The sequence below is a fragment of the Kitasatospora sp. NPDC058965 genome (assembly GCF_042741245.1).
Taxonomy (GTDB): Bacteria; Actinomycetota; Actinomycetes; order Streptomycetales; family Streptomycetaceae; genus Kitasatospora.
Map to the genome: position 1 here is coordinate 1 of NZ_JBHYKG010000004.1, position 82444 is coordinate 82444.

The following is an 82444-nucleotide window of genomic DNA, read 5'->3' on the forward strand; positions in this document are numbered from 1 at the left end:
GACGCGCCGGGCGCGGGCCCGGGGTCGGCGCACCCGCCGGACGCGGGGCAGCCGGCGCGGGCGCGGCGGGAGCCGCGGCGGCCGGAGTCGGACGCGGGGCCGCGGGACGCGGACCCGGGGTGGGGGCACCCGGCTTGGGTGCGGCCGCACCGGCACCGCCGGTGGGCTGGGGCGCCGCGGGCTTCCGCGGGCCGGGCTTGGCGGACGCGCCACCGGACGGCGGCGTCGCTCCCAAAGCATCAGTCAACTTGCGCACAACCGGCGCCTCGATGGTCGAGGACGCCGAACGGACGAACTCACCCAGCTCGGTCAGCTTGGCCATGACGGCCTTGCTCTCCAAGCCCAGTTCCTTGGCGAGTTCGTATACCCGGACCTTAGCCACTTCGCTCCTGTCTAATGAGTCCGGGGTCGTTGTCCGCCGGACCGTCGCTACTTCATGGGCGTACTCATCGCGTACTCATCGAGTGCTCATCGCAATCTCGACCTACTTCCATCTCGCGAGGTACCTGACTGGTGGCGCGGTACACCGGAGTGCGCGCGCCGTGCTCTGTACGGTGGTTCTCCCCCCGGGGTCCTCAGGACGCCGAGGTGCTGTCCGGGCCGGCCACGACCTGCTCGCGCAGAGCCCCGGTGTCGAGCGGCCCCGTGAGCCGGAAGGCCCGCGGGAACGCCCGGCGGCGGACCGCCAGGTCGAGACAGCCGGGGTCGGGGTGCAGGTACGCGCCCCGGCCTGGAAGCGAACTCCGCGGATCGGGGACGCAGGCGCCCGCCACCGCGATGACTCGCAACAGCTCGTGCTTGGCCGCTCGCTTGCGGCAGCCCACGCAAGTGCGTTCAGGGCATGCGCGGACATGCGTCCGGCCGGACACCATCAAGTCTACCCCTCCGCAGGGACTGACCGCGGCCCCGCCGGATCCGGCGGGGCCGCGATTATCGGATGACAACGTCGCTACCCGGCGGTGGATTCCCCGCGGGCGGGCTCTTCCGCGGTCTCCGTGTCCGGTCGGATGTCGATCCGCCATCCGGTGAGGCGGGCCGCCAACCGGGCGTTCTGGCCCTCCTTGCCGATCGCCAGCGAGAGCTGGTAGTCCGGCACGATCACCCGGGCGGAGCGCTGCTGCAGGTCCACGATCTCGACCTTGGTCACCCGGGCGGGGGACAGGGCGTTGGCGACCATCTCCGCCGGGTCCTCGGACCAGTCGACGATGTCGATCTTCTCGCCGTGCAGCTCGTTCATCACGTTGCGGACCCGGCCGCCCATCGGGCCGATGCAGGCGCCCTTGGCGTTCAGGCCGGAACGGCGCGAGTGCACCGCGATCTTGGTGCGGTGGCCGGCCTCGCGGGCGATCGCGGCGATCTCCACCGACCCGTCGGCGATCTCCGGCACCTCCAGGGCGAAGAGCTTCTTCACCAGGTTGGGGTGGGTGCGCGAGAGCGTGACCGAGGCGCCGCGGACGCCGCGGCGGACCGCCACCACGTAGCTGCGCAGCCGGGTGCCGTGCCGGTAGTCCTCGCCGGGGACCTGCTCCTGCGGGGGCAGGATCGCCTCCAGCTTGCCGATGTCCACCAGCACGTTCTTGGGGTCGTTGCCCTGCTGGACGACACCGGTGACGATGTCGCCCTCCTTGCCCGCGTACTCGCCGAAGGTCTGGTCGTCGGCGGCGTCGCGCAGGCGCTGCAGGATCACCTGCTTGGCGGTGCTGGCGGCGATCCGGCCGAAGCCGCTGGGGGTGTCGTCGAACTCGCGCGGCTCGGCACCCTCCTCCAGCTCGCTCTGGTCCTCCAGCGCCCACACCGTGACGTGGCCGGTCTTGCGGTTCAGCTCCACCCGGGCGCGCCGGCGCGAGCCCTCGGTGCGGTGGTACGCGATGAGGAGCGCCGACTCGATCGACTCGACCAGCAGGTCGAACGGGATGTTCTTCTCGGTCACCAGCCCACGCAGGGCACTCATGTCGATGTCCACGGCTACGCCTCCTCTTCTTCCTCGGCGAGCTCCAGCTCGTCCGGGTCTTCCTCGGACAGCAGCTGCTCGTCCTCCTTGCGGTTGAACTCCACCTGGATCCGCGCCTTGGCCACCTCGGCGAACTCCAGGCGGCGCTCCTTCGGCTTGCCGCGGCCCTTGACCGGCTGCACCTCGACCAGCGCGCCGGTGTCGTCGCCCTCCAGGATCCGCGCGACCAGCTCACCGCCCTCGGTCAGCTGGACCTTGACCAGGCGGCCGGTGTTGCGGCGCCAGTGGCGGGGCTCGGTGAGCGGGCGGTCCACGCCCGGGGAGCCGACCTCGAGGACGTACGCGGAGCTGCCCATCAGGTCGCTCTCGTCCAGGGCCTGCCCGACCTCCCGGCTGAACTCGGCGATCGCGTCCAGATCCACGCCACCGTCGGCGTCCACGTCGATCTGCACCTGCCGGCGGCTCCCGGCCTGGCTCACCTTGACGTCCTCAAGGTCCAGGCCCGCCTGCGCGGCCAGTGGCTCCAACAGGGCACGCAACCGATCGGTGGGGGTGGTGCTCATCCGGGTGACTCCTCGGCCGCGTCTGCTGTTGTCAGAAGGTCGTAACTCGGCCAAAGCCTATCGGGTCGACCCGCCAACCGCCGAGTCCGGTCGTCGGGGCGCCGCCCGGTGTCCCCCGCCCTCGGCCGGGCTCGGCGCGGACGGTACCGTCCACACGGGCGGGCACAACCTTTTCACGTTCCCGACCACGTCCGTTTCATCCGTGCGGGGGGCTCAGGGTGCCCTCCGCGGTACTTCTGGGAGCTCCTCGATGCAGTCCACCGGGCGGCGGACCTTCCTGGCCACCGGGGTCCTGGCCGCCGCCGGCCTCCTGACCGCCTGCACCTCGGGGTCGGGCAGCGGCTCCGGCAGCGGGGGGAAGGGCAAGGCCGACACCGACCGGCCGCTGCGCAGCCGCGCGGTGGCCGCCACCGACGCGCTGCTGGCCCAGTACGCGGCGCTGCCGGCGGGCGGCGGCCCGGTGGCGACCGCGCTGCAGTCCGAGCTGGTCCAGCAACGGGCCGCGCTGGCGGCCGGGTTGCCGGGCGGCGGCTCACCGGCGGCCTCGGGCGGGGCGTCCCCGGCGGCTCCGGGGGACGCCTCGCCCGCGGGCGGCGGGACCGCGGTGACGCCGGCCGCGGTGGCCGCCGCCGAGCGGACCACCGCACAGGGCCGGTTGGCCGACCTGCAGGCGGCCTCGCCGGAGCTGGCCCGGCTGCTCGCCTCGGTGGCGGCCGCGGGCGCGGTGCACGCGGTGCGGCTCGGCGACCAGACGCCGCTGACCGTGCCGGGGGACGCGCCGACCGGCGCCGCGTCAGCTGCCGCGCCGTCATCGAACGCGGCGTCACCGAACACCCCGTCAGCCGGCAGTGCGGCGGCCAAGGCTCCGGCCTCCGCCGCCGCCCCGGCCCCGCTGAGCCCGGAGAGCGTCGCCGTGCTGCAGGCGGCGCTGGCCGCCGAGCACGCGGCGGTGTACGCCTTCGGCGTGGTCGGCGCCAAGATCCCGCCCGGCCCGAAGCGGGACGACGCGCGCGCCTGCTACGCCGTCCACCAGGCCCGCCGGGACGGCTGGCAGCGCACCCTGGCCGCCGCGGGGGCCACCCCGGCCGCCGCCGCGCCCGGCTACCGGCTGCCGTTCCCGGTCCCGGACGCCAACGGCGCCGCCAAGCTGGCCGCCGAGGTGGAGAGCCGGCTGCTGGCCGTCTACGCGGACCTGGTGGCGGGGACCACCGGGGCGCTGCGGATGACCGCCGCCACCGCCCTGCGCGAGTGCGCGCTGCAGTGCAACCACTGGGGCGGGTCGCCCGGCGCACTGCCGGGGACGGCCGCCGCCACCGGCGGTACGAGCGCCTCGCCGAGCCCGCACTGAGGCGCTGACCAGCGCGGCTGTCCGGCCCGGGCGGGACCGATGGCCGACAATGGGCGGGTACCGCCAGGGGGGAAGCACCGAAGGAAAGGCACCGCCAGATGTCCTCAGCCGCTGGGCAGTGGAGAGTTCCCGACCGGCTGCGCGAGGGCGTGTCGGCCCGGCAGGGCGAGGCGGGCGAGCGGTGGTTGACCGGGTTGCCCGAGCGGTTGGACCGTCAGCTGACGCGCTGGGAGCTGACGCCGGACCGGATCGCCGACCCGGGCGGCCGGTTGAGCCTGGTCGCCTACGTGCGCCGGGCCGACGGCTCGCCCGCCGTGCTCAAGGCCGGCCTGGTCACCCCCGAGACCGCCCAGGAGCACGCGGCGCTCACCCACTGGGCCGGGCGCGGCGCGGTGCTGCTGCTGGACGCCGACCCGGACGCGGGCTTCCTGCTGCTGGAGCGCCTGCACGGCGACATCCCGCTGCGCTCGCTGGCCGAGGCCAAGGCGATGCTGGAGGCGACCAGCCTGCTGCGCCGGCTGTGGACGCCGCCGCCGGCGGGGCACCGGTTCAGCACGGTGGCCGAGCGGGTGACCGGGCACCTGGAACTGCTCGGCGCGCAGCGCGGGGCGGCCGAGCGGCTGGACGCCGCCCGGCTGCTGGACGAGGCGGTGGAGGTGGCCACCGGTCTGCTCGGCTCCGCCGACGAGGAGGTGCTGCTGCACGGCGACTTCCACCACGGCAACGTGATGGCCGCCGACCGGGCGCCCTGGCTGGCCATCGACCCGCAGCCGCTGGTCGGCGAGCGCGCCTACGACCTGGCCTGGCTGGCCCAGGACCGCAAGGAGACCCTCACCGCCGCCCCCGGCCCGCAGGGCGCCGCCCGCCGCCGGCTGCACCAGCTCTCCGAGTCCGTCGAGGTGGACCTGGACCGGCTGCGCGGCTGGACCCTGTTCCGCACCGTCGCCGCCGGGCTGGCCGCCCTGACCGTCGGCGAGCGCTCCAACGCCGAGCTCTACCTGGAGTTCGCGGGCGGGCTCTAGTGCCGCGTCAGGCGACCTTTGCCCGTCAAGGAGCGGCGTCCGGCGCGTGCTCTCGGCGCGCCGGGCGGAGGCCCTCGTACTGGGTCGTACTTGGGCTTTCGTCCGGTGCGGTGAGAGTGCGTGCCTGGGGGCACCTCCCGGCCGAAGGCTGGGGGCGCGTCGCGACGGGGCGAAGGTTGCCTGACGCGGCACTAGCGGTCGGGGTCGCGCAGCGGCAGGTCGGCGCCCATCACGGCGTACGGGCGGTCGGTGGCGGGGAACCGGACGGCGCGGGCCAGGTCGCGGTAGCCGAGGGCGCGGTAGAGGCGGCGGGCCGGGGTCTCCGCGTCGATGGCGGAGAGGATGCTGCGCGGCTGCCCGGAGCGCCGGCACAGGCTGCGGATCAGCGAGGTGCCCAGGCCCCGCCCCTGGTACTCGGGCAGCACGTGCAGCTCGGTGACGGCGAACACGTCGTCCAGCCAGTCCCCGTAGCCGCGCGCCTCCAGGTGAGGCTCGATCACCGTGCTCCACCAGTGGGTGCGCTGGTTGGGCATCCCGTACCCGAAGCCGACCAAGCGCCCGCCGGCCAGTGCGCCCAGCGCCAGCACCCCCGGCTGCAGCGCGTGCCGCCCGACGATGTGCAGCCGGACCGCCACCTCCTCGGCGGACAGTCCGAAGGCGACCGCCTGCACCTCCAGCGCGTACGGCGCCCAGGCGGCCAGGTCGATCGGCTGGACGGTGACCTCGGTGAGCTGCTCCATGCCGGGGACGTTACTCCTCCCCCGCCCCGCTGACCGCTGAAGTCAGAAGAGCACGGACATGAACGCTCCCACTTCCCGGAATCCCACCCGGCGGTAGGCCGCCCGGGCGGGCAGGTTGAAGTCGTTCACGTACAGGCTGACCACCGGCGCCACCTCGCGCAGCGCGACGTCCAGCACCGCCGCCATGCCGGTCTCGGAGAGCCGCCGACCGCGGTGCCCGGGTGCGACCCAGACCCCCTGGATCTGGCAGGCCCCCTTGGTCACCGCGCCGATCTCGGCCTTGAAGACCACCTCGCCCTGCTCCGAGATCCGGGCGAACGAGCGGCCGGTGCTGACCAGTTCGGCCACTCGGGCCTGGTAGAGCAGGCCGCCGTCGCCGGCCAGCGGGGAGATGCCCACCTCCTCGGTGAACATCGCCACGCAGGCCGGCATCAACAGGTCGATCTCGTCCCGGCGGACCCGGCGGACCAGCGGGTCGGGGGCCACCTCGGCGGCCGGCTCGTCGGTGGCCATCAGCGGCTGGTGGCCGCGGACCTCGCGGGCCGGGCCCCAGCTGCGCTCCAGCAGGGCCCACAGCTCACCGGTCGGACCGGCCGGGCCGACGATCGAAGAGCAGCGCCGGCCCTGCCGCCGGGCCCGCTCGGCGAAGGCGTGCACCGCCGCCGAACCGGCGTTGATCGGCACCAGGTTGGCCCCGGCGTAGCAGAGCGACTCCAGCCGGCCGTCCTGGTCGAACCAGCCCCACATCTCGCCGCCGAGCCGCCACGGGTCCAGGCCCACGGCCTCCACCCTGGTGGCGACGAAGGCGTTGGCGACCGGGTCCCGGTGCAGCACCTCGAGGGTGTCGGCCAGGTCCGCGGTGTCCAGCACCCGGGTGGCGGCCAGGCTGCGGGCGGCCTGCAGCGCGCCGGGGAGCATCACGCCTCGATCGAGCACTGTGTCCCACTCACCGTCAGTCGGCGGCGATCACGGTCGGGGAGCCGGCCTCGACGCCGTCCGCCTGCATCTCCTCGGCCAGCTTGAGGGCCTCCTCGATCAGGGTCTCCACGATCTTCGACTCGGGCACGGTCTTGATCACCTCGCCCTTGACGAAGATCTGGCCCTTGCCGTTGCCGGAGGCCACGCCGAGGTCGGCCTCGCGGGCCTCGCCCGGACCGTTCACGACGCAGCCCATGACCGCGACCCGCAGCGGCACCTCCATGCCCTCCAGGCCGGCGGTGACCTCCTCGGCGAGCTTGTAGACGTCCACCTGGGCCCGGCCGCAGGACGGGCAGGAGACGATCTCCAGGCCGCGCTGACGCAGGTTCAGCGACTCCAGGATCTGGATGCCGACCTTGATCTCCTCGACCGGCGGCGCGGAGAGCGAGACCCGGATGGTGTCGCCGATGCCCTCCGCCAGCAGCGCGCCGAACGCCACGGCCGACTTGATGGTGCCCTGGAAGGCCGGCCCCGCCTCGGTCACGCCCAGGTGCAGCGGGTAGTCGCAGGCCGCCGCCAGCTGGCGGTACGCGTTGATCATCACGACCGGGTCGTTGTGCTTGACCGAGATCTTGATGTCGCGGAAGTCGTGCTCCTCGAACAGCGAGCACTCCCACAGCGCGGACTCGACCAGCGCCTCGGGGGTGGCCCTGCCGTACTTCTCCAGCAGCCGCTTGTCCAGCGAGCCCGCGTTGACGCCGATCCGGATCGGCACGCCCGCGTCCTTGGCCGCCTTGGCGATCTCGCCGACCTTGTCGTCGAAGGCCTTGATGTTGCCCGGGTTCACCCGGACCGCGGCGCAGCCGGCGTCGATCGCCGCGAAGACGTACTTCGGCTGGAAGTGGATGTCCGCGATCACCGGGATCTGCGACTTCTTCGCGATCATCGGCAGCGCGTCCGCGTCGTCCTGGGAGGGCACCGCCACCCGGACGATCTGGCAGCCCGAGGCCGTCAGCTGCGCGATCTGCTGCAGCGTCGCGTTGACGTCCGAGGTCAGCGTGGTGGTCATCGACTGCACCGAAACCGGGGCGTCGCCGCCGACCGGGACACTGCCGACCATGATCTGCCGGGAGGTCCGGCGGGTGGCCAGCGGCTTGAGGGGCAACGGGGGAATGCCGAGCGAGATCGCGGTCATGGGTTCGACTCAATCCTTGTGTGCGGTGCTCTAGGCCATGGTGCTGATTGCCATGGTCGGCTCCGGCGCGCGCTCCTGCATGTGCAGCGGGCAGGGCGCGCGCCGGAGGCGCCGACTCAGCGAGTCCCGGCCACCGTCTCGCGGGCCGCCCGGATCGACTCCTTGAGCGATCCCATGGTGGCCAGGACGGCGGTCGGCTCGTACCCGCAGTGCGCCATGCAGTTGTCGCAGCGCGAGTCCTTGCCTCGTCCGTACTTGGACCAGTCGGTCTTCTCCACGAGCTCCCGGTAGGTGGGCACGTACCCGTCCGACATCAGGTAGCAGGGGCGCTGCCAGCCGAAGAGGGAGTAGTTGGGAATGCCCCACGCGGTGCACTCGAAGTCGACCTTGCCCTCCAGGAAGTCCAGGAAGAGCGGGCTGTGGTTGAGCCGCCAGCGGCGGCGGTTGCCGCCGGCGAAGGCCTTCCGGAACAGCTCCCGGGTCTGCTCGACGCCGAGGAAGTGCTCCTGGTCGGGGGCCTTCTCGTAGGCGTAGGCGGGCGAGATCATCATCTCGTCCACCTTGAGGTCGTCATTGAGGTAGTCCAGGACCTCGACCACGGTCTGCGCGGTGTCGGTGTTGAAGAACGTGCTGTTCGTCGTCACCCGGAACCCCCGCCGCTTGGCCTCCTTGATGGCGGCCACCGCCTCGTCGAAGGTCCCCTCCTTGGCCACCGACTCATCGTGCCGCTCGCGCAGGCCGTCGATGTGCACCGTGAAGGTGAAGTACGGCGAAGGAGTGAACTTGTCCAACTTCTTCCGCAGCAGCAGCGCGTTTGTGCAGAGGAAGACGTACTTGCGCTTCTCCACCAGCTGCCGCACGATCTCGTCGATCTGCGGGTGCATCAGCGGCTCGCCACCGGCGATCGAGACCATCGGCGCCCCGGACTCCAGGACGGCGCCGACCGCCTGGGCCACCGGCATGCGCTGCTTGAGCACCCCGGCCGGGTGCTGGATCTTCCCGCAGCCCTCGCAGGCGAGGTTGCAGGCGAACAACGGCTCCAGCTCGACGATCAGCGGGAACTTCTCCCGACGCTTGATCATCTTCTGCTGGAACAGGTAGGAACTGACCCGCAATGTCTGGCGCAGCGGCATGGCCATGACTAGCTCGCCTCCTGAGGGAGCGTCGGCAGGATAGGGGGCGTCATCGGGGACCGGACCTCGCGGCTCACCGCGCGGTGCCAGCCCAGCAGCGCGGGCACGGTGGCCCGCAGGGTACGGAAGGCGCGCAGACCGCCGCCGAGGGTGCCCGGACGGAGCAGCTCGCGCTCGGGCGTGTCCACCACGACCCGGACGGCTGCGACCGGGACCGACTCGGGCAGCTGTTCCAGGGCCGCGGCGGTCTCCATGTCGACCGCCTCGAACCCGGCCCGGTGCAGGGTGCGCCGCTCGGGTCCGCGGACCACGTGGTCCGCGGTGTGCAGCGCGCCGACCCGGACCTGCAGGCCCAGGCCGCGCAGGGCCGAGGCCAGTACGTCGGGCGACCGGGTAGCAGTTGAACATCCGGAGACGGACTGCACCCTCTCGGCAACAATCACCTCTCCCGGACTTGTTCCCGGCGCCGCCGCGGCGCAGAATCCGGTCATCAGCACCGCCGAGTACGGCCGCCGATCCGCCGTCGCCAGCAGGCTGCTGACGGACCGTCGGGTCCGTTCCGCACCCATGCCGGTGCGGGCCAGTACCGGCGGCCCGCCCAGCGCGTTCGCCCAGTCCCCGCCGCGCAGCGCCCACTCCTCGGGGCCCAGCGCGCAGAGCACGAGCAGAGGACGGTTCACATGGCCCTCCGGAATTCGCCCAGCACGGGGTTGCCGTGCAGGTAGCGACCGAGCGCCGTGACCGGGAAGACCAGGCGGTACAGGTGGTAGTTGATCGAGAAGTCCCACGGGAAGCCGGTGCCGGTGAACTGCGGCTCGTCCCAACTGCCCTCCGGCAGCTGGGTGGCGGTCAGCCAGCGCACCCCGCGTTCGACCGCGGCGCTGCCCCGGCCGTCGTCCGGCGCGTAGCGGCCGCCCGGCCCCTCGCCGGCCGCCAGCAGCGCCATCAGCGCCCAGGCGGTCTGCGAGGCGGTGGAGTCGCCGCGTCCGGACCACTTCTCCGGGTCCTCGTAGGAGCGCATGTCCTCGCCCCACCCGCCGTCCTGGTTCTGCCGCTCCTCCAGCCAGCGCACCGCGCGCCGGATCGCCGGGTCCGACTGCGGCACCCCGGCGGCCACCAGGGCCGGCAGCACCGAGCCGGTGCCGTAGATGTAGTTGGTGCCCCAGCGGCCGAACCAGGAGCCCTCGGCCTCCTGGTTGGCCAGCAGCCAGTCCACCCCGCGCTTGGTGCGCGGGTCGTCGGCCTGTCCGACCTCGGCCAGCATCTCCACCACGTGCGCCGTCACGTCGGCCGACGGCGGGTCGACCACCTCGCCGAAGTCGCAGAACGGCAGCTTGTTCGGCAGGGTGCTGGTGTTGTCCACGTCGAACGCGCCCCAGGCGCCGTTCTTGGACTGCATGCCCAGGTTCCAGGTGACGCCGCGGCGCACCGCCCCGTCCACCTTCTCCGGCTCCGGGTGGCGCACCCGGCGCAGCGCCAGCACCACCTCGGCGGTGTCGTCGATGTCCGGGTAGGTGTCGTTGTGGAACTCGAACGCCCAGCCGCCGGGCGCCAGTTGGGGGCGCTGGACGGACCAGTCGCCCTTCGTGGTGATCTCCTCGGCGAGCATCCAGTCGGTCGCCCGGAGCAGCGCCGGGTGGTCCGCCGGCAGTCCGGCGTCCGCCAGGGCGATGGTGGCCAGGCAGGTGTCCCAGACCGGGGACTGGCAGGCCTCCAGCCAGCGCGCGCCGTCCTGGGTGTGCACGGTGAAGCGTTCGAAGGCGGCCAGCCCGGCCTTCATCACCGGGTGGTCGAGTTCGTAGCCCTGCAGGTGCAGGGCGATCAGCGAGTAGACGGCGGGGGGCTGGATGCCGCCCCAGCAGCCGTCGGCCTCCTGCCGCTCGACGATCCAGCGGCTGGCCTGGGTGAGCGCGAGTCGGCGCAGCGGGCGCACCGCGCGCTTGTGGTACGCGTGCAGCACCAGGTCGATGCGTTCGAAGAATCCGTCCCAGCTGGCCGGCGGGGCCAGCGGGCGCAGGGGGTAGGGGTTGGCCGGATCGGTGTGCAGCTCGGTCAGTTGGAACGGAGCGGGCTTCACCGGGCGGTGCGCGGAGACCACGGTGAGCGGCACGATGGTCTGCCGGGCCCAGCAGCCGAAGGCGTAGATGTTGAGGGGGAGCCATTTGGGCAGGAAGATGATCTCCGGTGGCATCTCCGGCAGCCGCTCCCAGGGCCACCAGCCGAACAGGGCCAGCCAGATCCGGGTGAAGACCCGGGTCGCCGCGATCCCGCCCGCGCCGCGCACCCATTCGGCGGCCGCCCGCATGTGCGGGTCCTCCGGCCGGTCACCCGCCAGGCGCAGGGCCACGTAGGCCTCGACCGTGGTGGAGATCTCCGGCGGTCCGCCGTGGAAGGTGCCCCAGGTACCGTCCTCGCGTTGTTGCGAGCGGATCCACTCCGCGGTGGCCGCGGTCTGCTCCGCGGTGCGGATGTCCAGGAACTGACGGAGTAACAGGTCCTCGGCATCCATGGTGACGTTGGTTTCCAGATCCCCCTTCCACCAGCCCTCGTCGTCCTGCAGGGACAACAGGTGCTCGGTGGCCCGGCGCAGGCTGTCCTCGATCGCCGCGCGGTCCAGGGGTGACGCCTGCTCGGCCTCGGCGGCCGGCGTCCCCGACCCGGCGGTCCCCCCGGTGGCAGCGATCCCGACCGCCCGCCAGGGGGCTTGGGGATCGGCTGCCGCACTGGGCCGCTGCTCCACCGCGACCGGCTCGGAATCGTACTCAGGGTCGAGCCGGCCGTCCGCGGTTGCTGTCAACTTGCTGTCACCTCTCTCGTACCACCACGAATTCGGCGAGGGCCACGAAGCGGTCGCGGACCTCGTCTGCCATCGGTACCTCGTCCAGCGCGGCCAGCGCGGTCTTGTGCTGGCGGCGCGCCTCCTCCTGGGTCCAGGCGCGGCCGCCCGCCTGCTCGATCAGTGCTGCCCGACCGGCCAGCACCTCCTCCGACTCCTCGCCGCGCCCGTTCGGGTCGGCGAGCAGTTCGGCCAGCCGGCGCGAAGCGGCGCCGCCCTCGGCCAGGGCGGCGGCCACCGGGAGGGACTTCTTGCGCTGGCGCAGGTCCCCCCAGTGCGGCTTGCCGGTCACTTCGGTGGCGCCCCAGATGCCGAGCAGGTCGTCCACCGCCTGGAACGCCAGCCCCAGGTGGTGGCCGTACCGCTCCAGGGCGTCGGCCGTCCGGTCGTCGGCGCCGGCCAGGACCGCGCCGATCGCCGAGGCGGCGGCCAGCAGCGCTCCGGTCTTGTTCCCCTCCATCTCCAGGCACTCGGCCACCGTGACCGCGTCCCGGTGTTCGAAGGAGAGGTCCTGTGCCTGGCCGTCGATCAGCTTGCGGGTGGCGGTGGTGATCAGCCGGACCGCCCGGGCGGCGTCCGCGGGAGTCGCGGCACCGCTGCGGCCGGCGTCGAGCAGCACCTCGGTTCCGAGGGTGGCGAGCGCGTCACCGACCAGGATCGCCTGGGCCGGTCCGAAGACCGTCCAGGCAGTGGCCCGGTGCCTGCGAGTTTCGTCACCGTCCATCAGATCATCATGCAGGAGCGAGAAGTTGTGCACCAGCTCAACCGACACGCCGCCGGGTACTCCGGCATGTGGGTCGGCGCCCGCCGCCTCGGCGGAGAGCAGGGCCAGCGCCGGGCGGACCGCCTTGCCGCCGTCGCCCGCGCTCGGGACGCCGGCCTCGTCGATCCAGCCGAAGTGGTAGGCGGCCACGCGGTCCATGGGGGCCGCCAGCCGGGCGACCGCCGCACGCAGCGGCGGGGTGCAGAGCGTGCGGCCCCTGGCCAGCAGCTCCGGTACCGAAACGGGCTCGGCCTGGGCCGTCGCTCCCGCGAACGTGCTGGGACGTGCCTCCACGAGTCTTCCCTCTCCCTGGGCCGTTGTACTGAAGTCGGTGATCGGATCGGACGGCCGGCTCCGGCCGGGTCCTGGCTGTCGCGGCTCGCGGGCGACCGGCGCGGTCACCGGGGCCACCGCCCGTCGCCCCGGTCGGTCGGCACCCGGTGGCCGGCGGCGGCCAGCGCGGCGTCGGCGGCGGCATGACCGCTGCGGACGGCGCCCTCCATGGTCGCGGGCCAGCCGGTGGCGGTCCACGCGCCGGCCAGCAGCAGGCCGGGAACGGCGGTGACCGGCCCGGGCCGCAGCGCGGCGGTGCCCGGGGCCGGGTCGAAGGTGGCGGTGCGCTCGCGGGTGACGAAGAAGTCCAGCACCTCGGCGGTGCGGGCGGCCGGCAGCAGCCGGGCCAGCTCCGGCAGGTAGCGGGCGCGCAGCTCGGAGACCGGCAGGTCGATCTCGCCCCGGACCGCGGACTGGCTCAGCGCCAGGTACTGGGCGCCGGGCCGGGCCGCACCGAGCGCGGTGCCGGCCAGTCCGGAGTGCGCGGTGCGGTCGAAGACCCACTGGACCGGGGAGTCGAGCGCGGCGAAGAACGGGCGGCGCAGCACCTTGCGGTCGTAGATCACGTGCACGTTGAGGATCGGTGCGTGGCCGAGCCGGGCCAGCCGCTCCGGCCGCTCGACGGCCCCGTCCGGCAGCAGGGCCGCGGTGCTCTCCTGGGCGCCGGCCAGCACCACGGTGTCGGCGGTCAGCGCCTCGCCGTCCTCCAGCCGCACCGTGTGCTTCCCGGCGGCGTCGGTCTTGAGCTCCACCGCCTTGGCCCGCAGCCGCACCGCCACCTGCTGCTCGGCCAGCACGGCCCGCGCGGTGTCGTGGTGCAGCTCGCCGAGCGGGACGGCGGCGACGCCGATGTCGCTGGCGCCCGGGTCGGTCAGCAGGCCGGTCTTGAAGACCATCGCGGCCAGCGCCAGCGAGACCTCGTCGGCCCGGGCGTTCAGGGTGGCCACGCCGACCAGGTCCCACAGCGCCGCCAGGGTCCGTTCGCTCTGGCCGTGCGCCCGCAGCCAGTCCCCGAAGGACTGCCCGTCCAGCGCCGGGTCGGCCAGGTCCAGGCGCTGCAGCGCGAGCGCGCCGCGCACCACCCGCAGCCGGTCCAGCGGTCCCAGGTGCGGGTAGGTCGCCAGGCTGCCGGCCAGGTGCAGCGGGACCGGCAGCGCCGCCCGGCGCAGCCGGCCGAGCCGGTGCCGGTCGCCCTGCACCGAGAGCACCGGCACCTCCAGCCGGGGCTGGATCGCCACCCGGTCCGCCGCGCCCAGCCGCTCGACGAAGCCGCGGTAGGCCGTGCAGCAGCGCAGGAAGACGTGCTGGCCGTTGTCCACGGTCAGCTCGCCGCGGCGGAACGAGAAGGCCAGCCCGCCCAGGCGCGGGCGGGCCTCCAGCAGGGTCACCCGGTGACCGGCCTCGGCAAGCCTGAGCGCCGCCGTGGTCCCGGCCAATCCGCCGCCGACCACCACTGCGGTGCGCTCGGGCGCCTCCAGGAGCCCGGTCATCGTGCGTCCCTGCCTCTCCGTACCGGGCCCGGCCGCGCAGCGCGCGCGGCCGAGCCGTTCGTTCCCCCAGCTTCTCCCTGCCCACTTCCGGCGAGGATCAAGAGCGTCCTCCGGCCAGACCGGAGAGGGCCACGTACGCCTTCTCCCAGCCCGGCAGCGACACCCGGCCGCGCAGCACCGACTCCGGCTCCGCGGCGATCCGGCCGAGCAGCCGGTGGTAGATCCCGGCCATCGCCGCGGTGCAGGCCCGGCTGCGCCGGTCCAGCATCGGCAGCAGCCGCAGGCCCTCCTCGAAGTAGCCCTGGGCCCGCTCGGCCTCGAAGGCCACCAGGCCGGTGAAGTCCGCGCCGGCCGGCGGCCGGGAGAACGCGAAGCCCTGCTCGCAGCCGAACCGGGCCAGGTCCTCGGCGGGCAGGTAGGTCCGCCCGTTGACCGCGTCCTCGCGCAGGTCGCGCAGGATGTTGGTGATCTGCAGCGCCAGGCCCAGGGTGTCGGCGTACTCGGCACCCCGCTTGGGGTCCTCGCAGCCGTAGACGCCGAGCGACAGCCGGCCGATCGAGCCGGCCACGCAGCGGCAGTACACCTTGAGCTCGTCGAAGGTGCGGTACTCCTCGCCGCGCAGGTCCATCTCGACGCCGTCGATCAGCTCGTCGAAGGCGTCCAGCGGGATCGGGAAGCGGCGGGCCGCGTCGGCCAGCGCGACCTTGATCGGGTCGGTGTCCTCCTCGGTCACCTCGCCGGCCCGGATCTCGTCCAGCAGGCCCCGGGTGGCCAGCAGCTGCTCGGTCTTGCGCTCGGCCGGCAGTTCGCCGTCGCCGATGTCGTCGACCCGGCGCGCCAGCGCGTACAGCGCCGACATGGCCAGCCGCTTGGGCTCCGGGAGCAACCGGATCCCGTAGCTGAAGTTGCGGGCCTGCAGGGCGGTGACCGCCTCGCAGTACCGGTAGGCCGCCATGACCGGTGCGGACGCCAGTGGTGATGCCGCCACGCGGCCGTTCACCTTCCCTTCGCGAAGATGGCCGCCGCCTTCAGCGCGAGGCGGCGCTTGTCGGGCTTCGCCTGCACAGCGAGCACGTCGTGGTCGGCGGCCTCGATGGCCGCCAGTGCCGCGTACCCGCCGGCGGTGAATCCCGCCAGCAGCAGACGTAGCCTGCCACGAACGGTACCCACCAGCGGGGCGCCGCGATCGAGCAGGGTGCGTGCCCGGGCCGCCTCGAAGGCCACCAGTTCGCGCACCCGCGCATTCGCCGTGGGCTGCCCGAGGTCGGCCTCGGTCACTCCGAAGCGCGCCAGGTCCTCGGCCGGCAGGTAGATCCGCCCGCGCGCGTGGTCCTCGGCCACGTCCTGCAGGTGCTCGACCACCTGGAGTGCCGAGCAGATCGCGTCCGAGAGCTCGATCCGTTCCATTGTCCCGACCCCGGCGAGGGCCAGGACCAGGCGGCCGACCGGGTCGGCGGACAGTGTGCAGTAGTGGAGCAGACTGTCGAAGGTCGGGTAGCGGGCGGTGGTCTGGTCCACCCGGTTGGCCTCGATCAGCTTCCGGAACGGCTCCGGGGTGACCTCGTGCCGGCCGACCAGCGGGACCAGGGCGCGCATCAGCGGGTGCCGCGGGCGCTCGGCCAGCGGGTCCAGCGCGGCCTCGAACACCCGGTCCAGGTCGCGCTCCAGCCCGTCCAGCAGGCCCAGTCGGAAGGTCGTCTCGTCGGACTGCTCCGACGGAGTGGCCGTGCCCAGCAGTCGCGCGGTCCCGGCCGGGTCGGCCAGGTCCCCGTCACCGGCGTCGTCGACCAGCCGGGCGAACCCGTAGACCGCCATCAGGTCGTCGCGCCAGGCCGCGGGCAGGAAGCCGGGGGCCACGGGGAAGTTCTCCCGCGCCGCCTTGTCCAGGGTCAGCTGCTCGCCCGCACCGCCCTCGCCCCCCGGAGCCGTCGCGGACTGAGCCGATGTCGTCACTGCCGTCACTCCCCCGTTCTACACCGGTGCTGACCATGGAATCGACTCGAACACTCCCCCTGGGCAGCCGAACCCGCGCCCGGGCTCCCACCCTTTCACCCCGGACGCCCGCTCGAAAAGCCCACCCCCCGGCGCGCCGGGCCCTTCTCATCCACTCGGCGCACACTACGGGGCGCGTGCGAACTGGGCACGCGCTCCGCACGCGAACCTGCCGGTCCCCGACGGGCACCGGCTCTTTCGCTCGGACTGCGGCAGGTCAGGGGCGCTCGCCGCGCTCGTACATGCCGACCACCTCGTCGGTGGGACCGTCCATGATCAGCTTGCCGGTCTCGATCCAGATCGTCCGCTCGCAGGTGTCCCGGATCGCGTTGTTGTTGTGGCTGACCAGGAAGACCGTGCCGGCCTCCTTGCGCAGCTCGCGGATCCGGTCCTCGCTGCGCCGCTGGAACGCCTGGTCGCCGGTGGACAGCGCCTCGTCGATCAGCAGCACGTCGTGGGTCTTGGCCGCCGCGATCGAGAACCGCAGGCGGGCCGCCATGCCCGAGGAGTAGGTGCGCATCGGCAGGTTGATGAACTCGCCCTTCTCGTTGATGCCCGAGAAGTCCACGATGTCCTGGTAGCGCGCCTTCACCTGGGCCGGGCTCATGCCCATCGCCAGGCAGCCGAGCACCACGTTGCGCTCACCGGTCAGGTCGTCCATCAGCGCCGCGTTCACGCCGAGCAGCGAGGGCTGGCCGTTGGTGTAGATGGCGCCGCGCTCGGTCGGGAGCAGACCGGCGATCGCCGACAGCATGGTCGACTTGCCGGAGCCGTTCGAGCCGATCAGACCGATCGCCTCGCCCTTGTACGCGGTGAAGCTGACGCCGCGCACCGCGTGCACCTCGGTGATCGCGGGCGAGCGCTTGCGGGCGATCAGGCGGGACAGGGCCGAGGTGGCGCTGCCCTTGCCGGCCGAGGCGCCGTGCACCTTGTAGACGATGTGCACGTCGTCCACCACGACGGTGGGGGTGCGGGTCTCCTTGGCGTGGGCCACCGCGCGGGCGTCGCGCTCGTCGCGGTCGGTGATGGTGGTGAGGTCAGCCACGTCCGTACTCCTCCTCGGACTTCCAGAAGAACACATAGCCGATCACGAAGGCGACCACACCCCAGCCGGCGGCCAGGGCCCAGATGTGGTGCGGCAGCTCCAGCGCGTTGCTGCCGTACTTCGACTTGTCGTAGATCATCGGCGCCATCGCGTGCCGGACCAGCTCCATGTAGACCGAGGCCGGGTTGATCTCGGCGAGCCGCTGCGCCCAGTGCGGAGCCTTCTGGATGTTGTGCTGGATGCTGTACATCACGCCGGACAGGTACATCCAGGTGCGCAGCACGAACGGCATCAGCTGGGAGATGTCACTGGTCTTCGCGCCGACCCGGGCCATCATCAGGGCCAGGCCGGTGTTGAAGAGGCAGAGCAGGATCAGCGCCGGGATCACCTGGAACCAGGTCATGCCCGGCATGATCCCGTTCGCCAGCACGATGACGACCAGCACCACCATCGAGATCAGCAGCTGCTGCAGCTGGATCACGGTGAAGGCGATCGGCATGCAGGCCCGCGGGAAGTGCAGCGCCCGGATCAGGCCGAGGTTGTCCGAGATCGCCCGCGTGCCGGCCTGGATCGCGGACTGGATGAACTGGAAGATGAAGACGCCGATGCAGAGCCAGGCGATGTACTTGGGGACCGAGTTCCCCTTCAGGATCAGCCCGAAGACCAGGTAGAACACCGCGCAGTTCAGCAGCGGGGTGACCACCTGCCAGAGCTGGCCCATCTTCGCCGTCGTGTACTGCGCCACCAGGCGGGCAGTCGCGAAGGCGACGATGAAGTGTCGACGTCCCCACAGTTGCTTGGTGTAGGCCACGACCCCGGGCCGCTTGCCGCTGACCGTCAGGCCGTACTTCTCGGCGAGCTGCTTCTGGGACAGCCCGGTATCAACACCCCCGGGGAGCGAGAGGTTGATCGGTTCACTCACTGTCGACACATTCGTCCTTCACGAATCGGAAGTCCGGCTGCTGGCCGGGTGCAGAAGCCGGACTCTCGACGGATCACGGGGGGAGACCGCCCGGGGCTGGTGGCCCGGGCGGGGTGATCAGATGACCGGAGGTCTGCCCAACCTGGTCAGTTGCCATACAGTACGCCACCGCATCGGACGCCGAGCACCGCAGGGTGTCCGCCAGCCCGCCCGGAATCCGCCCCACCAGGCACGCCGGGCCTCCCCCGAGGGTCGGCGGGCCAGGGTCAGCAGGATCCAGGTGCAGAGGTAGAGCGGGACCAGCAGCGCCGGCAGGTTCCGGCGGGCCAGCCAGACCCGGTTGCGCGCCACGTTGTGGAAGTAGGTGGCGTGCCGGGCCGGGGAGGTGGTCGGGTGGTGCAGCACCACGTCGGCGCGGTAGTCGATCGCCCAGCCGGCGTCCATCGCCCGCCACGCGAGGTCGGTCTCCTCGTGGGCGTAGAAGAACTCGGCCGGCAGCTGCCCCGCCTGCTCGAAGACCGCGCAGCGGACGGCGCTGGCGCCGCCCAGGAAGGTGGTCACCCGGGACGAGCGCAGCGGGTCGCTGGCCCGCAGCCGCGGCACGTGGCGGCGGGCGGTGGCCCCGGTCTCCGGATCGGCGATCCGGAAGCTGACGATGCCCAGGCCCGGGTCCGCGGTGAACGCCTCGCGCAGCAGCTTCGCCGAGTCCTTCAGCGGCAGCAGCCCGTCGTCGTCCAGGAAGAGGACGGCGTCCACCTCCCGGCCGTTCGGGCCGAACAGCTCGATGCCGACGTTGCGCCCGCCCGGGATGCCCAGGTTCTCCGGCAGCTCGGCGGTGCGGACCCCGGCCGGCAGCGGCGGCAGCGGGGCGCCGTTGCCGACCACGGCCAGCTCGACGGCCGGGCCCTCCTGGTTGAGCACGGAGTCGATCAGCGCGTTCAGCTCGGCGGGGCGGTTGCCCATGGTGATGATCACCGCACCGAGGCGGAACTCCTCGGCGGTGCTCATCGCAGCCTGCTCGACAGCACGATGCTCAGCAGGTGCAGCACGGTCTGCAGCATCGCGATGGCGGCCAGCAGCACCACGGCGAACCGGGTGAAGTAGAGGTGGCCCTGCACCGCGTCCGCGATCCCGGCGGCCAGGATCAGCAGCGAGGCCTCCACGGCGCCGACCAGGCGGTGGAACTTCAGGAAGGCGGCCGCCTTGCGGGCCTTGGCCACCCCGGTCGAGCGCGGCACCGAGGCGCTGTCCTCGACCGCGGTCATCCCGCTGCGGGCCCGGGCCACGTCGACCAGGTCGGTCTCCGACTTGATCAGGATGGCGCCGAGCGCGGCCAGCGTGCCGAGGAAGGCCCACTCCCAGTGCGAGGCGGTGCCGTCGCGGTGGAACAGGTCGGCGGCCCGCAGGCCCAGCCCGGTGAGCAGCGCGGCCTCGGACATGTAGTGGCCGACCCGGTCCAGGTAGACACCGGTCAGCGAGGTCTGCCGGCGCCAGCGCGCCACCTCGCCGTCCACGCAGTCCAGCAGCAGGTAGACCTGGATCAGCAGGGCGCCGGCGATCGCCCCGGCCAGGCCCGGGATCACCAGCGCGGCCCCGGCCAGGATGCCGGTGAGCATCATGAGGTAGGTCAGCCCGTTGGGCGTGATCGCGGTGACCGTGGAGAGCACCCGGGTGATCCGCAGCGAGATCTTCCGCATGTACAGCCGCCCGGCCCAGTGCTCGGCGCTGCGCCGCTGGAGCATGCCCTCGGGGTGGATGACGGCGCGCAGCTCCTCGATCGAGGGGCGGCGGGTGAGGTCCACGGGCGGTCGGCCGGCGGGGGCGTCCGGCGCGGACTCAGCAGTTGACGGCTTGGACATAGTCGGCGTACGCGTCCCTGATGGCTGATGGGGAGAGGTCGAGGTGCTCGAGGATGGTGAAGCGACCCGGACGGGTGTTCGGAGCGTAGTGCACCGCTTCGGTGAACTCCGCCTCCGAGAACCCGATCTGATCGGCGGTCACCGGCAGTCCGTGGGACCGCAGGCGCTCGACGATCAGGCCGGTCACCTCGCGTTCGCCCCGCAGGTGGCTGGCGAAGGCGGCCCCGAGGCCGACCTGCTCGCCGTGCTGGGCGGATCGCTTGGGATGCAGCACGTCCAAGGCATGCGAGATCTCGTGGCAGGCTCCCGACGAGGGCCGGGTGCTGCCCGCGATGCTCATCGCGATGCCGGACAGTACCAGTGCTTCCGCGAGCGCCGTAAGGAGGTCCGAGTCCTCCAGGCTGCCCGGGTGGCGCAGCAGGTTCTCGCCCGCGGAGCGGGCCATCGCCACGGCGAGGCCGTCCACCGGTTCCCCGGTCTCGCGGTGGGAGAGTTCCCAGTCCGCGCAGGCCGAGATGTTGGAGATGACGTCGCCGATGCCTGCCGCCACGAAGCGCCTCGGGGCCTGCTGGATCACGTCCAGGTCGACCACGATGCCGATCGGTGCGGGCACCCCGTAGGATCCGCGTCCCGCGTCGTTGTCCAGGGTCGAGACGGGGGAGCAGATGCCGTCGTGCGCCAGGTTGGTGGCGACGGCGACCACGGGCAGCCCGACGCGCGCGGCGGCGTACTTGGCGGCGTCGATGATCTTACCGCCCCCCAGGCCCACCAGGACGTCGTAGTGCCCGCCGCGGAAGGCCTCGGCCAGCCGCACCGCGCCGTCGAGCGTGCCGTCCGCCCCGTCGAACCAGTCGGCGCCCGGCAGCAGCGGCTCCAGCCGCTCGCGCAGCCGGGCCCCCGAGCCGTTGCTGATCGCGACCGCGACCCGGCCGGAGGCGGACAGCCGCTGGTCGGCCAGGATCCCGGCGAGCGACTCCAGCGCGCCCGGGCGGACCTCGACGAACAGCGGGGAGGGGATCAGCCTGGTCAGTACCGGCACGCGATCTCCCGCGCCCGCGCCAGGTCCTCGTGGTTGTCGATCTCGACCCAGGAGACCTCGCCGATCGGCTGCACGTCGATCCGCAGCCCCCGGTCGGCCATCTCCTGGTAGCCGTCCTCGTAGTACAGCTGCGGGTCGCGCTCGAAGGTGGTGCGCAGCGCGTCGCTCAGGTCGGCGGCGGCCGACGGGTTGATCACGGTGACGCCGATGTACTCGCCGGTCGCCTCGGCCGGCTCCATCAGCTTGGTGATCCGGCGGACCCCGGTGGCCGGGTCGACGATCACCTTCATCTCCTCGTCGGCCAGCTTCTTCACCGTGTCCAGGGCGAGCAGGATGCCCGGGTCGCGGCCCTCGGCGATCAGCCGGTCGTTGCCGTCCAGCATGGTGCGCTGGACCGAGGCGGGGTGCACGGTGTCCCCGTTGGCCAGCAGCAGGCCCTCGGCGAACAGCTCGCGGGCGCACCAGAGGGAGTAGGCGTTGTTCCACTCCTCGGCCTTGTCGTTCTCGACCAGGGTGAGCTTGACGCCGTACTTCTGCTCCAGGGCGTCCTTGCGGTCGTGGACCGCCTCCTTGCGGTACCCCACCACGATCGCCGCCTCGCGCAGGCCGACCTCGGCGAAGTTGCCCAGGGTCAGGTCCAGCACCGTCTTCTCGCCGTCCACCGGCACCAGCGCTTTGGGCAGGGTGTCGGTGTACGGGCGGAGCCGGCGGCCGGCTCCGGCCGCCAGAACGAGGCCGATCATGCGGGTCTCCTGCTTTCGTCGTGCGTGCTGCCCGTGCGGCCCGTGCGAAGGCGCCCGGGCTGCGGCGGTGCCCGGACGCTGGCGCCCGGACGGGTGCTGCCCGGGCGGTGCGGCCCGGGCACGGGCGGGCGCGGTGGCGTGCGCGGCCCAAGGTGATGGTAGGCGACCGAGGTGACCGGCCCGAACGCGCGGCGAGGTGGGTGTGGTGCTGCCCCGGGGACCGGGCCGGCAGGGGCGTGCGGTGCCCGTGCACGCCGGTGATCTGCCAGGGTGCGCGCCTGTTCCGTCCCCGTCAGGGTGCTCGTGCGTCGAATCCGTCCCCACACCTCGCACATGGGGCAGACTGGGGCACCGATGCCCTCCGTATCCGGCTGAGTCCGCGGCCCGCGCCGCCTCGCCCGCACGGGGGGCGCACTGCCGTCCGCTGGACCGGGGGGGCTTGCCCGGGCCGCGCGCCCGGGTGGCGGCGCCGGTCCCCGTGCCGAAAGAGGCCCCATGCCCGAGAGCCCGACGCCCACTGCCAGTGCCAGTGCCAGTGCCATGACCGGTGCGACCAGTGCCGCTCCCGCCCCCACCGCCGAGATCCTGCTGGAACTGGTCGACGACGCGGGCGTCACCATCGGCACCGCCGAGAAGCTCTGGGCCCACCAGCAGCCGGGCCACCTGCACCGGGCGTTCTCGGTCTTCCTCTTCGACCGCCAGGGCCGGATGCTGCTGCAGCGCCGGGCCCTGGGCAAGTACCACTCCCCCGGCGTCTGGTCGAACACCTGCTGCGGCCACCCCTACCCCGACGAGCAGCCCTTCGTCGCCGCCGCCCGCCGCACCTCGGAGGAGCTCGGCGCCGCCCCCGCCCTGCTCTGCGCGGCCGGCACCGTCCGCTACGACCTGCCCGACGAGGCCTCCGGCCTGATCGAGCGCGAGTGGAACCACCTCTTCGTCGGCCTGATGACCGACGAGCTGCGCCCCGACCCGGACGAGGTGGACGACACCCGCTTCGTGACCGCCCGCGAGCTGAAGGAGCTTCAGGCGGAGAAGCCCTTCTCGGTCTGGTTCACCACGGTCTTCGAGGCGGCGCTGCCCGGGATCCGGGAGATCGCCGGGCACGACTGGTAGGTCGGCTCGGCCCCCGCCGCGCCCGCCCTCCCCCTCACCGCCCTACCCGCGCGGGAGGGGGAGGGCGGCCCAGATCACCTTCCCGCCGTCCCCGGTCTGCTCCACGTCGCAGGAGCCGCCGGCCTCCAGCGCGATGCTCTTGACCAGCATCAGGCCGCGGCCGCCGGTCTGCTCCTCGTCGCTCTGCACCGCCTTCGGCCGGTACGGGTGCCCGTCCTCCACCGCCACCCGGACCTGCCCGCCCCCGATGGTCACCTCGGTGGTCACCTGCGGCGTCAGCAGCGCGGCATGGGCCACCACGTTGGTCACCAGCTCGGAGACGATCAGCAGCAGCCCGTCGGTCAGGTCCTGGTACCGCTCGCCGACCAGCCCGCGCTGCCGCAACAGGTCCCGCACCGCGTGCCGCACCTGCGGCACCGACGACTCGTGCGCGCCGGCCACGATCCGCCACAGCCGCGTCTCCGCGTCCCCGACCGGTTCTCCGGGCTCCCCGGGCTCCCCCGGCTCTCCCCGGTCCGCCGCACCCGCCGCGTCCACCCCACCCACCTCCGCCGTACCCACCGGGCCTGCCGGGCCCGCCGCGGTCGTGGTCACACCGGTCCGCTCCACGCCTACCACCCTTCGTCCGGACTCGGGAGGCATCGCGCCGGCACCGGCCGACCTTTCGGGAACGGGGTGTTCCGTTCAGGGCTCCCCTACCCCCAGAGGCTAGGATCCCCGGCCCGACTCCCCCCTCCCGACCGACCAACTTGACCCGCCCCGACCATTCCCGCCCACTCCAGCCCGTTCCCGACCGAAGATGCCCAGGTGAGGACCACTCCCAAAGCCTGCTACTGTTCTCTCTGTCGCCACGGGAACGCACGGTAACGGGCCCCCTTGACGGCACACACCTAGTCCGGGTGGCGGAATGGCAGACGCGCTAGCTTGAGGTGCTAGTGCCCTTTATCGGGCGTGGGGGTTCAAGTCCCCCCTCGGACACACTCTTTCCCCACCGTGCTTGGTCTCCGAGCACGGTGAATCTGCGCCCGTTCCAGGCCTTCGGCCAGGTGCGGGCGTTCGTCGTTCCGCAACGTCCTGAGGTCGCCGTTCGTCTCGCTGGGCTGTCAGCTAATCAGGATCCTCTCGGCTCGCTCGGTGTCGGCGGTCAGGGTCCTGGCCGTCGCGTCGTAGATCAGCGCGATGCCTTTGGCGCGCAGGTACTCGACGGCGTCGAGGGCGGTGGGCGGCTCACCGGCCGCATCGCCGACTGCAGCTGTGAGGCGCAGGACGAGGGCCGGCAGGTGGGCCAGGAGCTGGTCTTCTCACACGTATGCGTTGCGCGGTCGGTCGGGCTCGGGGTGCTGGCGCTGGTGTGGCCGTGGCGGCAGCGGTAGCCGGGGCGTTGGTGGGTCCAGTGGGAGTCCATCCGGCGGGAGCACAGGCCGCAGTGCAGGATCCCGGCCAGCTGGTACGTGCGGCCCGGGGTCGCCTCGCGGGTCACGCGGATGTGCTGGGCCGCGACGAAGTCGGCCTCGCTGACCAGGGCCGGGTGCGCCTGCTTGTGGGAGATGGCCCAGTCGTCGGGGGTGTTCCAGCGCATCACGTCGCGGTGGCCGAGGGTGGTGTTGTCCGGGTCGATCAGCTCGTGGTCGGTGCGCTGGCGGTTCCAGACCTGGCGGCCGGTGTAGCGGGGGTTCGCCAGGATGGCCCGCACGGTGGGAACCTGCCAGTGTCGGCCGTCGCGGTGCGGGTTGCGGTCCGGGTCGGCGGCGGACGGGGGCGGGACCTGCGTGTCGTTCAGGGCGCGGGTGATCCGGGCGAGACTGTGGCCGGCCAGCCGCTGGGAGAAGATCCACCGCACGATCGGGCCGGCGTGCGGTCGGTGTCCAGCCGCCGCAGGCGCACGCCGGGGCGGGCGAAGGACCGGTTGGGGTGCGGGGCCGCGTCCACCAGTCGGTAGCCCTAGGGAGGCCGTCCGCCCAGGTAGCGGCCCTGGTCGCGGGTCTGGACAGTCATGGCGGAGCGGACCCGGATCCGGGCGCGGGTGACCTCGCACTTGGCGAGGATGCCGAGCAGGACCATCAGCTCCTCGTGCCCGGCGACCGTCGGGTCGACACAGCCACCCAGTTCAGGGATCCACACGCCCACGCCGTAGTGCTCGAACAGCGGCGCCATCACGCTGAACTGCGTCCCGTGGAAGGCGCGTTCACTCGAACCGATGACGATCGCATCGAACCCCCCGGGTCCGGATCGGTCAGCGCCGCGAGAAGAGCGCCGGCCTCCGGGCGGCGGGCCCAGGGCAGCGCCCTGCTGTGCCCGACATCGAAGAGCTCCGCCACCACACGGCCATGGCCCGAGACCAAGGACTCCGCCTGCAGCAGCTGCCAGGCCCGCGACGTGGCCGGGTCCTGGTGATCCTCGGTGGAGACCCGGCCGTAGAACGCGAACCGCAGCGCACCGCCCTCGGAGGCCGCCGCCGAGGCGTGCCCTCCTCGTTCACGCACCCACCCGCCCAGCACATCCGGGATGCCGTCCGGAGCGGCGGACACATCGCCACCGACTGCAGAAGTCACCGCCACGACTACACCTCCCACGGCTCGCGGCCACCACCGCACGTTCGAGCATGCCAACCCCGACGGGCCCCTCGCGAGAGTCGCGAGGATTTATCATCACGAACGGGTGAAATTCGATCAGAAACCCTGCACGCTGCGATTTCGGCCTCGCCCTCTCACGCGTCACCGTGCTCCGGCTGCGGACCTGACCTCCAGCTCCTCCATCGGGTCATCCCGCTGTGCCAGCCGCTCCCTCACCTGCGGAATATCAGGCGCCGAAGCGATGCCCAGCAGACAGCGCGTCCGACTCGCTGTCCCAGAGCGACTCGACGTATGCATGCTCCAGCCCCGCCGGGTCGATGGCCGCCAACGCCTTCAGATAGGCCGGCCGCTCGTACGAATGCGGGGTGCGCAGCCAGAAGCGGCGAAGCAGCGGCGCGGCTTCGGCCGCCTGCGGGCCGAAGCGTGCCAGTCCGGCTGCCAGACGCTCGGGTCCGCACCAGTCGCGCGCCTTCCAGCGGGCGACGAGCTCTCCAATGAGGACGGGGAGGTCCCGCGTTTCACCGTGTTCGGCCAGCACCATCGTCCCGGTCCAGGACAGCCATGGCCGCGCGTCTGTCGCCCACTCGCGCGCGGCTGGTACGGCGGTCGGCCGACCGCGCGCGAGGGCACGGGCAGGGGCCGTCGGCCGTCCGCGGTGACCAGCGAGGGCACCAGCGGGATCAGCGCCGACTCTGGCGGCCGCTCGGCGAGCGTACGCAGGGCGCTGGCCTTGACGCTGTCGGCCGCTCCGGGATCAGCGAGCAGCTCCAGCAGCCGGCTGCCGCTCAGTCCCGCCACAGCACTGGCGGGCGGACGTTTGCCGCTCGGCGAGGCGTTCTGCGGCCGAAGCTGCCAGCGCACCCACGGGTTCGCAGCGCCACAGCAGGGGCTCGTCCCCCGTGAGCCTGGAGCGCGCGACATCGGCCAGATCGTCCGACCACTCGACCGGCCAGCACCCGGCGACCGACTCCAGTACGTCCACCCAGTGTTCGCCCTCACGGATGTACGACCTCAGGACCTGACGGGCCTCCATCGACCCGGACCTAGCGAGCATTTCCAGCACTCCGGTGGCTTGCTCGCAGTCGTCATGGTCACCCGCCAGCAAAGAAATGACCGGCGCCGGCGACAGCTCAAGATCCCGGATCAACCTCACCAGGTAAAGATGACGCTCGTCCACCAGTGAGTCCCAGCGACAGTCCCGCCGAACACAGTCGTACACCAGCCCGCCGGCCGTCGGATCAACCCTGCGCCGAGAGTGCACCCTGGCCCCGCCCGCGTTGCAGCAGCCCTTCGAGCGTGCCGACCGGCGCGTATACCCACTCATCGCCTGGATCGCTGTTCATCGCGCGGAGCATGCCCGACACCCAGCACCTACGCCAGCCGTTTTCGAAGGCGCGAGGCCGATCCTCACACGAGCCTCGACCGCTCAGGACGGGTCAGCTGCGACCTGCCGGTTCACTGCTCATCGAGGGCGCGATAGCCCCTGCTGCAGCCGCGAGCTTCTGTCAGGTCCCGGCTCCAGGCCAGCGAGCGAGGAGCGCCGGGTCGCTTACCGTGACCTGTCCGCGTGACACGACGATTAGGCGGTGGTCGGTCAGTACACGCAAGACCCGCACCACCGACTCGCGGGAGGCGCCTATGGCGCCGGCGAGTTCCTGCTGATTGATGGTCAGTCGACGGGCCAGTCCGTTGGCCGCGTCAGGTACCGGGGTCCCATAGCTCTGGGAAAGCCTCGCGAGGACCAGTGCGGTGCGTGCGGTGGTCGGCAACGCGCCGAGGTCGGCCCTGCCGACGTCGGACTCCCGAAGCCGGACGGCCACGCTCCTCAGCACGGCGAGTGCAAGTCCGCCGTTTGCTTCCATGAGGGCGGTAAATCTCGGTGCCGGTACGGCCACCCCCGCCACTTCCCCCATCGCTGTCGCCGTGGCGGACCGGGGCCCGCCATCCACGCTGGACAGCTCTCCAAGCAGTTCACCTGGCCCGCGCAGGGCGAGGAGGCTGGTAAAGCCGGTCGCGGACACCGCGGTGACTTTCACCAACCCCTGTTGGAGCAGAAGCACTCGATCCGCGGTGTCACCCTCGCGTATCAGGAGCTCACCCCGCCGCCAGAGGACCTCCTGGCCCACAGACTTGATCAGGTGTCTCCACTCTGAGGACAGCGCAGATCCGACCACCGCTCACCCCCTTCGCGCTCCACCGTAGCCGCCTCCCACTCCGTCTGCGCCGTTTGACGCAGACGTTCCCCGCCGCTTCAGGTACCAAGATGACCAGTCGGTCGTCTCACGCGCACCGGCCACGGAGTTCCATCGACTGGGGGATCCACATGAGCGCTCCGAACATTGGTACCAACGCCCCCTCGTTCCCCGGGGCTTCGGGCGTCAACACCATTGCTACCGGTGCCGCAGGTGGGCTCGACGCGGCCTGGCGGATCCACGGCTCGCTATGTGACTGGGTCGGCCGCGTGGACGTCAAGGCATCGCTTGCTCTGAGTCTCGAAACAGCGGCTCTGGTGGCGATTACAACCCTCACGCAGACCATGCAGAGCTCCGGGACGTGCTCCGAGAGGCGTCAGACGGCCACCGTCGTAGACCTCTGGTTCAGCGCGGTACTCATCGCCGCTGGTCTCGTGTTCGCCATTGCGGCCGTCGCGCCCCGTATCGCTTCCCGTGGTGATTCGGACGACTGGCGGCACAACGCCATCTACTTCGGTCACCTGAGGCACTGGAACGCCGACGAGTTGGCGAACGAGCTCGCAGACCAGGATCTGCTGCCGGCGCTCAGCAGGCAGCTGGTGACGCTCTCCCGAATCGCCTGGGCGAAGCACGTACGGGTGCGCGTCTCCCTGGTCCTGGGCGGAATCGGGGTCACGCTGGCCGCCGTCCCAGCGATGATGAACGCCATGGTGTAGCCAAACTGACGACAACTCACCCGATCTGATCGACCAGAAAAGGATTCACTTCATGGACACCACCGTTCCAGCCCATCGTTGGGACCTGCCGCCTGAACGCGCGCTCTTCGCCGTCGACATCAAGGATTTCAGCAAGGCCCCCGATCATCGCCAGCCCATGCTTCGACGAGCCCTGGACACCGCACTGGAGTCGGCCTTCACACAGAGCGGCCTGGCAGCGGAGTGGAAGAACCCGGCGGGCATTCAGGACACCGGTGACGGCTGTATCCTCGTCCTCCCACCAGCTCGCAGCTGGCGGCTGGTCGACCCGTTGATTCGGGTCCTGAACGAGGAGTTGCACGGCTACGAGCAAGAGCGACAGCGTGTTGATCCGCCGCTGCTCGTACGGGTGAGCGTGCATATCGGGCCCATGCCCGAGAGCAACATGGCGGATGCCATCAACGACGTGGCACGATTCGTCGACAGCGACGCCATCCGGGCAGGCATCGCTGCTGCGGATGCCCATGGGAGCTATACCGCCCTGGCGCTGTCTGACGAGATGTACCGACGCGTGGTCCTCGGCCGCCGGAGCAGCCTTCTGCCGGAGCGTGACTTCCTCCCCGCGCCCGCGACCGTACCGGGCAAGAACTTCACCCGAACCGCGTGGATCCATGTGCCCAGGCTCAGCCCCGGTGTAGTAGCCCAATACCTGGAAAAGCACGAGGCGCACACCGTTCAGGACGAGGGCAACAACAGGGGGACCGCGGCACCTGCCGCCCAAGGCGGTGTCCAGGTGTCTGGCAACGTCAGCATCAACACCCTGGCCAACAACATCACCACGCTGCGGACGCAGCAGATCAACCATGCTGTCCGAGCCGCGGACGAAGGGCAGCTCCACGGGTGAACACCGACGACCGCCAGGCACCCGACGAACTGGAGGAGCTGCTCGCGTCGTTGCCCACGCGACACCAAGCTTGGGATCCCGACCTCGGAAGCCAGCCTCCGCTGCCCATTCCACCGCCAACTGCCTTCCACGCGGTCCAGTCCCCGCAGGACACGGTCCCCGCCCAGATCACCAACATCGATGTGCTCGCCAACAACATCGAGAACCTGATCCAGGAGACTCGGAAGCGCGATGTCCTCGACGGCACGGAGTTCAACCGGCAGGAACTGATCTACTCCGCTGCCTTCCTCCAACCGCCGGAGTGGCAGCAGGTCTGGTCCGACAGCGCCGACGCGCTTCGGCCGAGCAGCCGCCACAGAGTCCTCGTGATCGTGGCGCGCCGGGGATGCGGTGCCACCACCTTCGCCCGGCAACTCGGCGCCCGCCATACCGCAGCGGAGTCCACCCTGGTCGATCTAGAGGCAGACTGGCCTCAACCGTCCGTCGCACGACTTCCTCTCGAACCCCATCACACCTACCTGTTGGAGCTGAAGGACACCGACAGCGACTGCTTCGACAGCGACTTCCTCGACCGTCTATCGATGTTCGCGGAGAAGCTGCGCCAGGCCGGATCGCGTCTGGTGCTCACGGTCACAGCCGAACTGTGGGCCGGCCACCACAGCTGGTCCAGGCCGGGGATCAAGGTCGTTCACCTGTCGGAACCGCCAAACGCGCAACAACTCGTGGAGCACCACCTCCGTGCCAGAGGCCAGGCCTCGCTGATCCAGTACGTCCAGTCGACGAAAGCCAGGGAATCGATCCAGGGGCGGGACGCCGTCGAGGCCGCGCGCTGCGTGGAGACGGTCATACGCCAAGGGGCTGCCCACCAGCAGCGACAATCCACCGCCGACAGCACGGGTACACCCGGCTCTGTGGATCGTCCCGTGAGGTTGGAGCACCTGGCGTCCGCCGCCACACCGGCTGACGGCTTGCAGGTGCAGATCGAGCTGGCGCTGGCCGACTGGCGGGACGACTTCGACACACTCTTCAACGACCCTGGTAGACCGCCCGCTGCCAGGGACGCCCCGCTCTCGCTATCGGACCGCTGCCTGCTGCTCGCCCTGGCCATCCACCGCATCGCACCGGCATCGGTGATCGGTGAGGACGCCCACGCTCTGGAGAGGGCCATCGAAGTCGCATCCGGCGGACCACAGGCTGTCGGCTCGCCCAGCATCGGAGCAATCTTCGCCGGGCGAGGTCTCCGCCCGCGCTTGCTGGCACTTCTCGCAGACGTCGACTCTCGAGACCAGGTCACATTCGACCGCCCCGAGTACTCGGAGGCCGTTCTCGGCTATGTCTGGGACAACTTCCCACCGTTGCGCAAGGTGCTGCTGAAGTGGCTGGTCTGCCTGCCCGACCGTACTCTGATCGGCAACGATCCCGCGCCGCGCGCACTGTCCATTCTGATCCTCCGCCACAGGGATCCTCAATTTCTCGACGAACTTCGCGAGTTGGCACTCAAGGCCGACCGCGCGACACTCCTGGCAATCGTCACTGAACGTGCGCTCAAGGACGAGCACATGAGCGGCGCCACCTGGAAGTCGCTCACGAGATGGGCAACGCAGAGCACACAGGTCCGGGCGGTCGTCGCTGAGGTCTGCCAGGGAGTCCTGATCGACAAGAGCAGCACACAGAGCGCCCAGCGGTTCGCTATGACCCGGCTGCGAAATCTTGTCCAGACGGACGACCCCACACTCCGATCCCAGGTACTGGAGGTCTTCGACTCTCTCGCGCGCAGGCCCGCCATGCGCCCTGTGCTGGTCCGCGAAGTAGAGAACTGGCTGATCAGGGAGTGGCCCGCCCAAGCCGGGAAACTCGCACTGCTCGCCCTGATGAGCTGTGAGGACACCGGGCTTCCCTGGCTACTCGGCGCGGGATCCCCATTGAGGGAACCTGAACTTCGACGCGGCTTGCGGGAATTGTTCGGAGACGTTGCCGGGTCGCCCGAGATCATCGCTCGCGCGGCATCCTGGCTGCACGCTGCTGCCTCCGACCGCACCACCGCCGAGATCGTCCTCGGCCGACTCGCACCCGCATTGCGCGGCCACTCCCAGACCCGGGCAGTAGTGGATCTGTTGCAGACCGCACGCGAGATGGTCCTACCGGACGGCAGCCGGGTCATCGATCAGCTCTTCGAACACATCGCGCCCAGAGTCGTCACAGGAGCGGAACATTCGTGACAGCTCATCAGATCTGCTCGATCGCCACATGGTGGGCCCATAAAGTCAGCGAAACTGGTCAGCTAACCATCGACACTCGCCAAAGAGCAGAGCGCTGCCTGCTATGCGCGCCGCGGCCTCGGCCTCGTCGTGGCGGCCGAGCCCGATTAGGGACCCGACGAGGGCGTTAGTGACGGCCAGCCAGAGCAGGTCATCTCGGCCGTGGCGCTCGATGAGCTCACGGCACTCCCGCTCGGCAAGCTGAAAGTCGCCCAGGTGGGTCAGATGCTGGACGCGGTCGGACCCTGCGTTCAGCGTGCGGATGTTGTTCTCGCCGTACACCTGGGCACTGTGTACCCGCAGCGCCAGTGCCTCGTCGGCAGCCTCGCGGTGGCGGCCCTGAGCGCCGCGTGCCCGCAGTTTAATGTCCCAGGCCACCAGCCCGATCTCGTCCGGGCCGGTCGGTAACGACCATGGACGCCGCCAACAGGGCAACGCGTCGAGGGATCCCGCTCGCATGTTGCTGCAGCTCTAGGATGAGCGACGGATGCTCTGATGCTGCGTGGATCCACACCGGCGATCGAGAAGGGGGTGGGCATGCAGCCCGTGGAGGCAGGTATCGATGATGAGATCTGGGAGGAACTCGCCCCCGGCCACCGGCTTGTCGGCCCGCCACCAGATCTTCCACCGCCGCTCCAGGTCACCGCACCGCTGCTACTCAACGCTGATCAGCTGTCGTGGGAAAGCCTTGAGCACCTCATCGTGGCTCTGGCCCGCGAGGTCGACGGCGCGACCCGCGCCAGGCTGTATGGCAGGAGAGGGCAGAAACAACACGGGATTGACGTCGTCGGCTACTTCGCCGATGACAGCCTGACGGCATATCAAGCCAAGCGTTGGAAGAACTTCGCCGCCGACGACCTCACCGATGCCGTTCGCGAATACGCGGATGGGAAGCGTCCCTTCGCTGCTGACCGCTTCGTAGTGGTAACTACCGCCTACATTGGTGACACGGCCGTGGAGCAGCGGCTCCGGCAGCTCCAGGTGGAGTACCACCCGTTGGACATCGACCTGTGGGGCTGCCAGCAGCTCTCAGAAAGGCTGTTCAGGCAGCCTGAACTGGTGGCTCGCTTCTTCGGACGCGCAACCGCAGAGATTTTCTGCTCGAGCGAGACCGTGACTGCAGCGAGCCGTACCGGCAGGCAGGTCGGTGCGGACCTCCGTGGATTCACCGATCCATTCGCACTGGACGTCCACCGTGTAATCCAGATCGAAGGCGAGGCCACGAGCAACCACTTGCCGCTCCTTCCTGCCTACGTCACCCGCAGGCACGACCTTCAGCTGGGAGAGGTCGTAGCCGCTGCCGCGGGCGGTCTGAGCAAACTCGTTGTACTCGTAGGTGACTCTTCCACGGGCAAGACTCGTGCCTGCTGGGAGGCGCTCCATAAGCTGCCCGCTGGTTGGAGACTCTGGCAGCCGATTGCCCCCAGCCCTGCGCAGGCGCTCCTCGACGGTGTGGGTTCTGTGGGCCCACAGACTGTGCTCTGGCTTGACGAGCTCGCACCGTTTCTTTCAACGCCTGGAAGTGGGCAGGGCGAACTGGTCGCTGCCGCGTTGCGCGACCTGCTCAACGATTCCGCTCGACGACCAGTCTTGATACTGGGAACGGTTTGGCCCAAGGACTGGGATCTGCTCACCGCCCTCCCTGAACCGGGGAGACCAGACCACCATCGACAGGCTCGCACGCTCCTTTCCGGGCGCAGCGTGCCGGTGCCCCCCGCCTTCGACGAGTCCGCACTGAGCGACGCACGGGAAGCGTCACGAACCGACAAGCGGTTCGCCGAGGCTGTCGAGGTAGCCCGCGACAGGCGGATCGCCCAATATCTGTCTGCTGCTTTTGCCCTGATGGAGCGTTACTCCACGGCGCCGATCTCCGCCCAGGCAGTGCTTCATGCCGCGATGGATGCTCGGCGGCTCGGTTGCCGAAGGGAGCTGTCTCATGCGCTATTAGAGGCGGCCGCCGTCGGCTACCTCACCGACGACGAGTGGGACAGCTTGCGTGACGGCTGGTTTGATGATGCGCTGTCGTTCCTTGGTCGACCATGCCGGGGCGCAACCAGTCCGATCATCCGGATCCGTCCGCGTCCCGGCGACATGCTCGGCAACATGACGCGCTATCGCCTAGCTGACTACCTCGACCAGTTCGGCCGGTCAAGCCGAGCGATCATTGGCGCACCGGACACACTCTGGAGCGCACTGCCCGCACACGCGGATCAGGGCGACCTCGGGCATCTTGCTTGGACGGCGAGGAACCGCGGTCTCTTTCACCACGCCTTCCTCCTCCATCTGCGCGCGGTGGAGGAGGGAAATGAGGACACTCTCTGGCTGGCTGGCGATCTGATGGAGCGAGCCGGTCAGCATGAGCAGGCACTGCAGTGGTACCGCCGCTCGGCTGAGGCAGGCGATAACGACGCGTACGGCAACGTGGTTGCCCTCTTTGCTACCCTTGACCGGCAGGACGACGCCATCGAATGGCTCATGAGGCGAGCTGAGGCAGGAGATGACCTGGCCCTGTCGTGGGCCGCTGAGGAGATCGCCGAGATTCGAGGCGTGGACCAGGCGCTCAACTGGCTGAACTGCTTTATTGAGCGCGGAAATGCCGATGCTATCCTCGCAGCCGCGCAGATCTTGGAAGAGACCGGGAATCCCGCCGAAGCAGTCAACCTCTATCAACGGGCGGCAGAGCTGGGGGACACGCTTGCGCCCGTACGCTTCGCCCGCCTTCTCTTGGAAACCGCCGGCGCGAAAGAGGCACTCCAACGACTTGACGAGTTGGAACGGCAGGGCATCACAGATCTACGTGCCAGAGCCGAGTTGCTAGACCATGCCGGCCAGTCGGTCGAGGCCCTCGCATGCTACAAACGGGCCGCAGCTGACGGCAATGGCATGGTGCTTGATGCCGCAGCCAAGCTCGCGGTCCAGTCTGAGGGGATCGAAGCCACACTGTCATGGCTTGAAGCTTGCGTGGCTAGCGGGTCAATAGTTGCATCGGCAGTTCTTGTCAATGTGTTGCTCAGTGACGGGCGCACCGACGATGCATTGCATTGGTGCAAGCAGAATTTGTCGCGATTGAATCTTCCCGCGTTTCAGATGGCCTGCGAGATTCTGCAGGCCACAGGCGGCACCGAGGAAGCAATTTCCTGGTTGACCGACCTAGCCGACCAGGGCCACGGATTCGCCCTATGGCGCATGGCGGGTCTTTCGGAGGAGAATGGGCGGATCGACGAGGTAACAGTAAAGGTCAAGGAGCTGGCGAACCGCGGCCAGACGACAGCGCTTCATCTCGCAGCATTCCTTACCGCTCGGGTAGGAGCCAAAGAAGAAGCAGTCGAGTGGTACCGAAGGGCCATTCTGGCTGGCGAGGCCTTCGGCATTGCCGAGCTGGCGGACCTGCTCGAGGAGCTGGGCAAAGCTGACGAGGCGGATCGCGTCCGCCGATACGGGCTCACGCCAAGCGGCCGGACAGCCACCGGACAAACAGTCGCTGGATGAGGACACTGCTGAACCTAACGGTCACCGTAACGCCCCGGACGTACCGAGGCGTTGGGAGGCCGGCCTGATTACCAGTGACCATCCGGACGCCGGCTGGGGCTCCTGACCCCATAGCACTACCCAGGTTGGGCCACGGCTGTCAGGCGGCGAGGCGGTGCGCGAGGTCGAGCATCTCCGGCAGGCGCAGGACGCGCCCGGCGTGGCCGGGGAGTGGCACGTGGAGGGGTTCTGTCCAGCGCGTGGAGATGGCGTCCAGTCCGTACAACGCACCCGCCAGGCCACCGGTGACAGCGGCGACCGTGTCGGTGTCACCGCCGAGATCGACCGCGGCACGCACCGCCGCCTCGAACGAGGTCGTGGTGCGCACCACCCAGACTGCCGAGCCCAGGCAGGGCCACACCGCGCCGTTGAACTCCGTTGCGTCGTCCGGATGCCAGGTGGGAGCCAGGACGGTTTCGTAGCGCGCGCGATGATGGGGACTCACGTGGGTGAGGATCTCCGGGAGGCCGGCCAGCGGGTCGTCGCCGGCCAGGGCCAGGCGGACCAACTCGTGGAAGATGGCCGTGCCCTCCCAGGCCGCGCCGTCGCCGTGGGTCAGAGCCGAGATCCGTCGGGCGGCATCCATCGTCGCCTGCCTGCCGTCGCGGGCGAAGTACACCGCCGAGGTCGCGGCCCTCATCAGCGAACCGTTGCCCGCCGCGCGCAGGTTGACCTGGAAGTGGACGGCAGCGGCCAGGTCCCACGGCATGCCGTTGGTCAGGACGTCCTCCGTCTGCACCCCGATGTCCTTGGGCTCGGACGCCGCCCAGCGCTGGAAGCGCGCGAACATATCCGGCAGATCCAAGCCGCCGCGCTCCAGCAGCGACTCGGCGACCATCACGGCCATCTGCGTGTCGTCGGTGGCCTCGCCAGCGTCCCAGCCACCGCCACCACACATCTCACCGCCTGGTAGTGACATGGGGAAGCGACTCGAGAACGCCCCGGCAGGGCCGAACTCGAACGGAGCACCCAACGCGTCCCCCACTGCCGAGCCGACCACGGCTCCCGCCGCACGCTGATCGTCAATCACATCGTCAGGCTACCGGGCCCCTCGCTGGCTCTCAGCCGTCCAGCTGCCCAGGGTGCCCCGCACCTGGCTCAGCCGAAGGAACCGTCAGCCACCCGCGCTGTCGGGCTGATCAGGAACGGGCGACGGGGCGCCGTCCAGCATCGCTGTTGTCTCCCGGGCCAGCTGGTGCAGAGCCTCTGTCGGGCGGGGCAAGTCCGGCAGCAACGCGGTCCCGGCAGCGAGCGCCGCCAGGGCCACGGCAGGCGGGCCGACCGTCGTGGCTTCCTGGGCGATGCGGAAGTGCTCCTCCGTGACACTCAAGCCGAGGCCGAGCGCGCGCCAAGTGAGAGTAGGGAGCTGCGGTTCCGGAAGGTCGAGGCCGAGTGCCAGTTGGTCCGTGGGTGGTGGCGGAGGCGGGCCGTCGAGCACGACGACGGCCTGCTGCAGGGAGCGCCAGGCTGCCTCGACGTCGCCTGCCCTGCGCTGAAGCGATGCGAGGTCGACCAGCGCCGCGCCGCGACACGCGGGGTCGTCCTGGAGGGACGCGTGCAAGTGCCGGGCGCGGGCTGCCTGGGCGAAGTCCGCGAGTCTCGTGAGCTCACCGGCAAGGCCGGCGAGCAGCGCGGCGTCACGTGGCCCGGCGTCGTCGAGCAGACGCAGCAACGCGGTGCGGGCCAGCTCGGTGCGCCCCTGGCGGCGGGCCAGCTCCGCCCAGGCGAGCTCGGGCTGGTCCTCCGGGTCGACGCCGTAATTGGACTCGTCGAACTCGGCTGCCCACCGACTCAATTCCGCTGCGGTGCCCGGGAATCCTCCGAGTAGGCAGTGGGTGTCGAAGCTCGCCTCCCGGAGCGAGCGCAGGTGCTGGTGGTCCTGGTCCTGGCCGTGCAGGCCCACGAGAACGGCGGCCAGACGCAGCTCCTCCGTGGCGCCGTGCTGGGCCTCGTGCTCGAGCAGAACCCGCAGGAACGGCAGATCCGTCGCGCGTCGGTCGTACTGAGCCGCGCGCAGGGCCGTCGTCCGCCGCGCCGCATCGCCCGCCACCTCGGACCAGCGGGTGGGATCAGTGCGTAGCAGGGCCAGGTCCGTCTGCCCGGGCGCGAGGACGATCTGCCACAGCGGTGGGCGCGGCAGGCGGTCCAGCAGCATGTAGGCGCAGCCCTCGTGCGCGTTGAGGAGCAGGAAGTCGGGCTCGGTGCGCAACAGGGCCTGGTGCAGGCGCCGGATCAGCTGCGCTGGCGGGATCTCGCGCAGTCCCAGTGCGGCGAGCAGGGTGCTGCGGTCGGCGTCGAGGTCCGGGCCGTAGTACTCGCGCAGGTCGTCCTCGGTGTCTGCCGCTGCGGCCGAGAGCATGGCGTCGTCGGCGTGCGGGTCGAGTCCGGTGTAGTCGTGCCAGCCCGGCAGGCCGATCAGCACTTCCAGGGCCTCGTCCACGCAGTCGGCGATCAGTCCGGCCTCGCCCTCGGAACCGGCGTACAGGACCTCGCCTCCCGCGCAGACGAAGAACGTCCCGCCGGTGTCGTCCCCCGCCACCGCCGCCAGCCCCGCACCCGAGGCCAGCCGGACGGCCTCGACGTGCTCGTCCCGGGCGATGTCGAAGTTGAACGGGTACGCCGCGAGCCCAGCGAGATCGGGACGCTCCCGGAGCAGTCGGAGAGCGCGGTGATGGCCTGTCATGGTGGGACGCTAGCAGCAGGCTCTCCGACTCAGCTGCCGCCCTCGGTTCGTTTCGGGTTGGCCGGATCCTGCTGAGCACTGCACAATTCCATGCCCTTGCCTGCAACGCGCCCGCGGAATGTCGGGGGTTGGACGGTCACGACCGCTGGCCACCGCGACCTCCCAATAGGGCTTGGCAGGGGACGATCGTGATCCGCTAGCGTTCCGGCCATGGCAGCGGAGCGTTCGACGGGTCCCACCGGCTTCAGGTAGATCCGCCAGGAGGTACCTGGCGGTGCTACCCAGGGAGTCCTGTGGCCCGCACTGCTCACCATGTCCCACCCGCCCACGCTGGACCGCGAGACGGCTGGTGGTCCGGTCGGCCTTGGAGGTCCGTGGATCTCGTCGACCTGCGCTACAGCACTTGGAGTCTGGCCGAAGCCGCGCAGGAGCGTCGCCGACCTCAGCCCCGGGCGGTCCGCCGGCGGGTGAACGTCTACTCCTGTGCCCGCTCCGTCGTCCGGGACCGCTCCGTATCTCGGCTGGCGGGCCGTGAGGAACGCCGGGCTCGGCAGCGGCTCCGCACCGAACTCGGCGTCGTCCAGCGGCAGCTCAATGCGCGCACGGACGGGAGGTCTTCGCTCGCCCGTACCGATTTCCCGGGCATCGTCCCGGCTCGCCACCGCCACAGCGCGCTCTGGCTGGCCTGACCCGGCTGGTGACGATCAACTCGTTGGCCGGCACACACGTCTCGGCCGTACGCTCCCGGGATCAGGTGTTCCTCGAAGGGGTGGGGATGACGCTCAGATCCACCGTCCGGGCCGTCAACGCGTTGACGGCGCGCTGGGCTGCCGCTCTGCCGGACCGCGGAACGGCTCTTACCGCCGCCGGACTGTGGCCGCTGCTCGCGCTGCTCGCCGACGGCGCCGGCGGAGCTGCCCGCCAGGAGCTCGCGGAGGCCGTCGGCGTCCCGGCGAACGACGCCGCGTCCGAGGCGCGGGGCCTGCTGGCGGCGATCGGTGCGATGCGAGGCGTGCGGAGCGCACTAGGCCTGTGGACCCACAAGGCTCTGCCGCTCGAGCCGAGTTGGCTGGCCGGGATCCCCGACCGGCTCCATGAGCAGCTCAGCGGCGACGCGGTCGCAGACCGGACTCGGCTCGATGCGTGGGCGGCGGAGTGCACCGACGGCTGGATCGCGTCGATGCCGGTCGGCGTCGACGCGGACACACGGCTGGTGCTGGCCTGCGCCCTGACGGTCCGGACCGACTGGATCCGCCCGTTCAACACCGGCGGAATGGAGGCCGAGTCCGGGCCGTGGCAGGGCAAGGACTTGGCCAGTCTGTGGCGAGTCACTGCGCTGCTCGACCGCGTCGGAGTCGCGCAAACGGAGATCGGCCCGATCACCGTGCTGCAGGTCCTCGGTGCCCAGGGAGTCGACGTCCACCTGTTCCTGGGGCCGGCGCAAGCCGCGCCGGACCGCGTGCTGGCCGCCGCGGTGCGGACCCTGGACCAGCCAAGGACTGTACTGCCGGGCAACCAACTCCCCTACGGCGAACCGGGGCCCGGGCTGACCGTCGAGCGCGTCCCCAGCCTCGACGGTGACCCGCGCCTGGTGGTGGAAACAGTGCCGTTCACCGTCACCGCCCACCACGACCTGCTCGAGAACCCCGACGTGTTCGGGCTCCGGACAGCAACGGACCTCACCCGAGGGCACTTCCCCGGCATCAGCAGCGAGCCGCTCGCCGTCCAGGCAGCGGCCCAGGCGATGACCGCCACGTTCGGTGCGCGCGGCTTCCGCTCCGCGAGCGTCACCGCGCTGAGCCTGGCAGCTGCGGGGATACCGCAGTACCGCTACCGCGTCCGCAGGATCAACGCCCGCTTCGACCGGCCCTTCGGCTTCCTCGCCGTCCATCGCACCTCACGGCTCGTCCTGAACGCCGGCTGGGTCACCGAACCCGACGCCCTCGACGAAGAGCCCTGGGAGGACTGAGCCCGTGATGCGGACCGCAAGGCCACGACCAACCGCTGGGTGACGTGCGGAACCTGCCCAGGGTCGGCCGAGAAGAGGAGCAACCAGCGCGCGACCGGATAGCGCAGCCGTCCCTCCGGCTACTCCCGATGCACCATCACGCGATGAGCCATCACTCAAGCGAGTGACTTGGAAGTGCCTCCCTACCGCCACCGGCATGGCTCTGGCACCCTGATATTGAAGCCACAGGACTACGACCGCCGTCGGCGGTCCCGCAATCATCAGGCAGCACCCAGATCCAGCACCCCCACCACCCCCGACCGCGTGGGGCAACGGTGCGTGTCCCCTCGGACATACATCTGGTACGCGGTTCCCGCTCTGCGGGCAACACACATCGGCGCCTGTTCCTGGCCTTCGGCGAGGGACGGGCGTTCGTCGTTTCCGAGCTGCTCAGCCAGGGCGGCCCGGAGTGGAGGCGGTCAGCCCATGGCGATCCATTCTCCCGACGGGGTGTCCGTGGTCAGTGTCCCTGTCCGCCGAATCAAGAGTCCGGCGAGGATGCCCGGGCGGTCCGGTCCTGGAGAGGTAGCGGCACCGAACGGCCCGTGACGTGGTGTTCCACCCACTCGTGCCCCTGCGCTCCTTCGGGAGGGTGGCGAGGTTCTACCGTTCTTCCATGAGTATGGAGACGACCGCCTGGATGCAGCTGCACAGCGTCATGAACGCGCAGCAGGACAGCCGCCCATTCGCCCGCGCGACGCTGCACCGCATCGCCGCCTTCGCGCGCCCGCACCGCCGCCGTATTGCCCAGTTCGTGCTGCTCAGCGTGGTGGGCGCGCTGCTCGCGGTGGCCACTCCGGTACTCGCCGGCCGTGTCGTGGACGCGATCGTGGCGGGGAAGGATCCGGGCGCCGTCGTCGGCCTGTCGCTGCTGATCGCGCTGATCGCACTCGGCGATGCCGCGCTCGGGCTGCTGAACCGCTGGCTGTCCTCCTCCCTCGGCGAAGGGCTCATCCTCGATCTGCGGACCACGGTCTTCGACCACGTCCAGCGGATGCCCGTCGCGTTCTTCACCCGAACCCGCACCGGTGCCCTCGTCAGCCGCCTCAACAACGACGTGATCGGCGCGCAGCGGGCGTTCAGCAACACGCTCTCCGGAGTGGTCGGCAATGTCGTCACGGTGCTGCTCACGCTCGCGGTCATGCTCACGCTGTCCTGGCAGATCACGCTGCTCGCGCTCGTCCTGCTGCCGGTCTTCGTCGTCCCGGCCCGTCGCATGGGCAGCCGGATGGCGGGGCTCCAGCGGGAGGCCGCGAACCTCAACGCCGCGATGGGTACCCGGATGACCGAACGCTTCTCCGCGCCCGGAGCGACCCTGGTGAAGCTGTTCGGGCGGCCCGACGAGGAGTCGGTCGAGTTCGCGGCGCGGGCGCGCCGGGTGCGTGACATCGGCGTCCGTACGGCCATGGCGCAGTCGGCGTTCATCACTGCGCTCACCCTCGTCTCGGCGCTGGCGCTCGCGCTCGTCTACGGCCTCGGCGGTTGGTTCGCGCTGCACGGCAGCCTGCAGGCCGGCGCCGTCGTCTCGCTCGCCCTGCTCCTCACCCGGCTGTACGCTCCGCTGACCTCGCTCGCCGGGGCCCGGGTGGAGGTCATGAGCGCCCTGGTCTCCTTCGAGCGGGTCTTCGAGGTGCTCGATCTGAAGCCCCTGATCGAGGAGAAGCCGGACGCCCGGCAGGTCCCCGACGGGCCCGTGTCCGTGGAGTTCGAGAACGTCCGCTTCGGCTACCCGTCCGCCGAGAAGGTCTCCCTCGCATCCCTCGAAGAGGTCGCGGCGCTCGACACCCGGGGCGGCGCCGAGGTCCTGCACGGTATCTCCTTCCGCGCCGAACCCGGCCAGACCATCGCGCTCGTCGGCTCGTCCGGGGCGGGCAAGTCGACCATCGCCCAGCTGCTGCCGCGCCTGTACGACACCGACGAAGGCGCGGTCCGCATCGGCGGCATCGACGTCCGCGACCTGTCGCACGCGGCCCTGCGAGGAACGCTCGGCATGGTCACCCAGGACGGGCACCTCTTCCACGACTCCGTGCGCGCCAATCTGCTGCTCGCCCGCCCCGAGGCGGCCGAGGACGAGCTGTGGGACGTGCTGCGCCGGGCAAGGCTCGAAGACCTCGTCCGCTCGCTGCCCGACGGGCTCGACACCGTGGTCGGCGAGCGCGGCTACCGGCTCTCCGGTGGCGAGCGCCAGCGCATGACCATCGCCCGGCTCCTCCTCGCCCGCCAGCGCGTCGTCATCCTCGACGAGGCCACCGCCCATCTGGACAGCACCTCCGAGGCCGCCGTCCAGGAAGCCCTCGCGGAGGCGCTGGAGGGCCGCACCGCCGTCGTCATCGCCCACCGGCTCTCCACCATCCACGCCGCCGACCAGATCCTCGTCGTCGAGGGCGGGCACATCGTGGAACGCGGCACCCACGACGAACTGCTCGCCGCAGCCGGGCGGTACGCGGAGCTGTACCGCACCCAGTTCAGCAATCCCGGCCAGACCGCGACCCGGATCACGGCGGGCGCCGAGGCGGTGGCATAGGCAGGCGGGGTGCCGGCCCTACCTTGTCCGGGTGATCCGAGCGGTGCTGCGCCCGGCCGGGCGCGGGGTGACGATCCACCGCGCGATCGGCGCGGTGTGCGGATCGGCGTCGAGGCACGATCCCGTCGAAGTCCCGGTCCGGAGGGCCACAGCGGCGAGAAGCGCCGCTGCCTCCGGCCTGCGGGCCACCGACCGCCTCGACCGGCACCGCATCCCGCGCCTGTGTTCCTGGCGAGCCGTCAGCTGATGCTGCAGCAACCAGGATCACCGAAAGAGTCGAGCTAGTGCCCGACCGGCTCTTCGAACAGAGGGGCAGTGGCGTTGCTGCCCGGCTCGTAGGCCAGGTCGGTGCCCGGCCACAGCATCGACTGCCGCTGGGTGCCCCCGGGCGGGGTGACGTGCAACAGGTGCACCGTGATGCCCACTTGGCCGGGCGGGTTGGGGTGGTACCAGATGGTGAAGGTGGTACGCCCGCCCCTGGCAAGGGTGACGGTGGTCGGCTGGTCGGAGCCGTGCTGGACGGGGGTGTGGCCCATGCTCGTGGTGAGGTCGATCCCGGCGAAGCCGGACAGGGTGCAGGTGTCACCGGTGTTGTCGATCGAGACGACGACCGAGGCCATGCCCGGTTCCGGGGGTGCGGCCTGGCCGACGGAGTCGTCGATGAGCACGCTGGAGTCCGCGCAGGTGCCGACGCCGCCCTGGCCGGCGCTGGGGGCACCGGTTGCGGCGGGGGTCCCGGCAGTCGCGGTTCCCCCTGCCGCCGGAGTCGAGGCGGTGCCGACGGGCTCGGTACTGCTCGGCACGGCGGCTGTGTGGCCGCCGCCCGCGGACCCGTGGCCGTCGCCCTGACAGGCGGTCAGCCCCAGTCCCGTGATGACCGCTACGGCACCCGCCACCAAAACCCGCTGAACACGCATCCGAAGACTCCCCGAGATCTCTGGCCACGGCCCCCGCCGCGTTCAGCAGAAGACTCACAGAGACGATCACTCCCGTCCACTCCTTGTGCGGCTACTGGTACGGAACCGGGACGCGGCTGCGCGTGATCGAGGCCCGGGGGGGTGAATGATTGGGGGCCCGATCTCCAGGAAGTGTGCGGTCGAGCTCGTCGAGTCGGTGCTGGCCGAAGGACTGTTGAACCGGGCGGGACCGCTCCGCGAGCCGGTCGACGACGAGGTCGACGAGCAGGCGGTCGGCCGGCTCGTCCGCTGACGCAGGGCCACGGCCTTCTTCGCGACGGAACGAATGCTGACCAGGTCGCCCGAGACTGGCCCGCCTGATGGTCGACGCCGCGCGGCCGATGGGGAGCGGGACTGGGACAGCGTCAGATCACGGTCAACGGGCTTGGGGGGACGCGGCCTGACGTATGTTCAGGAGTGGAAGCGGAGCCGGACCATCAGCGCGTCCTCGGCGAGCGATTCGAGGTAGCGGTCGGCGTAGTCGAAGTAGGCGGGCCCGACGAGTGCCGCCGGGTCCAGGGCGTTGAGAGTGCCGTCGAGCCACTCGCCGTCGAGGGTGAGCAGCACGTTCGTCGGCACCACGCGGGCGGCCACCCGGCGGACGTACTGCTCCCGGCCGTCGGCGAAGTGGGCGACCGGGTCCTGCACCCAGGTCCACCAGGGTGCCTGGGGGTCGCTCGCGCGCCGGACGGCCACGGCGCGGATGAGCGGCTGGTCGTGAAAGGCCGCGTAGGCCCTGCGCCCCGCGTCGGGGCCGGCCGGGACCGACTCGGCCATGGCGCGCTGCGACATGGCGGGCTCGAACCGGGCGCTGAAGTCGGTCCAGGCGTCCCAGTCGATACCGGCCCGGGACGCGACCGGCGCACGGTCGGCGTCCAGGTCCAGCAGGCCGCGCGGTCCGCCGTCGCACCGGCCGGGCGGCTGCGGGGGCCGGGAGCCGCCGTCGGACCAGGACGGGTTGCGCACCAGCCGAGGGTCCTGCTCGTAGCCGGCTCGGACAGCCAGGCCGTCCTCGCCGTCGCCGCCGAAGATGTGCCACCAGTCCCACTCGCCCTGGTCGGTGCCGTCCGGCAGCGGCTGGGCGTCGTAGCAGAACGGCGCCATCGCGGCGGCCAGGGCCGCCGGTACCTCGCCGGGGTCGGTCGGCGGTAGGCAGACGGTGATCAGGTCTCGGGTCATCTGGGCCTGCTCTCCTGGCCGGCTGGTGGAGTTCGGGACCGTCCGGCTGCGCGCACGGTCGGAGGTGGACGGGCGTCAGGAGTTCAGGGGTGGGCGTGTGAGCAGGAACTTTATCTGCGCGGCCAGCTGCGGAGCCTCCGCCGAGAGCTGAGTGGCGAACTGCCGGACGGCGGCGCTGTTGATCTGTCCGCCCTGCACGGTGCTCTGGACCGCGTCAAGGAGCAGAGCGGCTCCCTGGGAGAGTCCGGGCCCCCAGTCCGCCTCCCGTCCGGCCGGGACCGGTTGCTGGGCCAGCGTGTTCGTGTACTGCAGCAGCATCACCAGTGGCCGCAACTGCTTGTCGAGGGCGTGGTTGCTCCTGAGGATGCCGGCTGCCGTGTCGAGCGCCTGCTGGACGACCTGCGGGTGCGGCGGTGCCTGGTTCGCCCCGATCGGCCCGAAGGGCGCTACGTGGCCCTGGCGGGCGGCGAGCGCACCGGCGTGGGCCTCGTTCGACCACGCGCTGAGCAGACCGACGTCCTGACGCAGGTTCTGGAAGCTGGTCAGGTTGCTGCCGAAGGAGCGCATCTCCACCGGGAACACCGGGACACCCTGCACGTTGTCGGGCCCCGCCAGCTCGGTCATGCCGCCGAAGGCGCCGGCGGAGTCCTGCCGCACGTCGCCACCGGTGAGCGCGGAGTGCGCGTAGCCCTCCAGGACCGGGACCTCGTCCGCGGCGACGTTGTCCCTCAGGGTCTGGCCGTCACCCCAGGGGTGGACCTGGAGGTACTCCTCGAAGAACAGCGCCATGATCGCGCTCGCCTGGGTCGACAGGAAGGCCTGGGCGGGTGCGGACAGGGTCCGCACGGCGTTGCCCAGGCTCACCCGGGACAGCACGGCCGTCTTGTTCTTGACCAGTCCGACCTCGAACTCCTGACGTCGCTTGTCGGTCAGGGCGGCGAGCTGGGTGTACATCAGCGCCCCGAAGCCGCGGATCTCCTCGGCATCCCGGTGCGCCTCGGGAACCGCGCCCTGGCCGGCGAGGAACTGCCCGCCCAGCCTGGTGCCGAACTGGATCGACTGCGCCAGGTGCCGGTGCGAGTCGTGCCGGTCCATGCGGATCTTGCTGCCGCCCCGGTTCGCGGGCTCCTGCTCGCTGAGCGCGTGCGCGAAGAACCCCGCCATGCCGTGCAGCGGGACGCCGACGGTCTGGTGGACGAAGAGACCCTGTCCCTTCCCGGGCGCTCCGTTCCGCTCTTCGTGGGACTTCTCCGGAGCCACCCGGGCCAGCTTGTATCCCTCCTGCCCGGGCTCGTACCCCTCACTCTTCGGGAACAGCTTCCGGATCTTCTTGTCTGCCACCGGCGTCTCGGCGTTCGGCAGGTAGAGCCGCCGATGAGCCTCTTCGAGGTGGTCCAGCGTCTGACTGACGGGCGGGAACCTGTCCGTTTCGCCGGGCAGCACCGCGCTGGGTCGGGCGACGAGCTCCGCGTTGGTGTAGAGCCCTCCTCCAGGGCTCTTGCGCATGTCGGAGACCAGCTTGATGCCCTGTCCGGGATGCTCCATCATCGTGAACCCGGAACTGGTTCCGCTGCTCACGTCCGACCCGTCGTGGTTGACCACCGGCCGGTCGATCTCGATCTCCAGCCCGATCGCGCGCTGCACGGACGGCGCCTGATCGGCTCCCGCCGCAGCCGACCGACCACCCTGGGTCTGGGCCTGCGCACCGGCTGACGCACCGGCCGACGGTCCGGCAAGTGCCCGCCGGGCATTGCTCTCGGCCTCGCGCTCGAACCGGTCGCCCGGGTCGGAGACCGCCAGTCCACTGCCGTTGTCGGTACCCGCGACGGGGCCTTGGCGCTGCTGGATGACGTGGGTGAGTTCGTGGGCCAGCGTGTGCCGGTCGGATCCGCCCTGGCCGATGACGACGTGGCTGCCGGAGGTGTAGGCGCGCGCCCCGATCTCGGCGGCGGAGGCGCGAGCGGCCGAGTCGTTGTGGATCCGTACGTCGGAGAAGTCGGCGCCGAGGCGGGCCTCCATGTCCGTGCGGACGGCGCTGTCGAGCGGGCTGCCGCCGGAGCGCAGGACGTCGGGCACCGCGGAGCGCTGCACCGGACCCTGTTGCGGGGGTTCGTGCCCGCAGCCGGCACCGTGCCGGTGCTCCTCGGGTGCTGCTCCGGCCTGGCGCAGCATCTGCACGACGGCCGCGTTGCCTGCGCTGCGCTGCAGCGCGATCAGGCTCTGCGCGCTCATCGGGATCCCCGCAGCCGGTCGGCCGGTCGAGGACACGGCCTGCGGCGGCTGCTGCTTGGCCGGCCGGTCGTCTCGTTCCTGCGCGCGCACTGGTGCTCCTGGTGTCGGGGGGCGGATCCGCGGCCCGGCCGGTCGCGGACTACTCCCAAGTACACGCGCCTGGAGGACCTACCTGTCGCGTGGTGTACGAGGCTCGGCCCTTTCGGGCCCGGAAACCTGCCCGAAAGGGCCGAACTTCGGCAGGCCCGGGCACCACTGGCGAACTCACACTCGCTCAGGACTGGGACCGCCGACCGCACTCGGCGCCCTGCCCTGGCGCCCGGCCGGTTCGCCCTGGGACAGACCTGTTCCGGCGCGTGGTGACCACCTGGGTCCAGGCACCAGGTACTGACCTGGTGTCACCAGCTCGCACCCGACGCCGCCCCACCGTGCGGGCGGTCCGTGCAACATTCCCGACCGTCAGCGCATTACTACTCATGACACACCCTCAGATCGCCCCTCACGCACCTGATAGCGTGATCACGACAAATGGGGGCATTTCGGTCGGCCGCCCGCGCCTGCACGCGTGGGCAGCGGCGTGACGGAACCGCCCCCGCCGACCCACTGTCCTGGAGCCCCAGTTGACCGCACGCCTGCAGCGCCGCACCCTGCCGCTCGCCGCCGTGATGCTCGCCGCATCCCTGCTCATCGGATCCGCCCAGGCGGACGCCCCGGCACCCGCCGATCCCACGCTCACCGCGGACCTCAACGCGATCCTGGCCGATGCCCGGCTGACCAACGCCCAGGCCGGCGTGCAGATCATCGACGCCGACACCGGCCAGGTGCTCTACCAGCACCAGCCCGACGCCCTGCTCACCCCGGCGTCCACCCTGAAGAGCGTCACCTCGGCTGCCGCGCTCGACCTGCTCGGCGCCGACCACCGGTTCACCACCGAGGTCCGCACCACCGGCAACGTGCACGGTCCGGTGCTGGTCGGCGACCTCGTCCTGCGCGGCGGCGGCGACCCCAGCCTGCGCCCCGAGGACCTCGACGACCTCGCCGCCCGGGTCGCCGACTCGGGCATCACCACCGTCACCGGCCGCGTGCTCGCCGACGGCACCCGCTACGACTCCACCCCGTACGGCCCCGGCTGGGCCTGGGACGACCAGTCGGAGAGCTACAGCCCGCAGATCTCCGGCCTCACCGTCGCCCCGGACTCCGAGTTCACCATGGACACCGTGCAGGTGACGGTCACCCCGGGCGCCAACGTCGGGGACGACGCGCAGGTCAGCCTCTCCCCCGCCGAGGCGCCGGTGCAGCTCAACGGCAAGATCACCACGGGCGCGGCGGGCGACGCCACGACCGCCGACGTCGAGCGCCGACGCTCGGTCAACACGCTGGACCTGACGGGCAGTCTGCCGACCGGTGCCGCTCCCGTCACCTTCTGGCAGACCGTCGAGGACCCGGCCGTCTACACCGGCGACGTCTTCGCCGGCGCCCTGGAGCGCCACGGCGTCCACGTCGTCCACAACGACGTCCGGGCCGCCACCGGCACCGAGTCCACCAAGCCGCTGGCGAGCCACGACTCGGCGCCGCTCGCCGAACTCGTCGTGCCGATGCTCAAGCTCAGCAACAACGGCATGGCCGAGCACCTCACCAAGGAGATCGGCAAGGTCAAGGCCGGCCAGGGCAGTTGGAGCGCCGGCATCACCCAGATCAACGGCTTCCTGGCGGCCAACGGCCTCACCACCCCCGCCGGCCGCCAGGTCGACGGCTCCGGGCTGTCCCGCTACGACCTGATCACGCCGGCCAAGATGACCGGCCTCCTCAAGGTCGCCCAGACCAAGCCGTGGTACCAGGCCTGGTACAACGCGCTCCCGGTCGCCGGGAACCCCGACCGCCTCGTCGGCGGCACCCTCACCAACCGCATGCGCGGCACCGCCGCCGCCAACAACGTCCACGCCAAGACCGGCTCCATGAGCGGCGTCGACAACCTCACCGGCTACGTCACCACCCCCGACGCCCACCACCTCGCCTTCACCGCGATGCTGAACGACTTCACCGGCCCCGTCCCGCACGCCATCCTCGACGCCATCGCCGTCCGCCTCGCCACCGGCCACACGGCCCCCACCACCGCCCCCGCTGCCCCCCGCTCCCTCCTGACCCCGTCCGCCGGCACCACCACCCCGGACACCGGCACCCGCTGGGAGGACTGCGAATCCCTTCACCGCTGCTGAGCCCTCGCTCCGCAGTCACCGGGGCCCCGAGCAACGAGTGGCGACACTCGGGCTCGGGGCCTCTTGGCGCATGGCGGGACGCCTCCGAACGCTCCGTCGACACGCCGGTCGGGGCAGAGCCCGATGGCGTTGGCGCAGCCGCCGCGTCCATCTGTCGACGGCGTCAGGGACACCACCCGGTAGCGGCTGATCTCACGTCACCGCTGGAGGGCGACCAGCCGCACCCCGGCCGCTGACCTGACCTCGGGTTCCTCCATCGGGTCGTCCCGTAGGCGGCCCAGTTGCTCCCGCACCGGCGGCACGTCCGGCGCCGAAGCGATGCCCAGGAGGCGGGCGTCCGACTCGCAGTCCCACAGCGACTCGACGTACGCGCGGTCCAGTCCGTCCGGGTCGACGGCTGCCAGTGCTTTCAGGTACGCCGGCCGCTCGTACGAGTGCGGGGTGCGCAGCCAGAAGCGGCGCAGGAGCGGTGCCGCCTCGGCTGCCCGGGGGCCGAAGCGGGCCAGGCCGGCGGCGAGGCGGTCGGGGCCGCACCAGGTGCGGGTCTGCCAGTGGGTGTCCAGGGAGCCGAGGAGGACGGGGAGATCGCAGGTGTCGCCGTGGTCGGCCAGCACCGTCATCCCGGTCCAGGACAGCCATGGTCGGGTGTCCGTCACCCACGCGCGAGCGGCCGGTACGGCGAGGGGGCCGAGGCGGCCGACCGCGCGGGACAGCAACGGCAGCGGCCACTGACCGTCCGCCGTGAGCAGTGACGGCACCAGGGGGATCAGGCCTGCCTCCGGCGGGCGGGCGGCCAGTGCGCGCAGGGCGTTGACCTTCGCACTGTCCGCTGCACCGGGGTCGGCGAGCAGAAGGAGCAGGTGCCGGCTGCTCAGGGCCGACTCGGCGCCGCCACCGCCGGGAGCGTCGCCGCAGCGCACGGCAGCACGGGGCCGGCCGAGCTGCCAGCGCACCCACGGCTCGGAGCGCCACAGCAGGGGCTCGTCCCCGGTGAGGCGCGAGCGCGGGACGTCGGCCAGGTCGTCCCACCACGGGACCGGCCAGCGAGCCGCCACCGACTCCAGCACGTCCACCCAGTGCTCGCCCTCGCGGACGTACGACCGCAGGACCTGACGGGCCTCCACCGACCCGGACAGCGCGAGCAGTTCCAGCACCCCCGTGGCCCGCTCGCAGTCGTCCTCGCCACCCGCCAGCAAGGCGACGACCGGCTCGGGGGACAGCCCCAGGTCCCGGACCGACCTCGCCAGGTAGAGCGGGCGCTCGTCCACCTGCGAGTCCCAGCGACAGTCCCGGCGGATGCAGTCGTACACGAACCCGCCGGCCGTCGGATCGCCCGGCGCGGACACCGCGCCGAGGCCCCGGCCCCGTTGCAGCAGCCCCTCCAACGTGCTGACCGGCGCGTACGCCCACTCGTCCGTTGCCCCAATGGTCCGTTGCTCCTCGCGGTTGCTCATCGCGCGGAGCATCTCCGAGAACCGGCACGAGCGCTACTCATTTCCCGGCGACGGCAACGACAACGGCAGCTGCCGAGGACGAGCACGCCAGCGCCGACGCCCGCCCGCCCGCCTGCCCGCCCACCCGCCAGTGCGCGGTGTCGGCGGCGGGTGCCAGACTGCGTGCCCATGACCCCCGCGGACCTCACCTTCCAGCACTGGCGCGCCCTCGATCGCGCCGCCGCCACCCAGCACGCGCAGGACGCCGCGCGGACGGTGGATGGCGGGGTGGTGGAGGTCCGCACGGTCGAGCACCTCGGTGGGGCGTTCCAGCGTGTGGTGGTCGAGGTGGGCGGTCGGGACTTTGCGCTCGTGCCCGGCGGGGAGGTGGCCGTCGGCTTCGACCTGGACCGGTGGGAGCCGGCACCCAAGCAGCTGACGTGCTACCAGGAGGAGACGCTCGGCGGCGGGTTCGGCTTCGCGGCCGACCTGCGCGACCACTTGGCGCAGGTGCTCAGCCCCCGGCGCACCGTCGCCGTGCCCACGCTGCTCGTCGCCCTCGAACCCGTGGCGCTCACCGACCCGCCCGCCGACATGCCGGGCGCGCTCGCCGAGCAGGGCCTGCGGCTGCCGAGCCCGGACGAGTGGGAGCACGCCTGCGGCGCGGGGGCGGGCACGCTGTTCCGTTGGGGCGATCACTGCCCGTTGGACCGCACCCCCTACCTGGCCGGCGACGGACCGCAGCGCGAGCGCAACGCGTTCGGCCTGCGGATCGCCTACGACACCTACCAGCCCGAACTCACCAGCGACCCGGCCGCCGTCCACGGGGGCGACGGCGGTGAGGCGGAGTGCGGCGGCTACGGCACGCTCACGGCGTGGCTGCCGCTGGCCACCGCGAACCGGAACCCGGCCATGGCCGAGTTCCTGCACGGCGAGGACGGCGAGTCGATGTACGAGGACTTCGCCACCCGGCCGGTCCTGGAGCTGGGCTGACCCTGCTCGGTCCGTCCCCGTTCGGTGTCACAGGCCGTTCTCGGTGAGGATCTTCATCAGCTTCGGCTTCCGCTTCTGATCGGCGCGCAGCGCGGCGAGGTAGGTGGTGAACTCCGCTTCCGAGCCCAACGCGCGGTGGCAGGCGCGGGCGTGGCGGAGGAGCTCCGCCATCCGGTGGTAGGTGGCGTCGCCGGTGGTCTTCTTCATCGGCTCGATCGCGCGGAGGTAGACGGGCAGCGCGTCGGCGGGCCGGGTGTCGCGGGTCCGGTCGGCCAGCGTCAGGTGCTGGCGGGGGCCGGCCAGACGCGGGGCGGCGTGCCAGGCCGTGTCGTAGTCCTCGTCGTCGATCAGGACGTCGATCAGCACCGGGCCGGCGCTGTACCGCCCGCCCCGGTGACCGTCCTCGGCATCGGTCCGCAGCAGGTCCAGCGCCGTGGCGCGGTCGGCGTCCCAGGTGCCGGCCGCCCGGGCCGCGGCCCGCAGGTGCTGGTAGGCGGCCAGCGTGCGGGCCGCTTCGAACCGGTCGCGGCGTACGGACGTGGCGTCGCCGAGCCGTCCGGCGGCGACGTACCGCCCGGTCACGTAGTCGAGAAGCCGGTCGTCGACGTGGTGCTCCCCACGGGCGGCGCGCAGGCCGCGCTCGGCCCAGTCGAGGGCGTCGGCCTCGCGGCCGACGGCGTCCAACTCCTGGGCGATGACCAGGTGGGTCCAGCCGGAGGGCGCGAGGTCGGCCGCGTGCACGGCGACCAGCGCGTCGATGTCACCCTCGGCCTTGAGCAGTTCCTGCAGGAGGTCCTTCTCGGCCCAGCCGGTCGGCTTGCGGCGCCAGGCCTGCTGCGCGAGCTCCCGGGCCCGGGCCCGCCCCGACGCGCCGAGGACGTCGCGGTAGTCGTGCACGTCGATGTCGGGCAGGTGGTTCAGGTCGCCCAGCAGGTGGCCGACCAGCCACTCGGCCGTCTCCCCCGGGTCCGGCGGAGCCGCTCGGCAGGCCGCCAGGTGCGCCGCACCGAGCTCCGCGGCGACCGCACCGAGGTGCCCGTCGGAGTCGTCCACCTGCTCGCACGCCTGCCCGAGCAGCCGGATCGCCTCCCGTGCGAGGACGATCGCCTGATCCCCCCGGCCCTTGCCGGTCAGCGCGTTGATCGCCGCCACGGCCTCGCCGACCTGGCCGGCATAGGCGCGGGCCTCGGCGTACTCGACGTACCCGTACCGGCTGAAACGGCCGATGGACAGCAAGTCCGTGATCCGGGCGCGCAGCTGACCGGGGTCGGCACCGGCGGACGCGGCCCGCAGCTCCAGACGTCGGCGCAGGTCCCGGTCGCTGTCGATCAGTTCGCGCACCAGGGCCAGCAGGTCGTCGCGCGAGTGCGAGGAGAGCCACGATTCGAGGTGCTCCGCCCGCGCCGCGCCGTCGGCCCGGAGCCCGGCCAGTTCGCCCCGGCGCTGCAGCACTGCCAGGCCGACCGCGACGCAGTGCTTGCAGAAGTGGCCCTCCGCACCGTACGGGCAGTCGCACTCGCCCCACACCTCGCCGTCCTCGCCCGGTTCCAGCACCACCTCGTAGGAATCGGTCCCGTGGACGACGGCGGTGAACCGGTCGCCGTCGACTTCGAGTGCCTCGACCGCCTCCCGGTAGCCCAGGCCCCGTTCGAAGGAACGCGGTCCCGCCAGTGCGCGCAGGTCGTCCTCGGTGAATCCCGTGCTCGTCACGGGCCCCATCCAACCGGACGCCGACGGACGTGTCTTCAGATGCCGGACGGTTCACCCGTCGGTGCGCTCACCTGTACCGGGAAGAAGTCGGTCGCCACGCACTGGACGCCGCCGGGGCCGGCCATGACCAGCAGGCCCTCCGCGGTGACGGCGAGCGCCTCGACCGGGGACAGGGTGGGCAGTGCTGCCTGCTCCCCGCTCGGCAGCAGGGTGAGGCGGAGTTGGCGGTCGGACCAGGCTGCCGCCAGCAGCAGGCCGGCCGGCGTCGCGGTGAGGGCGAGGGCGGTCGGGACGGCGCGGCGGCGGTGGAGCGGCTCGGGGAGGTCGCCGCCGGTGTCGGAGTCCCAGAGGCGGAGGGTGCCGTCCAGGCCGCCGGTGACCACCAGGGCGGTGCGGCCGTCGGGGGTTTCGAGGCAGGCGAGAGCCGTGACGGCGGAGTGGTGCAGCCGCGCGGTGGTGGGCTCGGCGAGCAGGTCGTCGCGGCGCCAGAGGTGCACCGTCCCGTCCTGGTCGCCGATGGCGAGGTAGCGGCCGGCCGTGGCGAGGGCGGTCGGCCGCTGCGCGTCGGCGAGCAGGGAGGCCGCATTGTGGTGGAGGACAAGCCGGTTGAGCGCGAGCGGGACGGCCGCGTCGGCGGTCGCCGGGACGGGGCGCAGCGCGCCCGAACGGTCCAGCGCCAGCAGGCAGTCCGGGGTGGCCGTCGCGAGCGCGGCCGGCGCCCAGGGCGGTTCGGGGGTGAAGCGGTCCGTCACCCGGCCGTCGGCGAGCGAGAGTTGGGTGAGGCGGCCGAGCGGGTCCGCCACGACCACCGCGGCGACCGGCGAGCCGGCGGCTTGGCCGGTGCCGGTGCCGGTGCCGGTGCCGAGGAGGGCGACGGCGTTCGCGGGCCGGTGCGGCAGCGACCAGCGCGTGGTCCACGGCCCGGGTTGCACGAGGGGCCGCAGGTACTCGGCGAGCCGGTCGTCCCGGCCGACCGCCGCCGTGTGCAGGACGGCCGCGCGGGCCTGGTCCGGGAGGTGCGGGTCGGCGAGGGCGGGGGCGGCGGCGTCCCAGACGGTGCGGAGGCGGCGCGGTACCCGGAGGCCGGTCTCCGCCAGCGCGGCGGTGATCGCGGTGACGGGGCCGTGCACCAGGTAGCCGGGGTCGGCCAGCAGGGCGGGAGCGGTGCCGGCGGCGGTCGCCCGGTCGAGCGCGAGCTCGCGCGTGGACGGGTCCACCAGGCGCCAGTCCTGCCCCGGGGTGTCCGCGCCGGGCGGAGGCGGTGCGTCGGCCGCACCGGGCGGCGGCGGTGCGTCCGCCCCACGCGGGGAGGGAGTTCCGGACAGGTCGAGGACGAGGGCGTCGTCCGCCAGGCCGGGCAGCTCGGCGGTGTCCGACTCGATCGCCATCCGGACCTGCGGGAGGGCGAGCAGCGGGAGGAGCAGGTCGGTGAGCACCGCCGGGACGGTGTTGCGCGGGGAGCGCGTCGGGTAGCGCCCGGCCCGGTGCAGGTCGGCGACGACGAGGCGCACGGGACGCGGGTCGGCGGCGATCCGTCCCGTCAACTGCTCGGGTTCGAGCGGGCCGTAGCCCAGGTCCCGGCCGAGCTGCCAGGCCAGGGTGCGCGCGGTCTGCCCCGCCGCCAGGCCCACGGCGTGCACCGTCGCCGCCGGGGTGTCGGCGCCCTGCGCGACCAGCCAAGCCAGCAGCCGACTCTTGCCGGCGCCGCGCGGGCCGACGACCAGGGCCGCCCGCGGGTGTCCGGAACCGTCGCCGGCCCAGGCCAGCAGGCGCTGGGCGTGGTCGAGCCGGGTATCAGCGGGGGTGGACGGAAGGTCGGGGTGCGGAAGCGTCACGGGTCAGCCGTCGCTGCCGGTCCGCTGGGTGGCCTGCCGGAGCTTCTCGATTGCCGCCGCCCGCTCCGCCGCCGTCTCGCCCGTCGACACGTTGTGGGTCGTAGCCGCGTCGGGGAACATCATCGCCAGCCACATGGAGCAGTAGTGGCCGGGCAGGAAGCAGGCTTCGAGCTCGGTGTGGATGCGGGTCACCTGCGCGGGCTGGATGCCGGCCGCGTGCAGGTCCGACCAGACCTGCTGCTCGGGGTGCACGCCGATCCCGCCGGACCGGGTGACCAGGTGCCGCTCGCCGTCCGGAGCGGCGAACTCGAAGGTGGCGTAGCACTCGACGCTCGCCGTGGTGCGGATGTCCTCCAGGACCAGCGGCCACCAGTGCTCGGTGTCGGCGAAGGCTCGCGGATCGGCGTCCCGCAGCGCCTGCTCGGTGGCCCGGAACGCGGCAGCGGCCTCGCCGGGCGTCTGCGCGGCGGCCACGGACTCCAGCAGCACGTCGAGCAGCAGCAGACCGTCGGCGAAGGCCTCGGCGGTGGAGCTGACGAAGCGTTCGGGCTCGTCGTAGCCGAGGAGCACCGCCCGGACCTCGCCCGCAGCCGTGACGCAGAGGTCGAAGGCCCGGTCCGAGCCGAGCCGCGCCCAGGACACCTGGGCCTCGTCGAGCCGCTGCCCCTCCTCCTCCGCGTAGGCGCGCAGCGAGGCCGACTCCTCCGGCAGCACGTGGAAGTACGGGAGCACCCGCAACGGCACGACCAGATCCGCGAGGTCCGCACCCGCTTCGGGACCGAGCCGCCGAAGACCCGATTCGCCGAACCGGGTGGCGAGACGGGTGAAGCGCTCGGCGGAAGATGTCACGTCCTGCTCCTCTGACTACTGCACTGAACACCGGGGTGTCTTTGCCGGACTTCGCAGCGTAGACCCTGCCGGGCGGGCCCTGGTCGCCCGTCAACCGCCCATGAGGCGCCCCTCAGCCGTCCGTCAGTCCTCCATCAGGTTCCGGACGTACCGCAGGACCGTGTACCAGGTCGACGCGGGGTTCTCCATCGCGACCGGGTCGGCCGCGCGCATCAGGTCGAGCAGGCGCTGCTCCGCGCCCTCCGGGTCGACCACGTCGAAATCGGCCTGCTCCTCCAGGTCGTACGCCTCGCGCTCCACCTCCAGGGCGTGCAGGAAGTAGGCCAGGGCGTCGACGCTGCTGTTCAGCAGGTGCGGACGGCCCCCTTCGGGGATGCAGTACACGGCGCCGGTCACGGTGTCCACCATGACGCTGTCCATCGCGATGCCGCCGAGGGTCAGCCACACCGACATGTCGAACGGGCAGTCGGGGTACTGCTCCGCGACCTGCTGCCAGGCCTCGCCGCCGATCTGCACCTCGCCCTCCGCGAGGTTCGGCTCGGACTCGAACCACCCGCCGCGGTCCGGGAGCCCGACGTCGCGCAGGAACGCCCGGGTCGGCTCATGAGCGATGCCGGTGAGCAGCTCGTCCGCTGAGGTGAGGAGCTCGTCGGCGGGGAAGACCTCCTCCATTCCGGCACGATCGATCAGCGGGCTCATGAATTCCATGCTTTCCGTCGAGGTGAACGAGAATCAGATCAGTGACCCGGTCACCCTAGCATTCGGGCTCAGTGGCTCGGGTGCAGGCCCTTGAAGTTCGTCCAGGGGCTCCGGCTCGGGTGCCGCAGTCCGGGGAACATCCGATTGAGGCGGTCCTCCATCTCGCGGTTCCCGCGGGCCACGGAATCATCCCCGGGCCCGTATTCGAGACTGTGCGTGACATTGACGTGCGGCATGAACTTCTGTACCCACGCCGAACAGTCGCTGCTCTCGCTGCACGGCGCGCGTTCGGTGTAGAGGTCCTTGATGTGGTGGGCCGTGCCGTTCTCCAGGAACGGTATGCCGAGCACTTTCTCCGAGTGCACCGGATTGCTGCTGCGACCGACGAGGATGAATTCTCTTTCCTTCTCGCCGTCGTGATAGGCGACCCGGACGGCGGCGTAGTTGTTGCTCCGGAATACTTGCTCCCCGCCCTTCACGTTCTTGCTGCGCGGCCCGTAGTTGCCGTAGCTCCCGGCCTCCCGCTTGGACACCGCCTCGTGCCGCGCCAGGCTGGTGGCGCGGGACAGTTCGTCCCCGTTGACCGGAACCTCGGTGGATTTCTTGCGCGGCCGGGCCGCCTTCTCCTCGGGAGTGCTCTCCGGCCAGGCGTAGGGGTTGTGGGGGTTCTTCGGCCGCTGCGGGAGGGTGTCCTTGTTGGCGCCGGCCAGCTTCAGCGGGACGCCCAGCAGCTTCCGGTCCTCGTCGGTGAGGTCGACGGGGCCCTTGGAGGTCAGCTTCTGGACCTTGCCCCGGTCGCCCAACAGGTAGACGGGCTTCGCGCCGTCCTCGTCCAGCGCCTTGCGCAGGTCGTCGCGGCTCGGCTCCCGGGGGTGGATCTTCAGCAGTTCCTCGGAGTGCTTCGCGTCGGTCTCGGCGGTCTTGGTGGCGACCGTCTTCAGGTTGTTGGCCGTGGAGTGGTAGAAGTCCTTGACCGCCTTCGCGCCGTCGTCGGCGACCGCCTTGACGACCTTCTTGGCGCCGTCCTTCAGGGCCTTGTTGACCTGGTTGCTCATGAGAAGTCCACCTGGGCGAGCTTGCCGCGGAGGTCCTCGGCGTGGGCGGCGACCGTCTCGGCGTGGCCGTGCATGGTGTCCGCGTGCACCAGCATGGCCTGCGGGTGGATGCTGAAGTGCGTCGGGGTGCCGCCGTCGTCGGGGAGGCCCATCGCCGCCTCCGCGCCCTTGTACACGAGGCCGCTCACCGCGTTGCCGACGACCTCCGCCAGCGGCGTGATCGCGGCCTCGATCACCTGGCCGATGATGTACTGCTCGAGCTGCTGCTCCAGGTAGTTGACCACGCCCGTGGCCGCCTCCTCCAGCAGCAGCAGTCCGGCTTCGGCCAGGCCGAACGTCGCCACGGCGGCCGCCTGGTCGGCGACGAAGGTGATCGCCATGAGGGTGAGCTCCTCGATCGCCTGGAGCTTCATCCCGACGATGACGCCCGCGGCCACGTCGAGTGCGTCCGCCACCGCGTGGCAGGCCGTCACCAAGTCGTTCATGTGACTGTTCGACAGCTCGGACCACCGCCGGATCAGCGCGTCGTACGACGCGCCCTGGTACACCTCGCTCAGCTGCTTGACCGTGGCGGTCGAGTCCTGGTGCGTCTCGTGCACGTTGGTCGCGAACGTCCGCACGTGCGTGGCGAACTCGCGGACCTTGTCCTCGTTCACCTGGGGCCAGTTCACCCCGATGAACTGCAGCATGGACACAACCTCGTCCGGCAGCTCGATCGCCATGGTTCGGCCCCCTCCCCCGCCTGCCTGGAAACTGACGATAACGCGACGGTATGACGGTAGGGAAGTTGGTTCGTAAGCCCGCTACTCCCGCTCAGCCCGCCCAACCCCGCTCAGCCCACCCGGCCCACCCGGCCCGCCCAACCCGCTCAGCCCGCTCCCGCCAGCGCGTGCCCCACCAGCGTCATCGCCTCCGGCATGACGCGCCGCCAGAAGCCGTCCGTGTGCTCGCCGTCGGGGAACCGGGCCGTGGCGGCTCGCGCCTGCTCGGCGGTCCACCGGGCGGCCGGGCAGAACGGGTCCTCCTGGCCGCACCAGACGCCCAGCGAGCCGAGGCGCAGCTGGTCGAGGTGGAGCGTGGGCTCGTGGGCCTGCCAGTCCGCCTGGTCGGCGTAGCCACCGGTGGTGCGGGCGTCGGGCCAGCTGCGGAAGAGGGCGGGGCTGAGCAGGGCGGCCGCGGCCAGCGGGTGGCCGGCCCGGGTACGGGCGACGGCGTACTGGAGGGCACCGGAGCCGCCCATGGAGATGCCCATGGCGGCGCGCGGGGCGGACAGGCCGCGGGCCTGCAGCCAGCCGGGGAGTTCGTCGGCGAGCATGGCCTGCGGGTCGTCGCCGTCGCCCGCGGCGCGCTGGTGCCAGTAGGTGGCGTCGCCGCCGTCGAGGGCGACGACGGCGAACGGCGGCAGGCCGGACCCGACCGCGGCGGCCAGGAACTGCGGCGTACCGATCGTGATCATGCCGCGCGCGTCGCTCCCGCGGCCGTGCAGCAGCACGCAGACCGGCAGCGCGCTGCTCGCCGTCGTCCCCGGGGGCAGCATGGTCACCATCGTGACCTCGCGGCTGCGGGCCGCCGAGCGGACCTGGTCGACCCGGACCGGGCCCGGTGCCGCGTCGGGGACCGTGCCGTCGGTGCCGGTGAGCCCCAGCGCCCGCTTCAACGGCACCCCGCCGGGCAGCCAACCGGCCAGCATGCCGCCCCCGGCGGCGGCCCCGAGCACCGCGCCGCCGCCCACCACGCCCGCGCCGATCCGCAGCAGGCGCCGACGGGAGACGCGCCCCTGCGGCCCCTCACTCGCCTCGCGCCCCTCGCGCCCTCCGGCGATGTCCACCTGAGTCACCTCTGTCTCCGTCACGTCGTCCGGCCCCTCCCGGTCACCCACCGCACAGGTCCGAGCCCGGGAACATCCCCGCGTTCATCCGGTGCATGTAGCTCACGTCCGCCACACCGGGCGCCACCCCGCCGACCGCCGCGACGACCAGCAGCAGCACGGCCACCGGCACGGCGCCGCGGTGCGGGCGCGCGGTGCGCCGTGCGCGGCGGGTGGCGAGCCAGGCCAGCGGGGCCACGGCCGCCACCGCGAGGCCGACCGCGAGCCAGGTGTACGTCACCAGGCCGTCCGGGAGCGGGATCGGGGCGCAGTGGATGTCCCGCTCGTAGTCCGGCCGGTGCGCCTGGTAGGTGAGGTGCGCGAGCACGCCGGCGCCCAGCGCGGCCAGGCTGAGCACCACCGAGCAGAGGACGGCCCGCGCGGAGCGGCGGGTGGGGGGAACGGTCACGGCGCCTGCCTCACCAGTTGGGTTGGACGCGGACGACGACGACGTTCTGCTGGCCCTCTTCCTGCAGCTCCGACGGCAGCCGGGTGTTGAGGCTGGCGTTGAGGTAGCTGTTGGTGTGCTGGGTGTAGTGCACGTCGCCGTCGGGGGTGATCGAGGTGATGATGCAGGCGTGGTGGATGTCCCCGACCGCGGCGTTGGGGCCGGGACCGGCCTGCTGCAGGAAGATGATGTCGCCGGGGCGGGCCTGGGAGAGCGGGACCGTGGTGCTGCCGTTGTTGAGCAGGAAGTCGTGCAGGCCGCCGGCCAGCGCCCAGCTCCTGGTGTGGCTGTGGTCGTGCGCGTCGATCCAGTTGGTCACCGGGCCGCCCCAACTGCCGACCTGGGCGCCCTTGAACCAGTTGTTGTCGCCGAAGGTGCCGTCGCCGTCGTTCTTGTAGGCGAGTCCGGCCGCGTGCAGCGCGTCGGAGGTGAAGTTGGTGCAGTTGTTGTCGAAGGTGTCGAGGTCGGTGTTGTCCCAGTTGTCCATCGCCCACTGGATGAACTTCGACCGGTCGAACTTTCCGTCGGTGCCGATGAGTTGCTGCTGGACGGCGGTGGGGATGCCGTCCAGGTGGGCGAGCGAGGCCGGGACGGCGAGCTGGAGTTGCTGCTGCTGCTCGGGGGTGAGGCCGTTCCACCAGGCGGCGACCAGCGCGGGGTCGGTGCCGGGCGGCGGGACGGTGCCGGCGATCAGGGTCACTTCGAGCGGCGCCGCGTCCTTCTGCACGTTGTCGAGGGCGGTGCTCGGGTTCGTCACGTTCACCTGGCCGGCCAGCCGGTTCAGCGCCGCGGCGGCTGCGGCGTCGGCCTTGTTCGCGTCGGCGAGGGCCTGCCGGACCAGCCAGGAGGTCTGGCTCACCTGCTGGTTGATCTGCTGGATGTCGCCCGGGTCCAGCAGGTTGTGGGCGTGCGGCATCCGCAGCGTCTGGCTGGTGACGGTGCCGTCGGCCGCGACGGTCATGTTGTTCTGGTCGGCGAAGGAGAGCGCCGTGGTGAGCGAGCGCTGGGCGACCTCGAAGGCCTCCGCGGCGCCGTCCAGGACCGCGACCACGCCGCGCATCTCGTCGTAGGCGGCCTCCAGCGCGTCCGCCTGGGCCGTCATCTTCGCCTGGGCGAGGGTGTCGACACTGCTGCTCCAGACGGGCGCGATCTTCTGGGTCGCCTGGTGGCGCACCTCCGTGGAGGCCTCCCAGCAGTGCTTGGCCATCGCGGCCCAGTCGCCGGCGGCGGTGGTCCAGAGGGCGGGCTTGGCGTTCTTGAGCTCGTCGAGCGTGATCCCCGTGCTCGGGGAGCCGCCGCCGGCCGCGGCTGCGTCGGCCACGTCAGTTCGCCCCCTGGCCCTGCAGCAGGCCGTTGGCGGCGTGGTGGAAGTTGCCGGCCAGCGCGGTCTCGGTCTGGACGTAGTTGTCCGCGGTCTGTCCGAGCGCGTCGGCGGTGGCGTTCAGGCCGGCCGCGAGCTGCTGCAGGTGGGTCTGCCAGGCGGCTGCGCAGCCGGTGAGCGCGGTGGCGGTCGCGAAACCGGGGTTGCCGGCGGCGGCGGTGGCGCTGGACTGCATGCCGGTCTGCGCCTTCTGGTCGACGCCGGCCGCGGTCGTGCCGACCTGCGTGGCGGCCTGACTGAGCGTCGGCGGATGGACAGATATCGACATGTTTCCCCCTGAAGCGGTCGGCCGGTTCAAGCAACCGATCATGCTAGTGGACGAGGGATCGACCCAACCGGTTCCGCCGGGCGGCTCCGCCGACGAACGCGCGGCGCGGGACGGTGACCGGGCGGTGCGGGACGGCGCCGCGAGACGCGCGTACCCGCACCGCCCGGCCCTAGACGAGCGCGGGACCCGGCACCCGGTCGGGTTGCTCCGCCGCCGGCGGCTCGACCGTCAGGTGCGGCAGGCGGCGGTCCAGCCAGGGCGGCAGCCACCAGTTGGCGCGGCCGCACAGCTGCATCACGGCCGGGACCAGCACCGTGCGCAGCACGAAGGCGTCCAGCGCCACGGCGGCGGCCAGGCCGACGCCGAACTCGGCGATGCTGCGCTGACCGGTCAGCACGAACGCGGTGAAGACGGCGATCATGATCAGTGCGGCGGCGGTGATCACCCGGGCGGTGTCGGTCACCCCGGCGAGCACCGCCCGGGCGTTGTCGCGGGTGTGGGCCCACTCCTCGGCCATCCGGCTGACCAGGAACACCTGGTAGTCCATCGACAGGCCGAACAGCACCGCCAGCACCAGCTCGGGCAGGTACCCCTCGACCGGGCTGGGCGCACCGAGGCCGAACGCCCGGGTGCCCCAGCCCCACTGGAAGAACGCGGTCAGCACGCCGAACGAGGCGGCGGCCGCCAGCAGGTTGAGCACGGCGGTGACCGCGGGGATCAGCAGGCTGCGGAAGGCGACCATCAGCAGCAGGAAGCCGAACCCCACCACGGTGACGAGCAGCCAGGGCAGCTTGGCGCCGGTCACCGCGGCGAAGTCGTCGAACGTGGCCGTCAGGCCGCCCACGTAGACCCGCAGCGTGGTGCCCTGCGTGTAGGCCGGGACGACGGTGCCGCGCAGCCGGTCGATCAGGGCGGAGGTGGCCGGGTCCTCGGGCGCGGTGGCGGGCAGGACCTCGGTCACCTCGACCGCCGCGCCGGTGGCCGAGGCGTCGGCCGCTGACGTGCCGGCGGTTGGGGTGCCGGCGGATGGGGTGCCGCCCGACGACGTGCCGGCCGACGACGTGCCGGCGGTCGACGGGTCGGCCGATGACGCGTCGGCCGCCCCCTGCCCGGGCGCGGTCTGCACGGCCGCCACCCCCGGCACCGCGGCGAGCGCCCGGTCGAGCCGGTCGAGTGCGGCCCGGTCCGCCGCGGACCGGGTCTGGGCGACCAGCAGCAGCGGGCCGTTGAAGCCCGGCCCGAAGCCGTCGGCGAGCATCTCGTACGCCTGGTGGGTGTGGGTGGACGCGGGGTCGTTGGACGCGTCGGCGAACCCCAGCCGCAGCTGCAGCACGGGGGCGGACACCGCCAGCACCACGGCCAGCCCGAGCGGGGCGAACACGGCGGCGAACCGCGGCACGGCGCGGGTCCAGCGCGCCCACCACCCGGTCCCCCGCTCCGTCCGGTCCGGCTCGCCGGCCTGCACCGCCCGGCGCTGCCGGCGGCTCAGCACCCGCGGGCCGAGCACGCCGAGCAGCGCGGGCAGCAGCGTGACGGCCGCCAGCACGGTGCAGACCACGGTGACCACCGCCGGCACCGCCAGCCCGTCGATGAACCGCAGGCCGACGGTGAGCAGGCCGAGCAGCGCGATGCACACCGTGCCGCCGGCGAACAGGACGGCCCGGCCGGCGGTGTCGAGCGCCCGCACCGCCGCCGCCTCGGGGTCCAGTCCGGCCCGCAGTCCACGGCGGTGCCTGGTCACGATGAACAGCGCGTAGTCCACCCCGACGCCGAGGCCGATCAACGCGCCGAGGATCGGCGCGATCCCGTTCACCGGCATCACCCGGCTGAGCGGGGCCATCAGCAGCAGTCCGCTGCCCACCCCCGCCACCGCGGTCACGATCGGCAGCGCCATCGCGAGCACCGAGCCGAACGCGACCAGCAGGATGACGGCGGCCGCGACGATGCCGACCAGCGAGGCGTTCGAGGCGGGCGTCTCCTCGGCGCCCGCGATCGCCTTGCCGCCCAACTCGACCGCCAGGCCCGGCGCGCGGGCGGCGGTCGCGACCGTGATCACCCGGTCGACGTCGGCGTGGGCCAGGTTGTCCGCCTGGTCGGTGAAGGTCACGGTGGCGTACCCGGTCCGCCCGTCCGCGCTCACCCCGGCCTCGCCGCCCGGCCGGTAGGGGCCGGTCACCGAGGCGACGGCGGGCAGCCGCGCCACCTGCGCGAGCATCGCCGACATCCGCTGCTCGACGGCCGGATCGGTGACCCGGCCCGCGCTCACCCGCCAGACGATCTGGTCGACGTCGCCCGCCCGGTCGGGCGCGGAACTCTGCAGCAGCTGCTGGGCGCTGCCCGAGCCCGTCCCGGGCAGCACCAGCGAGTTGTCGTACGCCGTGGGCGCCGCCCGGGAGAGCAGCGCCAGCGCGACCAGCAGGGCCGCCCAGGCGGCGATCACCACGAAGCGGCGCCGGTAGCACCAGCGCGCGAGGGCGGACATCGTCCGGCGGCCGGCCCGGGTGCCGCCGGTCGGCCCGGCCCCGGGCGCGCGACCGGTACCGGACCTGCGGCGGACGCCGGACGTGCGCACGGCACCCGACGCGGGGTGACGACCGGTCAGCACGGCTGCTCCCCCGCCGGCCCGTGCTCCTTCACGACGTGCAGCAGCGAGACCGCGAACCACGGACCGCCGTACCAGTACCCGGCTCCGAGCGGGCGCAGCGTGCCCTGTCCGAGCTGTGCGGCGTACCTCCTGGCCATCCACCAGAAGTCCGCGACGAGCAGTTGCCCGCCGGGGCGCAGCACCCGCATCGCCTCGGTCACCGCACGGCGGCGGCCCTCGGCCGACGGGATGTTGTGGATGGCCAGCGCGCTGGTCACGACGTCGAAGGAGGCGTCCGCGAACGGCAGCGCGGTCATGTCCGCCGTGTGCACCTCGACCCGGTCGGCGACCCCGGCCGCGGCGGCGTTCGCGAGCGTGGCGCCGCGGTGATTGCCGCTCTGGTCCGTCCCGGACCAGAGGTCCGCACCGTGCGCGCGCCCCGCCGGCAACCGCGTAGCCGCGGCGACCAGCACCGCGCCGCGACCGCAGCCCAGGTCGAGCAGGTGCTCGTCGCCGGTCAGGCCGAGCCGGTCCAGCTCCCGGTCCCAGAGCCGCAGTTTGCCGCGCAGCGTGGTGTGCAGGTAGACGCCGGTGGAGGCGAGCAGGGCCGTTCCCAGCGCCGCCGTACCGGTCCGGCCCGGGCGCCACCGGGCGGCGGCGAGACAGCAGGCGACGCCGGCGGCGCCGGTGACGGCCGGGAAGCCCGGCGCGTCGACCCCGTAGCGGGGCCGGTCGATCAGAACTGACTGGACGTCAGAGAGGTTCGTGGACATGCCTGCAGCGTCACAAGCCGGACCGGCCGCGGTATTGGAGAAATGTTCCGGTCGGCGCGGACACCGGTCGGCGCGGATACCCGTCGGCGCGGACACCGGTCGGCGCGCGGACCTGTCCGGACGCGGACCGGGCCCCTGCCCGGCTCACCGACCGGACCAGGCGATCCGGTCCACGGCCAGCCACGGCGAGCCGGCCACCGTCGCCGGGGTCGTCCCGGCCAGCGCCACCACGTCGCGGTGCAGGTGGGACTGGTCCGCGAAGCCGCTCTCCGCCGCGACCCGGGCGGCGGGCTCCCCCGCGACCAAGCGGTGCACCGCGTGGTCGAAGCGGACCAGGTTCGCGGCGCGCTTGGGCGGCAGGCCGACCTGCGCCTGGAACCGGGACCAGAGGCGCTTGCGGCTCCACCCGACCTCGGCCGCCAGCCCGTCGACCCGCACGGCGCCGCGGCCGACCACGATCCGCTGCCAGGCCCGGGCCACCTCCGGGTCCACGGGTGGGGCGGCGGCGCACCGGTGGGCGAGCAGCGCCTCCACCAGGGCGAAGCGGTGCTCCCAGGAGGGGGCCTCGGCCAGCTGCTCGCAGACCCGCGCCGCCTCCCGGCCCCACAGCTCGTCGAGCGCCACCACGGCGCCGTCCAGCTCGGCCGGGGGGACGCCCAGCACCGCGCGGACCACCACCGGGGAGAGCCGCACCTGCAGGACCGCCAGGTCGGCGCCCCGCACCCGGACCGCGCCCCGGCCGCCGGCGCCGAGCCCGGCGACCACGCTCCCCCGGTGCCGACGCCCGGCGGCGTCGTCCACCACGGGCGCGCCGGCGCCGAACTGCAGCGCCAGCACCACCGTGGGCTGCGGGATCACCCGCAGGTCGATCGGTGCCGCGCCCCGGTCGCGGAACCCGGCCATCCGGACCCCGGCCACCCGGCTCGACCGCTGCGGGCAGGCGACGTCCCACAGCGCCGTCCCGTCCCGTTCCCCCGTGCCGGATCGCATGCCCGCATGCTAGTGCCGCATCAGGGCTCCCGGCAGCGCCGCGGCATGACGTTCCGTCATGTCTCGCGCTGCGGGCGGTACTGCTCCTCCGTCAGGCCGAAGGTCCAGGCCACGCCGGCCCGGGCGGTGCGGGTGGCCGGCGGCACGCGCAGCCAGTAGGTGCGGGAGCTGCCGTCCGGCTCGGGGGTGGAGTTGACCACCTCGACCATCACCACCGGTTCGTCGTCCGGGAGCTGGATCCGCCACAGGACGCCGGTCTCGTCCCGGTGCAGCGGTTCGGCGCCGGAGTCGGCCAGGTAGCGGTCGTAGCCGTAGTGCTCCAGCATGACCCGGCGCAGCTCGGCGTTCTCCTCGTCGCGGATCCGCTCGGGGGTGAGGGTGCCCAGGGTGGCCAGGAAGTCGGCGGGGACCGGCATGCCGCGCCAGGCGTACAGCGCGAAGGCGTCGGGGTAGGCGAGCGCGGGGCCGTCCGCGCGGTCCAGCCGGCCGGCCTCGTCGCGGTGCAGTTCGCCGGGCCGCTCGCAGAGCAGCGCGACCCGCGCGTAGGGCCACCACCAGCCGGCGCTGCGGGCCACGTCGGCGACCGGGGCCAGCGCCTCGTCCAGCTCCCCCGCGGCGTCGAACGCGGCCAGCCACGGGGCGTCCTGCTGGCCGAGCACCGCGTCCAGCAGCGCCAGCCGGACGGCACCGACCGCGCCGGCGGTCCGCTCGCGCAGCTCCTCCGCCCGGTCGTGCTCGCCGACCTCCCGCAGCTCCTCCTCGACCGCGGCCAACTCGCCCGCACCGTGCAGCCGTTCGGCCACCGCGTCGCGGATCCGGCCGGTCAGCGCCTGCCCGGCGGGCCAGAGTTCACCACCCGTCAACGACCAGAGCCCGGCCCAGCCGAGGGCACCGAGGCGCTCGTGGGTGCGCCGGCGGGCCTGCTCCCAGGGTCGGGTCCGCACCGCCTCGCGCACGCTCGGTCCGGCGCTCCCGGCCACCGGCGGTACGGCACCGGCCGCCAACCGCTCCGCGACCCGGGCCAGCAGCGGCTCGGTCTGCGCCCAGGCCGGGCAGCCGGCCAACGCCTCGGCGCCGCCGGTGAGCAGCAGCGCGGCGAGTGCGGCCTGCAGCGGCGAGTCGAACCAGACCAGGGCGGTGGGTTCGGCCAGCCCGGCCGCGCGGTAGGCGGCCCGGACGGCGCGCTCAGCCGTCGCGCGGTCGGCGGGGTCGGTGTCCACCGAGGCCCGGCGCCAGTACTGGGCCGCCTCGGCGGGGGTGCGGGGGCCGGTCTGCCGGTGCGTCGTCACTTCGGTCTCCTGGTTCTCGGACGGACTGCTGCGCTGCCGGCGGACCGTCAGTCCGCCACCACCCGGACGGCGCCGGGCAGGTACTCGCGCTGGCGCACCACCCGGTACCAGCCCTTCGGCAGGGCGATCGCGGCGTGCTCCTCGTGCACCACCCGCCCGCCCTCCGGCAGGTGCAGCCAGGCGGTGGCGAACGGACCGGGCTCGCGCAGCAGGTCGCCGGGGCCGAGCACCGCGTGGGCGTGGCCGGTCACCTCGCCGAGGGCGAGCACCAGCCGGCCCCGGACGTCGCGCGGCTGCTTGGTCAGCCCGCGGTCCGCCCCGGGGGCGGTCTCCTCGGGGACCGGGACGATCAGCACATCACCCTGGCGGTACACGGCATCCTCCTCCGCGGCGGGCCGAACGCCCGCGCCGTCGTACCGAACGCTAGGCGCGGGGTCCGACAGCGGGGCGGGGTCCGACAGCGAGCGGGGGTCGACAGCGAGCGGGGGTCGACAGCGCGGGGCCGACAGCGCGCCGGAAGCGGAGTACGGTCCGCCGGGCGGGATCCGGCAGCGGGCCGGCGATCTGCTGCTCACGGCCACCCGATCTGCTGATAGGAATGTCCGACCACAGCAGCCGGACAGCGCGGGAGCGGGCAGGCATGAGCGTCGAAGAGCATCTGCAGGAGTTCCACGGACTGCCGGTGGTCGCCTTCCCCAGCCCGAAGGACCGCCGGCCGCTGCCGGACGCCGCCGGCGCGGCCTGGCGACTGGCGGTGGACGTGGTGTGGGACCACCGCTACAACCGCTCGCTGCTGGAGAGCTTCGAGGAGAAGTGGGAGCGGTTCCTGCAGACCGTCGACGCCCCGCGGGTGCAGGCGCTGGTGATCGGTGCGTGGTCGGAGTACTTCGAGGTCCCCGCCACGCGGATCGCCGAGCTGCTGGTGGACGCGGCGGACCGGCTGCCCGACCTGCGTGCGGTCTTCTTCGGCGACCTGGTCCGCGAGGAGTCCGACCTCGCCTACATCCAGCTCTGCGACCTGACCCGGGTGGCCGAGGCGTACCCGCGCCTCGAAGTCCTCGGTGCCCGCGGCGCGGACCGGTTCGGCCCGGTGCAGCACCGGGCCCTGCACACCCTGCGCTTCGAGTCCGGCGGGCTGCCGCGCGCCGTCCTGGACGGCGTGCTGGGCAGCGAGCTGCCCGAACTGGCCTCCCTGGACCTGTGGCTGGGCGTGGGCGACTACGGCGGCGACATCGCCGCACCGGACCTGGCGCCGCTGCTCTCCGGGCAGCTGTTCCCGAAGCTGCGTCACCTGGGGCTGGAGGACAGCGAGGTGCAGGACGAGATCGCCACCGCGCTGGCCGGCGCACCGGTGGTGGCCCGCTTGGAGAGCCTGAGCCTCGCCTTCGGCACGCTCACCGACGAGGGCGCCGCCGCCCTGCTGGACGGTCAGCCGCTCACCCACCTGCACCGCCTCGACCTGCACCACCACTTCCTGACCGACGCGATGGCGGAGCGGCTGCGCGCGGCCCTGCCCGGGGTCGAGCTCGACCTGGCCGAGCCGCAGGAGGCCGACGAGGACGACGGCGAGATCTGGCGCTACGTCGCGTTCGCCGAGTAGCACCGGGGAGTGCGGGGGCCGCGGAGCGGGCGGGGCCCGCGCGGCCCCGCGGCCGTCGCGGCCGCCGGCGCCGTCGCTGTCGCCGTCGCCGTCGCTGTCCGTCGGCCCTGGTACACCGGTCCCTGTCACACCATCACGAGGAGAAGCGCCGTGGCGATCAGCGAGCACCTGACCCACTTCCACCGGCTCCCGGTCTTCGACCTGTTCCCCGAGGACGAGGACGACGACCTGGACGACGTGGCCGACCTTGACGATCCGGACACCGCGGACGCGGACGGGGACGAGGTCGCGCCCGCCGCCGCGCGCCCCCTCCCCGCCGCCGACGCGGTCGCCTGGCGGGTGGGCCTGCACTACGACGCGGAGCGGGAGTTCCCCGAGGTCTGGGCCGACTTCCTGGCGCGGGTGGACACCGAGCAGGTCCGCGCCGTGGTCATCGGCCCCTGGTTCACCGACGACTACTGCCCCCTCACCGAGGCGCTCGCCGCCGTCACGGCCGCCGCCGACCGGCTGCCCAACCTGCGCGCCCTGTTCCTCGGTGACGTGACCTTCGAGCAGTGCGAGATCTCCTGGCTGCAGCTGACCGACGTCACCCCGGTGCTGGAGGCCTTCCCGCGCCTGGAGGAGCTGGTGGTGCGCGGCGCCTCCGGCGACTACGACGGCAAGGAGGGGCTGGCGCTGCGCCCGGTGCGGCACGAGCAGCTGCGCGCGCTGCGCTTCGAGGCGGGCGGGCTGCCGGCCGAGGTGGTCCGGGCCGTCGGCGCGAGCGACTTCCCGGCGCTGGAGCGACTGGAGCTGTGGCTCGGCGTCTCCGAGTACGGCGGTGACGCGACCGTGGCCGACCTCGCGCCGTTCCTGGACGGCACCCGGCTGCCCGCGCTGCGCCACCTCGGCCTGGAGAACAGCGAGTTGCAGGACGAGATCGCCGCGGCCGTCGCGGGCGCGCCGGTGGTCGCCCGGCTGGAGAGTCTCAGCCTGGCCATGGGCATCCTGACCGACCGGGGCGCCACCGCCCTGCTGGACGGTCAGCCGCTCACCCACCTGCGCCGCCTCGACCTGCACCACCACTTCCTGACCGATCCCGTGGTCGACCGGATCGTCGCGGCGCTGCCCGGGGTCGAGGTCGACCTGTCGGAGCACGAGCGGCCGACCGACGACTGGCGCTACGTCGCCAACTCCGAGTAGGGGAGCTGGTGATCCCCCGTCACCTCACGGTGGTCGGCATCCCGGGGAACCGGCGCCTCACCCTGTTCGCCGCCGCCGCGCGGGCCGCCGGGCTGCCCGAGCCCACCGTGCTGCCCTGGCGGGACCTGCTGCGCGGCGACGTCCGGCCGGCCCCCGGCACCCTGGTGCGGGTCGACTCCCCCGGCGAGGACGAGGAGGTCGACCGGCTGCTGCGCGGCCCGGCGCTCGGCGTCGGCTACGCGCCGACCCGGGTGGAGGGCACCGCGGCCTGGTACCGGGGGGTGACCGGGGCGCTCGACCGGCTCGCGGCGGCCGTCCGCGCGACGCCGGGCGCGGAGCTGCTCGGCGACCCGGCCGAGATCGCCGCCATGTTCGACAAGCGGGCCACCCACCGGATCCTCACCGCCGCCCGGGTCCCGGTCCCCGCCGCGCTGGACCAGTCGGCGGGCCCGCTGCTCGGCTGGGCGGACCTGCGCGAGCGCCTGGCCGCGGCCGGGCTGCGCCGGGTCTTCGTCAAGCCGGCACACGCCTCGTCCGCCAGCGGGGTGCTGGCGCTGGAGTTCGGCCCGCACGGCCGGCTGCAGGCCACCACCTCGGTCGAGCTGACCGCCGGCGTGCTGCACAACTCGCTCCGGGTGCGCCGCTACCGGGACGAGCGGGAGGTCGCCGCGATCGTCGACCGCCTGGCGCCGGACGGCCTGCAGGTCGAGCGCTGGATCCCGAAGGCCGCGCAGCACGGCCGGGCCGCCGACCTCCGGGTGGTGGTGGTCGCGGGCCGGGCCACCCACGCCGTGGTGCGGACCAGCCGCAGCCCGATGACCAACCTGCACCTGGGCGGCGCCCGGGGCGACCTGGGGGCCGCCGTCGCCGCGGCGGGCCCGCGCTGGCCCGAGCTGCTGGCGGTCTGCGAGCGGGCCGCCGCCTGCTTCCCGCACTCCCCGATGGTCGGCGTGGACCTGCTGCCGGCCACCGGTTGGCAGCGCTTCCACGTCGGCGAGGTCAACGCCTTCGGCGACCTGCTGCCCGGGCTGACCGGACTGCCCGGCGGCCCGGCCGAGGGGCTGGACACCCATCAGGCGCAGGTCGCCGCCCTGCTCCGTCGAACGACCACCACTGCTCCCAGGAACGACGCACCGTGACGCACCATCAGATACCCGACATGAACGCCGTCGTCGGCAGCCACCACCTGCTGCTGCTGACCCTGGACACGCTGCGCCACGACGTCGCGCAGGAGCTGGCCGCGGCCGGCCGGATCCCGCACCTGGCCGCGCTGCTGCCCGGCGGGCGCTGGGAACGGCGGCACACGCCCGGCAGCTTCACCTACGCCGCCCACCAGGCGATGCTGGCCGGCTTCCTGCCCACCCCGGCCGAACCGGACGGTCCGCACCCGCGGCTGTTCGCCGCCCGGTTCGCGGGCTCGGAGACCACCGAGCCGCGCACCTGGGTCTTCGACACCCCCGACCTGCCCTCGGCGCTGGCCGCCGTCGGCTACCGCACGGTCTGCATCGGCGGCGTCGGCTTCTTCAACAAGCAGGGCCCGCTCGGTTCGGTGCTCCCCGGACTGTTCCAGGAGAGCTACTGGGAGCCCGAGTTCGGGGTACCCTCGGCGACCTCGTTCGAGGCCCAGGTCGCCTGCGCCGAACGGGTCGCCGCCGAACAGCCCGCGGACCGGCCGCTCTTCCTGCTGCTGAACGTCTCCGCGCTGCACCAGCCCAACTGGTTCCACCTGCCCGGCGCCACCCGCGCCGACGGCGACAGCCGGGCCAGCCACGCGGCGGCGCTGGAGTACGTCGACCGGCACCTCCCCCGCCTGCTGCGCGCGGTGAGCCGGCGGCTGCCGTGCTTCGCGATCGTCTGCTCGGACCACGGGACGGCCTACGGCGAGGACGGGTACACCGGCCACCGGATCGGCCACGAGACCGTCTGGACCGTGCCGTACGCGCACTTCACCGTCCCCGCGACCCAGGACGTCCCCGCGACCGAGGAGGCCGGCACCCGATGACCACCACGACGCCGACGACGCCCTACGAGTCGTACGTCTACGCCTACCCGCACAAGACCGCCTACCGCCCGCTGGACCCGCGCCCGGCGCTGCGCGAGGTCTGGGCCGGCGAGCCGCAGCACGCGCTCTCGCTCTACCTGCACATCCCGTTCTGCGAGGTGCGCTGCGGGTTCTGCAACCTGTTCACCCGGATCGGCAGCCCGGAGGGCCTGACCACGGTCTACCTGGACGCCCTGGAGCGCCAGGCCGCCACCGTGCGCGAGGCGCTGGCCCCCGGGGCCCGGTTCGCGCTGGCGGCCTTCGGCGGCGGCACCCCGACCTACCTGACCGCCGCCGAGCTGGAGCGGCTGTGCGACATCGCCGAGCAGCGGATGGGCGTGGACCTGCGCGCCGTCCCGCTCTCGGTGGAGGCCTCGCCCGACACCGCCACCGCCGACCGGCTGCGGGTGCTGGCCGAGCGCGGCACCACCCGGCTCAGCCTGGGCGTGCAGTCCTTCCTGGACGAGGAGGCGCGCTCCGCGGTCCGGCCGCAGAAGCGCGCCGCGGTGGAGGCCGCGCTCGACCGGATCCGCGCGGCGGGCTTCCCGGTGCTCAACATCGACCTGATCTACGGCATCGACGGGCAGACCGAGCGGAGCTGGCTGCGCTCGCTCGACGCGGCGCTGGCCTGGCGGCCGGAGGAGCTCTACCTCTACCCGCTCTACGTGCGCCCGCTCACCGGCCTGGCCCGGCGGACCGCCGAGGACTCCCCGGCCGGCTGGGACGCCCAGCGGCTGCGCCTGTACCGGGCCGGCCGCGACCACCTGCTGGCGCTGGGCTACCAGCAGGTCTCGATGCGGATGTTCCGCCGGGCGGACGCGCCGCAGGCCGGGAGCGCCGAGTACAGCTGCCAGACCGACGGCATGGTCGGGCTGGGCTGCGGGGCGCGCTCGTACACCTCCGGGCTGCACTACTCGTTCGACTACGCGGTCGGTGCCTCGGACGTGCGCTCCATCATCGACGACTACGTCACCACCACCGACTTCACCCGGGCCCAGTTCGGGCACGAGATGGTCCCGGCGGAAGCGCGCCGCCGGCACCTGGTCCAGTCCCTGCTCCAGGCCGAGGGCCTGGACCTGGCCGACTACCGGCGCCGCTTCGGCACCGAGGCCACCGAGGACTTCGCCGCCGACCTCGCCGCAGCCCCGGTCGCCGGTCGGCTGACGGTCGGCGCCGGGCGGCTGCGGCTCACCCCGGAGGGGCTGGCCCACTCGGACGCGGTCGGTCCGGCCCTGTTCTCCGACGAGGTGCGGGCCCTGATGGCCACGTACCTGGCGCGGTGAGGCCGGCCGTGGACCTGACCCTGCTCTACCGCGGCCCGCTCGCCTCCTGCGACTACGACTGCCCGTACTGCCCGTTCGCCAAGCGGCGCGACAGCGCGGCCCAGCTGCGCGCCGACCGGGCGGCGCTGGCCCGGTTCGAGGCCTGGGTGACGGCGACCGGGGACACCGTCTCGGTGCTCTTCACCCCCTGGGGCGAGGGCCTGGTCCGGTCCTGGTACCGCGACACCATGGTCCGGCTCAGCCGGCTGCCGCAGGTGCGGCGGGTGGCGATCCAGACCAACCTCAGCTGCCGCACCGAGTGGCTGGCCGAGGCCGACCTCGACACCCTCGCCCTGTGGACCACCTACCACCCCGGTCAAGTCGGCCACGAGCGCTTCCTCGCCAAGAGCCGCCGGCTGGCCGAGCTCGGCGTGCGCCACAGCGTGGGCGTGGTCGGACAGCCCGAGCACCTCGCCGCCGCCCGCCGGCTGCGCGCCGACCTGCCGTCCGGGGTCTACCTCTGGGTCAACGCCGCCGAGGGCCGCGACTACACCGACGCCGAGGCGGCCGACTGGGCCGAGCTGGACCCGCTCTTCTCCTACAGCCGCCACCCGCACCCCAGCGCCGGACTGCCCTGCCGCACCGGCAGCTCGGTGCTGTCGGTCGACGGCGACGGCACCGTGCGCCGCTGCCACTTCGTCCGCGAGGTCCTCGGCAACCTCTACGACGACTCGTTCCGCGCCGCACTGGCCCCCCGCCCCTGCCCGCTCACCGCCTGCGACTGCCACATCGGCTACGTGCACCTGGAGACGCTGCCGCTGTACGAGGTGTTCGGGGCGGGGGTGCTGGAGCGGATCCCGCACGGGTGGTGAGCCGGCGTCAGGGGGTCCGCGGGCGGTCCGGCCAGACCTCGACGTGATCGGACGCCAGCACCAGCCGGACCCGGTCGGCCAGGCCCAGCGACTCGGTGAACTCGCGCGGCAGCTGCAGCCGGCCGACCCGGTCCAGCACGGTGTACTCCGCGCCGGGCCCCCGGTCGGCGGCGTCGGCCTCGCTGCGCAGCACCTCGGTGGCGGTGCGGCCGTCGCGGATCCGCACGGTGCGGCGGACCTGCTCGGCGACCAGCGCGTCGTGCGTCACCACCAGCACGGTGGTGCCCAGTTCGCGGTTGGCGGTGCGCAGCGCGCCGAACACCTCGGCCGAGGTGGCGGAGTCCAGTTCGCCGGTGGGCTCGTCGGCCAGCAGCAGTTGCGGCTCGTTGGCCAGCGCCACCGCGATCGCCACCCGCTGCTGCTCGCCGCCGGAGAGCGCCTGCGGGGTGCGGTCGGCGGCCGCGGCGATGCCCATCAGCTCCAGCAGCTCCGCCGCCCGGGCCGCGCGTCGGCGGCGCGGCAGGCGGACGTAGCCCATCGGCAGCTGGACGTTCTCCCGGGCCGTCAGGTACGGCAGCAGGTTGCGCGCGGTCTGCTGCTGGATCACCCCGACGGTCCGCCGGCGGTACTCGGTCCGGGCCCGGCGGCCGAGCCCGCCGAGGTCGGCGCCGGCCACCTCGGCGGTGCCCGCGCTGGGGGTGTCCAGGCCGGCCAGGATGCCGAGCAGGGTGGACTTGCCGGAGCCGGAGGCGCCGACCAGCGCGGTCAACTCGCCCCGCGCCACGGTGAGGTCGAGGCCCTGCAGGGCCTGCACCTCCACCCCGCCGCGGGCCGTGCCGCCGGTGCGGAAGATCCGCACCAGGTTCTCGCAGCGGACCATCGGCCCGTCGGTGGTCACAGCAGTCACAGGGCCTCCCCCAGTCGGAGCACCGCGCCGAGTCCCCGGCGGCGGGCGATGACGGCCTCCAGCGCGGCCGCGGTGAGCACCAGCACGGTCAGCGCGCCGCCGAGCACGGCGGTGGTCGTCCAGTCGATGTGCGCGGCGGGCTCGAACGGGCCGCCGGTGAGCGGGCCGAGCCGCAGTCCGGGGCCGAGCGCGCCGGGCAGCAGCAGTCCGAGCACGGTGCCGCCGACGGCCGCGGCGGCCAGCACCGGCAGCAGCTGCAGCAGTTGCAGGCCGAGCACCGCCCGGCCGCCGAGCCCGAGGGTGCGCAGGTACGAGGTGGTGCGGGCGCGCTCGGGGCCGCCGAGCACCAGCTCCAGGGCGAGCGCCAGCAGTGCCAGGACCAGGCTCAGGCCGGTGGCGACCCGGTAGCCGAGCTGCAGCGAGCGGATCAGCCCGTCGCCGCGCAGCGCGGCCAGTTCGCCGGCCCGGTCGCGCACCTGCACCGGCACGGCACCCGCCACCGGGCCCGCCTGCCGGACGGCGGCGCGGAGCGCGGCCGGGTCGAGCCCGGGCCCGTAGAGCAGCTCGGCCGACAGGTGCCCGGGCTGCGCGGGCAGCCGGTCGGCGGCCGGCCCGTCCAGCACCAGCAGCGGGCCCGACCGCGGCCCGCTCCCGAGCACCGGCCCGAGCACCGGGTCGCGCAGCGCGTCGGCCGGCAGCGCCCCGACCAGGTGGACCAGGAAGTGCGGCATCCCGGGCGCGGCGACCTCGAAGCTGCCGTCCGGGAACCGGGCCGCCAGCGCGGGGTCGGCCAGCGCGGGCAGCACGGGCTCGCCGCCGTCCGGGCCGCCCGCTCCGGTCGGCGCCGCGGCCGGGCCGGCGGCGGCCAGCGCCCGGGCCAGTGCGGAGCCGGGGGCGGCCGCCCGCAGCGCGGCGCCGTCCAGGCCGACCAGCTGCGCCCCGGGGTAGCTGGTCCCGTCGTCCTGTGAGGTCAGCGCACCGGACAGGCCGACGATGCGGACCCGGCGGCCCACCGCGGGCAGCTCCTGCGGCAGGTGGTCGACCGGCCCGACGACGGCGACCGGGGCGCCGCCGGTGCGCCAGTCGGCCACCTGGTCCCGGCTGTCCGCCAGGGTGCGGGAGACCAGACCGCCGAAGACGCCGCCGGCCATCGCCAGCACCAGCACCAGCAGGGCCAGCGCCGACGCGCCGCTCTGCGCGGCGGCCCGGCTCAGCGCCACCAGCGGCACCGGTCCCGGGGCGCGCCCGGCCCAGCGGGCGGCGCGCAGCAGCACCGGCGGCAGCAGCCGGACCAGCAGCACCACCGTGACCAGGCCCAGCAGGCCGGGCACCAGGGCCAGCTGGGGATCCACGCCGGAGCCCGTGAAGGTGCCGCGGGCCCGCAGCGCCGCCACGCCGGCGGCTGCCAGCAGCAGCACCAGGCCGTCCAGCACCAGTCGGCGCGCGCCGCCCGGCGGTCGGCCCCGACCGGCCGTGGCGAGCAGCACGGCCGCCGGTGCGCACCACACCAGCACCGCCGCGACCAGCACCGGCAGCGCCGACCCGAGCGCCGCACCGGGCGGGGCGAGCCACCCGGCCAGCACCCGGCCGACCGCCACCCCGAGGCCGACCGGCCCGGCCGCCTCGACCAGCAGCCGGGCCGCGATCCCGCCCGACCGGGCGCCGCGGGCCAGTTGCAGCGCGAAGGCGCCGGCCCGCCGGCGGGCACCGAGCCGGGCGGCGGCGACCGCGGTGGCCACCACCACGGTGAGCAGCCCGGCCAGCGCGAAGCTCTGCAGTTGCTCGGTGCGCCCGCGGCGGACCGCGAACTCGTCCAGCTGCGCGGTGAGCCCGTCGGTCAGCCGGACGGTCGGCACGGCGTGGCCGGTGAGCTGGCACTGGCCGTCGAACTGGCCGGCGCACAGCTTGCTGGAGTCCACGGCGTGCAGCCCGGCCAGCTCGGCGCGCAGCGCGGCCAGCGCCGGGCCGGTGGCCGCGGGCCCGGTGCGGTCGATCGCCACCGGGAAGTCCCAGGCGAGTTGGAGCACCACGGTGCCGCGGTGCTCCGCCTGCTCCAGGCCGCCGGACGTGGTCAGCAGGGTGCCGTCCAGCTCCTGGCCGGTCTGCGCGGCCACCGTGCGCGGGCCGGCGAGCAGCGGGAACTGCTGCCAGAGCCGGTCGCCGCCGGAGCCGGCCCGGAAGACGCCCACCAGCACCACCGGGGTGCGCCAGTCGGTGTCCGCCAGCCGGAAGGTCTGACCGACCGTCAGTTTCAGTTGGTCCCGGGTCGCTTCGGAGACCGCCACCTCGATCGGCGTCGGCGGCGCGGCGGAGCCGGGGTCCTCCGGCACCGGCTGCTGCGGGGCCCGGCCCTGCACGTACGCCAACGGCGCTCCGCCGGGCACCGGTTGGGCGTAGGCCAGGCTCACCCGCGGCGGCCGCCCGTACGGCGCGGGCAGGCCGTCGCCGAGCGCGCTGACCGCCGGGGTCTCGGCCCGGGCGGTCGGACTGCCGAGCGCGGCGGCCAGGTGCGGGCCGGCCTGGTCGCGGACGGCCGTGCCGAGGAAGGCCAGGTCCTTGTCGAGCGAGCCCCGCCGGACCAGGTCGAAGCCGAGGTCGCCGACCCGCGGGACGGTCTGCGAGCTCGCGGCCAGCAGCGGGCCGGACTGCTGCGCCGCGGCCACCCGGTCGGCGAACGAGCCCGCGGCCAGCCGGTCGAACCGCGGCGGCCAGCTCAGCGGCACCACGGTCAGCAGCACCGCGAGCAGCGCGAGCACCACCGCCACCGGCCAGGCGGTCCGCGCCTCGCGCCGGATCAGACGCACGGTCAGCACTGTCGACTCCCCCTGTGGTCCGGACCCGCCACGCCCCTCATCCGTCCTCCCCCGCCCGCAGCGCCCGGACCAGGTCCACCCGGCCCAGCACCCGGGTGAGCACCAGCACCGCGGCCGACAGCAGCGCCCCGCCGACCAGTGCCGCCAGCACCGCCGGCGGCCGCCCGGGCGCGGTCAGCAGCGTCGGGAAGACCGGACCCGAGCCGTCGTCCAGCACGGTCAGCGGCAGCAGGACCGCCGCCAGCACCAGCCCGAGCACGCCGCCGAGCAGCGAGGGCAGCACCGTCACCGCCAACTGCTCGGTGCGCAGCAGCGAGGTCAGCTCCGCGCGCCGCACGCCCAGCGCCCGCAGCACCGCGAACTCCCGCTGCCGCGCCCGCACCGCGCCCACCGCGTGCAGGGTCAGCGCCGTCACCGCGAACAGCGGCGCCGTCACCAGCACCAGCAGCCAGGCGCACCGCAGTCCCGTCCGGAACGGGTCGTGGGCCAGCGCGGCCGCCACCTGCCGGGCGCTCTGCGCCGTCCCGAACCGGGCGGGGTCGGGCGCGGCCAGCGGGGCCGCGGGGTCCGCGCTGCGCAGCCACCAGTGCGTGTCGGTCGGCGGCGGTGTCCCGGCCGCGGCGCCGGCGGCGGCCAGCGCCCGCAGGTCGAGCACCAGGTGGCCCTGGTCCGGGTCGTAGCCCGGCACCGCGTCCAGCACACCGGCGATCCGCACCAGCTGGGTCCCGGACTGGCCGTGCTCCCAGTCCAGTGACAGGGTGTCGCCGACCTTCGCGTGGAGCCCGGCGAGCAGCGCCCGGTCCGCCAGCCCGGACAGCACCGGGGTCTGCGCCGTCGTGGTCCCGCTCCCCGGCAGCACCGCGAAGTCCAGTTCGGTGCCGCCGTCCGCCCAGGGCGAGCCGGGCAGCTGGGACCGGGCCACCGCGGTCAGCAGGTCCGCCCCGCCGCTCGACCAGCTGCAGGCACCGGCCTTGTCGTCCTGCGGCTTGTCGGTGAACGGCAGCCGGGCCGGGTCGGCGCCGGTCCCCGGGCAGCCGAGCGCCTCGGGGGTGGAGAAGACGGTGCCGCTGCGGAACCAGCTCAGGCCGGGCGGCAGGGCCAGCGCGGTCCGCCCCGCGCCGGCCACCGCCTCGATCCGGGTCAGGTGCAGCTCCAGCGTGGTCCGCTGCGCCGTCCCCACCGGGAACCGCAGCCCCAACCGGCTGATCCGCAACGGGTAGTGCCGCGGTCCGGCCGCCGTCAGGTCGACCGTCACCCGGTGCTCCGCCCCGTCGGCGGGCAGCGCGGCCACCACTTGGTCGGTCAGTCCGTCCGCGTCCTGCAGCGAGAGCACCAGCTGCGCCCCGCCGTCCGGCAGCGCCTGGTCCGCCCCGGCCCGCACGGTGAGGTCCAGGGCGGTCGGCTCGCCCGGCACCGCCAGTCCCTCCGCCGGTTGTCCGGCCAGCTCGCCACCGACCGGACGGTCCGTCAGATCGCTTCGCAGCGAAGGGATCCGGGTGTCGGAGGCGGTGTTGAAGGCCACCGTCTGCACCACCGTGTTGCCCACGTACCCCGACCGCTCGGCCACCGGGGTGGCCGCGCCGACCGCGGGCAGGGCGGCCACGGCCGCGTGCCGCTGGGCCGACGGGCCGGCCACCCCGGTGAGCCGCAGGTCGGCGCCGACGGCGAAGGCCGCCCGGTCCCGGTCGCTGGTCGGCAGCGCGCCCAGCACCCCGGCCGCCAGCGCGGCGCAGGCCACCGCCAGCAGGGTGACCAGCACCGGCACCGCCTGCCGGCCACCGTCCCGGCTCAACCGCCAGCCGCCCAGCGGCAGCACCAGTCCGCGGGAGCGCCGGGCCGCCCGTTCCAGCAGCCGCCCGAGCGGCGGCAGCACCCGGAGCAGCAGCACCGCACCGGCCACCGCCATCGCCACCGGGGCCAGCACCAGCACCGGATCGACCGTCGTTGCGAACCCGCTGCTCGCACTGTCCGCCACCACGCTGCGGTAGTGCCGCAGTTGGAGGTAGCCGAGGACCGCCACCGCGAGCAGCGCGAGGTCCGCGCCGGCCCGCTGCAGCCCGGGGCGCAGCGGGAGGCGGCGGCGCAGCGCGCGCTCGGCACCGGGGTCCAACGCCTGCCGGGCCAGCGGCAGCAGCAGCGCCGCACCGTGCACCAGCAGCGCGAACCCGGCCGCCCACCACAGCCCGGCCGCCGCCGGCGCGGCAGCCCCGGCCGGCGGGGACGCCCCGGCCGACCGCAGCACGGCGCCGAGCAGTGGCCCGGCGAGCAGCAGCCCGGCCGCCGCCGCCGGCACCGCGGCCAGCGCCCACTCCCCGACCGCCGCGCCGAGCACCCGGAGTCCGCCGGCGCCGCGGGAGACCTGCAGCGCCTGTTCGGCGGCGGCCGCCTCGGCCAGTCGGCGGGCGGTCAGCACCAGCACCACGGCGGCCAGCACGGCCAGCAGGGCGAGCGGCACGTCGACCTCGGCCCGGGCGGTCAGGGCCGGGAGCACCTGCGCGTCCACCGCGCCGGGCAGCGCGCTGTGCACGGCGGTGTCGGTCAGCGCGGGCGCGCTGCCGCGGTAGACCGAGCGGGCCGGGTCGCCGGCCGCGAAGGCGGCCACCCGGTCGCGCAGTCGGGCCAGTTGGGGCAGGCTCAGCCGGTCGGTGTCGGGCAGCGCGAGCCAGACGGCCAGGGTGCGCCGGGCGAAGGCGGGCAGCGCGGTCAGCCGGTGGCCGTCGACCAGCAGCAGCGCCGGGGCCGCGCGGTCGTCGCCACCGAGGCCGGCCCAGACCGCGGCGGCGGCCGGGTCGGGGCGGTAGACGCCGGTCACCCGCAGGGTGAGGGTGCCGCCGCTGGCCGGGTCGCGGACGTCCACCTGCCCGCCCGCGGTCAGTCCGAGCCGGTCCGCCGCCGCCTCGGGCAGCGCGACCGGCAGCGTGTTCCCGCTCGCCCCGGCGGTCGGCCAGTCGCCGGAGCGCAGCCGGCCGAGCCGGGACGGGTCCGGCACTGCCAGCGGCAGACCGGGCAGCACCGTGTCGGAGGCCCGGCTCCGGGCGGCGGCGGGCAGCGGCAGGTCCAGGGTGCCGGCGGCCCGCAGCGCCGTCTCGGTGCGGAACGGGGTGCCCGCCAGCGCCCGCACCAGCGCCACGTGCACGGCGCGGTCGGCCGCCGGCAGCCCGTCGGCGGCCCACCGCGCGTCCAGCTCCACCGAGCGGCCGGGGTCGGCGGCCAGCCGCTCGCGCACCCCGTCGGTGGCGGCGGCGCGGGCCAGTCCGGCCACCGCGGCGAGCACCGCCGTGGCCACCAGGACGCTCACCGCCACCGCGGCCAGCACCAGCCCGCGCCGGCGCACCCGACGCCCGACCCCCGTCAGACCCATCCCGCCCGCTCCCCGCTCCGGCCCCACACATCGTCAGCACCCGGACCACCGAGCTGAGGTTCTATCACAGCAACGCCCATGTGGTCTGTACCAATCGGATCTCGGACCGACAAAACGGTTCCCGACCGGCACAGTTCACTGCCCGTCAGGTGCACGACCAGCGGGTCCGGCCGCCCCGTGGCACAGTTCCCGCCATGGACCACCCGGACTTCGACGCCCTGCTCTGCGACCTCGACGGGGTGCTGCGCCACTGGCCCACCCCCGGCCACGCCGACCTGGACCGGCAGCACGGCCTGCCGCCCGGCGCCCTGGCCGCCGCCGCGTTCGCCCCCGCCCGACTGCTCCCGGCGATCACCGGCCTGGTCACCGACGAGCAGTGGCGGGCCGCGGTGGCCGACGAGCTGGCCGAGCGGTACGGCCCCGGGGCCCGCGCGGCCGTGACCTCCTGGTCGGCGGTGGCACCCCGGATCGACCAGCAGGTGGCGGAGCTGCTGGAGCAGGTGCGCGCCACCCTGCGGGTGGTCCTGGTCACCAACGCCACCACCCGGCTGGAGGCCGACCTGGCCCGCCAGGGCCTGGACCGGCTGCCGCACGCGGTGCTGAACACGGCCCGGGTCGGCTTCGCCAAGCCCGACCCGCGGGTCTACCGCCTGGCGGCCGAGCTGGCCGGCGCCCCCGCGCACCGGTGCCTGTTCGTCGACGACACCGCCGAGAACGTCGAGGCGGCCCGCGCCGCGGGCATGACGGCCCACCACTTCCGGAGCGCGGCCGGGCTGCGCGCCGCCCTGCGCGTGCCCTGAACCGGGTCGCACTCGTTGGGAATGGGGTGATGATGCCCATGCCTCTGACGGGGTCCGCCACCCGGCAGGTCCTGGTCGCAGAAACGATCCTGCGCGACGGCGGCACGCCGATCTACGAGGAGCTGACCGCCGCCTGGCGCGCCGAGGGGCGCTGCCTGCCCGGCCGCCCCGACTCGCTCTGGGAGCTGCTGCCGGCCGGCCCGGGCGCCGCGCCGCCGACCGGCCCGACCGCCATCCCCACGACGGTCCCGACGGCCGGCGCGACGGCGGTCCCGGCGGCGGCCGCCGCGGCCGGCTCCCCGACCGTCCCCGCGGTCGCCCCCGCGGTCGTCCCCGCGCCCGTCCCGGCCGCCCGCCGGGGGGATCCGCCCCCGCCGCCCTGATCCGGGAACCGCGGCGGGCCCGGCGCGCGTTCTCGCGAGCGGAGAACACCGACGGGCATGGAGGAGTGGTCATGAGCGTGGCCCTGACCAAGGGGG

The 82444-nt window shown here is 73.0% G+C and carries 73 protein-coding genes and 1 tRNA gene; 22 read left to right on the forward strand and 52 right to left on the reverse strand.

Translation table 11 applies throughout. The features are described 5' to 3' along the window. The 4 genes from ACFW1A_RS01370 to rimP all read right to left on the reverse strand — a co-directional run. Positions 1-382 (reverse strand): translation initiation factor IF-2 N-terminal domain-containing protein (locus tag ACFW1A_RS01370; protein WP_380402090.1); only part of this gene is annotated, 382 nt, incomplete at its 3' end. A 193-nt stretch (positions 383-575) separates the two neighbouring features. After that, positions 576-869 (reverse strand): YlxR family protein, encoded by a 294-nt coding sequence (locus ACFW1A_RS01375; RefSeq protein WP_380402290.1) that lies wholly within the window; start codon positions 867-869, stop codon positions 576-578. Positions 870-949: 80 nt separating this feature from the next. After that, on the reverse strand, positions 950-1963 hold the full coding sequence (nusA, locus tag ACFW1A_RS01380) for a transcription termination factor NusA (RefSeq protein ID WP_380402093.1): 1014 nt from the start codon (positions 1961-1963) through the stop codon (positions 950-952). Between the two features lie 2 nt (positions 1964-1965). Continuing rightward, on the reverse strand, positions 1966-2514 hold the full coding sequence (gene rimP / locus ACFW1A_RS01385; RefSeq protein ID WP_380402097.1) for a ribosome maturation factor RimP: 549 nt from the start codon (positions 2512-2514) through the stop codon (positions 1966-1968). 250 nt (positions 2515-2764) lie between these two features. Here rimP and ACFW1A_RS01390 point away from each other — a divergent pair, with 250 nt between their 5' ends. Both ACFW1A_RS01390 and ACFW1A_RS01395 read left to right on the forward strand, forming a co-directional pair. Further along, positions 2765-3862: a ferritin-like domain-containing protein gene (locus ACFW1A_RS01390; protein WP_380402100.1), complete on the forward strand. Its 1098-nt coding sequence runs from the start codon at positions 2765-2767 to the stop codon at positions 3860-3862. Between the two features lie 98 nt (positions 3863-3960). Then, entirely contained in the window at positions 3961-4884 is a 924-nt protein-coding gene (locus tag ACFW1A_RS01395; RefSeq protein ID WP_380402103.1) for an aminoglycoside phosphotransferase family protein, read from the forward strand. 191 nt (positions 4885-5075) lie between these two features. Here the strand turns inward: ACFW1A_RS01395 and ACFW1A_RS01400 are convergent, their stop codons facing one another. From ACFW1A_RS01400 to ACFW1A_RS01475, 16 genes are all read right to left on the reverse strand, one after another. Continuing rightward, positions 5076-5624, reverse strand: coding sequence for a GNAT family N-acetyltransferase (locus tag ACFW1A_RS01400; RefSeq protein WP_380402106.1), 549 nt, complete (start codon positions 5622-5624; stop codon positions 5076-5078). Between the two features lie 42 nt (positions 5625-5666). Next, on the reverse strand, positions 5667-6542 hold the full coding sequence (locus ACFW1A_RS01405) for a GNAT family N-acetyltransferase (protein WP_380402293.1): 876 nt from the start codon (positions 6540-6542) through the stop codon (positions 5667-5669). 34 nt (positions 6543-6576) lie between these two features. Continuing rightward, positions 6577-7737, reverse strand: coding sequence for a flavodoxin-dependent (E)-4-hydroxy-3-methylbut-2-enyl-diphosphate synthase (gene ispG / locus ACFW1A_RS01410; protein WP_380402108.1), 1161 nt, complete (start codon positions 7735-7737; stop codon positions 6577-6579). A 116-nt stretch (positions 7738-7853) separates the two neighbouring features. Continuing rightward, complete coding sequence (hpnH, locus tag ACFW1A_RS01415; protein ID WP_380402111.1) at positions 7854-8876, reverse strand: adenosyl-hopene transferase HpnH; 1023 nt, start codon at positions 8874-8876, stop codon at positions 7854-7856. 2 nt (positions 8877-8878) lie between these two features. Further along, positions 8879-9550: a 1-hydroxy-2-methyl-2-butenyl 4-diphosphate reductase gene (locus tag ACFW1A_RS01420; RefSeq protein WP_380402116.1), complete on the reverse strand. Its 672-nt coding sequence runs from the start codon at positions 9548-9550 to the stop codon at positions 8879-8881. Then, positions 9547-11610 (reverse strand): squalene--hopene cyclase, encoded by a 2064-nt coding sequence (gene shc / locus ACFW1A_RS01425; protein WP_380402296.1) that lies wholly within the window; start codon positions 11608-11610, stop codon positions 9547-9549. The genes ACFW1A_RS01420 and shc overlap by 4 nt, the downstream gene beginning before the upstream one ends. Positions 11611-11674: 64 nt before the next feature. Then, the gene (locus ACFW1A_RS01430; protein WP_380402119.1) at positions 11675-12763 is read right to left on the reverse strand and encodes a polyprenyl synthetase family protein; all 1089 of its coding nucleotides are present in this window, start codon (positions 12761-12763) and stop codon (positions 11675-11677) included. A gap of 104 nt (positions 12764-12867) precedes the next feature. Then, positions 12868-14292 carry a hydroxysqualene dehydroxylase HpnE gene (gene hpnE / locus ACFW1A_RS01435; protein WP_380402122.1) on the reverse strand — a complete coding sequence of 475 codons (1425 nt, stop codon included), beginning with the start codon at positions 14290-14292 and terminating at the stop codon, positions 12868-12870. A 97-nt stretch (positions 14293-14389) separates the two neighbouring features. Then, a complete protein-coding gene (gene hpnD / locus ACFW1A_RS01440) occupies positions 14390-15247 on the reverse strand; it encodes a presqualene diphosphate synthase HpnD (protein ID WP_380402299.1) in 858 nt (285 codons plus the stop codon). A 41-nt stretch (positions 15248-15288) separates the two neighbouring features. Further along, positions 15289-16245: a squalene synthase HpnC gene (gene hpnC, locus ACFW1A_RS01445; protein WP_380402125.1), complete on the reverse strand. Its 957-nt coding sequence runs from the start codon at positions 16243-16245 to the stop codon at positions 15289-15291. Between the two features lie 256 nt (positions 16246-16501). Next, positions 16502-17329 (reverse strand): ABC transporter ATP-binding protein, encoded by an 828-nt coding sequence (locus tag ACFW1A_RS01450; RefSeq protein ID WP_380402128.1) that lies wholly within the window; start codon positions 17327-17329, stop codon positions 16502-16504. Further along, positions 17322-18260, reverse strand: a complete 939-nt coding sequence (locus ACFW1A_RS01455) for an ABC transporter permease (protein WP_380402131.1) — start codon at positions 18258-18260, stop codon at positions 17322-17324. The genes ACFW1A_RS01450 and ACFW1A_RS01455 overlap by 8 nt, the downstream gene beginning before the upstream one ends. Before the next feature lie 108 nt (positions 18261-18368). Further along, positions 18369-19259, reverse strand: a complete 891-nt coding sequence (locus tag ACFW1A_RS01460) for a glycosyltransferase family 2 protein (protein ID WP_380402134.1) — start codon at positions 19257-19259, stop codon at positions 18369-18371. After that, positions 19256-19993, reverse strand: a complete 738-nt coding sequence (locus tag ACFW1A_RS01465; protein WP_380402302.1) for a CDP-alcohol phosphatidyltransferase family protein — start codon at positions 19991-19993, stop codon at positions 19256-19258. Before ACFW1A_RS01465 ends, ACFW1A_RS01460 begins: the two co-directional genes overlap by 4 nt. 94 nt (positions 19994-20087) lie before the next feature. Next, positions 20088-21149, reverse strand: coding sequence for an iron-containing alcohol dehydrogenase family protein (locus tag ACFW1A_RS01470; RefSeq protein ID WP_380402137.1), 1062 nt, complete (start codon positions 21147-21149; stop codon positions 20088-20090). Beyond that, entirely contained in the window at positions 21137-21892 is a 756-nt protein-coding gene (locus ACFW1A_RS01475; RefSeq protein WP_380402140.1) for a sugar phosphate nucleotidyltransferase, read from the reverse strand. The genes ACFW1A_RS01470 and ACFW1A_RS01475 overlap by 13 nt, the downstream gene beginning before the upstream one ends. Positions 21893-22387: 495 nt before the next feature. Between ACFW1A_RS01475 and idi the strand changes: the two genes are divergently transcribed. After that, positions 22388-23005, forward strand: a complete 618-nt coding sequence (idi, locus tag ACFW1A_RS01480; protein ID WP_380402143.1) for an isopentenyl-diphosphate Delta-isomerase — start codon at positions 22388-22390, stop codon at positions 23003-23005. Between the two features lie 42 nt (positions 23006-23047). On the opposite strand, the gene ACFW1A_RS01485 is transcribed toward idi, so the two are convergent. After that, positions 23048-23599 carry an ATP-binding protein gene (locus ACFW1A_RS01485; RefSeq protein ID WP_380402146.1) on the reverse strand — a complete coding sequence of 184 codons (552 nt, stop codon included), beginning with the start codon at positions 23597-23599 and terminating at the stop codon, positions 23048-23050. A 299-nt stretch (positions 23600-23898) separates the two neighbouring features. Here ACFW1A_RS01485 and ACFW1A_RS01490 point away from each other — a divergent pair. Further along, positions 23899-23983, forward strand: a tRNA-Leu gene (locus ACFW1A_RS01490). A gap of 193 nt (positions 23984-24176) precedes the next feature. On the opposite strand, the gene ACFW1A_RS01495 is transcribed toward ACFW1A_RS01490, so the two are convergent. From ACFW1A_RS01495 to ACFW1A_RS01520, 6 genes are all read right to left on the reverse strand, one after another. Continuing rightward, on the reverse strand, positions 24177-24845 hold the full coding sequence (locus ACFW1A_RS01495) for a recombinase family protein (RefSeq protein ID WP_380402149.1): 669 nt from the start codon (positions 24843-24845) through the stop codon (positions 24177-24179). 101 nt (positions 24846-24946) lie between these two features. After that, complete coding sequence (locus tag ACFW1A_RS01500) at positions 24947-25159, reverse strand: hypothetical protein (protein ID WP_380402152.1); 213 nt, start codon at positions 25157-25159, stop codon at positions 24947-24949. Continuing rightward, positions 25159-25557 (reverse strand): hypothetical protein, encoded by a 399-nt coding sequence (locus tag ACFW1A_RS01505; protein WP_380402155.1) that lies wholly within the window; start codon positions 25555-25557, stop codon positions 25159-25161. The genes ACFW1A_RS01500 and ACFW1A_RS01505 overlap by 1 nt, the downstream gene beginning before the upstream one ends. 247 nt (positions 25558-25804) lie before the next feature. Then, positions 25805-26119, reverse strand: coding sequence for a hypothetical protein (locus ACFW1A_RS01510; RefSeq protein ID WP_380402158.1), 315 nt, complete (start codon positions 26117-26119; stop codon positions 25805-25807). Positions 26120-26332: 213 nt separating this feature from the next. After that, positions 26333-26755 (reverse strand): hypothetical protein, encoded by a 423-nt coding sequence (locus ACFW1A_RS01515; RefSeq protein WP_380402161.1) that lies wholly within the window; start codon positions 26753-26755, stop codon positions 26333-26335. A gap of 328 nt (positions 26756-27083) precedes the next feature. Then, positions 27084-27752 (reverse strand): Crp/Fnr family transcriptional regulator, encoded by a 669-nt coding sequence (locus ACFW1A_RS01520; protein ID WP_380402164.1) that lies wholly within the window; start codon positions 27750-27752, stop codon positions 27084-27086. Between the two features lie 149 nt (positions 27753-27901). On the opposite strand from ACFW1A_RS01520, the gene ACFW1A_RS01525 reads away from it, so the two are divergent. Genes ACFW1A_RS01525 through ACFW1A_RS01535 form a run of 3 tightly spaced genes read left to right on the forward strand, consistent with a single transcriptional unit; the run spans position 27902 to position 31588 of the window. Next, positions 27902-28486: a Pycsar system effector family protein gene (locus ACFW1A_RS01525; protein ID WP_380402167.1), complete on the forward strand. Its 585-nt coding sequence runs from the start codon at positions 27902-27904 to the stop codon at positions 28484-28486. 52 nt (positions 28487-28538) lie between these two features. Beyond that, complete coding sequence (locus ACFW1A_RS01530) at positions 28539-29369, forward strand: hypothetical protein (protein WP_380402170.1); 831 nt, start codon at positions 28539-28541, stop codon at positions 29367-29369. Further along, positions 29366-31588 (forward strand): hypothetical protein, encoded by a 2223-nt coding sequence (locus tag ACFW1A_RS01535; protein WP_380402173.1) that lies wholly within the window; start codon positions 29366-29368, stop codon positions 31586-31588. The genes ACFW1A_RS01530 and ACFW1A_RS01535 overlap by 4 nt, the downstream gene beginning before the upstream one ends. Positions 31589-31633: 45 nt before the next feature. Here the strand turns inward: ACFW1A_RS01535 and ACFW1A_RS01540 are convergent, their stop codons facing one another. Next, on the reverse strand, positions 31634-32005 hold the full coding sequence (locus ACFW1A_RS01540; RefSeq protein ID WP_380402176.1) for a hypothetical protein: 372 nt from the start codon (positions 32003-32005) through the stop codon (positions 31634-31636). Between the two features lie 117 nt (positions 32006-32122). Between ACFW1A_RS01540 and ACFW1A_RS01545 the strand changes: the two genes are divergently transcribed. Next, the gene (locus ACFW1A_RS01545) at positions 32123-35116 is read left to right on the forward strand and encodes a restriction endonuclease (protein ID WP_380402179.1); all 2994 of its coding nucleotides are present in this window, start codon (positions 32123-32125) and stop codon (positions 35114-35116) included. 139 nt (positions 35117-35255) lie between these two features. On the opposite strand, the gene ACFW1A_RS01550 is transcribed toward ACFW1A_RS01545, so the two are convergent. Continuing rightward, positions 35256-36185 carry an ADP-ribosylglycohydrolase family protein gene (locus ACFW1A_RS01550; protein WP_380402181.1) on the reverse strand — a complete coding sequence of 310 codons (930 nt, stop codon included), beginning with the start codon at positions 36183-36185 and terminating at the stop codon, positions 35256-35258. A gap of 84 nt (positions 36186-36269) precedes the next feature. After that, positions 36270-37838 (reverse strand): hypothetical protein, encoded by a 1569-nt coding sequence (locus tag ACFW1A_RS01555; RefSeq protein ID WP_380402184.1) that lies wholly within the window; start codon positions 37836-37838, stop codon positions 36270-36272. Between the two features lie 374 nt (positions 37839-38212). Between ACFW1A_RS01555 and ACFW1A_RS01560 the strand changes: the two genes are divergently transcribed. The 3 genes from ACFW1A_RS01560 to ACFW1A_RS01570 all read left to right on the forward strand — a co-directional run bounded on the left by ACFW1A_RS01560 (position 38213) and on the right by ACFW1A_RS01570 (position 42370). Beyond that, positions 38213-38527, forward strand: a complete 315-nt coding sequence (locus tag ACFW1A_RS01560; protein WP_380402187.1) for a hypothetical protein — start codon at positions 38213-38215, stop codon at positions 38525-38527. 8 nt (positions 38528-38535) lie between these two features. Further along, on the forward strand, positions 38536-39807 hold the full coding sequence (locus tag ACFW1A_RS01565; RefSeq protein ID WP_380402190.1) for a serpin family protein: 1272 nt from the start codon (positions 38536-38538) through the stop codon (positions 39805-39807). Between the two features lie 661 nt (positions 39808-40468). Next, entirely contained in the window at positions 40469-42370 is a 1902-nt protein-coding gene (locus tag ACFW1A_RS01570; protein ID WP_380402305.1) for an ABC transporter ATP-binding protein, read from the forward strand. Positions 42371-42651: 281 nt separating this feature from the next. On the opposite strand, the gene ACFW1A_RS01575 is transcribed toward ACFW1A_RS01570, so the two are convergent. Next, entirely contained in the window at positions 42652-43038 is a 387-nt protein-coding gene (locus ACFW1A_RS01575; RefSeq protein ID WP_380402194.1) for a DUF4232 domain-containing protein, read from the reverse strand. Between the two features lie 394 nt (positions 43039-43432). Here ACFW1A_RS01575 and ACFW1A_RS01580 point away from each other — a divergent pair, with 394 nt between their 5' ends. After that, on the forward strand, positions 43433-43579 hold the full coding sequence (locus ACFW1A_RS01580) for a hypothetical protein (RefSeq protein ID WP_380402198.1): 147 nt from the start codon (positions 43433-43435) through the stop codon (positions 43577-43579). Positions 43580-43737: 158 nt separating this feature from the next. On the opposite strand, the gene ACFW1A_RS01585 is transcribed toward ACFW1A_RS01580, so the two are convergent. Beyond that, a complete protein-coding gene (locus ACFW1A_RS01585; protein ID WP_380402201.1) occupies positions 43738-44505 on the reverse strand; it encodes a hypothetical protein in 768 nt (255 codons plus the stop codon). Between the two features lie 75 nt (positions 44506-44580). Beyond that, positions 44581-46827 carry a DUF4157 domain-containing protein gene (locus ACFW1A_RS01590; protein WP_380402205.1) on the reverse strand — a complete coding sequence of 749 codons (2247 nt, stop codon included), beginning with the start codon at positions 46825-46827 and terminating at the stop codon, positions 44581-44583. 530 nt (positions 46828-47357) lie between these two features. Here ACFW1A_RS01590 and dacB point away from each other — a divergent pair. Beyond that, positions 47358-48953 carry a D-alanyl-D-alanine carboxypeptidase/D-alanyl-D-alanine-endopeptidase gene (dacB, locus tag ACFW1A_RS01595; protein WP_380402209.1) on the forward strand — a complete coding sequence of 532 codons (1596 nt, stop codon included), beginning with the start codon at positions 47358-47360 and terminating at the stop codon, positions 48951-48953. A gap of 197 nt (positions 48954-49150) precedes the next feature. On the opposite strand, the gene ACFW1A_RS01600 is transcribed toward dacB, so the two are convergent. After that, positions 49151-50407: a hypothetical protein gene (locus ACFW1A_RS01600; RefSeq protein ID WP_380402212.1), complete on the reverse strand. Its 1257-nt coding sequence runs from the start codon at positions 50405-50407 to the stop codon at positions 49151-49153. A gap of 168 nt (positions 50408-50575) precedes the next feature. Here ACFW1A_RS01600 and ACFW1A_RS01605 point away from each other — a divergent pair, with 168 nt between their 5' ends. After that, positions 50576-51379: a hypothetical protein gene (locus tag ACFW1A_RS01605; protein ID WP_380402217.1), complete on the forward strand. Its 804-nt coding sequence runs from the start codon at positions 50576-50578 to the stop codon at positions 51377-51379. Between the two features lie 27 nt (positions 51380-51406). Here ACFW1A_RS01605 and ACFW1A_RS01610 read toward each other — a convergent pair whose 3' ends face one another. From ACFW1A_RS01610 to ACFW1A_RS01680, 15 genes are all read right to left on the reverse strand, one after another. Further along, positions 51407-53089: an SWIM zinc finger domain-containing protein gene (locus tag ACFW1A_RS01610; protein ID WP_380402220.1), complete on the reverse strand. Its 1683-nt coding sequence runs from the start codon at positions 53087-53089 to the stop codon at positions 51407-51409. Between the two features lie 35 nt (positions 53090-53124). Continuing rightward, on the reverse strand, positions 53125-54924 hold the full coding sequence (locus ACFW1A_RS01615; RefSeq protein WP_380402224.1) for a hypothetical protein: 1800 nt from the start codon (positions 54922-54924) through the stop codon (positions 53125-53127). Positions 54925-54927: 3 nt separating this feature from the next. Then, complete coding sequence (locus ACFW1A_RS01620) at positions 54928-55773, reverse strand: nucleic acid/nucleotide deaminase domain-containing protein (RefSeq protein ID WP_380402227.1); 846 nt, start codon at positions 55771-55773, stop codon at positions 54928-54930. 123 nt (positions 55774-55896) lie between these two features. Then, entirely contained in the window at positions 55897-56472 is a 576-nt protein-coding gene (locus tag ACFW1A_RS01625) for an SUKH-4 family immunity protein (RefSeq protein WP_380402231.1), read from the reverse strand. A gap of 68 nt (positions 56473-56540) precedes the next feature. Next, on the reverse strand, positions 56541-57527 hold the full coding sequence (locus ACFW1A_RS01630; RefSeq protein ID WP_380402234.1) for a nucleic acid/nucleotide deaminase domain-containing protein: 987 nt from the start codon (positions 57525-57527) through the stop codon (positions 56541-56543). Next, positions 57524-58249, reverse strand: coding sequence for a WXG100 family type VII secretion target (locus ACFW1A_RS01635; RefSeq protein ID WP_380402237.1), 726 nt, complete (start codon positions 58247-58249; stop codon positions 57524-57526). Before ACFW1A_RS01635 ends, ACFW1A_RS01630 begins: the two co-directional genes overlap by 4 nt. A 146-nt stretch (positions 58250-58395) precedes the next feature. Beyond that, positions 58396-59355 carry an alpha/beta hydrolase gene (locus tag ACFW1A_RS01640; RefSeq protein WP_380402240.1) on the reverse strand — a complete coding sequence of 320 codons (960 nt, stop codon included), beginning with the start codon at positions 59353-59355 and terminating at the stop codon, positions 58396-58398. A gap of 43 nt (positions 59356-59398) precedes the next feature. Continuing rightward, positions 59399-59803 (reverse strand): hypothetical protein, encoded by a 405-nt coding sequence (locus ACFW1A_RS01645; protein ID WP_380402243.1) that lies wholly within the window; start codon positions 59801-59803, stop codon positions 59399-59401. A gap of 10 nt (positions 59804-59813) precedes the next feature. Beyond that, the gene (locus tag ACFW1A_RS01650) at positions 59814-61163 is read right to left on the reverse strand and encodes an amidase domain-containing protein (protein WP_380402246.1); all 1350 of its coding nucleotides are present in this window, start codon (positions 61161-61163) and stop codon (positions 59814-59816) included. A gap of 1 nt (position 61164) precedes the next feature. Next, the gene (locus tag ACFW1A_RS01655; protein WP_380402249.1) at positions 61165-61491 is read right to left on the reverse strand and encodes a WXG100 family type VII secretion target; all 327 of its coding nucleotides are present in this window, start codon (positions 61489-61491) and stop codon (positions 61165-61167) included. Between the two features lie 169 nt (positions 61492-61660). Next, complete coding sequence (locus ACFW1A_RS01660; RefSeq protein ID WP_380402252.1) at positions 61661-63973, reverse strand: MMPL family transporter; 2313 nt, start codon at positions 63971-63973, stop codon at positions 61661-61663. 116 nt (positions 63974-64089) lie between these two features. Then, positions 64090-64848, reverse strand: coding sequence for a class I SAM-dependent methyltransferase (locus ACFW1A_RS01665; RefSeq protein ID WP_380402255.1), 759 nt, complete (start codon positions 64846-64848; stop codon positions 64090-64092). Between the two features lie 144 nt (positions 64849-64992). Next, positions 64993-65838 carry a helix-turn-helix domain-containing protein gene (locus ACFW1A_RS01670; RefSeq protein WP_380402258.1) on the reverse strand — a complete coding sequence of 282 codons (846 nt, stop codon included), beginning with the start codon at positions 65836-65838 and terminating at the stop codon, positions 64993-64995. 56 nt (positions 65839-65894) lie between these two features. Then, positions 65895-67058, reverse strand: coding sequence for a DUF6745 domain-containing protein (locus ACFW1A_RS01675; RefSeq protein ID WP_380402308.1), 1164 nt, complete (start codon positions 67056-67058; stop codon positions 65895-65897). A 116-nt stretch (positions 67059-67174) separates the two neighbouring features. Further along, entirely contained in the window at positions 67175-67501 is a 327-nt protein-coding gene (locus ACFW1A_RS01680) for a hypothetical protein (RefSeq protein WP_380402261.1), read from the reverse strand. Between the two features lie 266 nt (positions 67502-67767). Here ACFW1A_RS01680 and ACFW1A_RS01685 point away from each other — a divergent pair, with 266 nt between their 5' ends. The 6 genes from ACFW1A_RS01685 to ACFW1A_RS01710 all read left to right on the forward strand — a co-directional run bounded on the left by ACFW1A_RS01685 (position 67768) and on the right by ACFW1A_RS01710 (position 74084). Next, entirely contained in the window at positions 67768-68727 is a 960-nt protein-coding gene (locus ACFW1A_RS01685; RefSeq protein ID WP_380402264.1) for an STM4015 family protein, read from the forward strand. A gap of 150 nt (positions 68728-68877) precedes the next feature. Next, on the forward strand, positions 68878-69909 hold the full coding sequence (locus ACFW1A_RS01690; RefSeq protein ID WP_380402267.1) for an STM4015 family protein: 1032 nt from the start codon (positions 68878-68880) through the stop codon (positions 69907-69909). An 8-nt stretch (positions 69910-69917) separates the two neighbouring features. Then, positions 69918-71048 (forward strand): STM4014 family protein, encoded by a 1131-nt coding sequence (locus ACFW1A_RS01695; protein WP_380402269.1) that lies wholly within the window; start codon positions 69918-69920, stop codon positions 71046-71048. A gap of 20 nt (positions 71049-71068) precedes the next feature. After that, complete coding sequence (locus ACFW1A_RS01700) at positions 71069-71911, forward strand: STM4013/SEN3800 family hydrolase (RefSeq protein ID WP_380402311.1); 843 nt, start codon at positions 71069-71071, stop codon at positions 71909-71911. Next, positions 71908-73233 (forward strand): STM4012 family radical SAM protein, encoded by a 1326-nt coding sequence (locus tag ACFW1A_RS01705; protein ID WP_380402272.1) that lies wholly within the window; start codon positions 71908-71910, stop codon positions 73231-73233. Before ACFW1A_RS01700 ends, ACFW1A_RS01705 begins: the two co-directional genes overlap by 4 nt. 8 nt (positions 73234-73241) lie before the next feature. Further along, positions 73242-74084, forward strand: coding sequence for an STM4011 family radical SAM protein (locus tag ACFW1A_RS01710; RefSeq protein WP_380402275.1), 843 nt, complete (start codon positions 73242-73244; stop codon positions 74082-74084). A gap of 7 nt (positions 74085-74091) precedes the next feature. Here ACFW1A_RS01710 and ACFW1A_RS01715 read toward each other — a convergent pair whose 3' ends face one another. The 3 genes from ACFW1A_RS01715 to ACFW1A_RS01725 are packed head-to-tail and all read right to left on the reverse strand — an operon-like array spanning position 74092 to position 81165. Next, on the reverse strand, positions 74092-74964 hold the full coding sequence (locus ACFW1A_RS01715) for an ATP-binding cassette domain-containing protein (protein WP_380402314.1): 873 nt from the start codon (positions 74962-74964) through the stop codon (positions 74092-74094). A gap of 23 nt (positions 74965-74987) precedes the next feature. After that, entirely contained in the window at positions 74988-77804 is a 2817-nt protein-coding gene (locus ACFW1A_RS01720; protein WP_380402278.1) for a hypothetical protein, read from the reverse strand. A gap of 37 nt (positions 77805-77841) precedes the next feature. Continuing rightward, entirely contained in the window at positions 77842-81165 is a 3324-nt protein-coding gene (locus tag ACFW1A_RS01725) for an FtsX-like permease family protein (RefSeq protein WP_380402281.1), read from the reverse strand. A gap of 194 nt (positions 81166-81359) precedes the next feature. Between ACFW1A_RS01725 and ACFW1A_RS01730 the strand changes: the two genes are divergently transcribed. Together ACFW1A_RS01730 and ACFW1A_RS01735 are read left to right on the forward strand one after the other, a co-directional pair. After that, positions 81360-81965: an HAD family hydrolase gene (locus ACFW1A_RS01730; protein ID WP_380402284.1), complete on the forward strand. Its 606-nt coding sequence runs from the start codon at positions 81360-81362 to the stop codon at positions 81963-81965. Positions 81966-82003: 38 nt separating this feature from the next. Beyond that, positions 82004-82348: a hypothetical protein gene (locus ACFW1A_RS01735; RefSeq protein ID WP_380402287.1), complete on the forward strand. Its 345-nt coding sequence runs from the start codon at positions 82004-82006 to the stop codon at positions 82346-82348. Positions 82349-82444: the final 96 nt, after the last annotated feature.

Excerpts from the sequence above, each read along its gene's own strand:
- ACFW1A_RS01685 (WP_380402264.1), top strand. The coding sequence starts at position 67,768 with ATGAGCGTCGAAGAGCATCTGCAGGAGTTCCACGGACTGCCGGTGGTC.
- ACFW1A_RS01735 (WP_380402287.1), top strand. The coding sequence starts at position 82,004 with ATGCCTCTGACGGGGTCCGCCACCCGGCAGGTCCTGGTCGCAGAAACG.
- ACFW1A_RS01635 (WP_380402237.1), bottom strand. The coding sequence starts at position 58,249 with ATGGCGATCGAGCTGCCGGACGAGGTTGTGTCCATGCTGCAGTTCATC.
- ACFW1A_RS01625 (WP_380402231.1), bottom strand. The coding sequence starts at position 56,472 with ATGAGCCCGCTGATCGATCGTGCCGGAATGGAGGAGGTCTTCCCCGCC.
- ACFW1A_RS01670 (WP_380402258.1), bottom strand. The coding sequence starts at position 65,838 with ATGCGATCCGGCACGGGGGAACGGGACGGGACGGCGCTGTGGGACGTC.
- ACFW1A_RS01725 (WP_380402281.1), bottom strand. The coding sequence starts at position 81,165 with ATGGGTCTGACGGGGGTCGGGCGTCGGGTGCGCCGGCGCGGGCTGGTG.
- ACFW1A_RS01570 (WP_380402305.1), top strand. The coding sequence starts at position 40,469 with ATGGAGACGACCGCCTGGATGCAGCTGCACAGCGTCATGAACGCGCAG.
- ACFW1A_RS01665 (WP_380402255.1), bottom strand. The coding sequence starts at position 64,848 with ATGTCCACGAACCTCTCTGACGTCCAGTCAGTTCTGATCGACCGGCCC.
- ACFW1A_RS01475 (WP_380402140.1), bottom strand. The coding sequence starts at position 21,892 with ATGATCGGCCTCGTTCTGGCGGCCGGAGCCGGCCGCCGGCTCCGCCCG.
- ACFW1A_RS01715 (WP_380402314.1), bottom strand. The coding sequence starts at position 74,964 with ATGGTCCGCTGCGAGAACCTGGTGCGGATCTTCCGCACCGGCGGCACG.
- ACFW1A_RS01395 (WP_380402103.1), top strand. The coding sequence starts at position 3,961 with ATGTCCTCAGCCGCTGGGCAGTGGAGAGTTCCCGACCGGCTGCGCGAG.
- ACFW1A_RS01700 (WP_380402311.1), top strand. The coding sequence starts at position 71,069 with ATGAACGCCGTCGTCGGCAGCCACCACCTGCTGCTGCTGACCCTGGAC.
- ACFW1A_RS01655 (WP_380402249.1), bottom strand. The coding sequence starts at position 61,491 with ATGTCGATATCTGTCCATCCGCCGACGCTCAGTCAGGCCGCCACGCAG.
- ACFW1A_RS01605 (WP_380402217.1), top strand. The coding sequence starts at position 50,576 with ATGACCCCCGCGGACCTCACCTTCCAGCACTGGCGCGCCCTCGATCGC.
- hpnD (WP_380402299.1), bottom strand. The coding sequence starts at position 15,247 with ATGGCGGCCTACCGGTACTGCGAGGCGGTCACCGCCCTGCAGGCCCGC.
- rimP (WP_380402097.1), bottom strand. The coding sequence starts at position 2,514 with ATGAGCACCACCCCCACCGATCGGTTGCGTGCCCTGTTGGAGCCACTG.
- idi (WP_380402143.1), top strand. The coding sequence starts at position 22,388 with ATGCCCGAGAGCCCGACGCCCACTGCCAGTGCCAGTGCCAGTGCCATG.
- ACFW1A_RS01530 (WP_380402170.1), top strand. The coding sequence starts at position 28,539 with ATGGACACCACCGTTCCAGCCCATCGTTGGGACCTGCCGCCTGAACGC.
- ACFW1A_RS01555 (WP_380402184.1), bottom strand. The coding sequence starts at position 37,838 with ATGACAGGCCATCACCGCGCTCTCCGACTGCTCCGGGAGCGTCCCGAT.
- hpnE (WP_380402122.1), bottom strand. The coding sequence starts at position 14,292 with ATGACCGGGCTCCTGGAGGCGCCCGAGCGCACCGCAGTGGTGGTCGGC.
- ACFW1A_RS01630 (WP_380402234.1), bottom strand. The coding sequence starts at position 57,527 with ATGAGCAACCAGGTCAACAAGGCCCTGAAGGACGGCGCCAAGAAGGTC.
- ACFW1A_RS01545 (WP_380402179.1), top strand. The coding sequence starts at position 32,123 with ATGCTGCGTGGATCCACACCGGCGATCGAGAAGGGGGTGGGCATGCAG.
- ACFW1A_RS01580 (WP_380402198.1), top strand. The coding sequence starts at position 43,433 with ATGATTGGGGGCCCGATCTCCAGGAAGTGTGCGGTCGAGCTCGTCGAG.
- ACFW1A_RS01510 (WP_380402158.1), bottom strand. The coding sequence starts at position 26,119 with ATGGTGCTGGCCGAACACGGTGAAACGCGGGACCTCCCCGTCCTCATT.
- ispG (WP_380402108.1), bottom strand. The coding sequence starts at position 7,737 with ATGACCGCGATCTCGCTCGGCATTCCCCCGTTGCCCCTCAAGCCGCTG.
- ACFW1A_RS01600 (WP_380402212.1), bottom strand. The coding sequence starts at position 50,407 with ATGAGCAACCGCGAGGAGCAACGGACCATTGGGGCAACGGACGAGTGG.
- hpnH (WP_380402111.1), bottom strand. The coding sequence starts at position 8,876 with ATGGCCATGCCGCTGCGCCAGACATTGCGGGTCAGTTCCTACCTGTTC.
- ACFW1A_RS01705 (WP_380402272.1), top strand. The coding sequence starts at position 71,908 with ATGACCACCACGACGCCGACGACGCCCTACGAGTCGTACGTCTACGCC.
- ACFW1A_RS01500 (WP_380402152.1), bottom strand. The coding sequence starts at position 25,159 with ATGGCGCCGCTGTTCGAGCACTACGGCGTGGGCGTGTGGATCCCTGAA.
- ACFW1A_RS01465 (WP_380402302.1), bottom strand. The coding sequence starts at position 19,993 with ATGCTCCAGCGGCGCAGCGCCGAGCACTGGGCCGGGCGGCTGTACATG.
- ACFW1A_RS01525 (WP_380402167.1), top strand. The coding sequence starts at position 27,902 with ATGAGCGCTCCGAACATTGGTACCAACGCCCCCTCGTTCCCCGGGGCT.
- ACFW1A_RS01660 (WP_380402252.1), bottom strand. The coding sequence starts at position 63,973 with ATGTCCGCCCTCGCGCGCTGGTGCTACCGGCGCCGCTTCGTGGTGATC.
- ACFW1A_RS01405 (WP_380402293.1), bottom strand. The coding sequence starts at position 6,542 with ATGCTCCCCGGCGCGCTGCAGGCCGCCCGCAGCCTGGCCGCCACCCGG.
- ACFW1A_RS01390 (WP_380402100.1), top strand. The coding sequence starts at position 2,765 with ATGCAGTCCACCGGGCGGCGGACCTTCCTGGCCACCGGGGTCCTGGCC.
- ACFW1A_RS01460 (WP_380402134.1), bottom strand. The coding sequence starts at position 19,259 with ATGAGCACCGCCGAGGAGTTCCGCCTCGGTGCGGTGATCATCACCATG.
- ACFW1A_RS01585 (WP_380402201.1), bottom strand. The coding sequence starts at position 44,505 with ATGACCCGAGACCTGATCACCGTCTGCCTACCGCCGACCGACCCCGGC.
- ACFW1A_RS01730 (WP_380402284.1), top strand. The coding sequence starts at position 81,360 with ATGGACCACCCGGACTTCGACGCCCTGCTCTGCGACCTCGACGGGGTG.
- ACFW1A_RS01400 (WP_380402106.1), bottom strand. The coding sequence starts at position 5,624 with ATGGAGCAGCTCACCGAGGTCACCGTCCAGCCGATCGACCTGGCCGCC.